Origin of the sequence: Demequina sp. NBRC 110054 (assembly GCF_002090115.1) — a bacterium.
Classification (GTDB): domain Bacteria; phylum Actinomycetota; class Actinomycetes; order Actinomycetales; family Demequinaceae; genus Demequina.
In genome coordinates, this window is the sequence record NZ_BBRK01000005.1 from 346,030 (window position 1) to 458,562 (window position 112,533).

The window sequence follows — 112,533 nt, forward strand, 5'->3', positions numbered from 1 at the left end:
GGTGAGACCTCGCGACGGCGACGTCAACGAGCGCGATGCGCCGCGCCGCCTGCGCGTCCACGACGCCGAGCCCGCAGCGGGTGAGGCCAGGGTCGACGCCGAGGACCCGCATGGGCTACTCGGCCGCTGCCGCCTCGAGCACCTCGTCCGAGGCGTCCATGTTGGCGTAGACGTTCTGGACGTCGTCGCAGTCCTCGAGGGCATCGATGAGGCGCAGCATCTTCTTGGCGCCGTCGACGTCGAGCTCGACCCTCATCGAGGGCGTCCACACGGCCTCGGCCGAGTCGTAGTCGATACCGGCGTCCTGGAGCGCGGTGCGCACGGCGACGACGTCGGTCGCCTCCGACGTGATCTCGAAGACCTCGCCGCCGTCCTCGATCTCCTCGGCGCCCGCCTCGAGCGTCGCCTCCATGAGCGCGTCCTCGGTCGTGCCCTCCATGGGGACGATGACCTGACCCTTGCGGGAGAAGAGGTAGGCGACCGAGCCCGGGTCGGCGAGCGTGCCGTTGTTGCGGGTCAGCGCGGTGCGGACCTCCATCGCGGCGCGGTTGCGGTTGTCGGTGAGGCACTCGATCAGCATCGCGACGCCGTTCGGCCCGTAGCCCTCGTACATGATGGTCTCGTACTGCGCGCCACCGGCCTCGTCGCCGGAGCCGCGCTTCACTGCGCGGTCGATGTTGTCGTTCGGGACCGAGGACTTCTTGGCCTTCTGGATCGCGTCGAACAGCGTCGGGTTGCCGGCCGGGTCACCGCCGCCGGTGCGCGCCGCGACCTCGATGTTCTTGATCAGCTTGGCGAACAGCTTGCCGCGCTTGGCGTCGATGACCGCCTTCTTGTGCTTGGTGGTGGCCCATTTGGAGTGACCGGACACGTGTGCTCCTCGTCGCGCAGGTTCTAGAACTGCCGACCATTCTACGCAGGAGCCAGGCCCCCGAAGGTGCAGGCGCCGCAGGGGGCCGCGGTCAGCGCCCCCGAAGCCCCTCGGCGTAGCGCGTGATCGCGCCCTGATACAGCGGAAGGCTCGGCGCGAGCGCGGTGAGGGCCGTCGAGAGCGCCTCGTGACACCGCCCCGCGTCCTGGAGGGCGAGCGCGAGGAAGGCCTGCGCCGCGGGACGGAGCTCCTCGCGCACCTGCTCCTCCTGAAGCAGCCCGACCGCCTCGGTCGGCAGGCCCACGTTGCGCAGCGAGCTTGCGAGCTGGATCACCGCCTCGTCGCGACGCATTCCGTCGAGACCGGCCTCGAGCGCGCGGCGGTACAGAGGGACGGCACCCTCCTCGTCGCCGACGAAGTCGTGCGCGGAGGCGAGCTCGTACAGCCCCGCGGGTCCGTCCGCCGCGCCGACGCACATCTTCTCAGCGGCCTCGAGGACCACGGCCGGGTCGCTCCGGTCGGCGGCCGCCCAGAACTCGGCGACCCTGCGCTCCCAGGCCAGGTCGGTCATCGTCCCTGCACGATGTCGACCAGCAGCGCGTGCACGCGGTCGTCGGGCGTCGTGCCTGGCGCGACGACTTCGGGGTGGAAGCTCGTCGCGATCGCGTTGCCGTGGCGCACCGCCACGGTGCGGTCGCCATGCGCCTCGTCCACCGCGAGCACCTCGACGTCGTCGGAGAACGACTCGACCCACGGCGCGCGGATGAACGTCGCGTGCATGGTCGAGCCGTCGGGCCGCCACGTGAGCTCGACCTCGGACGAGTCGACCTGACGGCCGAACGCGTTTCGGCGCACGGTCATGGGGATCGCACCGAGCGTCTGCTGGCCCTCGATCCCGCCGATGATGTCGGACGCGAGCATGATCATGCCCGCGCACGTGCCCAGCACCGGTAGTCCGTCGGCGAGACTCGCCTTGAGCGGCTCGTAGAGGTCGAAGATGCGCAGGAGCTTGTCGATCGTCGTCGACTCGCCGCCGGGGATGACGAGCCCGTCGACCGCCTCGAGCTCCGCGAGCCTGCGGACGCCCACGGCCTCCACGCCGACGCGCTCGAGCGCATGCAGGTGCTCACGCACGTCGCCCTGCAGCGCCAGGACCCCGATCGTCGTCACTCGTCCACCTCTCCCAGGTTCACCGTCTCACCGTTCCATGCGAGGAACTCGTCCCATGACTCCCGCAGTCGCACGGGGAACACCTCGATCTCCGCCTCGCGCAGCTCGTGCTCGGCGAGCCACGCGATCTCGTCGATCGTGTCCCTCTCGGCCTCGGTCCAGCGCTGCTCGACGTGCGAGTCGATCGAGTCCACCTCAAGGAGGTAGATCAATTCATGCTGCACGTACGGCCTGCTCATGAAGTCGAAGAACGCGGTGCGCTCCCACACCGGCCCGACGAGCTCATGCTCGCCGCACACGATGCCCGTCTCCTCCGCGAGCTCACGCACCGCGGCGGCGAGCGGGGTCTCCCCCGGCTCGATGCCGCCGCCCGGCGTGAACCACCACGACCGCGATGGCTGATGCGGATCGTGCGCCCGGAGCACGAGCATCCGGCGGTCCCGCGAGACCACCAGCACCCGGGCCCCCTCGCGCGTCACGCGCGCGGCGGGCTCGGGCGCCATGCTCACCAGCCGCGCTCGGCCAGGCGGTGCGGCTCGGGCTCTTCCTCGACGTTGATGCCGACCATGGCCTCGCCGAGTCCGCGCGAGACGTCCGCGATGACCTTGGGGTCGTCGTAGAACGTCGTCGCCTTGACGATCGCCTTGGCGCGCGCCGCGGGGTCGCCGGACTTGAAGATGCCGGAGCCGACGAACACGCCCTCGGCGCCGAGCTGCATCATCATCGCGGCATCCGCCGGGGTGGCGATGCCGCCCGCGGTGAACAGGACCACGGGAAGCTTGCCGGTCTTCGCGATCTCCTGTACGAGCGGCAGCGGGGCCTGGAGCTCCTTCGCCGCGACGTACAGCTCGTCCTCGGGCATCGCCGTGAGGGCCTTGATCTCCGCGCGGATCTTGCGCATGTGCGTGGTGGCGTTCGAGACGTCGCCCGTGCCGGCCTCGCCCTTCGAGCGGATCATCGCCGCGCCCTCGGAGATGCGGCGCAGCGCCTCGCCCAGGTTCGTCGCTCCGCACACGAACGGCACGGTGTAGTTCCACTTGTCGATGTGGTGCGTGTAGTCAGCGGGCGTCAGCACCTCGGACTCGTCGATGTAGTCGACGCCGAGGCTCTCGAGCACCTGCGCCTCGACGAAGTGGCCGATGCGGGCCTTCGCCATGACGGGGATCGAGACCGTGTCGATGATGCCCTGGATCATGTCCGGGTCGCTCATGCGGGACACGCCACCCTGCGCGCGGATGTCGGCGGGGACGCGCTCGAGGGCCATGACCGCCACCGCGCCGGCGTCCTCGGCGATCTTCGCCTGCTCGGGCGTCACGACGTCCATGATGACGCCGCCCTTGAGCATGTCGGCCATGCCGCGCTTGACGAGGTCGGTTCCGACCTGGGGGGCAGTGGTGGCTTCGCTCATGCTCTGTCTTCTTCCTTCGCCGGCTGGGGACTAAGTTCGGCGTCAAGTCTAATGGCGTCGAGGTAGGTCTCCTCGACCCTCGGCACGACCTGGAGCCAGTCGAAGGTGCCAGCGAGCGCCTGGCCCCTGCGCGCGAGCCTCCTGCGGGCGTTGCCGTCGCGGATGAGGGAGACCACCTCTCCCGCGAGGTAGGCCTGATCGCCGACCGGGAACAGCCGCACGGCGAGCTCGCCGTCGCCCGCGGTGCCGACGTCCTGGAACGCGGTCAGGTCGCTCGCGATGACCGCGGCGCCCGCCGCCATGGCCTCCACGAGGACGATGCCGAAGCTCTCTCCCCCGGTGTTCGGCGCGACGTAGACGTCGACCGAGGACATGAAGCGCTCCTTGTCCTTGGCGTCGAGCGGCCCGATCGCGGTCGCGCCCGCACGGCGGATGCGCTCCGCGATGCGCTCCGAGTACCTGCCCGCGACCAGGAACCGGGCTCCCGGCACCTCGCGACGCACATGCGCGATCGAGCCCAGGAACGTGTCGAGGCCCTTGCGCGGCTCGTCCATGCGGCCGAGGATGCCGATGGTCGGCTCGGTCGGCGTGCCCTTCCACTGCTCGCGCGGCACCGCCGAGACGTACGTGCTGGTGTCCACGCCGTTGGGGATGATGTGCGTGGCCTCCACGCCGAGATGCTGCTGCACCGTGCGCGCTGCGGACGGCGATACGGCGATGCGCGCGTCGAGTTCCTGATAGCCCGGCTTGATGAACGGCTTGCCGATCCGCATGAGCGCCGAGTCGTCATTGGACGTGTGGAACGTGGCGACCGTGGGTCCCAGCCGCGCCCACATCGCGATCACGGAGATCGACGGCGCACCGGGCTCGTGCAGGTGGACCACGTCGAACTCGCCCTCGCGCAGCCACTTGCGCACGCGCGACGCGGTGAGCAGCCCGAAGGACAGGCGCGCGGTCGAGCCGTTGTACGGCACGGGGATCGAGCGGCCCGTGCTCGTGACATACCCGGGGACGGGCGTGTTGGGCGCCGAGGGCGCCAGGACCGAGACGAAGTGCCCGCGCGCGAGGAGCGCCTGGGCCAGGTCCATCACATGGAGCTGGACGCCGCCAGGGCGATCGAGCGAGTACGGGCAGACGATGCCGATGCGCATGTCACGACTCCCCCGCCCAGCCGAAGCGCTGCAGCATGTGCCAGTCCTCCGGATGGGCGGCGACCGCCTCGGCGAGCGACGTGGCCCACTCCTGAGTCATGTGCTCCACGCGTCGCTCTCCCTCGAACCGGGCAGGATCGATCACCGGCCCGAACGAGAGCACCGTACCCCAGCGCGACCGCGCTGCCCGGCGGCGCGCGCCGTGAAGCCGCTCGTATCGCACGTGCACGGGGAGGATGGGGCGGCCGGTGGCGGCGGCGAGCGCCGCGGGCCCCGGCGCGACCTTGACGGTCCTCCCCCACATCGACACCTCGATGCCCGAGCCGGACAGGTCGCGATCGGCGACGAGGCACACGAGGGTGGTCTCCGAGCGCGCGATGCGGATGAGCGACCGGAAGGTCGTGCTCCCCTCGTGCCCCAGGATGGTCATGCCGTGCCTCGCGCGCAGCTCGACGAACTCCTCGAAGACCTCGCGCGGCTTGAGAACCTCGGCGACGGCCGTGACGCGCATCAGATTCCGGCACGCGTAGGCGCCCACCAGATCCCAGTTGCCGCAGTGCCCGAGCGCGGCGATCGCGGCGTCCTCGCCGCCGAAGATCGCGAGCACCTCGTCCGACGCCTCGCACCGCACGCGGGCGTCGACCGTGTCGCCGTCGAGGCGGCTCATCTCGAGCACCTCCGCGTAGTAGCGGGCGACAGAGGCCATGCCTCGGCGGGACATGCGCCGAAGCGTCCGTCCGTCCGCCCCTGTCACGCGCGCAAGGTTGTCCTCGAGCCGGCGCGCTGCGTTGGCGTGGGTGGCCCAGCCGACCATGGCGAGGGCCCAGGCGAGGAACCGGACGATGTTCACGGGGAGCCAGCGCGAGGCGCGCCAGGCGAGAAGGAAGGCGTTCATCGAGCGCCGGGGCTGGCGTCGCCTGGCGCCTCGTCCGCCCGCGCGACCTCCGTGTGAGGGCGACCCGGCGCATCGTCCGGGTGGTGCTGGTAGTCGAGGGAGTCGCGGTGGTGGTCATCCGCGTCGTCGAGGTCCTCGCGGTTCGCGAGCACCACGCGCCAGGTGCGCTGCCCCACGGTGATCGCCGCGGCGAGCGCCAGGAGCCAGAGGACGATCGTGAGCACCCACACCGGGGCTCCGAGCCCCACCGCGAGCGTCGCCCCGAGTCCGAGCACCAGCCGGTCCGAGCGTTCGGCGATACCGACGGCCGCCTCGACGTCAAGGCTCTCGGCCTTGGCACGCGCATACGGCACCAACGAACCGATCGCGAGGCACAGCAGGGCGCCGAGCCCGGTCCACGTGTCGTCGCGATAGGTCCACACGAGCGCGCCGAAGATCGCGGCGTCCGCGACGCGGTCCAGGGTCGAGTCCAGGAACGCGCCCAGGCGGGACGTCTTGCCGGACAGCCGCGCCATCGTGCCGTCGAGCATGTCGGTCATCACGAAGATGACGATCACGAGGACGCCCCACGCGAGCGACGTGCCGCCCCGAGGGAAGAAGAAGACCGCCCCGAAGACGACGCCGATGGTTCCGACGATCGTCACCGCGTTGGGATGGATCCCCGCGCGCAGGAGCGCCTTCGCGGGGGCCTGCCAGATCTTGGCCATGAGCGGCCGCAGGCTCGAGAGCATCGGTGCCTTTCAGGTAAGGGTCGGTCGTCGGGTCGGTCAGCGGCGCGCCGCCCAGGCCTCGCTCACGCGCTGCCAGGTGTCATCCAGCAGCTCGGGCACGGCCTTGGTGCGTCCGATGATGGGCAGGAAGTTCGCGTCGCCGGTCCACCGGGGGACGACGTGCTGATGCAGGTGCTCGGAGATGCCGGCGCCGCCGGGGACGCCCTGGTTCATCCCGACGTTGAAGCCCTGGGTGCCGCTGAGCGCCTGGAGCACCTCCATCGCCTCCGCGGTGAGCTCGGCGATCTCCGCGCGCTCCTCCGGGGTCGCCTCGGTGTACCAGCCGATGTGCCGGTACGGGCAGATCATGAGGTGGCCGGGGTTGTACGGAAAGAGGTTGAGGACCACGTAGCACGTCTCGCCGCGGTGCACGACGAGGTGCTCGCGGTCGTCGTCCGAGACCTTCTTGCACAGCGGGCAGTCGTTCTCGCCCTCGATGCGCGCGCGCCCCGAGGAGTGCGTGATGTAGGCCATGCGGTGCGGGGTCCACAGACGGTCGAAGCCGTCCGGCACCCCGCCCATCTTCTCCGAGTCGACCACCTCGGGCACGTCAGACCTGCGCCTTGTCCTTGATCGCCTGGACGATGCGCTCCACGGCCTCGTCCACGGGCACCTGGTTGTCCTGGCTCCCGTCGCGGAAGCGGAACGACACCGCACCGGCCTCGGCGTCCTCGCCGCCCGCGATGAGCACGAACGGCACCTTCTCCTTGGACGCGGTGCGGATCTTCTTGGGGAAGCGCTCGTCGGAGTCGTCGACCTCGACGCGCACGCCCTGGGCGCGCAGCTTGGAGGCGACCTCGTGCAGGTAGTCGTTGAAGGGCTCGGCGACGGGCACGCACCGCACCTGGACGGGCGCGAGCCAGACGGGGAACGCGCCCGCGTAGTGCTCGACGAGCACGCCGAGGAAGCGCTCGATCGAGCCGAACTTCGCGGAGTGGATCATCACCGGCTGCTGGCGTGAGCCGTCGGCGGCGGTGTACTCGAGGCCGAAGCGCTCGGGCTGGTTGAAGTCGTACTGGATGGTCGACATCTGCCACGTGCGACCGATCGCGTCCTTGGCCTGCACGGAGATCTTGGGACCGTAGAAGGCGGCGCCGCCCGGGTCCAGCACGGGCTCGAGCCCGAAGCTCGCCGCGGTCGAGCGGAGCACCTCGGTCGCCGACTCCCACTGCTCGTCCGAGCCGATGAACTTGTCCTTCTTGTCTCCCTCGGTGTCGCGCGTGGAGAGCTCGAAGTAGTAGTCGGTCAGCCCGAAGTCCTCGAGCAGCCCGGTCACGAAGCGCAGCAGGTGCTCGATCTCGGCGCCCGCCTGCTCGGGGGTCACGTACGAGTGCGAGTCATCCTGGGTCATCGCGCGTACGCGGGTGAGCCCGTGCACCACTCCCGACTTCTCGTAGCGGTACACCGAGCCGAACTCGAAGAAGCGCAGCGGCAGCTCGCGGTAGGAGCGGCCCCGCGAGCGGAAGATGAGGTTGTGCATCGGGCAGTTCATGGCCTTGAGGAAGTACTCCTGGCCCTGCTTCGTGACGTTGCCCTGCTCGTCGATCTCCTCATCGACGTGCATCGGCGGGAACATCGTGCCCTTGTAGTACGGCAGGTGACCCGAGGTGTAGAACAGCGCGTCCTTGCTGATGTGGGGGGTCGAGACGTACTCGAAGCCCTCCTCGATGTGGCGCTGGCGGACGTAGTCCTCCATCTCGCGCTTGATGACGCCTCCGCGAGGGTGGAACACCACCATGCCGGAGCCGATCTCCTCGGGGAACGAGTACAGGTCGAGCTCGGCGCCGAGCTTGCGGTGGTCGCGACGCTCGGCCTCGGCCAGGCGGTCCTTGTAGGCGACGAGCTCCTCCTTGGAGGGCCACGCGGTGCCGTAGACGCGCTGGAGCTGAGGGTTCTTCTCCGAGCCCTTCCAGTACGCGGCGGCCGAACGCATGAGCGACCAGCCGTTCGCGAGCACCTTGGTGGACGGCACGTGCGGGCCGCGGCACAGGTCGCCCCAGGCACGCTCACCGTTGCGGCGCACGTTGTCGTAGATCGTGATGTCGCCGTCGCCGATCTCGACCGAGGCGCCCTCGGCGCCCGCGGCCTCCTGATTCAACAGCTCGCACTTGTACGGCTCATGCGCGAGCTCGGCGAGCGCCTCGTCGCGGGTCACCTCGCGCCGCACGAAGGCCTGCCCCTCCTTGACGATGCGCTGCATCGCCTTCTCGAGCTTCTTGAGGTCCTCCGGCGTGAACGGAGTCTCCACGTCGAAGTCGTAGTAGAAGCCGTTCTCGATGGGCGGGCCCACGCCGAGCTTGGCGTCCGGGTTGACCTGCTGGACGGCCTGCGCGAGCACGTGCGCGGTCGAGTGGCGCAGCACCATGAGCCCGTCGGGGTCGGAGGTGGTCACGGACTCGACGGCTACGCCGGAGGGGATCTCGCGCGCGAGGTCCCACAGCGCGCCCTCGACGCGCATGACGACCACGTCCTTGCGGTCGCCGAACAGGTCCGACCCCGTCGTGCCGGCCGCGAGCTCTCGCTCGGTGCCGTCGATGGTCGCGATGAGGCTGGACACGTTCGTGCTCCTTGGAGGGTGGGCGGAGAGTTACCGACACGATGCTACCGACCCCGGACCTCCCGCACGCACCTCACGGCCCCTGGCGTGCCCCTGACGATGTCTCCCAAGCCGCGGGGCCGGCGCTTCGGTACCGTGGAGGGAGGACGCTGAGGGAGCAGCCATGTCGAGGTGGACGAGGTCGCCGCGCACGGTCAGCGCGCGCGCACGCATCGTCGCGTCCATCATGTTCCTCGCGGCCGCCGCCCTGCTCGTCTCCGGTCTCGTGGCCGAGCAGATCCAGGACGCCGAGGTCAAGATCAGGATCGATGAGGACCTCGCCTCGGACGCTCAGGAGTTCATCGACCTCGTCGAGGACGGGGTGGACCCGTCGACGGGCGCGCCGCTCGGCTCGCCCCGAGAGGCGCTCCGGACCGCCCTTGAGCGCGCCATCCCCGAACCGCACGAGGGCATCGTCGGCTTCGTCGACGGCGAGCTGGCGTACGTGGTCGACGACGCTCCCCTGTCTCTCGAGTCCGACGCGGAGCTGATTGCCGCCCTGGCGCCGCTGGCGACGGCCACGCAGCAGTCGATCGTGCGGATCGAGACCGAGGTGACGTCCTATCGCGTCGCGGTGACTCCCGCGACGATCAGCACGGAGGGCGCGCTTGTCGTCGCGGAGGATCCGCGCACGGAGCCGGGAGGCGAGGTGGCGGCGGAAGTGCGCGCGTACGACGAGGCGGCCGAGCTCGCGCGCTTCACGCGCGCATTCTGGATCTACGGATGGGTCGCGCTCGTCTCCTTCATCCTCGTCAGCATCGTCGCGTGGTGGATCGCGGGCCGACTCCTCAGGCCGGTGCGCGTGCTCGCGACCACAGCGCGGGAGATCGGGAGGGACGACCTCGCGGAACGCATCCCCGTCTCGGGCACCGACGACCTCGCGGACATGACCGAGGCCGTCAACGAGATGCTCGAGCGCATCGAGTCGGCGTTCGCGTCACACACCGCGCTGCTCGACGATGTGAGCCACGAGCTGCGCACGCCGATTACGGTCGTGAGGGGTCACCTCGAGCTCATGGATCCCCGCGATGAGGAGGACTCCGCCGCGGCCCGAGAGGTGAGCCTCGAGGAGCTCGACCGCATGAGCCGCCTGGTGGAGGACCTGATGACGCTCGCAAAGTCGGACCGGCCCGACTTCGTGCGGCTTGCACGCGTCGACCTGGCGCAGCTCACCGAGACGGTGCTGGCGAAGAGCCGCGCTCTGGGCGAACGCGCGTGGGTCCTGGACGAGTGCGTGGAGGGAACGCTTCGCGCCGACGAGCAGCGCCTGACGCAAGCGGTGCTTCAGCTGGCATCCAACGCGGTGAGGTTCTCCGGGGAAGGCTCGGAGATCGGGATCGGCAGCGCCATCGTCGACGGCGCGGCCCGCGTGTGGGTGAGGGACACGGGCCGCGGGATCGAGCCCGCGCTGCTCCCTCACCTGTTCGAGCGCTACTCCCAGGGACGACGCAGTGAAGGCCTCGGACTCGGCCTCGCGATCGTGGCGGCGATCGCTCAGGCGCACGGTGGATCTGTCGAGGTGGAGTCGACCGCGGGCGAGGGGTCACGCTTCACACTCGTGCTGCCCATGCCCGCCGACCGCGGGGAGCCGGCGACGTCATGAGCAGGATCGTGATCATCGAGGACGAGGAGCGCATCGCCTCGTTCGTCTCCAAGGGACTCGCCGCCGCCGGTTTCACCACCGCGCACGCGCGCACCGGGGCGGAGGGGTTCGAGCTCGCGATGGCACAGGACTGCGATCTGGTGATCCTCGATCTCGGGCTGCCAGACACGGACGGATACTCGGTACTCGAGCGCCTGCGCGGCTCGGGGAGCCACGTCCCTGTGATCATCCTCACCGCGCGCACCTCGGTCGAGGACACCGTCGCGAGCCTCGAGTCGGGGGCCGACGACTACCTCGGAAAGCCCTTCCGATTCGAGGAGCTGCTGGCACGGGTGAGGCTGCGGCTACGCGGGAAGGTCCACGCGACCGAGGGGTCCTCCCTCGCGCACGAGGGGATCGTCCTCGACCCGCTCACCCGCACCGTCACGGTCGACGCGCGGGAGGTGGAGCTGTCGGCGCGGGAGTTCGCGCTTCTCGCCGAGCTGATCGCGCACCCGGGGCATGTGCTGAGCCGAGAGCAGCTCCTCTCACGCGTCTGGGGCTACGACTTCGACCCCGGCTCGAACGTGGTCGACGTGTACGTCCGCTACCTGAGGAGGAAGCTCGGCCACGACCGGATCCAGACGGTGCGAGGCGCCGGCTACCGCCTGGCCAAGCGTCGGTAGTCCGCGCCTCCGCGCAACCCCCGCGAGGGTGCTGACCCCACGCATGGCTCGAGGTCAATCGTCCGACTCGTCCTCGTGCTCGTCCTCGTGCTCGACCTCGTCCTCGTGCTCGACCTCGACCTCGTCCTCGTACTCGACCTCGTCCTCAGTCCCGTGCTCGGCGGACTCCGACGATGTGGAGTGCTCGACATGGGACGACCCGTGGCTCTCGCTCTCCGCCTCGTGCGTCGCTCCGTCTCCGCTGGTCCCGCTGTGGCTCTCGCGGTACGACGAGCCAGAGCCGTCGTCCGAGGAATCGTCGTCCGCAGCGTCGTCGCCCGAGTCGTCCCCTTCGTCGTCGCCCACGTCATCCTTGACGATCGTGAGACGCTCCTCGGGAGAGGAGTCCTCACCGTCGTGGCTGTCCTCCGCAGTCACCGCCTCCACCTCGTCTTCGGACGACGAGTCGTCCTGCACGTCGGTGACCGAGGTGTCACCCAGATGAATGGCGACGGCTCCCTCAGCCGGATCGGCCTCCTCGTCGACCGTCTGCTCGACGGTGCCTCCCGAGAACAGTGGCAGCGCCCCTGCGCTCGCGAACGCCGCTCCTCCGAGTGCGATCGAGCCCACCGCTCCCGCAATCATCCAGCCCGCCTTGCCCTGCACCTTCATGATCGCCATCTCCTTCGACTGTCGGTCAGATCCGACCATTGACACCTCAACGATGCGGCGGCTCGCTGAGAGGGTCAGGAGGACGTGATGAGAGGGCTCTCATCAAAGGGATAGCGAAGACGCGAAGAAGCGGCGCCGGCTCTGGCCGACGCCGCTTCGGCGAGTCGCGTGACCCAATCACTCCTCGTGGCGGTCCTTCGCCCGCTGCTCCGCCTTCGCCGCCGGAACCGCCGCGCCGTCAGAGCACCTGACCGCCATCCCACAGCCGCTCCGAGGCCCCGGAAACGAGGCCGGCGAGCGACCTCGCCTGCGCGTCCGTGAGCGAGGCGATGTAGTCGATGATCCCGCGGCCCCTCGCGAGGCCACGGATCCGGGCGCGATCGATCTCGCGCTCAACGGCGATCTGCTTGTAGTCGGCCTCGGCGAGGCCCACGAGGTCGAGCAGTCGGCGAGGCGCACGATGCACGTCCCTCGGATCGTCGAGCCACGCCGCGAGGGCGTCGACGAGACGCTCGATCACACTGGCCTGGCCGCGCTGGTAGACGGCGAGGTCGGGGCGGTGGAGCACGAACCGCTCCTGCAGGAACTTGAGCACGGCCACGTCGTGCCACGCGGCGGTGTCGAGGCTCACGTGGCCCGAGCGGATCGGCGGGTCCGCCATCACCACGACCGAGCGCTGGAGGCGCGACACCCACCCGGCCATGAACACGGCGAGGGCGCGGTCGGCGTCGAGCGACCCGTCGAAGGGGACTGCCAGCAGGCCATCGACGACGTCGCTCTGGACGCGCGCGACCGACTCCCCGAACGCATCGTCGTCGGCGATCCAGGCATCCTTGGCAAGCAGCCGCCTGCGCAGGGTCTCGAGCCCCCGGCCGGGGACCCGCGAGGTCGCGGCAAGCGTCTCCGAGGGGAGCTGCGAGAGCGCACCGCGCTCCGCTCTCCACGTGCGGAACTCCGTCGACACCGCGGCGTGTCCGAGCAGCGACGCGCGATAGAAGTCGTCGAGGTCGTGGAGCGAGTAGGCGATGTCGTCGGCGATGTCCATGACCGAGCACTCGAGGGTCTGCTGGCGAGGCGAGATCGCGGGATACGCAGCGCGGGCCTCCTCGAAGTCGTCGAGATCGAGCGTGTACGTCGAGAACTTCGGGGCACCGTCGCCTGGCATCCGGGGCGTCAGGCCTCGTGGCCGGTCGAAACCGCCTGTCCACCGGTCGCCCTCCGCGCGTTCCCACGGGTACTTGAGCACCGCGGCGCGCACCGCGGCAGTGAGGTTGAGCCCCGCTCCGGCGCGGTCGTACTCGTCGAGCCGCGTGAGGATGCGGAACGTCTGCGCGTTCCCCTCGAAGCCCTCCTCGAGGCCGAACCGCTCGCGAGCGAGACGATCGAGCGTCTGCTCGCCAAGATGCCCGAAGGGCGGGTGTCCGAGGTCGTGGGCGCTCGCGGCGGCCTGCACCACCACCGGGTCGCAGCCCCCGAGCCGTGCGACGGTGCGTCCCCGCTCGCCCTTGTCGGCGGCGAGCCCCACCGCGATGGCGCGGGCCACGGCGGTCACCTTGACCGTGTGCGTAAGCCTGTTGTGGACAGCGAGACCTGCACCCGACTGGGAGATGACCTGGGTGACGGCGGACATCCGCGAGAAGTACGGAGAGAACCGGATCCGCTCGAGGTCGACGCGATACTCGGGTCCGCGCTCGAGCGCCTGGGACTCGTCGAGGGGTTCCGCGACCCTTCTCGCAGTCCGGAGGCTTGGGGCGGCTTCGGTGATCGAGCCGCTCACGAGGCGGCCGCCCTTGCGGCCTGGTGCATCCACGCCTCGGCGTGCTCACGGTTCGCGGTTCCCGAGGCGAGCGACACGAGGACCGCGGCGGTCCTGCCGGCGAGCTGGTTGGCGTCCACGTACGGAAGCATGCCCTTGACCAGGATGAAATGCACATCCGGGACGTGGCGGTATCCCTGGGGACTGAAGGTGGGGAGCGTCAGCATGTGGGCAAGCAGGCACGCCACATCGTCGACCAGGTACCCCGGACCGGCGGTGTCGAGGTCGATGAGCGCCGAGGCCGTGAGGCCGTCGGGTCCGGGCGCGAGGAACAGGTTCGCTGCGTGGAGGTCGCCGTGCACGGGGACGACGGGACCGGTCTCGCCTCGCCGCAGCCGGTCAGCGACGAGGCCCTCGATCTCATTCGCCCAAGGAAGACCGCGCTCACGCGCCTGCGCGGCGTACTGCGGGAGCCTGTCGGACCAGGCCGGACGATGCGGAAGGTCGAGCGCGCGCGGGGACAGCGCGGTCAGAGCGTCCATGACAGCTGCCGGCGGGATCACGGGCGGAAGGAGCATGCGCCCCTGAGGGTCGTACAGGTGCTCGGTGAGCGGCCTGCCGCGCGCCGCGTCCAGCAGCACGAGCCCGGCTCCCAGGACCCACGCGCGGGGGGCGTGGGGGCTGAGGCGGTAGCGCTCAGCGACCTCCTGCGCGAGGTCCGGGCCGACGACCTTCACGAAGTGCACGTTCGCGGGTGCGGACGCGGGATCTCCGGCCGCGCACGACTCGATGCGGAGCACCGCCCTGCGCAGTGGCCGGAGCACGAGGACACGCATGCCGCGCACCTCGACCGCCGTGCCGAGCGCGGCCGACATGGCGCGACCGAGGGCCACGGGATCGCAGGCCTCTGCCAGCGCGGGGAGGTGCGGGTCCATCGGGTGCTCCCACACGTGCACCTCGTGACCGCCCGACCCCACCGTCATGACCCCAGGGTGGGAACCACGATCGAGCTCGATGGTCGAGGCCACGAGGTACCGGTGGGCACCGTCCACCATGACGTCGTAGGAGACGGAGGTCTCGGCGCCCGGCCGGTCGTGGACCGCGTCAACGGCCCAGGAATCGAGCGAACGACCGGCGGCGCTCAGCGCCTCGCGCAGCACCGCTCCGGCGCCGTCGCCGGTGAGCTGTGCACGTCGTTCCTCCGTCATGCGCCCACGCTACCGAAGCCACTTCTCAAATCGTCGAACGGGCGCGCCGCGAACGCTCACCCTTGGTCCAGGACTGCCGATGGGGCCGGTGACGACCACCTCTCGGTCGCAAGGCAGCACCTACGGAGGAAAGGGCACACCCCAGTGTTGAACCGTGACTCGGCCGCGAAGGCCGCCGCTCCCTCAGGAGCGAGCGCACGTCCCCAGGACCGTGCGCGACTCTCGGCCGCCGCGACCATCGCGCTGCAGAACCACTACTGCGACGCGTGCCGTTCGGGCGTCCAGTGCGACCTCGCGATGCTCGCTGAGGGTGTGCTGAGCCTGGACGCCGCCGCCTCGGCACACGACGAGGATGCCGCGCTCGCGGCCCAGCTCGACCAGGCGCACCAGGACGGTCGGCTCGAGGCGGTCGCCCAGGCCCTGGCCGTCATCGGCCGCTCGGAAGGCGAGCTGCGCACAGAGGCCGACGGCGACGCTCAGCACCCCGCCTTCCTCATGGCTGAGACGCTGCGCCATCTCGCGCTCACGATCCGCATGGAGATCCGCGACCCCGACTCCCCCACCACGCTCGAGGTCCTGGCGCGAGCCGAAGAGGCCCGCGAGCTCTCCAACTACGTGCGTGAGGTCTCCGATCAGTACCGTGCGGAGCAGAGCGACGTCGCGAAGGTGCTCGACAACGTGGCCGGCGACATCGCCAAGGGCACGGAGGGCGTCAACCGCCTGCTGCAGGCCTCGAACATCGATACCCCGGCGGACGCTCTCCACGAGCTCTCGTTCGATCCCGACGCAGACATCCGCTGGTGGGCCGCTCAGAACCCCAACACCGCCGTCGAGACGCTCATCGAGGTCGTGAAGTCGGAGCGTCACCCCACGGTGCTGTCGGCGGTCCTCATCAACCCCAACCTTCCCGACCGACTCGTCGAGGTGTTCGCCGACTACAGCAACCACGAGGTCGCCGCGGTCGCCCGCCGCAGGCTCGCGCTCGCGTAGCACCTGGTCATCGCGGGATCTCCTTCCGCCTCGCTCACGAAGGCCCTCGGCGTCCGCCCGGGGCCTTCGTGGCGTTCACACGCATTGTCGCGCCGCCGCGCGTCGGCCGTGAGCTCTCCGACTTACCACGACACTGGGGGAGAGACAGCACGAGGGCCTCCGGCTGAAGCCGGAGGCCCTCGTGTTCCGTGGGCGATACTGGGATCGAACCAGTGACCTCTTCCGTGTGAAGGAAGCGCGCTACCCCTGCGCCAATCGCCCGGTGAGCGGATACCACTATAGCGGCTATTTGGACCTCGGAGGTGCAGGGTCCAGATCGACGTCCGCCGCGGAGCTGTAGACGCCGCTCAAGCGCTCGAGCAGACGGCCTTGCGCGAGCTCGACGCCGTCGAGCATCTCGACGTGCTGGAGGCCACGCGTGGAGGAGGTCACCGCGAGGTGGGCCTCGCCGCGGAGCACCTCGTCGAGCGCGCTCATCGTGAGCTCACCCGGAGCGGCGACGCGCACGGGCACTCCCGCACGCGCGCCCCACTCGAGGAGCAGCCCGCGTGTGATGCCTGCGAGGCAGCCCGACGCGAGCGGCGGAGTCACCACCTCGCCGTCCTTCTCGAGGAACACGTTGGTGCCAGTGCCCTCGCACAGGTGGCCCTGCGTGTTCGCCATGATCGTCTCGTCGGCGCCCTTGGATCCCGCGTAGGCGGCCATGACGGCGTTCTCGGCGTACGACGTGGACTTCACGCCGGTGACAGCGGACCGCTCGTTGCGGCACCACGGCGATCGCACAGCGCGGCATCGCGCGGGAGCGGGGCCGCCTGTGACGATCACGACGACGCGCAGCGGCCCCTCGCCTCGTACCGAGCTCATGGGTCCGTGGCCGGAAGTGACGGTGATCCTCACACGCGTGGCATCGTCTCCTGCCTCGGCGAGCGCCTCCTCGACGCCGCGCCGGACAAGGTCCACGTCGAGGCCCTTGAACCCCATCCGCTCGGACGAGTACACGAGCCTGTGCAGGTGCCGCGTGAGCGCGAAGGCCGCACCCTTGCGCACCTCGAGCGTCTCGAAGACGCCGTCGCCGACGGTGAAGCCGTGGTCCACAGGCGCGATCGCGGGTGCGGAAGGGTCCTGAAGCACGCCATCGATCCAGGCAACGGGAATCATTGGGACATTGTGTCGGCAGACGCGAGGCCGATCAAGCGACGCGCCTTGAGCTCGGTCTCCTCCCACTCCCCTGCGGGCTCCGAGCCCCACGTGATGCCCGCCCCCGTCCCGAACCGCAGGGTGCCGCCCTCCGCATCGTCCCACCAGAAGGTCCGGATGCCGACGGCGAGCTCAGCACGCCGCGCGTCGGCGTCGATCCACCCGATCGCGCCGCAGTAGGGACCCCGAGGCGCGGTCTCCTCGCGGGCGATGATCTGCAGGGCGGACGATTTCGGCGCCCCCGAGACGGATCCAGGCGGGAACGTGCCCAACAGCAGATCGGGCCACATGCGATCGGTCCAGTCGTGCGCGTCGTCGAGCCGAGCCTCGACCGTCGACTGCAGATGGACCAGACCCGGATGGGTGTGCTCGCCGAGCAGCTCGGGAACTGCGATCGTGCCGGGCTCGGCCACGTGCGCGAGGTCGTTGCGGACCAGGTCGGTGATCATCACGTTCTCCGAGACGTCCTTGTCGAGCATGCTCTGTCCCGGGGCCGCCGTGCCCTTGATGGGCGACGAGCGGAGCGTGCGGCCGCTGATCGACAGGTAGGACTCGGGCGAGGCCGAGACCACCCAGGCGCCGGGCATCTCGTCCGTGCGCGGGATCACGATCCGCGCGGCGTATCTCGCGGGATTGCCCCGGGCGAGACGCTCGGAGAGGGCGACCGCGTCGGGACCGGGCGCCTCCGCCGCGAGCGGCGCCGAGAGCACCCGGCACAGGTTCACCTGATAGGCGTCGCCCTCCCGGATGTCGCGTCGGATCGCCTCGACGCCGGCCATGTATGCCTCGCGCCCGAGCGAGGTGTGCCAGTGCTCGGGAGCGGGTCCGGTCCAGGCGCGTCGCGGTGCCGCGGGCTCGGGGCCTGCGACCACGTGCTCGGCTCGCGCGAAGCGCCACGCGTCGATGCGGCCCTCGAAGCTCGCGACGACCACCCACAGGCCACCTTCGGAGAGCCGGTGGCCGTCGATGGCGGCGTCGATGTGCTCGACGGGCTCCGAGGCCGTGAGTCCACGGAACTCGGCGCTGCCGAGCCGCCTGACGTCCTCGCTCCACTCCACGGACCTACGCTAGCGGGCGACGGCGCGCACTCCCGAGCAGCCGCGCAGGCCGATGCGCTCTCGCGATTTGGTGTTGCTCGAATGTTTCGGCTAGAGTCTTCTTCCTGTCAGGGCAACAGCCCAGACACGCGGACGTGGCTCAGTTGGTAGAGCATCACCTTGCCAAGGTGAGGGTCGCGGGTTCGAGTCCCGTCGTCCGCTCGGAGTTCTTCAGGCCAACTCGTTGGTCACCACGGTGGGTTGGCCGAGAGGCGAGGCAGCGGCCTGCAAAGCCGTATACACGGGTTCGAATCCCGTACCCACCTCGCACGGGCGATTGGCGCAGCGGTAGCGCGCTTCCCTGACACGGAAGAGGTCACTGGTTCGATCCCAGTATCGCCCACCACACACGCAAGGCCCCTGGCAGACGCCGGGGGCCTTCGTCGTGCCCCGGACGATGCGCCCGCATGCTCTCGTTCGTCGCGCCTACTTCTCCCGCACCCCGGGTCGCACTTCTCCCCTCACCGCGCGCTCGCACACTCGACCCCATCGCCCTCTCCACGGGGAGTCGGACCGAGAGTGCGTCATGCCGATGTCACGACACGCCGTCGCCATCGAGTTGTCACCGAAGGGTCGCGGGATCGGGCATACTATTCCCCGGCCCGAACGACAGTTCGGTCCACGCGGACGTGGCTCAGTTGGTAGAGCATCACCTTGCCAAGGTGAGGGTCGCGGGTTCGAGTCCCGTCGTCCGCTCGCAGGATGCGACCTACGTCGCACGGGCGATTGGCGCAGCGGTAGCGCGCTTCCCTGACACGGAAGAGGTCACTGGTTCGATCCCAGTATCGCCCACCACACAAGCAAGGCCCCTGGCAGTCGCCCGGGGCCTTTGTCATGCCCGGGCTGCGCGCGCCTTCTCCCAGCCGACGGCGATCAGCCAGAACAACAGGTCGACCACAGCGTTGAGGACGCGACCGAGCACGACGACCAGGGTTGCGGTGGCCGCGGGCATCACCACGAGCAGCAGCACGAACTGGGTCGCATCCTTCGTGCCGAGACCGCTGGGGACAAGAGGCGTGAGCATGCCCACGACTCCGCCCAGGCCGATCGCGCCGATGATGTAGAGCATGTCCTCGAGGCCGACCTGCGGCGCGATGGCGAGGATCAGGAAGTAGCTCTGAAGGCCCGACAGCAACGCTCCCCCGCCGTAGAGCGCGATCGAGTCGCGCACCGTGGGCCAGCCGACCTGGACCGGGGTGCCCCGTCGTGCCGCGCGCATCGCGAGGTCGAGCAGGCGGTTGAAGATCGGCGGTGCCATCGCGACGAAGCCCGCGACCGCGCCCACAGCGACGAGCACCCGGACCGTGACCGAGATCTCGCCGATTCGTGGATCGAGGGCGAGCAGCGTGAGCGACACCGCCCCGACCGCGACCACCTGCGATGCCGCCTCGACCAGGGACGAGACCGCGAGCCTGGTCTTGGAGATGCCATGCTCAGCCGCGAGGTAGATCTTCCCAGCGATCCACGGGATCGTGCCGGGGATGTATCGCGCAAGCCATGCCTTCGAGTACACGGACGCGAGCACCCGGAACGGGGGCAGCGCATCGGCGCCGAGTCGGACGAGGACCACTCGCCAGACGAGCACCCCGAGATAGCGGAAGGCGAGACCGGCCAGGGCCGACGCCAGGATCCACCACGGCTCGAAGCTGATGTCGCTGAGCTCGCTCCAGTCGACCGTGGCGACGAACCATCCGAAGGCCACGACGATGGCCAGATAGAAGACGGGCCGCACCAGGCGCTTCCACCCACGCGGCCGGACCGTGCGATCCGGCTGGGCGAGGCCGTCCGAGGCTCCTGCCTCCCGACCCGTGCCGGGCGTGTCTTCCACGCGGCCAGCCTAGACTACGGACCCATGCGGCCCGTGGACTTCTTCATCGTCGGCCAGCCCAAGTCAGGTACGACGGCTCTGGCCTCGTACCTGGAGGCTCATCCCGAGATCTGCTTCTCGCGGCCGAAGGAGCCTCGCTGGATGGCGGACGACCTCACGCGCGAGATCATCGCGCACCACGGCGACGAGGGGCTCGTCCCTGTGCGGACGGCGGACCAGTACGAGTCGTGCTTCGCTCACGATCATGAGGCGCGGCTGCGCGGCGAGGGAAGCACCGCCTATCTGCATTCCACCGAGGCGGCCGGGCGCATCGCCGTGCACAATCCGCGGGCCCGCATCGTCGTCCTGCTGCGCAACCCCGTCGACCTGATTCACGCGCTGCACATGGAGTACGTCAATCTCACGTACGAGGACATCGAGGACTTCTCGGATGCTCTCGACGCGGAGGCAGCGCGGAGCCGAGGTGAGCTCATCCCCTCGCGCGTCCCCTTCCCCTCGGCGCTCCTCTACACGCGCCGTGGCACCGTGATGCCGCAGCTCGAGCGGTACTGGGAAGTGTTCGGCGACGAGGCCGTGGGCGTCTGGACGGCCAAGGACCTGCGGGACGATCCTTCGGGCACCTACCGCGCGATCCTCACCCACGTCGGAGCCCAGGACGTGAGCTTCTCCCCCGACTTCGCCGCAGTCCACGAAGCCAAGCAGCCCAGGTCGGCGTCGCTCAATCGCGCAGTGCGCGCGAACTGGCTCCGCGCCACCGCTCGCCGCGCCCTGCCCCCGCAGGCATTCAAATGGGTTCAGCAGCGAGTCGTCGAGCCGCTCGTCCTCACGAAGGCGCCCCGCGCGCCTCTGTCCCCCGGTCTGCGGGCTCGGCTCGAGGACGTCTTCCGGCCCGACGTCGAGGCGCTCTCCGATCGGCTGGGACGCGATCTCGGGAGCGAGTGGGGCTTCGGCGAGTCAGAGCGCGCGCGACCCTAGACTTGCGGCATGCGGCCCGTCGACTTCTTCCTCGTGGGCCAGCCCAAGTCCGGGACCACGGCGCTGGCCACCTTCCTTGACCAGCACCCGGAGATCTCCATCTCGACACCCAAGGAGCCGGGATGGATGGCCTCGGATCTGCGCGCGGAGAGCGTCGCCGCCCATGGCGACGACCGCAAGCTGTCGGTCGCGTCCGAGACCGGCTACCAGGCGTGCTTCGCGAAGGCCGACACCCACGCACGGCTCGGAGACGCGTCCACCTGGTATCTCTACTCGACAGACGCGGCACTCCGCATCCACGAGCACAACCAGGACGCCCGCATCGTCATGCTGATCCGCGAACCGGTCTCCATGCTCGCATCGCTTCACCAGCAGTACGTCAACGAGTCGATCGAGGACCTCACGGACTTCGCGGCCGCGCTGACGGCCGAGTCCGATCGCGCGGCCGGCCGCCGTGTGCCCACACGCGCGCCCGTGCCCTCGCTGCTGCTGTACCGCGCGAGAGCGCGCTTCCGGGAGCAGATCGAGCGCTATGTGGAGACGTTCGGTCGCGAGGCAGTGCTCGTCGCGCTGACCTCCGACCTCCGCGACGCCCCGGACGAGCTCTACGGCCGCGTGCTCGCCCACCTCGACGTCACCGATGTGGAGTTCCGGCCCGGTTTCCGCGGTGTCCACGAATCGAAGGCGCCGAGATCCACGTTGCTCAACTCAGTCGCCCGCTCGGACGCGGTCAAGCGCCCGGTCCGTGCGCTGCTCGGCAACCGCCGATACACCGCGCTCCAGAAGCGCGTCGTCGAACCCGCGCTCATGAAGGGCGCCTCGCGCACCGAGGTCCCCCAGGATCTGCGAGAGGAGCTCCAGCGCGAGTTCCTCGACGATGTGCGCTACGTCTCCGACCTGATCGACCGCGACCTCGTCACCGAGTGGGGCTACTGAGCGACTCCGCGCGCCGCGCCCGCGCGCTACCGCGCAGGACCGCGCTGCGGGGCGGACGTCGACCGCTGAGAGATCAGCCGAGCGCGTCCGCCAGCGCCGCGAGGTGGCGCGGCATGACCGCCTCCCACGTGAACAACTCCCCCGCGCGTTGACGGGCCGCGGCACCCATGCGCGCACGGAGGGCAGGCTCCACTGCGAGCGACGCCACCGCGCCCGCGATCTGGTCGGGACGGTGCTCGTCCACCAGGATGCCCGTCTCGCCGTCCACGACGACGTCGGGGATGCCGCCGCTGCGGGTCGCGATCGCCGGGATGCCGGAGAGCGCCGCCTCCACCAGCACCAGGCCGAACGCCTCCTGCCATCCCGACGCGGTCGTGGTCGAGGGCGCGACGAGCGCATCGGACTCCGCGTACAGCGCAGGAAGGTCGACCGGATCCACCCAGCCGGCAAAACTGACGCGATCACCCACGCCGAGCCGATCCGCGAGGCCCTCGACCGCGACGCGCTCCGGCCCGGAGCCCGCGATCACCAGCGTCGCGTCGACGCCCTGCTCGACGGCGATGGCGAGCCCAGCCACCGCATCGTCCGCACCCTTGCCCTCAGCAAGCCTGCCGACGAAGAGCAGCCGCAGGGCGCCGTCGTCGCGCGACGATGGCGCGCCGGCGAAGCGGTCGGGCACACCCATCGGGACGATGCGGTAGTCGCGGTCCCGGAGCTCGCGACAGAGGGCATGGGTCGCCGAGCCGTTCACGACGACAGCGCGCGCACGGCCGAGGGTCCAGCGCTTGAGCCTGGTGGCGAACGCTCCTCGAAGCGTGAAGACGTCGCCGCCGTGCACCGTGACGACGAGCGGCCGGCGGACCGCAAGGGTGGCGACCGCGGCCGCGAATCCCTGAGGCACGAGCCAGTGGGCGTTGACGACGTCCGTGCCTCGCGCGAGCCGTGCGGTCGCGGCGATCTGGGCGAGCGTGTAGGTGGCGCCCTTGAGCGCGCCGAGCCGGGCCTTCCCGTACTGCCCGTAGGCGATGTCCTGGCCGCGTGCGGGCCACCAGTACCGGAAGCGTCGGACGCGCACGCCGTCGACGGTCTCGGACCGCGAGGCGCCGCGATGGTGAGGCGCGAGCACCATGACCTCGAGCCCCGCCGCGCGCAGCTGCTGCGCGTACTGGGCCACGAAGGCGGGGACGCTGTCGCCCTCCCAGCGCGGGTAGGTCGAGGCCAGGATCAGGACGGAGCACGGGCCGCGCGCATCACCTTCCGAGTCGTCCACATCGCGACCCTATCGCGGGGCGACCTCCACACCGGCCGTCGCGCGCACGAGCGTCTCGAGGACGGTCCGGCTGTGGTCGAGGAGGCGGTCGCGCGCGTCGATATCCGCCTCGGCGATGATCCGCACGAACTCGCGGAACTCGTCCGTCATGCGGTGGCCGGGCAGATCCAGCGCCAGGGGCGTCGTCCCCTCCCGCGTCGTCAAGGCGACCGGCCCGCATGTGTTGGGCGCGCCCGCCATCTCGATCGTCGCGACGTCGCCCTGCACGGCCGTGTGGGACGACGCGTGGGAGTCCTTCGCGCACACGACGACGGCCTGTGCCTCGGGATAGCCGAGAACGAGCACGCCGGACGTGTCGACCCCGCGCTCGACGGTCGGGTGGTACGACACCGTGTCGGGCGCGCCCAGGAGCCCGACGACAAGGTGGATGCCGTAGATGCCGAGGTCGCGCAGCGCTCCCCCGCCCCTCGCGGGGTCGAAGGCAGGATGGATATCGCCCGCGACGAAGGCGTCGTACCTGGACGAGCGCTGCGAGTAGACGCACTCCACCAGGCGGATGCGTCCTATCTCGGGCAGCCGAGCCTCGATCTCCTTGTAGGCCGTGTGGTGGATCGTCGTGATCGCCTCGGTCAGGATGAGCCCTCGTTCGCGTGCGAGTGACACGAGCTCGTCGAGCTCCGCGACGGTGCGGGTGAAGGGCTTCTCGCACACCACGTGCTTGCCGGCGAGGAGGGCCGCACGTGACACCTCGTGGTGCAGGTCGTTGGGCAGACCCACATAGACCGTGTCGATGCCGGGGTCGGCGAGGCATTCCTCGAGGTCAGTGAACACCTTGGGGATGGAGTGCTCGGCGGCCAAGGCCTTGAGCTTCGCCAGGGACGATGCGCGGCCCTGGATCGCGACGACGTCCAGTCCCGGAACGTCACCGACGGCGTCCAGCAGGTCGCGGACGATCATTCCGGAGCCGAGGAGGGCGAGTCTCATGGGGACATCGTTGCGCGTCAGCCCCGGGCCCCGCACATGAGGCGGGCCCGGGGCCGACGGGAGCGGATCAGGCCTGCAGCGAGCCGCCGTTGGTGCGGATGACCTCGGCGTACCAGTCGAAGGACCTCTTCTTGTAGCGGTCCAGCGTGCCCGAGCCGTCGTCGTTGCGGTCCACGTAGATGAAGCCGTAGCGCTTGGACAGCTGCGCGGTCGAGGCGGAGACCAGGTCGATCGGGCCCCACGTGGTGTAGCCCAGAAGGTTCACGCCGTCCGCGAGCGCCTCGCCCACCTGCACGAGGTGGTCGTTGAGGTACTGGATCCGGTAGTCGTCCTCGACGGTCTTCACGCCGTCCACCTCGACCAGCTGGTCCTTGGCGCCCAGACCGTTCTCGACGATGAACAGCGGCTTCTGCCAGCGGTCCCAGAACTGGTTCAGGACGATCCGCAGACCCTGAGGGTCGATCTGCCATCCCCACTCGGAGGCCTCGAGAGTCGGGTTCGGCACGCCTCCCATGATGTTGCCCGGGCCGTCGGCCTTGACGTTCGGGTCACCGGACTCGCAGATCGACATGTAGTAGGAGAACGAGACGAAGTCGACCGTGTTCTTGAGGTCCTCGGCGTCCTGCTCGGTGATGGTGAGCTCGATCCCGTTCTCACGGAAGAAGCGCTTCGCGTACCCCGGGTAGTAGCCACGCGTGTGCACGTCCGAGAACATCAGGTTGGCGTGATCGGCCTGCATGACCGCGACCGCGTCGTCCGGGTTCGGGGTAAGCGGGTAGATCGGCATCGAGATCACCATGCAGCCGATCTGCATGTCGTGGTTCATCTCGTGGGCGATCTTCGTCACCCGGGCCGACGCGACCAGCTCGTGGTGGATGGCCTGGTAGAGGTCCTTCGTGGAGAGCTGGTCCTTGGGCGTGTTGATGCCGCCCGAGCCGAACGGGATGTGCAGCACCGAGTTGATCTCGTTGAACGTCAGCCAGTACTTCACGCGCGAGCCGTAGCGCTCGAAGCACGCGCGGGCGTAGCGCTCGTAGAAGCCGATCATGTCGCGGTTGACCCAGCCGTCGTACTTCTCCGCGAGGTGCAGCGGCGTCTCGTAGTGCGACAGCGTGATCAGCGGCTCGATGCCATGCTTCTCCAGCTCGTCGAGCACGCGGTCGTAGAACGCGAGTCCCTCCTCATTCGGGGTCTCCTCGTCACCGTTCGGGAAGATGCGCGACCACGCGATCGAGAACCGGAAGACCTTGAAGCCCATCTCGGCGAAGAGGGCGATGTCCTCGGCGTAGCGATGGTAGAAGTCGATCGCCTCGAGCTTGAGGTTGTCCTCCGTCGGACCCTCGATGCGGTCGAACATGATGCCCTTCGGTGTCACGTCCTGGATCGACAGTCCCTTGCCGCCCTCGGCATAGGCGCCCTCGATCTGGTTGGCGGCGGTGGCGCCTCCCCAGAGGAAACCCTCCGGGAAGTGCGTGGCGTTGTCACTCATGGCTGTTCCTTCTGTGTGAGGTGGACGGCACGCGGGGCGCGCCGAGGAAACTCGTGGTGCGCCGTGTCAGGCGCGCGAAACGGCGACGATGTGACTCACCGCCGTGTAGAGGTCGTCGAGATGCGCGGCCGGAGCGATCTGCAGCTGGCCCGTGAGGTGCATGGCGAGCGCGATCCCAGGAAGGGCCCGAATCGCCTCCACGTCGGCAACGTCGGGATCCGCGAGCACCAGACGCAGCCGCACCATGCAACGCTCGACCGCGGCGATGTTGTCGGCCCCGCCTACGAGCGACACGATCGACGACGCGACGAGGGCCACCTCCGCGTGCATCACGACTCCTGAGAGGTGCCGCTGAGGCCGGCCGTGAGCCGCATCACGTGGATGGAGAGGTACAGAACCTCAGCCTCCCCCACGTCCCACCCATAGCGTTCTGCGAGGTACTGGGACATGCGCAGGGCCGTCGCGTGCTCTCGAGGCTGGGTGGCCTTGATGGCAGCCGCGAGCGGCGGCGTCTCGAGGTCGCGCTTGATGCCCGTGCGCCCGCGCACGTAGAGGTACCTGAGATGGGTGACGAAGCGCGCGACCGCGGTCGAGTCCTCGTCGATGTTCGCGCTGTACTCCTCGCGGATGATGTCGAGCAGGTGGGCCAGCTCGGTCGTCATGTTCATCGTCGTGGAGATGTCGCGCGAGCCGAACTGCGCGTTCACGAAGTGCAGCGCGAGCGGCACCGCCTCCACATCCGGAAGCCTGACACCGGAGAATTGTTCGATCATTCCGAGCGCCGTGCGGGCGAAGTCGAGCTCCTCAGGATAGAGGGACTCGACCTCGTACCTCAGCGGGTACTCGATCACGGGCACGTTCTCGCGGGCCCGTCGCAACGCGAAGCTGATGTGGTCGGCGAGGGGTACCAGCACGTGATCAGTGACGTGCTTGCCGAGCGCCTCCCGGCCGGCGACCACGATGCGCTCGGTGAGATCGAGATCGTCTGCGGGAATCTCCTCGACGAGGGCTGCGATCCGCTCCGCGGACGCATTGGCTCCTGGGACGAAGCGTCGCTCCACGATGGACTCGTCGACGGTGTCGCCCCGCTTGGCCTGGAAGCCGACACCGCGCCCGAACAGCACGACCTCGCCGCCCTGCTCGTCGACGCCGAGCACCACCGAGTTGTTGAACACCTTTGCGATTCTCATCGCACACGCTCCCTGCACCTGGGCCACGCTGCCCTTGGCTTCGAACATACCGATCCTCCTGCTGAACTACGGACATGTGTCGGGGTTCGCGCCGGCGGGCGCCGACGCGAACCCCGACGTCAGGTCAGCGAACGACCGTGAGGAGGTAGTCCGCGCCCGCCACCTTGGCGTCCGTGGACATCGTCACGTGGTCGCCTTCCTTGGTGTTGGTCACGATCACCAGGGTCGTCGTGTCGAAGCCCGCTGCCGCGAGGGCCGCGATGTCCGCCTCGGCGAGGACGGCGCCACGCTCGATGACGTCACCCTGCTTGACCTTGGGCGTGAAGTGCTTGCCCTCGAGCTTCACGGTGTCGATGCCGATGTGAACCAGCACCTCCAGGCCACCCGTGGTGCGGATGCCGTAGGCGTGAGGCATCGCAGTGATGACCTCGCCCGCCACAGGAGCGACGACCGTGCCGTTGGCCGGCATGATGCCCGCGCCGTGGCCAAGCGCACCCGAGGCGAACGCGGGGTCCGCGACCTCGGCGAGCGGGATGACGGTTCCCTCGACGGGCGCGCCGACCTCGAGGTCACCGGCGTCAAGCACCGCGTCGCCCACGGCATCCTCGGCCTCGGGAATGTCCTTGAAACCGAGCACCATCGTGAGGGTGAAGGCAATCACCATGGCGAGGCCGGTACCGATGAGCTGCATCGTGAACGAGCCGATGTTGATGGTCGAGGTGAGGGTGATGAGGCCGGGGAGCACGAAGCCCTCCGCGGCGGAGCCACCAGCAGCGGCGATCGCACCACCGACGGCACCACCGATGACACCGTAGATGAACGGCTTCTTCAGGCGCAGGGTCACACCGTAGATCGCAGGCTCGGTGATGCCGGCGAGCAGACCCGAGATCGCGGCCGGACCGGCCACGCCCTTGAGGTCCTTGTTCCGGGTCTTGAAGAAGACCGCGGCGGCGGCTGCACCCTGAGCGAGAACGGCGGCGAACAGGGGGCCGGTGAGCAGCGAGTAGCCCTGGGTCGAGAGGTCCTGAACGATGAACGGCACGAATCCCCAGTGGAGACCGAAGATCACGAAGACCTGCCAGCCGGCGCCCATGAGAGCGCCACCGACGGCCGGGCTGAGGCCCCAGACCCAGTTGACGCCCTCGGAGAGCACGGTACCGAGCCAGTCGGAGACGGGTCCGATGACGAGGAAGGTCGTGGGCACGATCACGGCGATTGTCACCAACGGGCTCACGAAGTTGCGGATCGACGAGTGCAGGACCTTGTCCATGAGCAGTTCGAACTTCGCCTGCGCGTAGACCGCGATGATCACCGGGATGACTGCGGACAGGTAGGACGGCATGATTACCGGGATGCCGATGAAGTCGAGCGCGCCGCCCGCAGCCGCGAAGGCGTTGAGCGTGAGGCTGTTCCCCTCGGCGTCCGCGATGACCGCAATCGTCTCCGAGTAGATCAGCGCGCCGGCGATGGCAATGGACACCCACTGGTTGGCCTTGAACTTCTTCGCTGCGGTGACAGCAAGGAAGACCGGCAAGAACTGGAAGGCCGCGTCACCCGCTGCGTACCAGATGGCGTATGTCGAGGTACCCGAGAAGGTCGGCCAGATCCACACGGCCGTGGCAAGAAGCGCCTTGAGCAGACCGGTTCCGGCGAGCACCCAGAGGAACGGGGTGAAGATCGATGTGACCAGGTCGATCAGTCGAGCCATGATGCCGCCGGACATCGCGGCGCCCTCCGCGGAGACTCCCTCGGTCTCGACCAGGCTCTGGTAGACCTTCGAGACGTCGTTGCCGATGACGATCTGGAACTGCCCGCCGGACTCGACGACGGTGATGACGCCCTTGGTCGACTCGACCGTCGCCTTGTCGGCCTTGTCGCGATCGTTGAGCGTCAGACGAAGACGGGTCGCACAGTGCGTCGCCGACTTGATGTTGTCCTTCCCTCCGATCGCCTCGACGACCGCGTGAGCGATCGTGTCGTACTTGGTCGGAGCTGCCATGATTCCTCCTTGAATCATCGAGCGGAACGTGCCCCCTAGACGAAAAAAGACCCGGACCTCGAGAAGGGACGCTTCGCCGCAGCCGAGGGCTGCACGTCCTTCGAGACCCGGGTCTTGCCTTGAAAAGTCACAATCCCGTGTGTTTCGATCGCGGGCCATTCCGCGATTGGAGCGAATGTAACACCCGTCGAACACCAACGCAACCACGGCACGCCGCCCTTGCGGGGTCCCGCGCGAACCGGTTCGTGTCCGATTGCGAGCGAGAGAGGAGAGTTCAGCCACACCCGGTTGCGCGACATCTGTCCGCGAGGTACCGTCTCTGCCACTGACGGATTGTTACCGGTTCTCACGGGCAAGACCTGGATGTGGCTCACCAGCCGCTCCGGGTCTTTTTTGCTTCCCGGGCAAATCCGCCTCCAGCAACGGAGCTCGAGAAAGGGCACACGACATGCCTCAGCGCACCACCACCGTATTCAACAAGACCGGCCTGCACGCGCGTCCGGCCGCGACGTTCGCCAAGATGGCGGGCGCGTCGGGCCACGCGATCACGATCGCGAAGGAAGGCCAGCATCCGATCGACGCCGCGTCGATCCTGGGGATCATGAGCCTCGGCCTGGCATGCGGGGACACGGTCACTCTCGTGGGCGACGAAGGCTCGGATTCCATCCTGGAAGAGCTCGTGACGATGCTCGAGTCCGACCTGGACTCGGTGCCGGCATGAGCGTCACCACCGAGGCGGAGACCCTCGTCGGGATCGGCGTCGGCCGCTCGTGCGCTGTTGCGCCGATCGCCTTCGTCCACGCTGCGCCGAAGGCGCCCGCGAACGAGCCCGCTCCCGCCGATGTCGAAGCCGCCCTCACGACGGTGCAGGACGCGTTCGACGCGGTGTCCGCGAGCCTCCAGGCGCGCGCCGACGCCGCGTCAGGCGGCCTTGCCGAGGTCCTGCAGGCTACAGCGCTGATGGCCGGCGACGTCTCGCTGCATGGCGACGTCAAGAACCGCGTCACCGCCGGCACTGGTCCCGCGACGGCCGTGACCGAGGCGGTCGCGGGCTTCGCGGCGATGTTCGAGGCCGCCGGCGGCTACCTCGCCGAGCGCGTCACCGACCTCAACTCGGTGCGCGACCGCGTGGTGGCGCGCCTGCTCGGCGCGGAAGAGCCCGGGCTGACGCTCACCGAGCGCTCCGTCGTCGCGGCGGAGGACCTCTCCCCCGCCGACACCGCGACGCTCGACCTTGACCTCGTCGCCGGCATCGTGACCGAGCTCGGCGGCCCCACCGGGCATACCGCCATCATCGCCGGCCAGCTCGGCATTCCCTGCCTCGTGCGAGTCGCCGGGATCCTGGAAGTCGCCGAGGGGACCACGGTCGCCGTCGACGCATCCTCGGGCGAGGTCACCGTCGAGCCCGACGCCGCCCTGCAGGCCACCTACCTCGCACGCGTCGAGGCCGAGGCCGCACTGGCTGCCGACACCGCGCCGGGTGCCACGAGCGATGGCCACGCGATCCAACTGCTCGCCAATATCGGCACCCCCGTCGACGCGGTCCGTGCTGTCGCCGCTCACGCCGAGGGCGTCGGCCTGTTCCGCACCGAGGTGCTGTTCCTGGACGCCACTGACGCACCCACCGCAGAAGACCAGGCGGCGACCTACCGCGAGGCGATCGACGCGCTCGCGGGCCGCAAGCTCGTGGTCCGCACCATCGACGCAGGCGCCGACAAGCCCCTCGCATTCGCGACGCAGCTCGACGAGGAGAACCCCGCGCTCGGTGTGCGCGGCTTCCGTCTGGCCCGCACCCTGCCCGATCTCATCGACACGCAGGTCACCGCACTCGGGACCGTCGCAGACGACACCGTGTGGGCCATGGCCCCCATGATCGCGACCCCCGCCGAGGCCAAGGACTTCGCCTCACGCGCCCGCATCGCCGGCATCGGCAAGGTTGGCGTCATGGTCGAGGTTCCCGCCGCGGCGCTGCGGGCCGAGGCGATCCTCACCGAGGTCGACTTCGTCTCCCTGGGAACGAACGACCTCGCGCAGTACACGATGGCGACCGACCGCCTCCGCGGCGAGCTCGCGGATCTGCTCTCCCCGTGGCAGCCCGCCGTCCTCGAGCTGGTGCGCGCGACCGCGCAGGCAGGCGTGAAGCTCTCCAAGCCCGTCGGCGTGTGCGGCGAGTCCGCCTCGGACCCCCTCATGGCCCTCGTCCTCACGGGACTCGGCATCACCTCGCTGTCGATGTCGCCCGGGGCGCTGCCCGCGGTGCGCTACGCGATCCGCCACCACACGCAGGCCCAGTGCGAGGCGATCGCCGCGGCCGCGCTGTCCCAGGACGAGGCGGCGCCTGCGCGTGACGCCGCCCTCGCCCTGGTCGAGCCGCAGGTGCGCGAGACGCTCGGGCTCTGAGCTCGTGCCCGCGCCGGGTACCTCTCCAACCTCCCGGCGCGGGCACGTCCCTCGCGCGCGTCAGTGCGCTAGCAGCTCGCCGACGCTCACCGGCGCCTCGAGCGTGTTGCCGGGCCCGGGAAGCGGGCACACCCAGTCACTCGAGTAGGCGCACGAGGGCTGGTAAGCGAAGTTGAGGTCGACGACGAGGTCGTGCGGGCCGCCTCCGAGATCCGCGCCCTTCACGGTGTCAAGCACGTAGCGCCCACCGCCGTAGGTCTCCCCTGAGCCGTCGCGCAGCGGGACGAAGATCCCACCGCCGTAGCTGTCCAACCACCACACGTCGAGCGAACCCAGCTCCGGCACGTCGACGCGCCCCGCGCGCACGAACGGCACCACTCCGTCGGAGGCCGTCTGCACCTCCCACCGCTCGGGAGTCGCCGGAATGACCGGCAGGACGAAGCGAAACGCGGGGTCATAGGGCTCGACCCGTGCGCGGAAGCCCGCGCGGTCCGCGCCTGCGACGGGAGACGCGGGGTGCTCGGCGAGCAGCGCGTCCCGTCCTTCGACCCACCTCCGGTGTCCCTCGAGCGGGTCCGCGGCCGCGCGCACCGCGGAGTAGAGAGCGAACGTACGGCGCCGCCAGTCCCTGACATCCCAAGCGTCCATGAGAGAGACAACGGCGCCCCTCGCCGGCGTGTTCCCCACGACGCACGACGGCCGGGCCCCTCTGGGCCCGGCCGTCTTCGCGTGGATGCAGGCTGCTCAGCCGAGCAGCGCGCCGTAGAGCTCGGCGATCTCCTCGACGGAGGCCGCGCGCGGGTTGCCTCCCGCGCACACGTCGGCGAATGCCGCCTCCGCGAGGGGCTGGACGTCCTCGGGTGAGGCGCCCACCGCGGTGATCGTCGTCGGGTTGCCCAGGTCGGTCGTGAGCGTCGCGACCGCGTCCACGGCCGCCTTGCGGGCGTCCTCGAGCGGCATGGTCTGCGCGCCCTCGACGCCGAATGCCTCGGCGATGTCGCGGTACTTCTCTCCCGAAGCCTCGGCGTTGAACGCCATCACCGGGGCGAGCAGGATGCCGTTCGCGACACCGTGCGGCGCCTCGAAGAACGCGCCGAGCGGGTGCGCCATCGCGTGCACGAGGCCCAGGCCGACGTTCGAGTAGCCCATGCCCGCGATGTACTGGGCGAGAGCCATGCGCTCCATGGCCTTCTCGTCGCCGTCGGCCGCGTCCTTGAGGGCGCTCGCGATGACCTGGATGGCCTTGAGGTGGAACAGGTCGGACAGCTCCCACGCTCCCGCGGTGATGTAGCCCTCGATCGCGTGGGTCAGAGCGTCAAGGCCGGTGGCGACCTTGAGGCTGCGCGGCGCGGTCGCCATCATCTCGGAGTCGACGACCGCGAGCACGGGGATGTCGTGAGGGTCGACGCACACGAACTTGCGGCGGTTCTCGACATCGGTGATCACGTAGTTGATCGTCGTCTCCGAGGCAGTGCCGGCGGTCGTAGGCACCGCGATGATCGGCACGGCCGGGTTCTTGGTCGGAGCGACGCCCTCGAGCGAGCGCACGTCGGCGAACTCGGGGTTCGCGACGATGATGCCGATCGCCTTGCAGGTGTCCTGCGGCGAGCCGCCGCCGATGCCGATGAGCACGTCCGCGCCCGAGGCCTTGAACGCCTCGACGCCCGCCTGCACGTTCTCGATCGGGGGGTTCGGGACCACGTTGCTGTAGACCTCGTGGGCGATGCCGGCCTGCTCGAGCAGGTCCGTCACCTTGCCGGTCACGCCGGTATCGATGAGCACCTTGTCCGAGACGACGAACGCCTTGGTGAAGCCGCGTCCCTTGATCTCGCCGGGGATCACAGAGATCGAACCCGCTCCGAAGTAGGCCGTCTGATTCCAGATCATGCGCTGTGCCACGTTGCACCTCCAGTCGTGGGCCGGGTGGCCCGAGGGATGTTGACGGGTCGAGCCCGTTGAGTGAATCGTTTCAAACTCTCCACTCTCCTCGCCGGGACCGAGGTCCCGCGCGGCCCCCTAGGAGAGTCCGAACGCACCTCCGAGCATCGACCCGTGCACAGCGGCGAACCTGGGGCTCAGGTCCCAGGCCCGGGCCCGCGCCCGGGGCCCAGACGCGAGACGCCCCACGCGCGCACCGAGGCCAGAGGTGCGTGGCGCCTCCTCACGGCCGAGAGCGTCGGATCAGATCGATCGACCCACAATGGCCCCGACCGAGCGCTGGAGCGCCGCGGTCACACCCTCGACGTCACCGGTCAGGTAGCCAGCGACCATCGCGCCGTCGCGGAGCATCATGATCTCCGCGGCGCGATCCTCCGCATCGTCGACGCCGAGCGCCTCGAGCCTCGCGGCGATCTCGCCCGTGAGCCACTCGCGGAACCGCGTCACCACCGCGCGCACCGGATGATCGGGGTCGGCATACTCGGCGGCCGCGTTGATGAAGGGGCAGCCGCGGAATCCTGGCGCGCACATCTCATCGCCGACCGCGCGCGCGAGAGCCTCCATGCGTGCGGACTCCGGAAGCAGGGCTGCCGCCTCGACCACGCGCCTCGCGTCGTCCAGCTCCGCCTCGAGGTAGGCGACCACCAGGTCGTCCTTCGTCGGGAAGTGGCGATAGAAGGTGACCTTCGCGCAGCCCGCGTCGGCGAGGATCCGGTCCGCGCTCACGGCACGGATGCCCTGCTCGCGGAACATTCGCGAGGCCGAGGCGAGGATGCGCTGCCGCACCGGGCTCTCCGATGGCGCCGCAGCCTCGGAGCGCGCATGCACCGTCTGACCCATGACTCCTCCTCACCTGCCGACGGGCCGTCTTGCGACCCGGGGAACATTCTGCACCGCGTGGACGTAGACATACTAGTTCGTCTACATTGAACGACGAAAGGCCCGCGGCCCTCGGGACGCATCGTGTCCACCGCGCGCCGACCCGGAAGGAGCACCATGACCGCGAAGCCGAAGGTCTTCTACACCGCCACCGCCAAGGCCACGGGAGACGGCCGCAAGGGGCACGTCGAGTCCCCCGATGGCCTCATCGACCTGGACCTCGTGATCCCCAACCCGATCACCACCCCGAAGAAGGCCAACCCCGAGCTGCTCTTCGCCTCGGGCTACTCCGCGTGCTACAACTCCGCGTTCCAGAGCGCCGCGAAGAGCATGAAGATCAAGCTCGACGCGTCGCACGTCACCGCCAAGGTCGGCATCGGGCCCGTGTCGATGCACGAGTTCGCGCTCGCCGTCACGCTCGAGGTCGAGGCCTTCGGGATCGACCAGGCCACCGCCGAGCTGATCGCCGCCAAGGCGGACACGATGTGCCCCTACTCGAACGCGGTGCGCGGCAACATCGAGGTCGAGGTGCGGGTCACTGCCGTCGAGACCGTCGGCGCGTGAGCCGGGCGGGGCCGCCCGCTCCGCGAGGCGGCCCCGGCACCGATGCGCATGATTTTCGCTTTACCTGGCTTTGCCAGGGAATTAATACTCCCGTGACCGGTGTCTGACATGATTGAACCCGGACACCGACGATGGGAGTCACCTTCATGGCAGACGGACCGCACGAACGTACGAAGCGACTCGGACACCGCGCGGATGCGCCCGTTCCGACGTCCACGTACCGTCTTCAGCTGACGCCGGACTTCACGTTCGCGGACGCAGCGGATCGGCTCGACTACTTCGAGCGGCTGGGCGTGTCCCACCTCTACCTGTCCCCCATCCTGACGGCCGCGCCGGGCTCGACGCACTTCTACGACGTCGTCGACCACTCGCGGATCTCCGACGCCCTGGGAGGCGAGGAGGCGCTGCGCGACCTCGCCTGGCGCGCGGGAGAGCGGGGCATCGGCCTTATCGCAGACCTCGTCCCCAACCACATGGCCGTTCCCACCCCGGCGTACCACAACCGCGCCCTGTGGTCGGTGCTCGCCGAGGGGGCCGACTCGCCCTACGCGCACTGGTTCGACGTCGACTGGTCGAGCGGCGACCCGGTCCTCATGCCGGTGCTCGGGCAGCGCCTCGGGTCCCTGCTCGCGGGCGACGAGCTGCAGCTCGATCGGATGATCGTCCCCGGCTTCGAGGACGCGGGAGAGGTGCCGGTGCTGCGGTACTACGAGCACGTGTTCCCCGTGAAGGAGGGCACCGAGAACCTCCCGATGGCGACGCTCGTCGACGAGCAGAACTACCGCCTCGCGTACTGGCGCGTCGGCAACGAGGAGCTCAACTACCGGCGCTTCTTCGACGTCGGCTCGCTCGTGGCGGTGCGGGTCGAGGACCCCGACGTGTTCGACCAGACCCACCGCGTGATCGTGGACCTGGTGAAGGACGGCACGCTCGAGGGGCTGCGCATCGACCACCCGGACGGCCTCGCGGATCCCGCGGGCTACATCGAGCGGCTCTCGGAGGCGACGGACGGCGCGTGGATCGTCGTCGAGAAGATCCTCGAGGGAGACGAGCAGCTGCCGACCTCGTGGAAGACCGCCGGCACCACCGGCTACGAGGCCGGGTGGCGCGTCGGCGCGCTGCTGCGCGATCCGGCGGGCGCTGCGCCGCTCGCGGGGACGCTCTACAGGCTCACGGGGGACGCGCTCGGTGCGCTCCCGGAGCTGATCCAGGACGCGAAGCGAGAGATCGTCAAGGAGTCGCTGTCGAGCGAGGTGCATCGCCTGGCGAACCTCGCGCACCAGATCTGCGTCGCCGACGTGCGCCTGCGCGACCACACGTGGCGCGCGCTCTACGACTCGATCCGCCGCCTGCTCGTGGCATTCAACCGCTACCGCGCGTACGTCGTGCCGGGAACGCCCCCGAAGCCGATGTCGCTGGAGGCGATCGACGAGGCCGCGCACAAGGCGCGCGAGCTGCTCGATCCCGAGCGCTACGAGACCCTCGATGTAGTCGTCGAGCTCCTCAAGGGCAACGAGGTGGGCTCCGCGGGCCAAACCCAGGGCGCGACGAGGGCCGAGCTCATCACCCGCTTCCAGCAGGCGTGCGGCGCAGTCATGGCGAAGGGCGTCGAGGACACCGCCTACTACCGCTGGACCCACCTGCTCCCGCTGTGCGAGGTCGGCTCACCCGCCGCCCGATTCGCCGTGCCGCCCGCGGGCTTCCACGCGTGGGCAGGCGAGCAGCAGCACACGTTCCCCCACGCCATGACCTCGCTCACCACCCACGACACCAAGCGCTCCGAGGACGTGCGGGCACGACTCGGCGTGCTGAGCGAGGTGCCCGAGGACTGGGACGAGCTCATCAACCGTCTCCACACCCTCACGGCCGAGCAGATCCCGTCCCAGTTGGACGGTCGCATGGAGAACCTGTGGTGGCAGACGCTCGTCGGCACCTCCGACGAGGACGGCATGATGGAGTGGGAGCGGCTCTCGGGCTACCTCACCAAGGCGATGCGCGAGGCGAAGACCTACACCACATGGACGTCGGTCGACGAGGAGTACGAGTTCGCGGTCCAGAGCTTCGCGAGGGCTACCCACGCGGATCCTGACGTGCGTGAGCTCGTGCTCCAGTGGCATCACGACACCGCCGAGGGCGTCCGCGCGGCGATTCTCGGCGGCAAGTTGATCCAGCTGACGATGCCGGGCGTGCCCGACTGCTATCAGGGCAACGAGTGCGTGTCACCCTCGCTCGTCGATCCCGACAACCGCAGGCCGGTCGACTTCGACTCGCGTGACACGTCCCTCCAGCACCTGCTCAAGGGCGGCAAGGCGCGCACCCTGTGGGAGGAGAAGCTCCTCGTCACGATGAGGGCGCTCCACGCGCGCCGCGATCACCGCGAGGCCTTCGTGGGCGACGCCGCCGGCTACCAGGCGCTCGCCTCCTCCTCGGGCCACGCCGTCGTCTTCGCCCGCACGATCGGCGAGCGCGCCGAGATCGTCACCGTGGCGACGCGCGTCGCCCTCGAGCTCGAGAGGCTCGGCGGGTGGGCCGACACGACGGTGCAGCTGCCGGAAGGTCGATGGCGCGATGTGATCGGCAAGGCGGAGTTCGACGGTGGCATGGTGCCGCTCGCGTCGGTCCTGCGTCACCACCCGGTCGCACTGCTGGAGCGTGTCGCATGAGGGCCCGGGTCTGGGCACCGGACGCGGGCGACGTCCTTGTCCACGTGCGTCCCGACTCGACCGATCCGTTCGTCGAGCCGATGGACCGCGCGGAGGACGGCTGGTGGGTGGGCCCCACCCTGACGCCGGGCACGGACTACGCGTTCGAGATCGACGGCAACGGACCCTTCCCTGATCCGCGCAGCGCGTGGCAGCCGCACGGGGTGCACGGCTTCTCGCGGGCATTTGACTCCTCGGCGCACCGGTGGCACGACGCGGCATGGGCCGGCCTGGACGCACGCGGAGCAGTCACGTACGAGCTCCACATCGGCACGTTCACGGAGGGCGGGACGCTCGACGCGATCGACGCGGCCCGGCTCGAGGACCTCGCCTCGCGAGGCGTCCAGATGATCGAGCTGATGCCTGTCGCCGCCTTCCCTGGCGAACGAGGCTGGGGCTATGACGGCGTGTCGCTCTACGCCGTGCATGACGCGTACGGCGGCCCCGAGGCGCTGCAGAGGTTCGTCGACCGCGCGCACGTCGCTGGGCTCGCGGTGTGCCTCGACGTCGTCTACAACCACCTCGGCCCCGACGGCAACTACCTTGCGCAGTTCGGCCCCTACTTCACCGACGCGCATGACACTCCCTGGGGCTGGGCCGTGAACCTCGACCAGCCGCAGTCCCACGGCATGCGCGCGTTCATCCTCGACAACGCCGTGCGCTGGCTGCGCGACTTCCACATCGACTGCCTTCGCCTCGACGCAGTGCATGCGCTCCAGGACGACTCCGAATGCCATCTGCTCGCGGAGATGTCGGACACCGTGGCGGGCCTCGCGGCGAACCTCGGGCGTCCCCTGTCGCTCGTCGCGGAGTCCGACCTCAACCAGCCGTCGATGGTCACCCCGACCGCCGAGGGCGGGCTCGGGATGACGGCCCAATGGGCGGACGATGTGCACCACGCGCTGCACGCCTATCTCACCCAGGAGACGCACGGGTACTACGGGGACTTCGGCTCGATCGAGGCGCTCGACAAGGCGTACCGCGGCGTGTTCGTCCACGACGGCTCGTTCTCGACGTTCCGCGGCAAGGACTGGGGTGCGCCCGTGCCCATCGACATGGACCGCCGCCGCTTCGTCGTCTTCGCGTCCAACCACGACCAGGTCGGCAACAGGGCGCTCGGCGACCGCCCCTCCGCGCGCCTGAGCGAGGGCGCGCAGGCCGCCTCGCTCGCGCTGATCCTCCTCAGCCCCTTCACCCCGATGCTGTTCATGGGCGAGGAGTACGGCGAGACGACGCCCTTCATGTTCTTCACCGACCACGACGAGCCGCTCGGCTCGGCCGTCTCACAGGGCAGGATGAGCGAGTTCGCGGGCCACGGCTGGGAGGACCTCTACGGCGGATCTCCCGATGTCCCGGACCCGCAGAGCAGGGACACGTTCGTCGGCTCCAAGCTCGGCACGGAGCCGCCGGCACCCGAGACCAGGCAGAAGATCGAACGCTGGACCGCGGCGGTCATCGCCGCGCGTGCACGGACCCTCGAGCCCGGCGCCTGGGACGCCTCCCCGGTCTCCGTGACGGAGTCGGCGCCTCGCGTCGTCACCATGACCGGCCCCGTGACGGTCCACGCGAACCTGTCGGGCTCCCCCAGCATCGTCCCGGCCGGCGAGGTGATCGCCGCCTTCGGCGAGGTCGAGACCGGGGACGACGGCATCGTCCTGGGACCCGGCTCCGTGGCGCTCGTCGTCGCCGGACCCTGACCGGCTCCGGCGACAGACACGGCAGAGGTGCGCGGGTTCAGTCGCGCGTGGCCATCGCCGTGAGTCGCGAGACCGCCCGGAAGTACTTCTTGCGATAGCCGCCGCGCAGCATGTCCGCCGGGAAGACCTGATCGAGCGGGGCTCCCGAGGCGACGATCCGCACGTCCCGGTCGTACAGGCGATCGACGAGCGCGACGAGACGGAGTGCCTGCGCCTGGTCGCGCAGCGGCGCGACCTCTCGCAGGCCGAGGACCTCGATGCCCGCGACGTAGGCGCCGTAGCGGCTCGGATGCACGTGCCACAGATCGGCCACGAGCTCCCACCAGTCCTCGATCACGCCCGCCGGCTCTGCCCGCACCTCCTCGACGTCCTCCGCGCGTGCGGGCGCCGGGGAGGCAAGGTCGCCGCGGTGGCGGTAGTCAGGGCCGTCCACGGTCGCGACGGTGAACAGCCGCGCCACGGACTGGATCTCGCGCTTGAAGTCCTCAGCGGCGAAGCGGCCCTCGCCCAGGCTGTCGGGAAGGGTGTTCGAGGTCGCAGCGATCGCCACGCCCGCGTCGGTGAGCTCGCGCATGAGCCTCGCCATGAGGAGCGTGTCGCCGGGGTCGTCGAGCTCGAACTCGTCGATGCAGACGAGCGCGAAGCGGGAGAGCTCGGCGCGTGCGGCCGCGAACCCGAGCGCGCCGACGAGGTGCGTGTACTCGACGAACGTGCCGAAGGCGGCCCTGTCCCCGATCGCGTGCGCGGCAGCCGCGAGCAGATGGGTCTTGCCGACGCCGAATCCGCCGTCGAGGTACAGGCCCGTGCCCCCGCTGCTCGGACGCAGCCCGGGAATCCCGCGACGCACGGATCGGGTCGCGAAATCGCGCATCCGCTCGCGCGCAGCGGCCTGGCTCGGGTAGTCCGGGTCGGGCAGATACGTGTCGAAGGCTGCGTCCGCGAAGTGGGGCGGCGGGACGAGGTCGTCGACGAGGGCCGAGGGCGTGAGCGTCGGGCGCCGTCCGACCAGTTGCGGGGTCATGTCACGCGAGCCTATCCATTTGAGAAGCGCTGGTCAGTGGCCCGACTCGGTGGGTCGCGGGTAGTACTGGAGGTACTTGCGCCAGTAGTTCCACGTGAGCGCCGTGATGACGCCCCAGCGCTTGAGCGAGCGATCCTCCGGGTTGTGCAGCGGGCGCGCGATGCCTCGCTTCGCGACCTGACGGACGCGCTGCCGCAGGGCACGTTCCGGCAGGTAGCGCCGCAGCAGCGACAGGTGGACCACCGAGTACAGCACCGACTCGTCGCCGTGCACCGTCGCGATCGGCGAGCCATCCAGGTCGGCCATGACGTGGTGCGCGGGGTTCACTCCCGACGCGGTCGTGTACCAGTTGTTGCGCCCGATGCGCGGGTTGACCTCGAAGAAGACGTGCCGCCCGGTCCTCGCGTCCCGCTTGTAGTCGGCGTTCGCGAATCCGCGATAGTCCACACGATCCAGATAGCGCGTCATCGCGTCCATCGCGTCCGCGTACGGCTCGGTGAGGATCGCCGCCGGCACGCCGAGAGTCCCTGGGGTGTGCTCCTCGAGCAGCACGCGTCCGGTCACGAGCATCGTCACCCTGCCGCGCGCGTCGCGGTAGGCGGTGAGGGACCGCATCTGGGTCTCATCGCCCGGGATGAACTCCTGAAGCAGGTACGTGCCGGTGAATCCCGCCGCTCGCAGCCGCTCGAGCAGGTCGTCCACGTCCGAGCGGTCCTCGAGATCGTGGATCTTGAGCTTGCCCGGATAGTCGACGTAGTAGAACTCCGCGGACGAGGCGGGCTTGCCGATGACGGGGTACGTCAGCAGCTCCAGGTCCTTGTCGGGGCTCGGGACCCCGTCGGTGAACGACACCTCGATCGTGCGCGGCACCGGGATGCCGAGCGCCTCGCAGTCCGCCTGGAACAGCGCCTTGTCCGACACCCGCGCGAACTGCTCGGCGGTGCACATCGGCATCTCGTAGCGCGGCTCGAGCCGGTCCCGCGCGGCCGCGAGGGTCTCGACGTACCAGTCGGCGTTGGTGAGCAGCACGAGCCGCTCGTCCGGTCGCTCGGCGGCGATCTGCTCGAGCGCCGCGAGCAGCGCCTCCGCGTCGTCCACGTTCGCGATCACCTGATCCGCGAGGCGCGTGTGGGCGAAGGCCCTGGTGCGGACCCGCGACACGATCACGCCCCGCACCCCGTACGCCTCATTGAAGGCGCGCATGAGCGCGTAGGCGCCGATGTCTCCTCCGACGAGGACGGGGGTCGGGGCGCGCACCGCGGGTTAGGCCTCGACCTCGCTGCGGTCACCGGACCACAGCGTGTGGAAGGTGCCCTCGACGTCGACGCGCTTGTAGGTGTGCGCCCCGAAGAAGTCGCGCTGACCCTGGATCAGCGCGGCCGGCAGACGCTCCGCGCGCAGCGCGTCGTAGTACGCGAGCGACGAGGAGAACGCGGGCGTGGGAACGCCGCTGAGCGCGGCCTGCGACACGATGCGGCGCCACGCGCCGACGCCGCCGCACAGGACGTCCGAGAAGTACGGGTCCACGAGCAGCGAGGCGAGATCGCCGTCGCGCTCGTAGGCCTCGGTGATGCGGTTGAGGAACTGCGCGCGGATGATGCAGCCGCCGCGCCAGATGCGGGCCATCGCGCCACGGTCGATGTCCCAGCCGAACTCCTCGGAGGCCGCCTGGATCTGGTCGAAGCCCTGCGCGTACGCGACGACCTTCGACGCGTAGAGCGCGAGCCGCACGTCCTCGATGAAGCCCTCGCGGTTGACGATGTGCCAGTCGCCGGTCGAGGCGGACAACACGTCGCGCGCGGCCTCGCGCTGGGCGATCTGGCTCGAGATCGCACGGGCGAAGGTCGCCTCGGCGATGCCCGTCACGGGAACGCCGAGGTCGAGCGCGCTCTGCACGGTCCAGCGGCCAGTGCCCTTCTGACCGGCCTGGTCCGCGATGACGTCCACAAGCGGCTTGCCCGTCTTCGCGTCGACCTGCTTCAGGACCTCCGCGGTGATCTCGATGAGGAACGACTCGAGGTCGCCGTCGTTCCACTCGGCGAAGATCTCACCGATCTCAGCGGGAGTCAGGTGGAGCGCCTCACGAAGCACCTGGTATGCCTCGCCGATCAGCTGCATGTCGGCGTACTCGATGCCGTTGTGGACCATCTTCACGAAGTGGCCCGCGCCGTCGGGGCCGACGTGGGTGCAGCACGGCACGCCATCGACCTTGGCGGAGATCTTCTCGAGGATCGGGCCGAGCGTCTCGTAGGACGCCGCGGGTCCGCCGGGCATGATCGACGGGCCGAGCAGCGCGCCCTCCTCGCCTCCCGACACGCCGCAGCCGACGAAGTGGAGGCCCTTCTCGCGCAGCGCGGCCTCGCGCCGACGCGTGTCGGGGAAGTGGGCGTTGCCCGCGTCCACGATGACGTCCCCCTCCTCAAGGAGCGGGATCAGCGAGTCGATCACCGCGTCGGTGGCCGCGCCCGCCTGCACCATGATCACGATCTTGCGCGGGCGCTCGAGCGCGGCGACGAAGTCCTCGAGCGACTCGCAGCCGACGAAGTCGCCCTCCTCTCCGTGCTCCTCCAGAAGTGACGTCATCTTCTGCGGCGAACGGTTGTGGACAGCGACGGTGAAGCCGTTGCGCGCGAAGTTGCGGGCCAGGTTGCGACCCATGACCGCGAGCCCGGTCACACCGATCTGAGCGAGGGACATAGCACTTCCTTACGTCGGGGAGAACTCCGCGTACCAGCCTAGAGGGTGCGCGACAGCGTGGCGTACGATGCGGGGAGCACAGGCGGTCCTAGTCTGAAGATCATGGCACCCGACCTCGCCTCGGCACCGCCCGCCTTCCAGGAGGCGCTGCGGTCCATCGCGGACGCGCGGATCAGAGCGGACGTGCGGGTCTCCGAGAGCCCCGCTCCCACGCGGATAGCGCCGTACGCCGCAGCGATCGACGGTGAGGTGCTCGGCGAGGGCGTCGAGGGCACCGGCAGGTTCGTCCTGCTGCACGACCCCGAGGGCCAGGAGACCTGGGACGGGACGCTGCGTGTCGTGGCGCTCGTGAAGGCGCTCGCGGACGCGGAGGTCGGTGCGGACGACATCTGGGCCGATGTCGCGTGGTCGCGTCTCGAGGAGGCGCTCGAGGATGTGCCGCACCGGCACAGAGGAGGAACTGTGACGAAGGTCGTCTCGAGGTCGTACGGGGATCTCGACGAGCGCCCGGACGAGGTCCGGGTGGAGCTGCGCGCGTCGTGGACCCCCGAGGACTCGCGGATCGGCCCGCACGTGCAGGCGTGGACGGAGCTCCTCGCCTCGTGCTCGGGGCTGCCCCCCGTGCCCGAGGGCGTCACCCTTCTTCCTGGTGGTCGCGCATGAGCACCGACGCCCAGGCCGAGGACGCCGCTCAGCGCGCGGCCGAGAACGGCGAGCAGGGACAGGACGTCGAGGCGCCCGCCGCCGTCCCGCTCACCGAGCCTGAGGGCGGCGTCCCGCCGATCATCGACACTCCCGAGGCGCTCGCGGAGGCCGTCGCTGCCTTCGCCGCCGGCACTGGCCCGGTCGCGGCCGACGCCGAGCGCGCGTCAGGCTTCCGCTACGGGCAGGCGACGTATCTGGCGCAGTTCAAGCGGGAGGGCGCGGGCATCGCGCTGATCGACACCGCAGCGCTGCCCGACCTGTCGAGCCTTCAGGAGGCCGTCCGCGACGCCGAGTTCGTCTTCCACGCCGCGAGCCAGGACCTGCCGGGCATGCGCGAGCTGGGCATGGCCCCCGCGGCGGTGTTCGACACCGAGCTCGCCGCGCGCCTGCTCGGGTGGCCCAAGGTCGGCCTCGCGGCCGTCGTCGAGCGCGTGCTCGGCCTCGCCCTCGCCAAGGAGCACTCGGCGCAGGACTGGTCCACGCGTCCGCTCCCCCACGACTGGCTCGTGTACGCCGCGCTCGACGTGGAGGTGCTCGTCGAGGTGCGCGACCACCTGTACGCCCAGCTCGAGGAGGCAGGCAAGCTCGACTGGGCCCTCCAGGAGTTCGAGGCCGTGCGCCTTGCGGGCCCGCCCGAGCCGCGCCCTGAGCCGTGGCGTCGCACCTCCGGCACGCATCAGGTCCGCGACCAGCGCGGCCTTGCGATCGTCCGTGAGCTGTGGCTCAGCCGCGACAGGGAGGCGCAGCGCCGCGACATCTCCCCCGGCCGTGTGCTCAGGGACGCGGCGATCGTCGCTGCCGCCCACGCACGACCCGAGTCCTACGAGGCTCTCATCGAGCTTCCCGAGTGGCGCTCGCGGGGCACCAAGCGCGCCGCGCCGCGATGGTGGCCCGCGATCGAGACCGCGCTCGCGATGCCGACCGACAAGCTTCCGAGCCGGCGTGGCCCCAAGGGCGACGGCCCGCCGCCGCCTCGGGCGTGGAGCGACAAGCGCCCCGAGGCGGCCGCGCGGCTGCAGCTCGTCAAGCCCCGGATCGCGGAGCTGTCCGAGCAGCACGCGATCCCCGCCGAGAACCTGATGCAGCCCGACGCGGTGCGCCGCGCCTGCTGGGAGCATCGTGGGGGCGGAGAGCCCGGGATCCGCGCCCTGCTCGCCTCTCGCGGCGCGCGTCAGTGGCAGATGGACCTCATCGCTCCCGTGCTCGCGGAGGCGTTCGCCGAGGCCGCCGCGCAGCAGGACTCCAACCAGGGCTGACCGGGGCCGGACGGCCTACGACAGCAGCGCGCCGACCTTCTCGGCGATCGCCGACGGGTCGAGCCCGATGCTCTCCACGATCTGCGCCCGGCTCGCGTGGTCCAGGAACTCGCGCGGCACGCCGTGGTGCGTCCAGCGCGCGGTGCGACCCGCGAGGCGCGCGAACTCCGCCCACTCCTGGCCGACACCGGCATCGGTGAGGCCGTCCTCGACCGTGACGACCAGCTCGGCATCGCCGAGCACCTCGAGCAGTCCCTCGGGCACCGGTCGCACCCACGTCGCGGTCGCGGCGACCACCGCACGGCCCTCTGCAGCGAGCTTGCCCGCCACCTCGACCGCAGTGGACGCCATCGCGCCCACTCCGAGCACGACCACCTGCGCGGCCCCCTCGCCGAGCTCGGCGAGGATCTCGACGTCCTCCACGCGGCGCAGGGCCGGGAGGCTGTCCCCCACGGCGCCCTTCGGGTAGCGCACGACGGTCGGCGCATCGTCCACGTCGAGGGCCTCGCGGAACGCGGACCGCAAGGTCGCCTCGTCCCTCGGCGCAGCGAGCCGCAGCCCCGGGACATGCCTCAACAGCGCCATGTCCCACATGCCGTTGTGGCTCGCGCCGTCGTCGCCGGTGATGCCGGCGCGGTCGAGCATGAACGTGACCCCGGCCTTGTGCAGGGCGACGTCCATGAGCACCTGGTCGAACGCGCGGTTCAGGAAGGTTGCGTAGACGGCGACGACGGGATGCATGCCCGCGAAGGCGAGTCCGGCGGCGCTCGTGACCGCGTGCTGCTCCGCGATGCCGACGTCGATGACCCTATCGGGGAACTCGTCCGCGAACGGCTGCAGCCCCACGGGTGCGAGCATCGCGGCGGTGAGCGCCACCACGTCGTCCCGCTCCCTGCCGACCTTCACCATCTCGTCGGCGAACACCTTGGTCCACCCGAAGCGCGACGGGACCACGGGCAGTCCGGTCTCGGGGTGGATCTGCCCGACGGCGTGGAACCGGTCGGCGACGTCCTGCTCGGCGGGCGAGTAGCCACGGCCCTTCTGCGTGAGCACGTGCACGAGCACCGGGGCGCCGTAGTCCCGCGCCTGCCGCAGGGCGAGCTCGACGTGGCGCTGGTCGTGCCCGTCGATGGGTCCGATGTACTTGAGACCGAGGTCCTCGAACATGCCCTGGTCCGTGAGCAGACCCTTGAGCGCCCGCTTGCCGTGCATGACGGTGTGATACGCGAACGTGCGCAGCCGCCCGCGGCCCGCGAACGTGCGCTTGCCCCAGCCCAGGAACTGCTCGTACCGCGGGTCGACGCGGACGCCGTCGAGCTTGCGTGCAAGACCGCCGATCGTGGGCGCGTACGAACGGCCGTTGTCGTTGACCACGATCACGACGCGGTCGTCGCTGTCCGCGAGCGAGTTGAGCGCCTCCCAGGCCATGCCGCCCGTGAGCGCCCCGTCACCGATCACCGCGACCGCGGCCCGGTCGTCGGCACCCTTGAGCGAGTTCGCGCGACCGATCCCCGCGGCCCACGACACCGCGGTCGACGCGTGGGAGTTCTCGACGACGTCGTGCTCGCTCTCGGTCCGCGACGGGTAGCCGGAGAGCCCGCCGCGCTGGCGCAGCCCCGAGAAGTCCCGCCGGCCCGTGACGAGCTTGTGCACGTACGACTGGTGACCCGTGTCGAACACCAGGGAGTCGCGAGGGGACTCGAAGACGCGGTGCAGCGCGAGAGTGAGCTCGACCACGCCGAGGTTGGGGCCCAGATGGCCGCCCGTGCGCGACACCGAGTCGACCAGGGTGTCCCTGATCTCCTCCGCGAGCTCGCCCAGCTCCTCGTACGTGAGTCCCCGCAGATCCTGCGGCGACTCGATGCGCTCCAGCACGCTCACTCCTTACTTCTCGCTTCGGGGTCACACCACCTTACGCGGTCGCGCCCCCACCGCGAACGCCGGATCAGGCGTTCACGAGGGAGCGGAGCACGTACTGCAGGATGCCGCCGTTGCGGAAGTAATCGGCCTCGCCGGGGGTGTCGATGCGCACCACGGCGTCGAACTCGACGACCGAGCCGTCCGCCTTGGTCGCCTTCACGGGAAGCGTCTTCGGGTGCTCGCCGGCGCTGAATGCCGTGACGCCCGAGATGTCGAACGTCTCGGTGCCGTCGAGGCCGATCGAGGCGGCCGACTCCCCCGCGGGGAACTGGAGCGGGAGCACGCCCATGCCGATCAGGTTCGACCGGTGGATGCGCTCGAAGCTCTCGGTGATGACCGCGCGGACGCCCAGCAGGCGCGTGCCCTTGGCCGCCCAGTCGCGCGACGAGCCCGAGCCGTACTCCTTACCCGCGAGCACCACGAGCGGGATGCCGGCCTCGGCGTACGCGACGGAGGCGTCGTAGATCGTCGTCTGCTCGCCCGTGAGGTGGTCCTTGGTGAAGCCGCCCTCGACGACGTTGCCCTCGGCGTCGGCGAGAAGCAGGTTCTTGAGGCGGATGTTCGCGAACGTGCCGCGGATCATCACCTCGTGGTTGCCGCGGCGCGAGCCGTACGAGTTGAAGTCCCGACGCTCGACACCGTGCTCGGCGAGGTACTTCCCTGCCGGGCTGTCCGCCTTGATCGAACCGGCGGGCGAGATGTGGTCGGTCGTGACCGAGTCGCCCAGCAGCGCGAGCACGCGTGCGCCGGCGATGTCCTCGACCGGCTCCGGCGCGATGCCCATGCCCTCGAAGTACGGGGGCTTGCGCACATAGGTGGAGGAGTCCTCCCAGTCGAACGTCTTGCCGTCCGGCGTGGGCAGGCCCTGCCAGCTGGCGTCGCCGGCGAAGACGTCCGCGTAGTCCTTCTCGAACATCTCCTGCGTGATGGACGAGCCGACGATCGACTCGACCTCGGCGGCATCGGGCCAGATGTCCTTGAGGTAGACGTCGGCGCCGTCCGCGTCCTGGCCGAGCGCCTGGGTCTCGAAGTCGAAGTCCATGGTCCCGGCGAGCGCGTACGCGATGACGAGCGGCGGCGACGCGAGGTAGTTCATCTTCACGTCGGGGTTGATGCGGCCCTCGAAGTTGCGGTTTCCGGACAGCACCGAGACGACCGTGAGGTCGTGCTCGTTGACCGCGCCGGACACGGGCTCGGGAAGCGGACCCGAGTTGCCGATGCAGGTGGTGCAGCCGTAGCCCACGAGGTGGAATCCGAGCGCCTCGAGGTCGGGCCACAGCCCGGCCTTCTCGTAGTAGTCGGTGACGACCTGCGAGCCAGGCGCCATCGAGGTCTTGACCCACGGCTTGGACGCGAGGCCCTTCTCGTTGGCGTTGCGCGCGAGCAGCGCCGCGGCGAGCATCACCGACGGGTTCGACGTGTTGGTGCACGAGGTGATCGAGGCGATGACGACGTCGCCATCCTTGAGCGGCACGGTCTCGCCGGCCTCGTTGACGTAGGTCGCGTCCTTCGCGTCACCCGCGCGGACCTGCGAGATCGCCTTCTCGAACTGCGGCTTGGACTCGGACAGCGCCACGCGGTCCTGCGGACGCTTCGGCCCGGCGATCGACGGCACGACGGTCGACAGGTCCAGCTCGAGGTACTCCGAGAAGGTGGGCTCGACGTAGCCGGGCGCGGACGGGTCGTGCCACATCCCCTGCTCCTTGGCATACGCCTCGACGAGCGCGACCTGGTCGGCCGAGCGGCCCGTGAGGCGCAGGTAGTCGATCGTGACGTCGTCGATCGGGAAGATCGCGGCGGTCGAGCCGAACTCGGGGCTCATGTTGCCGATCGTGGCGCGGTTGGCCAGCGGCACCGCGCCGACGCCCTCGCCGTAGAACTCGACGAACTTGCCGACCACGCCGTGCTGGCGCAGCATCTCGGTGATCGTGAGCACGACGTCGGTCGCGGTCGCGCCGGCGGGGATCGCGCCCGAGAGCTTGAAGCCGACGACGCGCGGGATGAGCATCGACACGGGCTGGCCGAGCATCGCGGCCTCGGCCTCGATGCCGCCGACGCCCCAGCCGAGCACGCCCAGGCCGTTGATCATCGTCGTGTGCGAGTCGGTGCCGACGCACGAGTCGGGGTAGGCCTGGGTGACGCCGTCGGCATCCTTGGTCATGACGCCGCGCGCCAGGTACTCGAGGTTGACCTGGTGGACGATTCCGGTGCCCGGGGGCACGACCTTGAAGTTGTCGAACGCGGTCTGGCCCCAGCGCAGGAACTGGTAGCGCTCGCGGTTGCGCTGGTACTCGAGCGCAGTGTTGAGCTCGAGCGCGTCCTTGCGTCCGAAGATGTCGATCACGACCGAGTGGTCGATGACCATCTCGGCGGGCGCGAGCGGGTTGATCACGGTCGGGTCGCCGCCGAGCTCGGCGACGGCCTCGCGCATCGTGGCAAGGTCGACGACGCACGGCACGCCCGTGAAGTCCTGCATCACGACGCGCGCGGGCGTGAACTGGATCTCAGTGTCGGGCTCGGCCGACGGATCCCACTCTGCGAGCGCCTTGACGTGGTCGGCGGTGATGTTCGCGCCGTCCTCGGTGCGCAGCAGCGCCTCGGCGAGCACCTTGAGGGAGTACGGGAGCTTCTCCAGCCCCTGCACGGCGTCCAGCCGGTAGATCTCGTAGTTCCGGTCTCCCACGGCCAGGGTTGCCTTGGCTCCCAGGGTGTTCACGCTCATGCGGCTCCTCCAGTGCTCTCGATCGGATTCATCCTAGCCGCGTGTGACGTGTCATCGCCCTGAGCGCGCGGCCGCGCGTCACGTCACCTCGCTGCGAAGGAGGCGACGGTCTCGATGTGATGCGTCATCGGGAACAGGTCATGCGCCTGCGCCTCGATGAGGTCGTAGCCCGCGTCGCGCAACAGCGCGGTGTCGCGCGCGAGCGCGACGGGATCGCACGCGACGTAGACGATGCGGGGCGCGCCGAGCGCCGCGAGGGCGGCGATGTTGCGCGCCTTCGCGCCGGCGCGGGGCGGATCGAGGACGATGCTGGCCTCAGACCAGTCCCGCGAGGTCGCCTCGCGCATGAGGAACTGGCGGACGTCGGCGCCGACCGCCTCCGCGCCGGGGCGTCCCTTGAGGTTCGCGGCGAGCGCGGGAGGCACCTTGCCATGCTCGGGGGCCTCGACGGCCACGACGGGGCGGCCCGCCACGGCGACGGGCAGCGCGAGCAGCCCGGCGCCCGAGTACAGATCCAGCACGGGACCCTGCGGGAGGAGCCTGGACATCACGGCGTCCACGAGGACCCCGGGGGCCTCGCGGTGCACCTGCCAGAAGTCGGCGGCGCGCACCTTGTAGGCGAGCTCGCCCTCGCCATGGACGACGGCCTCGTTCAGCCACAGTCTCCGGGCCTCGCCTCCCGAGGTGGTCACCACGATCTCGCCCGTCGACGTCGCGGTCACGTCGATGCGGGTGCCCGGCGTGGCGCGTGCCTTGAGGAGCGCCGTCTCCGCCTCGGACACCGCGAGCGGCATCTCGATGAGGGCTCGCCTCTCTCCCGTGGAGGGGACGACCATCGAGGGACGCCCGTCATCGCCTGCCGTCGCGCTCACGCGAGTGCGGTACGCGAGCCCGCCACGCGCGTCGTCCCCGGGGGCGGGGTGCACCTCGCCCTCGAAGGGGACACCGGCGAAGCGCTCGAACGACTCCACGAGCACGGAGTGCTTCCACCGCCGCTGCGCCTCGAGGGACGCATGTCCGAGCTCGGCGCCGCCCACTCCCCCGGCGCCCGCCTCGGGCCAGGGATGCGCGACACGGTCGGGCGATGCCTCGAGCACCTCGACCGTCTCGGCCCTCCAGAAGCGCGCGTCGGGCGCGTCGTCGGCGACCTCCGCGACGACCGTCTCTCCCGGCAGGGCGTCGCGCACGAACACCGCGCGTCCCTCGTGCCGCGCGACGCAGTGGCCGCCGTGCGCGGGTGACCCGACCTCGACCGTGATCCGTGCGGTCATGACGCCCTCTCCCCGTTCGGCCCCTGCGGGCGCGGCTCCTGGTTGCCCGACTCCTGCACGGCCGCGATCTCCGTCGCCCTGGCACGTGCCGACTCGAGCTGCCACGGCACCGCCGACACGACGACGTTGGGCACGTGCAGGAGCTGCTCGCGCAGGCGCTCGGTCGCCTTGTTGTGCAGGAACCGCTCCCACCAGCGTCCCACGACGTACTCGGGCACGTAGACCACGACCACGTCGCGCGGGCTCTCGCGATGCAGATGGCGCACGTGCTTGAGCACCGGCCCTGCCAGATCGCGGTACGGGGAGTCGAGCACGATGAGCGGCATCCCCATGGTGCGGCGTCCCCATTGGCGCTGGAGCTCCTTGGCGGCGTGCTTGTCGGTCGCGACTGCGACCGCCTCGAGCCGCGAGTGGCGCGCGGCCTTGGCGACGGCGAGCGCGCGCATCGCGGGACGGTGCAGCTGGGCGATGAGCACGACGCCATGGGTCGCGCTCGGCAGGGCGTCCGAGCGGTCCTCGGGAGTCAGCTGGACGTCCTCCTTCATGCGGGCGTAATGCACATGGATGGCCCGCATGAGCACCACGAGGAGGACCATCGCGGCGATCGCAACCCAGGCTCCGGCAAGGAAGTTGAAGATGACGACGATGATCCACACCATGAGCGCCACGAGCGCGGCGACCGCGTGGAGCGCCCGCCGCACGTGCTGCTCCCGCCGCCTGCTCGCCGAGCCCTCGCGCTCGAGCACCGCGCTGAAGTGGCGCACCATCGCGACCTGGCTCAGCACGATCGACGCGAAGACGCCGATGACGTACATGTGCACGAGCACCAGCAGGTCCGCATCGGCCGCGATCACGACGAAGGCGGACGCGAAGGCGACAGTGAGGACACCGCCGCGGAACACGAAGCGGTCGTTGGCCATCGACAGCTGGCGAGGAAGGTACGCGTCGCGCGACAGCAGCGAGGCGAGGTTCGAGAACCGTCGGAACACGGCCGACGCGGCGGCGTAGAGGATTCCGGCTGCGGCCAGTCCCACGATCCAGACCGCGGAGGGCTGATCGGTGACGCGGTCGGTCACCTGCAGCAGCACCGGTCCCTGCACCCAGCCGGTCACGCGGAAGCGCCACGCGAGCCAGATCACGGCGAGGAAGGCCGCGCTCGCCGCCACTGCGGCGATCAGCACGGTCCGGCCCGCGCGCAGCCCGCGGGGCGGCGCGTGATACGGCCCCGATGACGCGAGGTGCTCGATTCCCGTGACCATCACCGCGCCGGACGAGATCGCTCCCGCGAAGGCCAGGAAGACGGAGCGCGTGACCTCGGGAGGCTCGGGGGCGGTGATCTCGAGCGCGGGGAACGCGACCCCGACCACGACGAGCACGCCGATGACCACGAGGAACCCGAACCACACGGCGAGCAGCACGCGCGTCCGGTCACGGATGCCTCGCAGGCTGAGAAGAGTCATGATCGCGATGACGCTCACGCCGACCACGCGCTGCCAGCCGTCCGCCTGAGGGACGATGTAGACGACGATGCCCGTGATCGCGGACACCGAGACGGCCACCGTGAACAGGTAGTCCACGAGCAGCGCCGCGCCCGTCACGAGGCCGGGGCCCGATCCGAGCACCTCGCGCACGAGTCCGTAGTCGGCACGCTCGTCGGGTCGGCTGCGCACATTGGAGCCGTACGCGACCGCGAGCAGCAGCAGGATCGCGACCACACCGAGCCCCACGGCCATGGACGCCGTCTGCTGGCCGCCGCTGCGCAGCGAGGAGATGATCGCGTCGGGCGCGTACGCGACCGCCGACAGCAGCCCCGCGCCGAACACCGGAAGCGCCAATCGCGTACGCAGCAGCACCGGCGTCGCGCGGTCGGTAGCCACCGGGCTGCCGAACACGAGGCCCTTCATCTTCCTCAGAAACCCTCGCACGTCGCACCATCCTAGGGCTGGCGGGTATAGCGTGTGGGCTTGTGCATATCGTGATCCTCGGCTGCGGTCGCACCGGCGCGTCGCTGGCGGCGGAGTTCGAGGCGCGCGGACACTCCGTGGCGATCATCGATCAGGCCGCCGACGCGTTCCGTCGCCTCCCCGCCGATTTCCAGGGACAGAAGATCACCGGGATCGGCTTCGACCGCGAGACGCTGTCGTCCGCGGGCGTCGAGGACGCCTACGCCTTCGCCGCCGTCTCGAGCGGCGACAACTCCAACATCCTCGCCGCGCGCGTCGTCCGCGAGACCTACGGCGTCGACAACGTGGTCGCGCGCATCGCAGACCCTGGTCGCGCCGAGGTGTACCGGCGCCTCGGCATCCCGACCGTCGCCCCCGTGCCGTGGACCGCGGCGCAGATGGTCGATCGCATGCTTCCCGGCGGCGTGGACGAGGTGTTCCACGACCCCGCGGTCGGCGTCGCGGTGCGGCGCATCGCCGTCAACGCCGAGTGGATCGGCACGCGCTACGCGGAGATCGAGAAGGCGATGGGCACGCGGCTCGCGTACGTCGTCCGCTTCGGCGAGTGCGTGCTGCCCGAGGACTCGACCCTGATCCAGTCGGGAGATGAGGCCTACTTCGCCGTGCCCGACTCGGTGGCGTCCGCCGCGCAGCGGGTCGCCGCCCGACGCCCGGGAGGCGAACGATGAAGGTGCTGATCTGCGGAGCGGGCTCCGTGGGGCGCTCGATCGCGTCCGACCTGATCGCGCACGGCCACGAGGTCCTGCTCATGGACAACCAGCCCACCGCGATGCGTGTGGCCCAGGTGCCGCAGGCCGAGTGGATGCTCGCCGATGCGTGCGAGCTGGCCGCGCTGCGCGAGGCGGCTGTCGAGGAGATGGACGTCGTCGTGGCCGCGACGGGCGACGACAAGGCCAACCTCGTCGTGTCGTTCCTGGCCAAGACCGAGTTCGCGGTGCCGCGCACGGTCGCGCGCGTGAACAACCCGCGCAACGAGTGGATGTACGACACGCAGTGGGGCGTCGACGTCGCCGTGTCGACGCCGCGCATCATGACGGCCATGGTCGAGGAGGCCGTGTCGGTGGGCGACCTGGTGAAGGTCTTCACCTTCCATCAGTCGGGCGCGTCGATCATCGAGGTGACGCTTCCGAAGACCTCGCCGGTCGTCGGCGCGCTCATGCGGGAGATCCCTTGGCCCGCCGAGACGGTGCTGTCCTGCATCATCCGCGGCGACCGCACGATCGCCCCCACCCCCGAGGACACCCTCGAGGCCGGGGACGAGCTGCTGTTCATCGTGTCGGCGGAAGCGGAGCCTCAGGCTCTTCAGGATGTGCTGGGGTCCGCACCAGGAACCAGATAGCCCACAGCGTCAGCGCGAAGAGCGGCAATCCCATCGCGAGTTTCGCCGTGCCGAGCAGGGCGACCTTGTCCGCGAGGTACAGCGGCACCTGGACGAGGAGCTTGAGCGCGAACATCCCCGCGAGCAGCGCGGTCGCCCACTGGTAGCGGGCGAGCGTCGCGGGCTCCTTCCTCCAGGACGAGCCTCGGCCCTGGAGCAGCGCCATGATCACGCCGACGATGGGCCAGCGGACGAGCATCGACACGAGCACCGCGACCAGGTAGCCGGCGTTGATCCACAGCCCGGGCACGAAGTACTCGCCCGCGTCTCCCGCCCTCCACGCCCAGACCGCGCCGAGCGCGACGCCGACGACGCCGGAGAGCGCCTGGGTGATCGGGGTGCGGCCGATGAGGCGCGCGACCACCATGATCGCGACCGTGGCCACCGACGCGACCACGGGCACCCGGAATCCGCCCCAGATGAGGAACGTGACCACGAAGACCACGCCGGGAAGCGACGACTCGACGAACCCCCGCCACCCGCCGATCGCCTCGTGGAGGGAGAACTCGTCCGAGTCGAGCAGCGACGCCATGCCCTGCTTGCGCTCGTCGTCGGCGGTCATCGGATCTCGTAGCGCGGGTTGTAGATCTTGGGCTCGGCGGCGGTCTCGCACACGCGTCCCTCGAGGTCGAGCTGGCGGCCCGGCTCGATGCCGGGCATCTCGCGGCGGCCCATGAAGACGGCGTGGACGAAGCCAGTGCCGTCGTCGACTCGCACGATCACCTTGGGCGCCGCGTCCGCTGGCTCGACCTGGACGGCGACGATCCTGCCCGAGACGCGGGCGAGGCTCCGCGGCTCGAGATCGCGCGCGGGCGTGACCGTGTCGAGCAGCATCGCGCCGCTCACGCGGAGGCCTGCCCGGTCTCGACGCCGGTGGACCCGAAGCCGCCCTCGCCCCGGTGCGAGCCGGGAAGGTGCTCGACCTCGATGAAGCGGGCCCGCTCGACGCGCTGGATGACCAGCTGCGCGATGCGGTCGCCCACCTCGAAGGTGACAGGCGTGGTCGCGTCGGTGTTGAGGAGCGTCACGGCGACCTCGCCGCGGTAGCCCGCGTCGACGGTGCCGGGCGCGTTCACCACCGTGATGCCCTTCTTGGACGCGAGTCCCGAGCGAGGGTGCACAAGGGCGACATAGCCGTCGGGCAGCGCGATCTTGACCCCGGTCGGCACGGTAGCGCGCTCGCCCGGCCCAAGGGTCAGGGCGATGCGCGTGGTGAGGTCGGCCCCCGCGTCTCCCGGGTGGGAGTACGCGGGGATCGGGACGTCCGGGGAGGTCGTGCTCAGCAGCACGTCGACGTCAGTCATGCGGTCGGTGCTCCCGGGCCGTCAGCCCGCGCACTCCGAGCAGATCGGGTCGTCGCCCTTGAACTCGGCGAGCTGGCTGCGGTGGTGGACGAGGAAGCAGCTCATGCAGGTGAACTCGTCCTGCTGGGCCGGGAGGACTCGAACCGAGAGCTCCTCGCCCGACAGGTCGGCGCCGGGGAGCTCGAAGCCCTCTGCGGCCTCGGTCTCGTCCTCGTCGACGACGCCCGACGACTTGTCGGCACGGCGGGCCTTGAGCTCCTCGATGGAGTCAGCGGAGATCTCGTCGTCGGTCTTGCGAGGTGCGTCGTAATCGGTAGCCATGCTGGCATCGGTCCCTTCGCGGCAGTGTGAGTGCCTCAAGAATGCTCCGCGGTGGAGTTTTGTTCCCGCAGGCGCGTGCATTCTGCACCAAAAGCGGGCACGGCGCCACCTGTGGGCGGCACGGCGTGCCTGGCGCCTCAGCCCACCTCGGCCGCGCCCGCCGCCAGGAGCGCCTGCTGGAGATCGGACCACACGTCGGGATGGGCGGCGATCACGAGCCGCTCATCCGCGGGACCGCCGTCGAGCCCAGCCACCTTCAGCCCCGCCTCGGCCGCGACCAGGCCGCCCGCGGCCATGTCCCATGCGTTGATCCGATGCTCGTAGTAGGCGTCGACGATCCCCGCCGCGGCATGGCACAGGTCGAGCGCCGCCGCGCCCATGCGGCGGATGTCCCGCACCTCGGGCAGCAGCCCCGCGACGACCCGGCCCTGCTGGGCGCGCAGCTCGGGCACGTACTGGAATCCGGTGGCGACGAGCGTGGTCGCGAGCGGCGGTGCGCTGACCCGGCGCAACGGCTCGCCATCGCGCCACGCGCCCTCCCCCTTCGCGGCGGTCCACAGCTCCCCGCTGCCCGTGCTGATCGCCCCCGCGAGCTGCGTCCACTCGTGCGTGCGCGGCGGCCCGGACACCGCGGCGACCGACACGCCGTAGTACGGGATGCCGTACGCATAGTTGACCGTGCCGTCGATCGGGTCGAGCACCCAGGTGATGCCGGAGCGCGAGGCGACGTCGTCGCCCTCCTCGCCGAGGATGCCATCGTCCGGCCTGAGCTCCGCGAGGCGATCCCTGAGGAGGCGCTCGGCGGCGAGATCCATCTCGGTCACGATGTCGGCCGCTGATGACTTGGTCCCCGCGATCCGCGCGCCCTCGCGTCCGCGGACCACGAGATCGCCCGCCTCCTGGGCGAGACGGGCGGCGACTTCCAGGAGGGCGAGGGGCTCGGTCATGCATCCATCCTGCCGCACCGCGTGGCGTGCGCGCGGGTCGCGGCACGCCGTGGCACCCTGAGGGCATGACCGAGCTCCATGTGGTGGGACCGGCCGACGACGCTCAGCACCTCATCCTCGCTGACGACGACGGCCACGAGTTCCGCCTTGCTGTGACAGACGAGCTGCGCCAGGCGGTGCGGCACGCCGCTGCGCGCACCCGCGAGACGGCGCCCAGGACCGAGGCGAGGTCCAGCAGCATGACTCCCCGTGAGATCCAGCAGCGCATCCGCGCAGGGCTCACCGCGGCCGAGCTGGCAGAGCTGTCCGGCGAGCCCGTCGAGGCGCTCGTGAAGTTCGAGGCCCCGGTGATCGCAGAGCGCGGCTACATCGTGGCGCTCGCCCGCGACACCCGCATCGGCACCGACACGGGTGCCCCGATCCTCGGCGACCTCGTGGCGGACCGCCTCGCCCAGCGCGGCGTCGACGCGGACGCGCTCGAGTGGGACGCGTGGCGCGAGATCGACGAGCCATGGAAGGTCTGCGTGGATTTCCACGCCGACGGCAGGTCGGTGCGCGCCCTGTGGACCTTCGACCACCAGGGCCGCTCGCTGTCCGCGCAGGACGACGAGGCACGGTGGCTCACCGAGACCGAGCTGCTCGACGTCCCCATCCCCAAGCGTCACCTGTCCGCCGTGCGCGGTGAGGCCGAGGCCGACGAGGTCATCGCGCATCCCGCGCGTCCGGCCCAGCCCACCGCTCCCGTGCCCGAGGTCGAGGCTCCGAGCGCGACCGAGCTGCTGCTCGAGGACCTCGCCGAGCGCCGAGGCACGCGTGAGGAGCCGGTGCTCGACGACGAGGACGAGGGGTTCGAGGGCTTCGGTCCGGCCGCGAAGGCGCGTCAGGCAGAGACCGGCTTCGGGGCACCCAAGCGCGAGGAGGCCCCGCGGGACACCGTGGAGACGCCGACGACGCGCACCGCTCCCTCGGCGGCGTCACCCCGGACCCCCGCGAACGGCGAGCGCCGCCCGCGCCGTGGCCGCGCCTCGGTGCCCAGCTGGGACGAGATCGTCTTCGGCGCCAAGCACGACTGACGCTCCGCTCGCACTCTCACGACGGCGGCCCCGCGCACCTTCTCGCGGCGGAGCCGAGCGCGGTGCTCAGTCCGGGACGATCGTGAGGAGCGGCACCTGAAGCTCCTCCGGGGTCAGGGACCCATGGACGCCGATCAGCTGCAGCGACTGCGGGCTCTGCGTCCGCGAGTCGACGACCGTGGCCCTGCCCGCCATCGCAACGATCACGTCGCCGAACCTGTCCGACACCGCATCGTCCAGGGGCCCGATGAGCCCGGCGGCGGCGACATCCTCCCGGGTGCCGACCGCCGCGTGCGTGCCGAGCACGTCCTGCCAGCGCGCGACGACGGCGTCCGGGTCAGTGCCCTGGTCGAGGTACAGATGGACGGCGCGCTGCTCCCCCGCGACGAGCGCGATGTCCTGACTGAGCGCGGGCTCGTCGGCGACGTCCCAGCGAGGCGCGCCCGTGACGTCGAGCATGCCGTGGTCAGCGGTGATGACGAGCACCGCGTCCTTGGGGAGCGAGCGAGCGAGCCGCTTGAACTCCGCGTCGGCGTCCTCGAGCGCGGCGACCCATTCGCCTGAGCCCCATCCATGGTGGTGGCCGACCTTGTCGATCTCGCCCCAGTACAGGTACGAGACGCCGGGCCTGCCCGCCACGCCGGCGGCCACGTCCACACGATCGGCGAGTCGCTCCGCGCCGATGAAGCTTCCCCCGCGCAGCGCGGCCTGGGTCAGGCCCGAGCCGGCGAAACGGGCCTGACCGAGCGTCGTGACGGTGAGGCCCTCGCGGGCCGCCTCCTCGAGCAGCGACGGGCGCGGCTGCCACTCCTCGGCGCGGTAGGCGCCCTCCCACGAGACAAGGTTCGCGAGCTGGCCGGTGCGCGGGTTGCGGACGCTGTAGCCGGCCATGCCGGTGCGGCCCGAGGGCTCGCCCGTGCCGAACATCGCGAGCGAGGTCGCCGTCGTCGTCGGGAAGCCTGCGGTGATGCTGCCCGAGACCATCGAGCGCAGGAAGGGGGCGTGGCCTCGGCGCGCATCGAGCTGCTGGTGGCCAAGGCCGTCGACCACCGCGACGATCACGTGCTTCGCACGCGGGATCTCGAGACGCGACCGGTCGGCGTCGGCATTGCGCGACCGGACCGCGTGTCCCGCGCCGACCGCGGCGAGCGCCGCCGGCAGGACGGCGCCGAGCTCGCGGCCGCCGTAGTCCGGCTTGTCGAGACCGACTGCCGCCAGTCTCGCCTCGAAGGTCACGCGTGCTCGCCGAGCCTGCGCTGCAGGGTCGCGGCGAAGTCCTGGAGCGCGCGGACGGCGTCCTCGCCGTCCGCGATGGCGGAGACTCGCACGAGCGTGTCGTCGCCGGTGATGCCGCCCGTGTAGCCGTGGTCGGCCTCGCAGTTCTGGTCCCCGCACGTGGCAGGCTCGAGCTCGATGCGGGTGTGGATGCCGTTACCGACCGCGAGGACGAGCTCGCTGGGCAGGTCGCCCTCCTTGAACCGCTCGGGCTGATGCACCACATGCGTGAGCGCCATCGTCCGCAGGTTGCTCACGAGCGACGTCTCGACAGTCGCCTGCGCCTCGTGGGTCGACTCGCCCGACGGACCGACGCCGTCGTCCATGTGCACGCGCATGAGGCGGCTGTCGGTGAGGACGAGCACGGTCATGTGGCGGCGCACCTCGGCGGTGTCGAACGTCGTCTCCGTCTGCACGAAGTGCGCGTGGACGTTCTCCCCGGCGATGGCCGAGCGGAGCACGGTCGTGGCGAGCGCCGGGTAGTATCCCGCGACGGCGACGGATTCCTCGAGGGTCTGGGGCATGCGCGCTATTGTTCCACTTCTGCGCACGCCATGGCGAACTCCCCAGCGTGGCCTGACACGACGCGACCACGACGCGAGGGACAATGCTCTACGGCCCTCGCCCACTCAGCGAACAGGAGAGAGATGGCTACCGAGGCGGACGCACAGATCGTCGACATCGACGTCAGCGCCGAGATGGAGAGCTCGTTCCTCGAGTACGCCTACTCGGTGATCTACTCGCGCGCCCTGCCCGACGCCCGCGACGGGATGAAGCCCGTGCAGCGCCGCATCGTCTACACGATGGGCGACATGGGGCTGCGGCCCGACCGCGCGCACGTGAAGTCCTCGCGCGTCGTCGGCGAGGTCATGGGCAAGTACCACCCGCATGGCGACAGCGCGATCTACGACGCGCTCGTGCGCATGGCGCAGTCGTTCTCCCTGCGGCTTCCGCTCGTCGACGGCCACGGCAACTTCGGCTCCCTGGACGACGGCCCGGCGGCCTCGCGCTACACCGAGGCCCGCCTCGCGACCGGCGCGATGGCCATGATCGCGGACCTGGGCGAGGACGTCGTCGACTTCGTGCCCAACTACGACAACAAGCTCGAGCAGCCGTCGGTGCTGCCCGCGGCGATCCCGAACCTGCTGGTCAACGGCGCTCAGGGCATCGCGGTCGGCATGGCGACCAACATGGCTCCGCACAACCTGGTCGAGGTCATCTCGGCCGCCCGCCACCTGCTCGCCAACCCCGGGGCGTCGCTCGAGGAGCTCATGCGCTTCGTGCCTGGACCCGACCTGCCCGGCGGCGGCCGCATCGTCGGCCTCGACGGCATCAAGCAGGCCTACGAGACCGGCAAGGGTGCTTTCAAAACGCGCGCGACCACGAAGATCGAGAAGGTCACGGCTCGCCGACAGGGCATCGTCGTGACCGAGCTGCCCTACCAGGTGGGCCCCGAGAAGGTCATCGAGAAGATCAAGGACGGCGTCTCGTCCCGCAAGCTCGAGGGCATCTCCGCGGTCACCGACCTCACCGACCGCCACCACGGCACGCGCCTGGTGATCGAGATCAAGAACGGCTTCAACCCCGACGCGGTGCTCGAGCGGCTGTACAAGGTGACCCCGCTCGAGGAGTCCTTCTCGATCAACAACGTCGCGCTCGTCGAGGGACAGCCCCGGACGCTCGGCCTCAGGGAGCTGCTGCGCGTGTGGGTCGACCACCGCCTCGAGGTCGTGCGCCGCCGCTCCGCGTTCCGCCTCGCAGCCCGCAAGGACCGCCTGCACCTGGTCGACGGCCTGCTCATCGCGATCCTGGACATCGACGACGTCATCCAGATCATCCGCTCCTCGGACGATGCTGCGACGGCCAAGCAGGCGCTCATGACAGCCTTCGACCTGTCGGAGATCCAGTCCGAGTACATCCTCGAGCTGCGTCTGCGACGCCTCACCCGCTTCTCGCGACTCGAGCTCGAGAACGAGAAGGCGCAGCTGCTCGCCGAGATCGCCGAGCTCGAGGAGATCCTCGGCTCCGACAAGGTGCTGCGCTCCGTGGTGGGCCAGGAGATGGACGCCGCCGCTGCGGAGTACGGCACTCCTCGCCGCACGATCCTGCTCGCCGACGCCGGGGCTCCGGCCACGACGGGCGTGGCCGGGGCAGCCGTCCCCTCCGCGAACGGCAAGGCCGCTCCCCTGTCGATGCAGATCGAGGACACCCCGTGCTTCGCGCTGCTGTCCGCGACGGGGCTCGTCGCGCGCACCGCGGACGACTCTCCCGTCGCGCGTGAGGGACGCCGATCCGCGCATGACGTGCTGCGCGCGATCGTCCCGGCCTCGGCGCGCGCGGACGTCGGCGTCGTCACGAGCACGGGTCGCCTGCACCGGCTTTCCCTGTTGGACGTGCCCGCCCTCGCACCGTCCGCGGAGCCGCCGTCGCTCGGCGGCGGGGTGCCGCTCGCGGAGCTGCTGCAGCTCGACAAGGGCGAGGAGGTGGTGACGATCGTGCCGCTCGGTGCCGAGGCGCCGCTGACCCTCGGCACGATGGGCGGCGTGGTGAAGCGCGTCGCCGTCGGCGACGAGCCTTCCAAGGACGTCTGGGAGGTCATCGGCCTCAAGGACGGGGACCGCGTGATCGGCGCCGGCAACGCGGCGGACGACGCCGAGGTCGTCTTCGTCTCGACCACGGCACAGCTGCTCCACTTCCCGGCCTCGGGCATCCGCCCGCAGGGGCGTGCGGGAGGCGGCATCGCGGGCATCAACCTGGGCGACGCGCAGGCGCTGTTCTTCGGCGTCGTCACGCCCGGGGCCGAGGAGCCCGTGGTCGTCACGATCTCGGGACCGTCGACCGCGCTGCCCGGCACCACGCCCGGTTCGGCCAAGGTCACCCCGTTCTCGGAGTACCCCGGCAAGGGCCGCGCCACGGGCGGCGTCCGCGCCCACCGGTTCCTCAAGGGCGAGGATGCGCTGCTCGTCGCCTACGTGGGCGCCTCGCCGGCCCGCGCCACGTCCGGCGCAGGTCAGGCCGTCGAGCTCCCGGAGGAGCACGGACGACGCGACGGCTCGGGCACCGCGCTCGCCGCACCCGTCCTCGGGATCGGCTGACGCCGGACCGCACGCGACGGTGAGGCCCCCGCATCTGCGGGGGCCTCACCTCTGTGGCGCCTGGCGTGGCGGGGTCCTGCGTCACTCCGCGGTGCCACGACGGCGGGCCGCGATGGTCAGCCCCAGGCCCGCGAGGATCGCCGCGAGGGCGGTGCCGCCGATCACCAGCGCGTCGTCGGCGCCCGTGTAGGCGAGCCGATCGGCGGGCTCGTGTGAGGTCGTCGCGGTCCGAGTGGGCGGGGTCGTCGAGCGCTCGGTCCTGTGGTTGGTCGCCACCTCCCTGACGGGTGACCCCGTTGTCGAGGTGGTGCCGGTGCGGGTGGTGGTCGTGGGCGTACGACGGTGCGTGCCCACCGTCGTCACCTCACCGCCGGTAGTCGTCGTCGTGGTCGTTGCCGTGATGGTCGTGCCCGTCGTGGTCGTCCCGGGCTGGGTGGTCTCGACGAGTGACGGCACCTCGCCGCCCGTGGCGACCGGCACACGGACCTGGGCGAGACCGGGCACCGCAAGGCTCGGAAGCGACGGGACGAGGGCAGGCACCTGGTTGCCCGTGGGCGTGGGGTTCTCGCCCGACACGAGCATCGGGGTCAGTTGCGGCGTGGCCTCGGGGGTGAGCTGCTGCTTGGCCGGGGTCAGCGTGGGCACCGGGTACGGGGTGGGCTGCTCCGTGGTGGTGGTCGACTTCTGGGGCACCAGCGTCGGAGTGGCCTGCGGGATCGGGTCCGGGGTGGCGACCGCCTTCTGGGGCGCGAGCTTCGGCACCGGATAGGGCGTGGGCTGTGCGGGCGTCGGCTCGGGAGTCTTGTCCCCCGACGGCGTGGGAGTGGGGTCAGCCGTCGCGGCGGTGTCGACCTGCGCGGGTGTGGCGACCGGCTGGGGCTCGCGGGGCTCGGGCACCGCCATGGTCGGCTCGGTCGGCTGCTCGACGTCCGGGATCACCACGCCCGGCACAGGCCGGGCGATCACGGTTCCTGTCGGCGCGACGCCGCCGGGAGTACGCAGTTCGGCCACAAGTTGTCCGTCGACGAGGAAGTCATACTTCACGCCGTAGAGGTTGTGGCCCCAGTCGTGGGTGAAGTCGGCGAAGCGCACCGTCTGGCCCTGAGTGTGCGCGGCGATCGCGGGAAGCTGCCGCGTGCCCGCGTCGTAGGTCGTGCCGCCGTGTCCGTGTTGGCCCTCAAGGTGGACGACGACCTCGATGACCTTGTCGGTCGGGTTGGTGACCCGCAGCGTCGAGGGCCCTGTCACCGTCATCTGCAGATCGGTCGCAGGCGCGGCCGCCTCGACGCTCGAACCGGCGCTCTCTGCAGCGGCCGCCGGCCCGGCGGCGAGGACTCCGAGTCCGAGCACGAGCCCGACTGCGGCGGCGGTCGCGCCGGCCCTCCGCATCGGGCCCACATCGCGGCGCCACGAGCGCGCGGTGGTGAGGTGGTGGGGGCTGGGGGCGGAACCGCTGTCCTGCATGATCTCTCCTCGAATCGGTGATGATTCAAGGCTCCTCTGAGCAGGCGTGTCGCACATCGTCCCGCAGAAGACACTCGCGGCTGCTACGTCTGGAGTACTCGGCGCGCCTCAGCGCTCGAATGACCACTCCCAGTCGGTCATCAGCTTCGCGATCACGAGCCCCACGAGGATGGCGATCCCGGCCAGCAGCACCTGGAGGATGCCGGAGACTGCTGCGGTGTAGTCGGCCTCGTTGAGCGCCACGATCGCCTCATGCGCCGGGACGCCCGGGATCTGCACGAGGGCCGCTGGGACCTGCAGGGTGATGACGGGCCACCGCCCTCCCGAGGAGAAGATCGCCGCGAGGATGCCGATGAGGATGCATGCGATCGCTGTAGCCATCTGGATCGGTACGTCCAACTCCTGCAGGAGGTGGCGGGCCACGTACGCGACCATCCCGATCCACGCCGCGTTGAGCGCCATGCGCGGCGGCGAGTTGAACATGAAGGCGAAGCCGGCGACCCCCACGAAGGAACCGACGGCCCACACGATGATCTGGACCCAGAGCGCGAGGGTGACCTCGCGCTGCGACGTGTCGAGGCTGCTCATCAGCGACAGCGCCCAGACCGCGACACCCGCGCCCATGACGATCATGAGCCCGAACGCCACTCTCGTGAGCCCCGCGGAGAAATCGAGCTTGGCCATGTCGAGCGTGCCCGTGATGAGTGCGAATCCGGGCAGCAGGAAGAGCACCGAGGAGATGTACCCCGACGCGTGGACCTCGAGGCCGTGGCCGACGAGGCCGATCAGCCCGAGCACCCCGAGGTACAGCCCGGTTGCGAGGAACGCCGCGATCATCGTCGTCCCCAGGGCGTTGAAGCCCTTGTGCGCGAGGTGCCGCCGCACGTATTGTCCAGCGCCTGCCGAGAGGAACACCACGAGGATCTCGATGATGTGGGCCTGGTTCAGGGCGGCGAAGCCTCCGCACGCTGCTCCGGCCGCGGCCGCGTTGAGCAGCGGGCTGTAGCGGGCGGGCTTGCGCTCGATCGCGTCGAGCGCGCGGTGGATGTCACCGGGAGTGGTCTTCTCGGGCAGCTCCCTGCGGAAGCGGTCCAGGGCCGCGATCCTGTCGGCGTTGACACCCGCCCTGCGGATCTCCGCAACCTCGGTGCGGAACCGATGCCCCAGGCGCGAGGTGAGGGTGATCTCCGTGAGGGTCACCTGCTCGTGCACCTGCTCGACGCCGAGCGACTCCCCCACGGCCGACATGGCCTGCTTCACGCGGTAGCTCGCCGTGCCGGCCTCGAGCATCATCAGGCCCGTGCGCATGATGGCGCCAGAGCGACGCCCCAACTCCACCGAGTCGATCTGTACTTCCGGAACGGATGCTTCGGTCACGCTCCCATTCTTGCGTACCTCGGTCCCGGCGCCCGGTGCACCAAGGTCCCAGGTGGGCGGGTCCTCACCAGGGGTACGTCACCCCGCCACGGACCGAGGCTCCCGGGTCAGCGCCCGACGCGCCTGCGCCAGTCGACAACCCTCCGGATGCGCTCGCGCTGGACCGCGTTGCCGATGCGCTCGATGACGAGCGCCGCAAGCGCCCCCGCCACCGCAGCCGCGGCGGGGATCCACGTGAACAGCGCCGCGACCCCCACGACGACCATCGCGATGATCGGCCACAGCAGCCCCCACACCGGCGCATGCGTGCTCTCGATCACCGACAGCTCCGACTGGAAGTCGAGCTCGCGATCCGTGTCGAGCAGCTCGTCCTCAAGCACGAGGCACCGCTTGGGAAGGCCGATGAGCGAGTGGTGCCGGAGCACGTGGCGCGAGCCTTCGGGGTTGACCCGCGGCGACGAGTGGTAGCCGTGGGGGTGCGCCGCGCACAGCGCGGGGTTGGGGCCGGTGGTGGTCATGCGTCGATCCTCGAGTGGTCCAGGTCGGCGGCGCCGGCGACGATGAAGTCGCGGCGCGGGCCGACGTCGTTGCCCATGAGCAGCTCGAACACGCGCTCGGCCGCCTGTGCGTCCGCCGCGGTGATGCGGCGCAAGGTGCGGTGCTCGGGGTCCATGGTGGTCTCCGCGAGCTGATCCGCGTCCATCTCCCCCAGGCCCTTGTAGCGCTGGATGTCCTCCTTGTACTTGCGGCCCGCGCGCTTGAGATCGCGAAGCGTCTCGGTGAGCTCCTTCTCCGAGTACGTGTAGATGTACTCGCGCTCACGACGCGCGGAGCCCATCACCTCGACGCGGTGCAGCGGCGGCACCGCGGCGTAGACGCGGCCAGCGTCCACCATGGGGCGCATGTAGCGGAAGAACAGCGTCAGCAGGAGCGTGCGGATGTGCGCGCCGTCGACGTCCGCGTCGGTCATGAGGATGATCTTGCCGTAGCGCGCCTGCTCCAGGTCGAACGTGCGACCGGATCCCGCGCCGATCACCTGGATGATGCTTGCGCACTCGGCGTTGTGGAGCATGTCGGTGATCGACGCCTTCTGGACGTTGAGGATCTTGCCTCGGATCGGCAGGAGCGCCTGGAAGTCCGAGCGTCGCGCGAGCTTCGCGGTGCCGAGGGCGCTGTCACCCTCGACGATGAAGAGCTCGGACGACTCGACGTCGTTGCTGCGGCAGTCGGCGAGCTTCGCGGGCAGCGACGAGGTCTCGAGCGCATTCTTGCGGCGCGAGATCTCCTTCTGCTTGCGGGCGGCGACGCGCGCGCGCATCTCGGCAATGATCTTCTCCATCACGATGGTGGCCTGAGCCTTGTCATCGCGCTTGGTGGAGCCCATGATCGCGCCGAGCTCGGTCTCGACGACCTTGGAGACGATGCCGCGCACGGGGGTCGTGCCCAGCACCTCCTTGGTCTGTCCCTCGAACTGGGGCTCGGGGATGCGCACCGTGACGACGGCGGTGAGGCCCGCCATGATGTCGTCCTTCTCGATGCGCTCCGCGCCGTCCTTGCCGGTGAGCTTGAGGCGACGCGCGTTGGCCTCGATGACCTTGCGCATCGCCTTGACCAGCCCCTGCTCGAAGCCGGACTGATGGGTGCCGCCCTTGGGGGTCGAGATGATGTTGACGAAGCTGCGGACCTCGGACTCGTAGCCCTTGCCCCACCTCAGCGCGACATCGACGACGCAGTTGCGCTCGACCTCCTCGCTCACGAGGTGACCGTTGGCCTTCAGGACGGGCACCGTCTCCTTGTAGGTGGCTTCGCCTCGGAGCTCCCACGTCGCCGTGACGGCCGCATCGGGCGCCACGTAGTCGACGAAGTCCTTGGCGCCGCCGTCGAACTTGAAGGTCTCCTCGGTCGGCTCGAGCGGGTTGCGCTCGTCGCGCACCACGAGCTGCAGCCCAGGGACGAGGAAGGCGGTCTGGCGGGCGCGCGTCAGCAGGTCCTCATAGGAGAACGACGCCGACTTGTTGAAGATCTGCCGGTCCGCCCAGTAGCGTGTGCGAGTTCCCGTCCGCGCCTTCGCGACCTTGCCGACGACGTTGAGCTCGGAGCCCGTGACGAACGGCGTGAACTCAGCCTGGGGGGTCGGTCCGGACGCGGGGTCGGCGAAGTAGCCGGGCTCGCCGCGCCTGAAGGCCATGTGGTGGGTCTTGCCGCCACGGTCCACCCACACGTCGAGGCGCTCCGAGAGCGCATTGACGACCGACGCGCCGACGCCGTGGAGACCGCCGGAGGCGGCGTACGAGCCGCCGCCGAACTTGCCTCCCGCGTGCAGCTTGGTCATGACGACCTCGACGCCCGTGAGGCCGGTCTTGGGCTCGACGTCCACCGGGATGCCGCGACCGTTGTCACGCACCTCCACGGAGTCGTCGGGGTGCAGGATCACGTCGATGCGGTCGCCGAAGCCTCCGAGCGCCTCGTCGACGGAGTTGTCGATGATCTCCCAGAGACAGTGCATGAGGCCCCGCGAATCGGTCGTGCCGATGTACATGCCGGGGCGCTTGCGCACCGCCTCGAGGCCTTCGAGGACGGAGAGGTGGCGTGCCGAGTAGTCAGAACTCACGGATAGATTCTACGGATCTCGCCGACATCTCCCGCCCGGGCACGCCGCCCACCGGCGCGCTCGGTCCCTCCGACTACTGCGTCGGTCGGCGCCGCACGTGCGTCATGGCGATGTTGTCGCTCTTCACGAAGAAGCCGAGCTCCTCGTAGATCTCGCGCCCCATCGGCGAGGCGTGGAGCTCGACGACCTCGATGCCCCGCGCACTCGTCTCCTCGAGCAGCGCCTTCATCACCGCGTGGGCATACCCCTTGCGCTGGTGCTGCGGCGCGGTCGACACCCATTGGACATAGGCCACCTCGTGCGACGTCGCGCCAGGACGCGGCAGACGCGGTCCGATGTTCACGAGACCGCAGCACGCGAGTCCGCCCTCAGGAGCATCGATGACGATCCCGATGAGGTCCTTGCCGAGGCGCGTGCGCACGGTGCGGGTCGACTCTGCGGCCCACTGCGGCGTCGGCTTCGCGCCCACCGCCTTGTACATGAGCGCGCCGAGATGGACGATCTCCGCCGCGTCGGACGCGACGGCCTGTCTCACGCGCGGCTCAGCGCCACGCGACCGCGACGATGACATTCAGGATCGTGAGCCCTCCGATGGTGGCCCAGACGGGAACCGCGACGGACTCCTTCTTGCGGTTGACGATGACGAGCACCGCGACGGCGAGCGCCACGAGCAGCTTGACGGTGATCTTGCCGTTGTCGACGTGATCGCCGTTGCCGCTGCCGTAGGCCACGCCCACGAGCGCGACGCCGGTGACGAGCATCGTCAACGCGCCGTGGAACATCCCCGACGGAAGAGTCTTGACCTTGTCCTTCATCGTGTAGAGGAAGCCGCCCAGCAGGGAGGCAAGCCCCAGGAAGTGCAGGATGAGCAGCACAATCCTCAGAATCGTCACGGGGGTCGCTCCTTCACTCGGATCGCGGGCGCCGGGGACCCGGTCGCTCCTTCTCGCATCGATGCTAGTGCCAGGAGCGTCGCTCAGCGCGCAGGTGCCGCCGTCATCCCACAGGCTCGGCCGGCGCCCCATAGTCTGGGCCGGTGAACGACTCCGCGGCGATGCGCCGCTCCCCCGCGCTCGGCGCCGCCTTCGTCCTCACGGGGGCGTTCCTGTTCGGCTTCAACGGCTCGATGACCAAGGTCGTCATGCAGGCCGGCATCTCACCCGAGCAGCTGACACTCATGCGCGTGCTCGGCACCGCGCTCATCGCTGGCACGGTGCTGCTGCTCACCGACCGTTCGCAGTTCCGGGTGTCGCGCACGGACCTGGGCAGGTTCGCCGCGCTGGGAATCGGCGGGCTCGCGCTCGTCCAGTGGCTCTACGCGGTCGCGATCAAGCATCTGCCCGTCGGAGTCGCGCTGCTGTTCGAGTACATGGCGGTCATCATCGTGGCCGTCGTCGCGCGGGTGGTGTTCAAGGAGAGCGTGCATCCGCGGCTGTGGTGGGCGATCGGCGCGGTGCTCGTCGGGCTCGCGGTCGTCGCCGAGGTGTGGGACTCCTCGCTGTCGCTGCTCGGCGTCGCCGCCGGTCTCGGAGCGGCATGCGCCTACGCGTTCTACTTCCTTGCGGGCGAACGGTCCGTTGCAGGCAGACCACCGATGGCGGTCGCCTTCTGGGCCTCGACCTTCGCGACGGCCTTCTGGCTCGTGTTCTCTGGCTGGTGGACGATGCCCGGCGGGACCTTCACCGCGGACGTGTCCTTCGGGGGCGCGCTGGACAGCATCGTGACGCCCATGTGGGTACCGCTGGTCGCCATGGTCTCGCTCGGCGCATTCGCGCCGTTCACGCTGATCTTCATGTCGCTGCGCCACATCAGCGCGACGGCCTCGGGGATCCTCGCGTCGTCCGAGGTGCTCTTCGCGTTCACCGTCGCCTGGCTGTGGCTCGGAGAGACGCTCGAGCCGCTCCAGGTCGCAGGCGCCGCGGTCGTGTTCGTCGGTATCGTCGTCGCGCAGACGGCGCGAGAGAGGCCCTCCCAAGCCGATCCGGACGACGCGTTCGCGCTCGCCGTCCCGCCGGAGGCCCCCTAGCCGATCACAGGGGGTTGAGCGCCGCGGCGACGTCGCGCAGGCGCCTTCCGACTCCGATCCTCGCGTGGGTCTCGAGCATCGTGCCAGAACCTGGTGACACACGCGTGCGCGCGCGTCCGGGATGCGAGGACTCGACCGACTCCAGCAGCTCGCGCAGCGATGGCTGTGCACCAAGCGCGTGATACTCGTCGATCAACTGCTCGCGTGAGCTGCCGTCGAGCGCGGTCGCGAGGTCGTTGTTCCGCTCCCCCGCGCGCAGAAGCTTGTCGACCTGCTTGGCGGCCTGCGCGCGATCGCTCATGTCCGCGCTGAACGGAAACATCGTGCTGTGCTGACGGATCGGCAACGGCTGAAGCTCGACTCGAGGCCCCAGGACACGGCGCGCCTGGGCGGACTCGTCTGGAGCCTTGGCGGGGTACACGAGGCGCGCGAAGAGATTGTCGAGGTCGGGGACGCGGATCCTGCCATGCCGCGCCAGGTCCGCGGCGAGATCGGGCTCTGTCTCGGCCCGCCGCATGAGCGCGTGGTATCCAGCGAACGGGACTGACTCGTCGTAGGGCAGCAACGCGGTTCGGGGGCTGAACGCGAGAGCGGTCACGAGGACCTCGGGCGCGCTGCGCGCAACGAGCGACGCCCACAGCAGCGCGCCGGTGCCGCCCTTGCTGCCACCGATGAAGGAGAGCTCGGACACGTTCCGCGCACGGATCCAATGGACGAGCTGGCTCGCGGCCTCGTCAGCCGAACGCATGAAGTAGGTCGTCGGGCCCGGCTCGTAGACGCTGAGGAACGGCGAGTCGAAGGACCGTCGCTGGAAGACGGGGCGCGCGGTCTGCGAGAGCGCCACGACGAGGCGGCTCCGACGCGTTCCCTCGTGGCGATAGACGTAGTCGACGTGCGGGAGGTCGATCATCGGCAGATCCGGCCGTCGTCACGGGACACGGCGAAGACGCTAGTCGACGCTCGCCCGAATGTGAAGCATCTCACACGCCGGAAGGCCGCCCTGAGCGCTCTTCTTCCACACCCGAGCGCGCCGCCCCAGGGTCCCTGGCGCCACCAGGTGCCGCCTCTAGGGTGGGCGATACACCAGGGGCGCGAGGGCAAGGGGGAACACGGCCATGAGTCGCGAGGAACAGCGCGCAGCGAAGCAGCGTGAGAGGGACGCCGCGTAGGAGGAGCGGATGCGCACGCGTGCCGCAGAGCGTGCCGCCCGCCAGGACGCGCGGGGCAGGGGCGTCCCCTACATGGCGGGGCATGCGGTACCCGCCGCGCGAAACCTGAGCCCCGACGCGGCGCTCTTCCGCGCGGGGGCGCACACCATCAAGGTCGAGATCGCGACGGGCGCCCAGGTGCTGTACGTCGGGAAGCGCGGCCTCGAGCTGACTCGCAGGAGCAGCGTCGAGGGCGAGCGGCTCCCCTGGTCGGACATCACCGACCTGGTGGTCGAGGGTCCTGAGAACGTAGAGAGGACTGTCTCCGGCGCACGCGTGCTCGCCCTTGGCATGCTCGCGCTCGCCGCGCCCAAGAACACCTCGTCGAGGCGATCATCGTGAAGCTCGACGGTGGCGTGCGACGGACGCTCACCGCGCGGGGGCTCACCGCCCCACAGGTGCGGGCCACCGTCGCTCTGCATCGTCCGTCCGTGGCCCCGGTCAAGGAGGGCGCCCGCCCCGCGACGGAGCTCAACGAAGCCGAGGACGTTCCGAGGGCGCTCGAGCAGCTCGCGCGGATCCACAGCGACGGGATGCTCTCACTCGAGGAGTTCGCACGGGCGAATGCGCTCGTTCCCGGGCCTCAGGCACCGGCGTAGGCGGCGGATAGGGAGATCTCCCGATGCGCCGGCGCGACCTCAGGGCGCATGCTCGCCTCACGCGGCGCACCACCTGACGCGGCGCGAAAGAGGGGAGCTCATCATGGACCAGCTGGTCAGCATGTCATGGACGCAGGCGCGACCGACGTCGGCCGAGTTGTCAGAAGCCGCATCGGTCGCATTCGAACGCAAGCAACGCTCGGCCGGCTCCGCGCCGACGACCGCACGCCGCGGACGACGCCCTCGCCTGGTCGAGCGGTGGCACGCCTTCACCCACACCGGATTCCACCGGCACGGGACGGCTGGCGTGCACTGACGCCGCACCTCGCCGGACCCGCCACACGCCAGAACCACCACCCAGTCGGCCCCGCCGTCCCGCTCCGGACCTACCTTTCGGCCGAACAGTGTCGCAGGCGACGACAAGGGCGGCCGTTGCTTGCGCGGGCTCGCCGACTACCCACAGCTGACCCGGCTTGGGGATACGTCACCTCTCGCACTGTTCCGCGCCGCATGACCCGTGCGACCATGGAGCGGTGACGCAGGTCGCCCGCGCGACGCAGATGATCGGGCGCGATGAGGAGTTGGGGGTGCTGCTCCACGCGCTCGACGATGGCGCGCGCGGCAAGCCCCGCGCTCTGGTCGTCAAGGGCGAGGCCGGCATCGGGAAGACCCTCCTCGTGCGCGAGTTCATGCGAATCGCGGAGGCCAGGCCCGCTCCCCCTGAGACCGTCGTGACGATGAGCCAGTGCGTCGACCTCGGCACGATCGGCGCACCCTTCGTGCCCATCCGCAGGCTCTTGCACGACCTGCTCGCGAAGGTCGGCCGGCCGGCCTTCGAGGACGCCGCGGGTGGGCAGGCCGTCCTCGCCACCCTTGGCGCGCTCGTGCCCGAGCTGGAGATCGAGGGCCCGCGGGGCGCCTCGCATAGCGGCGACTACGTCGCGGAGGCGATCGAGCGGCTGCTCGAGGGGCTTTCCCAGGACCTTCACCTGGTGATCGTGATCGAGGACATCCACTGGGCGGACGCCGCGACCCTCTCGCTGCTCCGCACCCTGTCCTCGACCTTGAGGGGAGCGCATCTGACGCTCGTCGCGACGTACCGGACCGAGGAGGTGACCAAGGACGCCCCCGCGCGGGCGCTGCTGACCGAGCTCGAGCGAAACCGGGCCGTCGACGTCTTCGCCCTCCCCAGGCTAGGCCGCGAGAGCCTCGAGGCCCTCGCCGCCCAGCTCGTCGGTCGCCCCCTCACCTCCCACGAGATGACAACGCTCGAGGCGCGCAGCGAAGGAGTCCCCTTCTTCGTCGAGGAGCTCCTCGACATCGCGCAGGCGGATCTTCCCGAGACGCTCCGCGACGTCATCCTGGCTCGAGTGGATCGATTGCCGGACGAGGCGCGCAGAGTCGTGCAGGCCTCGTCTGTCTGCGGCGTCGCGGTGAGCCACACCGACCTCGCGGCAATCTGGGACGGCGAAGACGCGGACCTCACCAGTGGCCTGCGCGATGCCCTCGATGGCCACGTGCTCGTCGCCGAGAACGACCGATACCGATTCCGCCACGCGCTGATCCGCGAGGCGATGCTCGACGAGATGCTCCCGCCCGAACGGGCCGAGATGCATCGGCGGATCGCGAAGGTGCTCCAGGCTCGCCTCGACTGGGGGGATCGGTCGAGCGCCTCGGCCGCTGCCGAGCACTGGCTCGCGGCCGGGGACAGGGAGGCGGCGTTCGACGCGACAGTGTCCGCGATGACCTTCGCGCGCGCGACGCTCTCCATCGAGAGCGCGGCCCGTCTCGGAGAGCGTCTCCTGGATCTGTGGCACGAGGTCGCCGAGCCCGAGGTCGCGGCCGGCATCGGCGAGCACGAGCTGTATCTCCAGGTCGCGCGGGACTACGCGAGTGCCCATCAGCTCCGCGACTGCATGCGCGTGGTCGAGCGCGCGATCCCGCGCTTGCCGCCAGAGCGGGTGCACCTGCGGGTCGAGCTCCTCTTCGAGCAGATCCAGGCGAGTCTCGAGACGGAGCAGCGCCAGCACCTCGTGCAGCGGCTCGATGAGGTCGACGCGCTGCTTGAGGGACTGGACGATGCCGAATCGGTACGGCTCCATGCGCTCGCACTCTCCTATCGCGCGGCGCACGTGCGCGAGGGCGACCGCATGGCGATGCTCGACGAGGCGATCGCGCTGGCGGAGTCCGTCGGCTCCCAGGAGACCGTCGCTCACGCGATGCTGTCGCAGGCGCGCCTGCGGTGGGTCGACGGCAGGATCGAGGAAGGCCTCGCGGACCTGCTCCGGCTCGAGCCGCTGCTCGAGGAGGGTTCCGAGCTGTGGTTCATGACGGTCGACAACGCCGTGGTCGCGATGCTGATGCTCGGCCGCTTCGAGGAGTCCGCGACGAAGGGCCTTGCCTGCGCGCAGCGCGCCCGAGAGCTTGGCCGCGAGCGGGCGGGCGCTCATGTGCTCAGCAACACCGCGGAGGCGCTCACGTCCGCGGGCCGGGTCGACGAGGGCCTCGCCGCGGCCCGACGCTCGCGCGCACTCATGGGCAGCGATTCGCTCCAGACGACCTTCAACGCGCTCCAGATCGAGGGGATGGCGCTCGTGTGGGGAGACCGGATCGCGGAATGCGAGACCCTCCTCGGACACTCTCGCGATGCGTGGGACGTCGCGAGTCAGGACCTGCAGTGGGTGGGCGTCGCGAACGAGCTGCTGATCGACCTGGCAATCGCCAAGGCCCACGACGCTCGCGCGGCCGAGCGCGCACGCACGCTCGAGGAGGCGATGCCCCTGCTCGACCCGCTCGCGTGGGAGCACGCCCAGGACTCGCCTGCCGACATCGACGTCCTGCTCGTGTCCGGCGCCGCCCTGCTCGCCGAAGCCCAAGCGCATACGTCGCTCGATCTGTCCGCTCCCATCGAGCGGATCGAGAAGCTGGCGGCTCGGCTCGCAGGCGGATACTGGCGCGAGATCCTCGGCCCGTATGTCAATGCCTCACTCCACGACGCGCACGGCGTCCCGCACGGCGAGGAGGGTTGGCGCGAAGCGGTACGGGTCGGAGAGTCGGGCCGCACACCCCGTCGCCTGAGATATGTCGCTCGCCTCCGCCTCGCCGAGGCGCTGACCTCGCAGGCTGTCAGGCGCGACCGGGAATGGGAAGAGGCGATCGATCTGCTGAGATCCGTCGTCGCCGAAGCGCCCGGCGACGGCTGCGATCTGGTCGCGCGCTGGGCGCGTGAGCTCCTCGCTCGGCTCGGGGCGCGAGGAACGACGGACGCGGCGCCGCTGGGCGAGCTCACCGAGCGAGAGCGCCAGGTGCTCACGCTGGTCGCCGACGGTCTGACGAACGCGGCCATCGCGAAGCGACTGTTCATCTCGCCGAAGACGGTGAGCGTGCACGTGTCGTCGATCCTCGCGAAGACAGGAGCCTCCAACAGGGCGCAGGCCGCGGTGCTGCTGACCGGAGAGTCACCCACCCAGCTGGCAGCACCGCGACCCGAAGTCGCCCCCTAGAGGTCGTCGCCCGGCCGGGAGACGGCTGTCTCGCCGACGCGCGGCTGAGAGATCAAAGTCCCTCGAAGAGGTCCGAGGTGCCGTCCCAGTCGACCTCCTTGGAGGTGAGCCGGTAGGCGCCCTTGCTCCACTCGAACATCATGATGGCACCGCCCTCGGAGGACGGGTAGACCGGCCACGCGACGCCCTTCATCTTCCCGAGGACCCGGCCTCCCGTCTCCATGCACAGCGTGCCGCTGGTGCCGGCGATCTTCCGGACCTGGGCGAGCGTCATCCCCTTCGTGATGCTTCGGTACTCCCGCTTCGTCATGGTGTCCGCCGTCTGCTTCGGCGTGAGCTGCCACAGCGCGATCTTGTCCGTCACGACCCAGTAGCCCGCCTTGCGCTCGAACACAAGCGTCACGAACCCGTCGTCGGACTCGGTGACGTCCCAGGTCCGCATCTGAGCACCGACGCCGCCGTCCACGTACTTGAAGTCCTCGGACCCGCGTGCTCCGAACACCTTCGCCACCTCGGCGAGCGTGTCGCCGATGTGCACCGCGGCGTACTCCCCTCGATCGACCTTGCGCGTGTCATCCGCGCTTGCGGTCGCGGTCCCACCCAGCGCCAACGCCAGTCCGAGCACCGCGGCCGTGATCGCCCTCATCTTCACTTCTGTTCCCCTTGCCTGAACCGCCGCTGGCACCGGCGGCACCAGTCAACGGCGCCCGCTCAGCGACACCGGTCGTCTCGACCCCCCGAGGCGTGCGTGAGGCATACATTAGCGCCCGCGGGTCGTCGTGCTGCACCAGGTGCCTTCAAATCTTGGGTGTGTCGCCGGTCCCGAGCGGCCTCGCGACCGCGGCGTCCTGACCACGCAAAGCCAGACATGACGAAGGGGTCGTCTCGCCGCTGTCGGCGAGACGACCCCTTCGGAGAGAGAGTGCGTCAGTCCAGGTAGTCGCGCAGAACCTGCGAGCGCGACGGGTGACGCAGCTTCGACATGGTCTTCGACTCGATCTGGCGGATTCGCTCGCGGGTCACACCGAACACGCGGCCGATCTCGTCGAGCGTCTTCGGCTGGCCGTCGGTGAGCCCGAAACGCATGCCGACGACGCCGGCCTCGCGCTCCGAGAGCGTGTCCATGACCTTCGAGAGCTCCTCCTGGAGAAGCGTGAAGCCCACCGCGTCCGCGGGGACGACCGCCTCGGAGTCCTCGATGAGGTCTCCGAACTCCGAGTCGCCGTCCTCGCCCAGCGGGGTGTGGAGCGAGATGGGCTCGCGGCCGTACTTCTGGACCTCGACGACCTTCTCGGGCGTCATGTCGAGCTCCTTGGCGAGCTCCTCGGGCGTGGGCTCACGACCCAGGTCCTGAAGCATCTGGCGCTGCACGCGCGCGAGCTTGTTGATGACCTCGACCATGTGCACAGGGATGCGGATGGTGCGGGCCTGGTCCGCCATCGCGCGGGTGATCGCCTGACGGATCCACCACGTCGCGTAGGTCGAGAACTTGTAGCCCTTGGTGTAGTCGAACTTCTCGACGGCGCGGATGAGGCCGAGGTTGCCCTCCTGGATCAGGTCCAGGAACAGCATGCCGCGACCCGTGTAGCGCTTGGCGAGCGAGACCACGAGGCGCAGGTTGGCCTCAAGGAGGTGGTTCTTCGCGTGGCGTCCGTCGTTCGCGATCCACTCGAGCTCGCGACGGAGCTTCGGAGCGATCTTGTCGCCCGAGGCGAGCTTCTCCTCCGCGAACAGGCCCGCCTCGATGCGCTTCGCGAGGTCGACCTCCTGCTCGGCGTTGAGGAGCGCGACCTTTCCGATCTGCTTGAGGTAGTCCTTGACCGGGTCCGCGGTGGCGCCCGCGGTCGTCACCTGCTGCACAGGCGCGTCGTCGTCGGCGCGGTCGAGGACGAAGCCGGACTTCGAGTCCTCTTCCTCCTCCTTGACCTCGTCCGGGCCCTTCTCGTCCGCGAGATCGTTCTGCGGCTCGTCGGAGTCGATGTCCTTGGCCTTGGCGGTGGACTTCGGCGCTGCCTTCTTAGCCGTGGAGGCGGCCTTCGAAGCCGTCTTCCTCGCGGTGGGCTTCTTCGCTGCGGTGGTCGTGGCGTTCTCCTTCGTCGTGTCGCCCGGCATCCTGTCCGGGCTCCAGTCCTGCTGCGTGGCACGGTCACGGCTCGTCGGTCACAGCCACACTCCCAGAGGATCCAGGAACAACCACGACGAGGGCGGCACCGACCGTCTCTCGTGTGACGTGGGAGTGAGCGTTGAGGCCGGTGACCGCCTCGCGCAAATCCATTAAAGTATAACGCGCACCGCAAGCGGAGTGTTCCAGATCCCGCAGGAATTCCTGCGGATCCGTGGCCGCACCTGGCTCAGCGCTCCTCCCTCAGCCAACCAGGCAGGATACCGCGTGCCGCAGTCTCGCCCACGAGCGTCGCGAGGCGCGAACGGCCATCAGCTTCGAGCGCCTGGTCAGCCGCGAGAAGGCATCCTGCCTGGTCTCCCGCCCACCAGTCGAGCAGCGCCGTGACGGCGAGCGCGGCTGAGCGCTCCTCCCCCGCCGTCAGCTCGGAGATGCGCCTCAGCACGGCCCGCGCCTGCTCCAGCTCGTCACCGACAGGCGCAAGGTGCCCATGCATCACCGCATCCAGCCTGCGTTCGGCACGCGCGTCCTGTCGATCCTCGAGCAGCGCCGCCTGCTCCTCTCCGTCGGCACCGAACACTGCGACGATCACCGCGTCCCTGACCGCAGGAACCGCGAGCCCCGCCGCGAGCCGTCCCAGACGCGGCACTGTGGGGACCTCGCCCCGAAGCGCCTGTGTCCACTCGGCAAGGGCGACGCGCCGCCACGAGGACTCTCCTTGGGCACGCCGCGCGACGAACCGCGTGCGCGCGCGGCGGACCCTCCGCCTGTCCGCGCGCCTGACCAGCTCGGCCTCGATCCGCTCGCATCCCAGGGCCACCTCCACATCGGCGAAGGCGCCGGGGAGCACGCGCCCGCCGGGCGGACAGCAGGCCGCATCGGTGCACCCCGGCGACCAGTAGCGATCGCGATGCACGACCCAGGTGTCCCGCACCTCGAGCGCTCCTCGCCAGGCGTGGATCAGTGGCTCCGAGGCCTCGGCACCCCAGTCGACGGGCTCCTCCGCGAACTCGATCACGTGAACGCCGACGGCTCCGGTGCGTCGCGCCTCGCTCACGATCGCGGCGGCCATCGACTCCACGACGTCCTCGAGGAGGCAGTCCTCGCGATCGAGACGAGCGGTCATCGAGACACGCTCGGCGCGGTTCATCCCCAGGACCACGATGGAGTCGCGGGGCCGGAAGCCCAGGAGCCTGGGCACGACGGCGATGAGATCGCCCGGGTCGGAGATTCTGATGATGTCGTCCATGCCCCCAGCAGACCTTCGCCGACAGCGCCCACGGAGGCCGCCGCGAGAAACGGTGGAGGGACACGGGATCGATGAGGCCTGGGGACGCCGCCGCACCCTAGGCTGGTCGGGTGCCAGCCTCGATCGACCTCTCGCCCACCGCCGTCAAGGACCGCGTCGACGCCCGCATCCGCGAGACGCTCGACGCCACCGCCCTCGCGCTCGCGCCCGCGGGCGCGGCAGGTGCGGAGATCATCGATGTGCTCGCCGAGTCGTCCCATGGGGGCAAGCGGCTGCGCGCGCTCCTCACCGTGGCCTCGCACGCGGCTCACGGCGGCGCAGCGGACGCGGCGGCGGTCTCGGTCGCCGCGGCGCTCGAATGGTTCCAGACCGCGGCGCTGATCCACGATGACGTGCTCGACGAATCGGACACTCGGCGCGGCCGACCCGCCGCTCACCGCAGGTTCGAGGAGATGCTCGGCGACGTGGCCGAGGCCGGCACGGCCCCGCAGCTCGGCAGGTCCGCAGGAGTGCTCGCCGGCGACGTCGCCCTCATGACCTCTCACCGCGCCCTTGACGGGGCGCTCGTCGCGCTGGCGGACCCCAGGCCAGTCGCGGAGCTGTTCGCCTCGATGGCGGAGCTCGTCACCGCGGGCCAGTACCTCGACATGCGGCTCGCCGCGACGCCGCTGGCCGACCTGGCCGGCCAGCGGGAGTCGATCATGGCCACGATGCGATGCAAGACCGCCTCCTATTCCGCAGAGGCGCCGCTCGCGCTCGGCGCCGCGGTCGCCGGCGCCGACGCCACCCGGATCGACGCGATGAAGCAGGTGGGCGTCCCCCTGGGGATCGCCTTCCAGCTCCGCGATGACGTCCTGGGTCTGATCGGCGCTCCCGAGGTCACCGGCAAGCCCGCAGGCGACGACGTGCGCGAAGGCAAGCGCACGCTCCTGCTGTGGCACGCGTGGACGTCGGGCAGCGACGCGCAGCGTCGCGCGATCCACGCGGCCCTCGGGCGTAGAGACGCCGATCAGGCAGAGGTGGACGACGCGGTGGCGGCGATCGTCGAGGCCGGCGGCGTCGCCGAGGCCGAGCACGAGATCGAGTCCCTGACGCAACCCGCGCTCACACGGCTCGACTCGCTCGAGCTGGAAGCCGCGGGGGCTGCTGTTCTCCGTGACCTCGCGGAGCGCCTCACGGCGCGCGCTTCGTAGTCGGGCGCCTCAGAGCAGCGTCTGCGCCGCCCGCCGCACCGCCGCGCGCTGACCCTGCCGCAGCGCCTCCATCGGCGTCGAGCCGAGCTCGTCCGCGGGCGTGAACAGCCAGTCCATCGCCTCGTCGTCGGTCAGCCCCATGTCGAGAAGCAGGGTCAGCGTGCCCTTGAGGGTGGCGATGATGTGAGGCGCGTGGTCTCCGGGGACGATGAAGTCCGCGGGCAGGGACAGCGCATTGTTGTCGCCACGACGCACCGCGATGAGGGCCCGGTCGCGAAGCAGGTCGCGGATACGGGAGTCGCGCACCGAGATGCGTGCGGCGAACTCGGGGATGGACAGCCATTCGATGTCGTTGCTCACCCGCTCAGCGTATAGAACGTCTCGCCACCCCTTGCCCGTGGGCCTGACCTGACTTACAGTCACTTGTGTCACATCTGTCACAAATGCCCCACGTGCCACACAGGAGGCCCACGTGAACAGCACCATCTCCCCACGCCTGCACGCCCCCCGCGGCGCTCGCCGAGCGGCCGCCGGCATCGTCGCCGCACTCGCGCTCACGACCGCCGGCACCCTGCCTGCAGCCGCCGACGAAAGACACCGGGTGTCCTCCGGAGAGACCGTGAGCGGCCTCGCGGTCGCCTACGGCACCACGGTCGCGAGGATCGTCTCCGCCAACGGGCTCGACTCACGGGCGACGATCTACGTCGGGCAGACGCTCTCGATCCCCACCTCGGTCGCGGCGACCACGCCCTCGTCCTCGGCGAGCGGCAGCTCCACGTACACCGTCGTCGCCGGCGACACGGTGTGGGACCTGGCGCGCAGCCACGGCACGACCGTGGCGGCGATCATCTCCGCCAACTCGCTGAGCTCCTCGGCGACGATCCGCATCGGACAGACCCTGTCGATCCCGGGCGGCTCGTCGTCGTCAGGGACCACCGCATCGTCCTCGTCGTCGACCACGACGGTCACGCACACGGTCAGGTCGGGCGACACCGTGTGGGACCTCGCACGCAAGCACGGGACCTCAGTGGCGAGGATCGTGTCCGCGAACGGGCTGCCGTCGTCGGCGGTCATCACCGTCGGCCAGCGACTGAGGATTCCCGGCGCCACCTCCGCGGGCACCTCCACCGCGACGGGCTCGACCTCCTCGTCACTCGCCACCGAGGACAACATCGACTCCTTCGGCACGAGCACCGCGTCGCACACGGTGACGAGCGGCGAGACACTGTCCAGCATCGCCGCCAAGCACGGCGTCACGGTGTCGGCGATCGTCTCCGCCAACGGGATCAAGAACCCGTCGCTGATTCGCATCGGGCAGACGCTCACGATCCCGGGGGCTGTTGCGTCGGGCCTGGTAGGCGACACCTTCGCGGGCCGCACCTACGCGCCCGAGGTGGTCGCCTCTGCCAACCAGAACAAGGCCACCCTGCTCGCGATGTCCGTGCCCTCCAAGGAGGAGATCCAGTCCATGGTCGTCGCCACCGCATCGTCCATGGGTGTCGACACCGCGCTCGCGCAGGCGGTGGCGTATCAGGAGTCGGGCTTCAACATGACGGCGGTCTCCCCCGCCAACGCGATCGGCGCGATGCAGGTCATTCCCACCTCGGGAGACTGGGCCTCCGACATGGTCGGCCGCGAGCTCAACCTGCTCGATGCGGACGACAACGTCGTGGCCGGCGTCGCGATCCTGCGCCAGCTGCTCCGCACCAGCAGCTCGCTCGAGACAGCGATCGCCGGGTATTATCAGGGGGCCGCATCCGTGAGGAAGTACGGGATGTTCGCCGATACCGAGAGGTACGTCGCAAGCGTCCTGGCACTCATGGAGCGATTCGACTGACGACCGCCGTTGAGGGGCGGTTCCGGGCCCGATGAAGAAGGCCAGGAGCGGTCCGACGTCCGAGATCGTTGTCACCTCACGCCGCGCGGCGAAGGCCTCCGCGGCCCCCTCATGTCCCCCAACTAGAATGTGCCTGTGTCAGAGACCCTCACCGATCCCCTGCTCGGCCGCCTGATCGACGGCCGCTACGAGGTGCGCTCGCGCGTCGCCGCGGGCGGCATGGCCACGGTCTATGTCGCGTTCGACCGCCGACTCGAGCGCGAGGTCGCCATCAAGGTCATGAGCCCGCACCTCGGCGACCGCGGCGACACGGCGCGCTTCGCCTCGCGATTCCGCGCCGAGGCCCGCGCGGCCGCCCGCCTCACGCACCCCGGCATGGTCCGCGTCTACGACCAGGGACTCGACGGCGACATCGCCTACCTGACCATGGAGTACGTCGAGGGCGAGAACCTCCGTTCCCGCATCGCGCATGAGCGCACCCTCACGCTCGGTGAGTCCCTCGCGATCACCGACCAGGTCCTCGACGCCCTCGCCGCGGCCCACCGCCTCGGCCTTGTCCACCGCGACATCAAGCCGGAGAACGTGCTGCTCGACAGCGAGGGTCGCGCGAAGCTCGCCGACTTCGGACTCTCGCGCGCCATCGAGGACGCGGCCTCGACCACCACGACCAACGGGCTGATCATGGGCACCGTCGCCTACCTCAGCCCTGAGCTCGTGTCCCATGGCACGGCAAGCGCCGCGACCGACCTGTACGCGGTGGGCATCCTGCTGTTCGAGATGATCACCGGGCGGCAGCCGTTCACCGGCGACAACCCGCACGAGGTCGCCTCGATGCACGTGCGCCAGGAGGTGCCCGTCCCTTCCGCGCACGTCCCATGGCTGCCTGCCGAGATCGACGCCTTCGTGCAGCGCCTCACGGCTCGCGACCCCGAGGGCCGCCCGACCGACGCGGCCGTGGCCCTGGCCGAGCTGCAGCGTGTGCGCGCGGTCATGGACGACCCGACCCTCGATCGCCGCGCCGACCCGCCGTCGGGTTCGCTGCCGGTCCGCATGGACCTCGACCCGGACGCCACCACCGTCTTCGACCCCGCCCCTGCGGGTTCGACCGTTGCACTTCCCGTGGGGCTCGCGACCGTCGACAGCGAGGAGCCTCTCGAGGCCGAGGTGCTCTCGGGCCCCCTCGTCGTGCCCCCGACCGAGCGCAAGCGCCCGCGCCCCGCCCTCTGGATCGGAGCGATCACCGTCGCCGTGCTCGTGCTCGGCCTGCTCGGCGGATGGTGGTACGTGGCCATCGGCCCCGGCGCCTACTCCGCCGTGCCGGACGTCACCGGTCTGACCGAGGAGGAGGCCGCATCGACGCTCGAGGAGGCGGGCTTCGTCCTGCTCGACCCGGAGCGCGCCTATGACGACCAGGTGGAGGCGGGCATCGTCCTGTCCACCTCGCCCGAGCCGGACGATCGCGTGCTCAACGGCTCCGAGATCACGCTCACCGTCTCCGACGGACCGCGCATGGCCACCGTCCCCGAGGTGGAGGGACAGTCCAGGGACGATGCGGAGGCCGCAATCTACGACGCGGGCTTCGACGACGACACGGTCACGATCAAGCGCACGTACTCGGACACTGTCTCCAAGGGGACCGTCCTGTCGGTCGACCCCGCCGAGGGCGAGACGCTTCGCCACGACGACGCGCTCACTCTCACCGTCTCGCGCGGACCCGAGCCGATCACGATCCCGAACGTCTTCGGCATGACCGAGGCGGCGGCTCAGGACGCGCTCGACGACTATGCGCTCGAGGTGACCATCGAGTACGGGCGCACCGACGCGGTCGACACCGGGGAGGTGTACGCGCAGACGCCCGGCGCCGGCTCCGAGGGCTTCCGCACCGACAGCATGACGATCACGGTGTCCGAGGGCCTGCCACTGGTCGAGGTGCCGAACTTCGTCGACATGAACGCGGAGGAGGCAGCCGCGGCCGCCGAGGCCGCGAACCTCAACGTCGAGTTCAGCCCGCGGTTCTGGGACTTCATCACGGGCGACCTCGACAAGAAGTCGACCATCGTGGACCAGAACGTCGAGGCCGCGACGTGGGTTGAGCAGGGCACGACGGTCTACCTGGTCTACGACAACTGACGTCCGCCGCATAGAGCCGAAAGAGGCGGGGACCGGCTGATGCCGGGCCCCGCCTCTTTCGTCTGTGCTCGTGCGACGAGCGGTGTGGATCAGGAGCGTGCGCTGAGCAGCTCCGCGACCAGGAACGCCATCTCGAGCGACTGCTGGTGGTTGAGACGCGGGTCGACCTTGGTCTCGTAGCGGAACGCGAGCCCCTCGTCGTCGATCTCCTCGGTGCCGCCGAGGACCTCGGTCACGTCGTCGCCCGTGAGCTCCACGTGGAGACCGCCGGGCACGGTACCGAGCGCACGGTGCACCTCGAAGAAGCCCGTGACCTCGTCGAGGATCGTGTCGAAGCTCCGGGTCTTGAAGCCCGAGGCCGAGGTGAACGTGTTGCCGTGCATCGGGTCCGTGAGCCACGTCACGGGCACGCCCGCGTCGCGCACGCCTTCGACGATGCCCGGAAGCACGTCGCGCACCTTGTCCGCACCCATGCGGGCCACGAAGGTCAGGCGGCCCTCGATGCCGTTCGGGTTGAGCCTCTCGGCGAGCGCGATCGCGTCAGCGGCGCTCGATGTCGGGCCGAGCTTCACGGCGATCGGGTTGTGGATCTTCGACATGAACTCCACATGGGCGCCGTCGAGCTCACGCGTGCGCTCGCCGATCCACAGCAGGTGGCCGGAGCAGTCGTACGGGAGGCCGGAGCGCGAGTCGATGCGCGTGAGCGCACGCTCGTAGTCCAGCAGCAGCGCCTCGTGGCTCGAGAACATCTCGACAGTGCGAAGCGCGTCGAAGTCGCCGCCGGCCGCCTCCATGAAGCGCACCGCCCGGTCGATCTCGCTCGCCATCTGGTCGTAGCGCGCGTACGCGGGGTTCGCGGCGAAGCCCTTGTTCCACTGGTGCACGCGGCGCAGGTCGGCGAAGCCTCCCGTGGTGAAGGCCCGGATGAGGTTCAGCGTCGACGCGGACACGTGGTACGCCTCGAGCAGACGCTCGGGGTCGGGTGTCCTGGCCTCCTCCGTGAACGCGAAAGCATTCACGATGTCGCCCCGGTACGCCGGCAACGTCACGCCGTCGCGCGTCTCCGAGTCGGAGGAGCGCGGCTTCGCGTACTGCCCCGCCATCCGGCCGATCTTCACGACCGGCGTGGAGGCGCCATAGGTGAGGACGACCGCCATCTGGAGGATCGTCTTGATCTTGTTGCGGATGCGATCCGCGGAGGCCTCCGAGAAGATCTCCGCGCAGTCACCGCCCTGAAGGACGAAGGCCTCGCCGCGACCGGCGGCTGCGAGGTGTCCTCGCAGCACATCGGCCTCACCGGCGAAGACCAGCGGGGGGACTTCCCTCAGGCGCGCGGTCGCGCGCTCAAGGGCGTCCTTGTCGGGCCAGACGGGCTGCTGCTTCGCCTCGCACGCGAGGTACGAGTCGACGCCGGCCGCCTGGAGGGCTGCCTCGGTCATGCGCTATCAGGCCTGACCGATCTCCGCGATCATCTCGGTGTACCAGGGAGTGGTCACGTCGAAGGGCTTGTGGCCGGCGATGCGCGGGAACGGGATGGCCTTGAGCCGGTCGCCGTCCTCCTCGTCGTGGCCGATGACGCCGGGCTCGCCGCGCAGGGCGCAGTCGACCGCGTAGTCGGTCATCGACTTGATGAGGCGGAGGTCGGTCGCGTTGGCAGCGGCCGCACGCGAGAAGTAGCCCGACTTCTGGACCATGACCTTCTCGGCGCCGAGCCGCTCCGCGAACTGCTTCGCGAACCACTGGCCGGGGTTGATGGTGTCGAGCTTCACGTGGCCGAACGGGTCGCGCTCGACGGTGCCGCCGGCCTCCTCGATCTCCGCGATGATCTCGGGCACGCCCGCACCCTCGGAGAGGAAGATGTTGACGTTGCCGATCTCGTCCATCACAGCCTTGAGGCGGTCGGCCTCGGCGTCGAGGTCGATCTTCGACTCCGGCACGTACACGGCGTGGATGTCCCAGCGCTCCTTGGTCAGGCCGATGCCCGGAAGGAAGGTGCGCGTCTCGAGGTCCTCGCGGTAGGACTTCGCGGCGGCGGCGGTCAGCCAGCCGCAGGCACGGCCCATGACCTCGTGGATGATCAGCATGCGCGGGCCGGAGCGGTGCTCGCCGATGATGTTGCGGCCGAACTTCGCGGCCTCCTCGGCGGCGGTCCACGCGCCGAGCGACTGACGGATCGGCACCACGTCGTTGTCGATCGTCTTCGGAAGTCCGACCACGGTCAGGCCGTAGTCGTGCTCGGCGAGGTACGCGGCGAGGTCAGCGGCGGTGGTGTTGGTGTCGTCGCCACCGATGGTGTGAAGGACGTCGACACCATCGGCCTTGAGCTGCTCGGCCGCGACCTCGAGGGGGTTCTGGCCCTCCTCGACGAGCCCGCGCTTGACGCAGTCGGCCGCGTTCGTGAGCTTGACGCGCGAGTTGCCGATGGGCGAACCACCGAACTCGTGGAGCAGGCCCGCGTGGGCGCGCACCTCGTCGTCGATCACGGTCTTCTTGCCCTGCAGCAGGCCCCAGTATCCGTGCTCATACGCGATGATCTCGACCTCGGGGGCGAGCTCGGTGTAGCGCTCGATCAGCCCGCCGACGGCGGACGAGAGGCAGGGGGCGAAGCCTCCGGCGGTGAGAAGTGCGACGCGGCGAACCGACATGGCGATTCCTTTCGATTTCGTCTCAAGAATTCCTCGCCCATCATAGGGGTGGGCGCTCCCCCGTGCCGACGGCCCGAGGGCCTAGGAGGCGGCACCATCCCCGGCCCGACCGGACGGGTTCTCGCCGCCCTTGTCGAGCTCACGCTTGAACTGCGCGGCGTCCCGATCCGCGTACTCCTGACCGGAGAGCTCGCCGATGGCGAGGATCACCTTGTCGGTGAGCTCGCGCAGCGCGTCGCGGTCGTCCTGCTGGGCGCTGTACCCCGACGGATCGATCGGCTTCCCGATGCGCACTCCGATGTCGGCGCGCGAGGGCACCTTCTGCCCGATCGGCTGCGCGACGTCCGTGCCGATCATGGCCACGGGGATGATCGGGACCCCTGCCTCGATGGCGAGGCGCGCGACGCCTGTCTTGCCGCGGTAGATGCGGCCGTCGGGGCTGCGGGTGCCCTCGGGGTAGATGCCGAGCAGCTCGCCGCCCTGGACCACCTGAAGACCTGTGCGCAGCGCCGCCTCGGAGGCCCTGCCGCCACCCCGGTGCACGGGGATCGTCCCCACGCCCTCCATGAACGCGCGGGTCGCCCACCCCTTGACGCCCTTGCCCGTGAAGTACTCGGACTTGCCCAGGAAGACGACCTTCCGCTTGAGGACAAGAGGCAGGAAGATCGAGTCCGAGAAGGACAGATGGTTCGACGCGAGGATCGCGCCACCCGTCTCGGGAACGTTCTCCGCCCCCTCGACCCATGGCTGGTAGTAGGCCTTCATCGGCGGACCGATGATGACGTGCTTGAACAGGCCGTAGTACATCGATTCCTCTCCTAGACGCCCACGGCCTCGCGCGCGAGGGCAGCCGCGCCCACGATGCCGGCGTCGTTGCCCATCTCCGCCGCGACGATCGGGGTCACGGGGCGCACCGCCTGCGCGGGCACATGGTCGTTATAGGCGGCCCTGGCGGGCTCGAGCAGCAGATCTCCCGCCGCGATGGCACCGCCGCCGATCACGAAGACCTCGGGGTCGAGGACTGCGGACAGCGACGCGCATCCGATGCCGATCCAGGTGCCGAGGTCGTGAAGCAGCTCGATCGCGAGCTCGTCGCCCTCCATCGCGGCGTCGGTGACGTCCGGCCCCGTGATCTTGGCGGCGTCGCCGCCTGCGCGCTCGAGCAGCGCGGCGGCGCGCACCTCGCGCTCGATGCCGGCGCGGCGAGCTTCCCGGGTCAGCGCCGAGCCGGAGCCGTACTGCTCGAAGCAGCCACGCAGGCCGCATCCACAGGGGTGGCCGTCGGGGACGACTCGCATGTGACCGACCTCGGCGGCGAAGCCGTAGGCGCCGCGCACGAGCTCGCTGTTGACGATGAGCGCGGCGCCGATGCCGGTGCCGATGGTCAGCATCGTCATGTTCCTGGTGTGGTTGCCCGCGCCGTGGACGTACTCGGCCCAGCCGGCAGCGTTGCCGTCGTTCTCCACGACGATCGCCAGGTCGTCGCGGCCGATGAGCTCGCGCACCTTGTCCCCGAGGGCGTACTCGCGCCACGCGATGTTCGGGGCGAAGGTCATGTGGTTGCGGTCCGAGCTGGCGAAGCCGGCTGCCGCGAGTCCCACGGAGTCGAACTCGAAGTCCTTGGCGAGCTCCTTGACCGCGTCGGCGATCGCGAGGTCGATCGAGGCCGGGTCTTGAGGCTTCGTCTCCCTGCGGAGCTTCGTGACGATCGTGCCGTCGGGGGCCACGACCCCCACCGCGATCTTGGTGCCGCCGATGTCGACTCCGATGGCGTGCATGACCCTCGCTCTCCTTTGATCTTCTCCCCGCGCCTCAAGGGTATCGTGTGAAAAACGGCTGTACCGACGAGGGAGCGACGATGCCGACAGACGACCGCGAGTACGCGGCCAACATCCCTGTGATGATCCGCCGGACGTGGGAGGAGCGCGCGGATCGCACCGTGCTCCGCTACACCGACGAGGATGACGTCTGGCACGATCTCAGCGGCGCGGAGGCCCAGGCCCTCGTGAACGCCGTCGCGAAGGGCTTCATCGCTCGGGGCGTCAAGCCCGGGGACGCCGTGTCCATCATGGCCCGTACCCGCTACGAGTGGTCGATCGTCGACCTCGCGCTGTGGTCCGTCGCGGCGCTGCCGGTGCCCATCTACGACACGTCCTCCGCGTCCCAGATCGACTGGATCACCTCGGACGCCGAGGTCTCGACCATCGTCGTCGAGACCGCCCACCACGCGGAGCTCGCCCGCTCCGTGTCCGCCGACTCCGAGAGCCCGCTCACGCATGTGCTCGTCATGGACGAGGGCGCGATCGACGACCTCATCGCCGCGGGTCGCGAGGTACCGGACGCGGAGCTCAACCGCCGTGTGGAGCTCGCCGGGCACGACGACATCGCGACGATCATCTACACGTCCGGCACGACCGGACGTCCGAAGGGCGTGCAGCTCACCCACTTCAACTACGTCCGTCACACCGTCGGGATCCAGCAGGAGCTCGCCCCGGTGCTGCTGAGCGAGGGCGCCTCCACAGTGCTGTTCATGACGCTCGCGCACTCGCTCGCGAGGCTCGTCGAGGTCGTGTTGCTCGCGTCGGGCACGGTGATCGGCTACTGCCCCGATTCCAAGAAGCTCGTGCCGCTGCTCGGCACGTTCAAGCCGACGCTCCTGCTCGCGGTGCCGCGGGTGTTCGAGAAGGTCTACAACTCGGCTGAGCAGAAGGCCGCCGCGGGCGGCAAGGTGAAGATCTTCCGGTGGGCCGCGAAGCAGTCCATCGACTACTCCAAGGCGCTTGGGACCAAGAAGGGTCCGTCGCCGATGCTGCGCGCCCAGCACGCGGTGGCCTACCGACTGGTGCTGTCCAAGATCGTCGACGTGCTCGGCGGCAACGCGCGCTGGGCGATCTCCGGCTCCGCGCCGCTCGGCGACCGCCTGGGGCACTTCTACGGCGGTCTCGGCCTGCACGTGATGGAGGGCTACGGCCTCACCGAGGTCAACGCGGCCTCGCACGTGAACCGACCCGATGTCTCCAAGATCGGCACCGTCGGAAAGGTGCTGCCCGGCATGGAGGCGAAGGTCGCCGACGACGGAGAGATCATGATGCGCGGCGAGATGCTCTTCAAGGGCTACCACCGCAACCCCGAGGCCACGGCCGCCGCGATGGTCGACGGCTGGTTCGCCACGGGCGACATCGGCACGATCGACGACGACGGCTTCCTGACGATCACCGGTCGCAAGAAGGAGATCATCGTCACGGCGGGCGGCAAGAACGTCGCGCCGGCGGTGCTCGAGGACCGGCTCCGCGCCTATCCGCTCGTCGACCAGTGCGTCGTCGTGGGAGACGGCAAGCCGTTCATCGCCGCGCTCGTCACGCTCGATGCCGAGGCTCTCCCCGGATGGCTCAAGGGCAAGGAGCTGCCCGAGATGACGCCCGCCGAGGCCGCGAAGCACCCCGTCGTGCGCGAGCACATGGACAGGGCTGTCGCGCGCGCCAACAAGGCGGTGTCGAGGGCGGAGTCGATCCGCAAGTACGAGATCCTGCTCGACGACTTCACGGTGGACAACGGCTATTTGACGCCGTCGCTCAAGGTGAAGCGGGCACAGGTGCTGAAGGACTTCGCCGGGCAGATCGAGGACCTGTACCTGACGCGCTGACAGCGCGCTGAAGCCATACTCACGGCGCCAGCCTGTTCTCGCCTACAACTGGCCCGCGCCGTCACCCAGCTCGGGTCGTCAGCCTGCTCTGCGCCGTTCCACGAGTCTCAGCGGAGCGATGAGCCCGCCCGCAGCGAGGTTCGCGACCGCCTTCATCTGGTCATGGTCCATCTCGACGGGTTCCTGGGCGCTCGACGTCTCGTCGGCACCGACGGGCGCGGAGGTGGCTCCGGGCCTCACGGGGATGGTCAGGAAGCTGACCACACAGTCGCCGCACGCACGGCCGCGCACCTCGCACGTATCGCAATCGATCAACATGGCTTTCACGCTAGGCAAGGGGTCTGACATCGACTGCCGCGCGGTGTGACGCGGTGGGGTTCCCGCGTAAGCCGGGCGACCGGGAGACGCGCTCCAGCGGCGCCGCGGCGACGCCCCTGGAGAGGCGCGTCACGCCTTGAGAAGCGCGTCGCGTCCTCGGCCCTCGCGTACGTGTCGGACCCGTGACGTACCGTCCTTCCATGACCACGCCCGACCTCTCGCGACTCCTCTCAGGCACGCAGCGCAGCCTCGAGGACATCGGGGAGCCGCTCTCCGCGACCACGTTCGTCGTGGTCGACCTTGAGACGACCGGCGGCTCGCCTGAGACATCGGCGATCACCGAGATCGGTGCGGTCAAGACCCGCGGCGGCGAGGTGCTCGGCGAGTTCCAGACTCTCGTGGACCCGGGCGCACCCATCCCACCGATGATCGTCGCGCTGACGGGGATCACCGACGCGATGGTCTACGCCGCACCCCGGATCGAGCAGGTACTCCCCGCGTTCCTCGAGTTCCTCGGTGACGCGGTCCTCGTCGCGCACAACGCGAGGTTCGACGTGGGCTTCCTCAAGGCCGCGTGCAGGGCGCACGAGTACGCGTGGCCGGGAAACGAGGTCGTGGACACCCTCGTGCTGGCTCGTCGCGCCACCACCAAGGAGGAGGCCCCGAACAAGAAGCTCGGGACCCTGGCGCGCGTGTTCGGCACCCAGGTGACCCCCAACCACCGCGCGCTCGAGGACGCGCGCGCGACCTCCGAGGTGCTGCACGGCATGCTCGAGCGCCTCGCGAGATTCGGGATCACGCACCGGGAGGACCTGGACTCGCTGCGCAACCCCATGCCGGAGAAGCTCCGCAAGAAGGCCGTGCTCGCGGACAAGGTCCCCTCCAAGCCCGGCGTGTACGTGTTCCGGGGGCCGCGAGGCGAGCGGCTCTACGTCGGCACGTCCAAGAACCTGCGCTCGCGAGTGAAGAGCTACTTCACCCGGGGAGAGCAGCGCCGCCAGATCCGCGAGATGCTCGAGCTCGCTGTCGACGTCGACACCCATGTGTGCGCGACCGAGATCGAGGCGAATGTGCGTGAGGTGCGCCTGATCGAGGAGCACCGTCCGCGGTACAACAGGCGCTCGGCGCGACCCGAGCGCACCGTATGGGTCAAGCTCACCTCCGAGCCGTACCCGCGGCTGTCGGTCTCGCGCGCGATCGCCGGAGCCGAGGGAGTGCTGGGGCCCATGCGCGGTGCGGGTGACGCGAGGGCCGCGATCGAGGTGCTCGAGCTCGCGCTGTCGCTGCGCACGTGCACCACGCGCCTCCCGATCGTGCCCCGCAAGCTCGCACGCGCGTGCCTGCTCAAGGACCTGGGACAGTGCTCGGCGCCGTGCCAACGGGGGGCGGACGCGGGTTACGGCGACGCCGTCGAGGCCGCGCGGATGGCGATGAACCACGACCCCTCCACCGTCGTCGCAGCGCTGAGCGCGGAGATCGCGTCGCACGCCGAGCGGCTCGACTACGAGCGCGCCGCCGAGCTCAGGGACGGGGTCAGCGCACTGATCGAGGGCTCGATGAGGGGCCAGCGGCTCGAGGCGCTGCGGCGGGTCAGCCTCGTCGCGGCTCGCGCCGCCGACGATGGCTGGGATCTCGTCTCCGTCAGCAACGGCCTGCTCGCGGGTTCGCGCCACGTCACCGAGAACGTGTGGGAGACCGCGGACCGCCTGCGCGAGGCATGGGCCACGCTCGATGTCGCCGAGCCGCTGATCGAGGAGCAGGAGATGCTCGCCCGTTGGCTCGAGCGCCCGGGAACCCGCCTGCTCTACGTGGACGGCGACTGGGCGCAGCCGCTCGACGGCGCAGGGAGGCACGCCTCATGGGTGCGTGCTCGCAAGGACGATCGCGCGAAGGTGGTCGACAGCCGCAGGTCGTCGGTCACCTACTGAGACGCACCACCCGAGGCGCGGCGGGTCCACGCCTGGGTCGTCGCGAATTCCACACCGCCCCGGCGCATGCCGGCCGCAACGGGGTCGTGCCGCGCGCGTCTATGCCTGGGTGGCCGCGACCCAGCGATCGAGGACGTCGCTCGCGCGCCCCTCGTCGATCGACTTCGCGGCAAGCGCCATGCCCGCCTCGAAACGCTCGACGAGCGAACCGCTCGCCGTGCCGGGCAGCGTCGCATCTGCGACCATGCCCGCGGCCGCATTGAGGATCACGGTGTCACGCACGGGCCCCGTGGCGCCTGAGAGCATCTTCCGCGCGATCGCCGCATTCTCGGCCGGCTCACCGCCGCGCAGGTCCTCGACCGTGATCTGGGGCAGGCCTAGGTCACGCACGGCGTCCAAGCGCAGCTCGGAGACCTCGCCCGCGCGCACCTCCCACACGGTCGCGCCGCCGGTGGCGGCTAGCTCGTCGAGGCCGTCGTCCCCATGGAACACGAGAGCCTCGCGACCCTGTGCGGCGATCACGCCGGCAAGCACAGGCGAGACGCGCATCGACGACGAGCCGATCGCGGTCGCCTCGGGCTGCGCAGGGTTGGTGAGCGGACCGAGGATGTTGAACGTCGTGGGGACGCCGATCTCCTTGCGGATCGGCATCGCGAAACGCATCGAGGGGTGGAACACCTGCGCGAAGCAGAACGTGATGCCCACCTCCGTCGCGAGCTCCTTGACGCGCTCGACCGGCAGGTCGAGGCGCACTCCGAGCTCAGCGAGGACATCGGCGGAACCCGACTTCGACGTCGCGGCGCGGTTGCCGTGCTTGACCACGGTGAGACCCGCGCCGGCGATCACGAGCGACGCCATGGTGGAGATGTTGACGGTATGAGCGCCGTCGCCCCCGGTGCCAACGATGTCGACGGAGCGCACCGGAACCTCGAAGCGCACCGCGTGCTCGAGCATCGCGGCTGCGAGGCCCGCGACCTCCTCGGAGGTCTCACGCTTCACCCGCAGCGCCGCAAGCAGAGCCGCCACTGTCACAGGCGAGGCGGAGTCGGTGAGGATCTGGTCCATCACGCTCGCGGTCTCATCCGCGGTCAGGTCCTGGTGCTCGACCAGCTTGGACAGGAGCTCCTGGAGGGTCGCCATGCGTGCGCCCTACTTGGCGAGGAGCTCGAGGACCGCCTCGCGCACCGCGAAGGGGTCGAGAGGGTGCGACACAGCCGCGTCGGCCTCCGACCAGGTGGCGAGCCACGCGTCTCCCGGGCGCCCCACGAGAAGCAGGATCGGCGGCACGGTGAACATCTCGTGCTTCATCTGCCGCGCGATGCCCATGCCCCCGACCTTGGCGGCCTCGCCGTCAAGGATCACGAGATCGAACGCGTCTCCGTCCAGCGCGGTGACGGTCGCCTCATGCGTCGCGGTCTCGAGCCACTCGAGAGGCCGGGCTCCGGCGGTCGAACCGACGGCGAAACGCACCTTCTCGCGCGCGTTGCGGTCGTCCGAATAGAGCAGGATCCGCGCGGTGGCGGTATCGAGGGCATTCTCGTCCCTGGTCTGCAGGTCGCTCATGACGCCATACTGCCACGCGCACGGAGTGAGAGGAACGCGCCCCTCCGGTTGATGCCATGTCAACCCTCAGTGCGCTTTAATAGGACCTATGTCCCATGCAACGACGGTGCCGTCGCCGATTCACGCGACCCGCCCCAACCAGGTGGCTGTTGGAACCATCGTGTGGCTGAGCTCCGAGCTGATGTTCTTCGCGGGTCTGTTCGCGATGTACTTCACGCTTCGCGCTCAGGTGCCCGATGTGTGGGAGGAGTCGACCCAGCTCCTCAAGATCCCGACCGCCCTGTTCTTCACTGTGGTCCTGGTCCTGAGCTCGTTCACCGCGCAGGCCGGAGTCTTCGCCGCGGAGCGCTATCAGCGACGACGCACCGGCTCGATCTGGCAGGTCAAGGGCTGGGGAATGCACGAGTGGTTCGTGCTGACGTACCTGATGGGCTCGGTGTTCGTCGCCGGCCAGGTCTTCGAGTACGCGACTCTCGTGTCCGAGGGCATCACGATCTCCTCGAGCCCGTACGGATCGGTCTTCTACCTGGCGACCGGCTTCCACGGTCTCCACGTCATCGGTGGCCTCATCGCGATGCTCTTCGTGCTCGCGCGCTCGTTCGCCGCCAAGAAGTTCACCTCTCACGAGGCCACCACCACCATCGTCGTGTCGTACTACTGGCACTTCGTCGACGTGGTGTGGATCGCCCTTTTCGCCGTCGTCTACCTGGTTCAGTAAGGCTTCCCCCGACAATGCACGCACTCGCACGCAAGCGTTATCACAAGGCTGCCCCGCTGATCCTTGTGCTCATGCTCCTCGCCCTCCTCACCGGAGTCGGAGCCGTCATCACCTCCCAGTCGGCCGAGGCCACCACCGCGTCGGCCTCCGACGTGGAAGAGGGCCAGAAGCTGTTCTCCTCGAACTGCGCCACGTGCCACGGCCTCGATGCCGAGGGCCAGGACGGCGTCGCGCCGTCCCTCGTGGGCGTCGGCGCGGCTGCGGTCGACTTCCAGGTCGGCACGGGCCGCATGCCGATGCAGGCCTCCGGTCCGCAGGCTCCCGCGAAGGACGTCGTCTTCTCCGAGGAGGAGATCGCTCAGCTCGCGGCCTACGTCGCCTCGCTCGGCTCTGGCCCGTCGGTTCCGACGGCTGAGCAGGTCGATCCCGAGCTCGGGGACGCGGCCGCCGGTATGGAGCTGTTCCGCACCAACTGCGCCATGTGTCACGGCTCGGTCGGTGGCGGCGGCGCCCTCACGCAGGGCAAGTTCGCGCCGTCGCTCATGGAGACGACGCCGACCCACATCTACGAGGCGATGCTCACCGGCCCGCAGTCCATGCCGGTGTTCAACAACGCCAACATCACCGAGGAAGGCAAGCGCGACATCATCGCGTACCTGGTCGCGCAGCGCGACGGCTCCCCCGGCGGTCTCTCGCTCGGCGCCATCGGCCCCGTGGCCGAGGGCTGGTGGGCCTGGATCGTCGGCATCGGCCTCCTCATCGCAAGCACTGTCTGGATCGGAGCACGCTCCTCATGAGCCTCGAGAACACCACCGAGCCGGGAGCGGAGCAGGAGTTCCAGGACCCAGGCGTTCCCCACCACCGACCACGCAAGGCGGACGTCGACCCGAAGGCCGCGGACAAGGCTGAGCGTCAGACTGCCGCGATCTTCGGCCTGTCGATCGTGGGCACGATCATCGCCCTCGTCGGCTACTTCGGCATGGACATGGGCGACACCGTCGAGTCCATCCGCAACTTCACGGCCGTGCTCGGTCTCGGCATCGCTCTCGCGATGCTCGGCATCGGCATCGGCGCGATCCACTGGGCCAAGACGCTCATGCGCGACCACGAGATGGTCGAGGACCGCCACCCCATGCGCTCCTCCGACGAGGCGCGCGAGGGCGCGATCCAGAACCTCAAGGACGGCGCGGAGGACTCCGGCCTCACCGGCCCCAAGCGCCGCAGCCTCCTCAAGGGCTCGCTCATCACGGCACTGGCGATCGCTCCCCTGTCGCTGCTCGTGCCGCAGATCGGCTCGATGGGCGGCGACTGGAACGTCTCCGCGTTCCGCCACACCATGTGGGCCAAGGGCGTCCGCCTCACGCGCGACCCCGACGGGTCGCCCATCAAGGCCTCCGACGTCACGATCGGCTCCGCCTTCCACGTGATCCCGGACGGACTCGTCGATCTCGAGCACCACAAGATCGAGGAGAAGGCCAAGGCCGTCGTCCTCCTGGTCCGCCTCAACCCCGAGGACCTCAAGATCCAGGAGGGACGCGAGGACTGGTCCTTCGACGGGATCGTCGCGTACTCCAAGATCTGCACCCACGTCGGCTGCCCCGTGGCGCTGTACGAGCAGCAGACGCACCACCTGCTGTGCCCGTGCCACCAGTCGACGTTCGACGTCTCGGACGGCGCGAAGGTCGTCTTCGGCCCCGCGAAGAGGCCGCTTCCGCAGCTGCCGATCGAGGTGGACGACGACGGCTACATCGTGGCCAAGTCCGACTTCCACGAGCCCGTCGGCCCCAGCTTCTGGGACCGCCTCATGGGAGATGACTCGACCGAGGACGAGGAGACGAGCCACTGATGGGCGCCAAGCTCAACGCTGCCGCTTCCGGCACCGCCAACTACGTCGACGAGCGCACCGGCATCGGTGCGCTGGTCAAGTACTTCTCGCGCAAGCTGTTCCCCGACCACTGGTCGTTCATGCTCGGCGAGGTCGCGCTGTACTCGTTCGTCGTCCTGCTCCTCTCGGGCGTCTTCATCACGGCGTACTTCGAGCCGTCGATGACGATCGTCGAGTACGAGGGCCCGCTCGAGACGATGCAGGGCGTCGAGATGTCGAAGGCCTTCGAGTCGACGCTGCACATGTCGTTCGAGGTCCCCGGCGGCCTCCTCATGCGCCAGATCCACCACTGGGCGGCGCTGATGTTCACCGCGGCCATCGTGATCCACATGGCGCGCGTGTTCTTCACCGGCGCATTCCGCAAGCCCCGCGAGCTCAACTGGCTCGTCGGCTTCACGCTGATGATCCTGTCCCTCGCGGCGGGCTTCACCGGCTACTCGCTCCCCGACGACGTGCTCTCCGGCAACGGTCTGCGCATCATCGACGGCGTGATCAAGTCCGTGCCGATCCTCGGCTCGTACATCTCGTTCTGGCTGTTCGGCGGGGAGTTCCCGGGCGAGGTGCTGATCCCGCGCCTGTTCACGGCGCACATCCTGCTGGTGCCTGGCCTCATCCTCGCGCTCGTCGCGGTCCACCTGTTCCTGGTGTTCCTGCACAAGCACACGCAGTACCCGGGTGGCGGACGCACGCACAAGAACGTGGTGGGTCTCCCGCTGTTCCCGGTGTACACCGCGAAGGCGGGTGGCTTCTTCTTCGTCGTGTTCGGCATCATCGCGATCCTCGGCGCACTGTTCACCATCAACCCGGTGTGGAACTACGGCCCGTACGACCCGTCGCCGGTCTCCGCGGGAACGCAGCCCGACTGGTACATCCTGTTCGTCGACGGCGCGCTGCGCCTCATGCCCGGCTGGCTGGGCCCGATCCCGTTCGAATGGGAGATCTGGGGCCTCACCCTTCCGATGAACATCCTCATCCCCGCGGTGATCATCCCGGGGCTGTTCTTCGGCATCCTGGCGCTGTACCCGTGGATCGAGGCCTGGGCGACGGGCGACCGCGGCGAGAAGCACGTGCTCGACCGTCCGCGCAACGCGCCGACTCGCACCGGCATCGGCGTCGCGCTGATCTCGTTCTACATGATCCTCGCGATGGAGGGCTCGAACGACATCATCGCGAACCTGTTCCATCTGTCGCTCAACGACCTCACGTGGACGTTCCGCATCGCGATCTTCGTGGTCCCGCCGACGCTGTTCTGGGTCACCAAGCGCATCGCGATGGGTCTCCAGCGCAAGGACCGGGAGCTCGTGCTCCACGGCCACGAGACGGGCCGCATCGTCCGTCACGAGCACGGCGAGTACATCGAGGTGCACGAGCCGCTCAGCGACGAGGAGCTGTGGCTGCGCGTCAACTACGAGAACATCACACCGTTCGAGGCCCCGTCCGAGTACAACGAGGCCGGAGTGCGCCGCAAGGGCATGCGCTGGCAGCGCTTCAAGGCACGCCTGTCGCGCTTCTACTTCGAGGACCGGGTCGAGCCCGTGACACCCGCGGAGTACGCAGCCGCCCAGCACCACCACGGCGCGCACGACGAGTCCCACGAGGACGAGGCCGCACCGATGGCCGAAGCCACGAAGGACTGACGGTCACGTCTCAATCGACGAGCCCGGAGGAGCGCCGCGAGTGCGGTGCGCCTCCGGGCTCTCGTCATCTCTGACAGTTGTCTCAGAATTCACGGATCGCAGCGCGAACCAGGAACAACTGAGGCCGCTCGTCGGTTGCACAGCAGGAAGGCACGATGCGGACTAGCGTCGGCCTCGCAGGATCACATCGCCCCGCTGACGGGGCCTGAGAAGGAGGAAGAATGGCCGACTACAGCCTGCCGGATCTCACGTACGACTACGGCGCACTGGACCCGCACATCGCTGGTCAGATCATGGAGCTGCACCACAGCAAGCACCACGCCGCCTACGTCGCGGGTGCGAACACCGCCCTCGAGAAGATGGCGGAGGCGCGCGACACCGACAACTTCGGCGCGATCGCGGGTCTCGAGAAGGCGCTGGCCTTCAACCTCGGTGGCCACACGAACCACTCGATCTTCTGGACCAACATGTCCCCCGAGGGCGGCGACAAGCCGGTCGGCGAGCTCGCCGCGGCGATCGACGACAACTTCGGGTCCTTCGACAAGTTCGTCGCGCACTTCACCAACAACGCGATGACCATCATGGGCTCCGGCTGGTCGATCCTCGCGTGGGACACCATCGGCAAGAAGCTCGTCATCGTGCAGCTGTACGACCAGCAGGGCAACGTCCCCGTCGGCCTCATCCCGCTGCTCATGCTCGACATGTGGGAGCACGCCTTCTACCTCCAGTACCGCAACGTCAAGGCGGACTACGTCAAGGCGTGGTGGAACGTCGTGGACTGGGGCAACGTCCAGGCGCGCTTCACCAAGGCCACGTCGACCGAGGGCCTCATCGTCCTCTGACGCGCCGCCTTCACCGGCCTCACGGGCGGGTCTCCCCTTCGGGAGGCCCGCCCTTCGCGCGTCTCAGGCCGTCTCAGCCTCCTGCAGGCATCTCAGGTGTAATCGGGCGCCAGGCGGAGCCTCCAAGGCCCTCACACGCGCTCCTGCGGCCGCTAAGATGAGCAGACGATGCGCGAGCGGCGCCTTCCTTGTTGATCCGGTCCACACGGGGCCGGCACGAACAAGGAGACCCCTATGCCCAGCCCCTTCGCTCCCCTGCTCGAGCCCGAGAGCCTCACCGAGTGGCGCGACACGACCCCGCCCGACATGGACGCCTACGCGCGCACCTATGCGTGGTGCGGCACCCCGCAGACCGTGGACCAGTGGCTCCTGCTCACCTTCGACGAGCCGCTCGTGGCGAGCCTGCATCGCAGCTGCGGGCACGACGACTCGCATGTGCTCGACGGCGTGGATTCCCACGACCTCGTCTCGCGCCTCGACGCGGCGATGGCCGCGCGGCTCGTCGCCCGACCCAAGCCCTCCCGCGAGCGGTTCCCGATTCATCCGCAGTTCGTGCAGCTGCGGATGACCACGGCCGAGTGGCTCGAGATCGAGACCGCGCTCTGCGTCATGGAGGAGCGGCCGGCTCCGTCCGGCTGCCCCAGGTGTGACGCAGCGCAGTAGGGCCGACGGCCCGCCCCTGACCGCACGAAGGCCCCCGGCTCGCAAGCCGGGGGCCTTCGTGATCGCACCGTCGAGGTGCGTGCGACGGGTCAGTGCGCGAAGCGTCCCGTCGAGAACTCCATCACCCAGCCGACGAGGCCGACGGTGCCGACCATCGCCGCGGGAACCATGAGCCACCAGCCCACAGCCATGGCGACGAAGGCGATCGCACCGCCGAGGGCGAGCACCAGCGGCCACCAGCTCCACGGGGCGTAGAGGCCCTGGTCGCCGGACAGCTCGGCGATCTCGCCATCCTCGCGGTCCTCGGCGCGTACGCCGTGGCGCCGCTCGAGCATCTTGAAGTAGACGCCGACCATGAGCGCGAGGCCCGCGGTGAGCAGGATCGCGGGGAAGCCGACCATCTCCTGGAAGTCCGTGAGGAATCCGTAGATGAAGGCGATCAGCAGGAAGAAGAGGCCCGGCAGGAAGAAGACATTCGCTTCGATCTTCATGTCAGCGCTCTCCTACTTCTCGTCTGCGGCGTCGACCGCGGTGGACTTGGTCTCGCCGGAGGCCTCTGACGAGGCACCGACGGTCGCGAAGGCCGCCTCGCCCGCGTGATCGATCGCGGCGACCTCGGGGTGGTGCAGGTCGAACGCGGGGCGCTCCGAGCGGATGCGCGGGATCGACGTGAAGTTGTGCCGCGGGGGCGGGCACGACGTCGCCCACTCGAGCGAGCCGCCGAAGCCCCACGGGTCGTCCACGGTGACCTTGGGCGCCTTCTTGTGTGTGATGTAGATGTTCCAGAAGAACGGCAGCGTCGAGATGGCGGTGAGGAACGCGCCCACGGTCGACAGCTGGTTCATCCAGGTGAAGCCGTCCTCGGGCAGGTAGTCGACGTAGCGTCGTGCCATGCCCTCGGCGCCGAGCCAGTGCTGGACCAGGAACGTCGTGTGGAATCCGAAGAAGAGGATCCAGAAGTGGACCTTGCCCCACGTCTCGTTGAGCATCTTGCCGGTGAACTTGGGCCACCAGAAGTAGAAGCCCGCGAACATCGCGAAGACGACCGTGCCGAACACGACGTAGTGGAAGTGCGCGACCACGAAGTACGAGTCGGAGACCGGGAAGTCGAGCACCGGCGAGGACAGGATGATGCCGGTGAGGCCACCGAAGAGGAAGGTGACCAGGAAGCCGACGGACCACAGCATCGGCGTGGCCATGACGATCTTCCCTCGCCACATCGTGCCGATCCAGTTGTAGAACTTCACACCTGTCGGGACCGCGATCAGCATCGTCATGAACGAGAAGAACGGCAGCAGCACCGCACCCGTGACGTACATGTGGTGCGCCCACACGGACACGGACAGCGCAGCGATCGCGATGGTCGCGTAGACGAGGCCGTGGTAGCCGAACAGCGGCTTGCGGCTGAAGACCGGGAAGATCTCGGAGACGATGCCGAAGAACGGCAGGGCGATGATGTAGACCTCAGGGTGACCGAAGAACCAGAAGAGGTGCTGCCACAGGATCGCTCCCCCGTTGTCGGGGTTGAAGACCTGCGCGCCGAGCACACGGTCCGCGCCGAGCGCGAACAGTGCGGAGGCGAGCGGCGGGAACGCGATGATGACGAGCATCGACGTCACGAGGGTGTTCCACGTGAAGATCGGCATGCGGAACATCGTCATGCCGGGGGCGCGCATCGTCACGATCGTCGTGATGAAGTTGACCGAACCGAGGATCGTGCCGAAGCCACCGAGCGCGAGGCCGAATACCCACAGGTTGCCGCCGACGCCGGGCGAGTAGATCGCGTTGGACAGCGGCGCATACGCGAACCATCCGAACGACGCGGCACCCGCCGGCGTGAAGAAGCCGGCGACGGCGATGAGGCCACCGAAGAGGTACAGCCAGTAGGCGAACATGTTGAGTCGCGGGAAGGCGACGTCGGGTGCGCCGATCTGGAGCGGCATGATCACGTTGGCGAAGCCGGCGAAGAGCGGCGTCGCGAACAGCAGCAGCATGATCGTGCCGTGCATCGTGAACAGCTGGTTGTACTGCTCAGCCGACTGGACGATCTGGATGCCGGGCTCGAACAGCTCCGCGCGGATAAGCAGCGCGAGCAGTCCTCCGATCACGAAGAAGCCGAACGACGTGACCAGGTACATGTAGCCGATGGTCTTGTGGTCGGTGGAGGTGATCCACTTGATGACCTGCGAGCCCGAGCGGCTGGGGGCGGCCGGGATGGACCGCGTGGACTCAAGAGCGCCTGGCTCCTCGAAGGCGACGGTAGCCATCACTCCTCACTCTCCTCGATGCCGATCTGCACGGCCTGGTCGCGCGAGTACTCGAGGCCGATGGTGCCGGTCTGGCCCGCGTCGCGCAGGGACTCGATGTAGGCGTCGTACTCCTCGCGGGAGACGACCTTCACGTTGAACAGCATGGACGCGTGGTACTCGCCGCACAGCTCGGCGCACTTGCCCTGGTAGGTGCCCTCCTCCTGGGGGATCACCTGGAAGACGTTGGTCTTTCCGGGGATCGTGTCCTCCTTGTAGAGGAACGCCGGGATCCAGAACGAGTGGATGACGTCGCGCGAGTTGAGCGTGAACTCGACCGTCTCGCCGACCGGCAGGTACAGGGTGGGCAGCGTCTCCTCGACGCCCTCCTCACCGGTGAGCTGCGCCTGGACGCCGATCGAGTGCACGTCGTCGGTCAGGTAGTTGAAATCCCACGACCACTGCTTGCCGATGACCTGGATCTCGACGTCGGGCTCTGCCGAGACGTCCTTGATCTCCCACACGCCGCGCACGGTCCAGGTGAACAGCACGCCGACCATGATGATCGGGACGATGGTGTACATCAGCTCGAGCGGAACGTTCGCCCTGGTCTGCTTGGGCAGCTGGTCGTCGTCCTTGCGCTTGCGGTAGACGGCGACGGCCCACAGGATCAGGCCCCAGGTGATCACGCCGACCACCAGCCCTGCGATCCACGAGCCGTTCCACAGCTCGATGATCGTGCCGGTGTGATTGGTGATCTCCGGGGTGGAGGGAAGCGCGCCGTTCTCAATTCCGGTCGAGCATCCGGCGAGCAACGCTGCCACGCCTGCGAGCCCGGTCACGGTCAGGGTGCGCCTGAGCATACGGGTACGAGTATTTGGGGACACGTCCACAGCATAGCGCGCGGTACTTTGGTCCTATGGCGCAGACTCGCACATTTCTCGACGCGAGCGGCAGCGCTCCGATGACTTCGCGCGCCCTTGAGGCCGTTCGCGCCGGTTTTGCGGACGGATGGGCGGATCCCCGGCGGCTCCACGCCGAGTCACGGCGAGCCCAGGGGCTCGTCGAGGGCTCGCGGGAGGCGATCGCCGACGTCCTGGGCTGCCCCTCGCATGAGGTGGCCTTCTCCCCCAGCCCCGTGATCGCGCTCGAGCGCGTGGTGGGCGCGGTCCACACCGCCCGCCGCGGCCGCGAGCGGATCGTCGCATCCGCGGTCGAGCGCGACGCGACCCTCCACGCGGCCTACTACTACTCGAGCGGTCACGTGGAGACCGTGCAGGTCGACGAGCACGGTCATCTTGATCTCGAGGCATTCGCCGCCGCACTGGACTATCCGGACGTGACGCTCGCAGCAGTCGAGCACGTCAACCACGAGCTCGGCACGTCCCAGCGGCTCGATGCCGTGCACGAGGTGACCGCCGCGCACGAGGTTCCGCTCGTCGTGGACGCGACCGCCTCGATCGGGCACATGGAGACGCCCGCCGCGTGGGACGCGATCGTGGCCAACCCCGCCGACTGGGGCGGCCCCCAGGGCGTCGGCGTGCTCGCGGTTCGCTCGCGCACCCGTTGGCTGCCCGCATGGCCCGAGCGCTCGGGGTGGGAGGCAGGGGGCGTCTCCGTGCCGCTCATCCTCGCCTCCGCGGTCGCGCTCCAGGAGCGGATGGAGAATCTCGCCTCGGTGGAGCAGCGACTCTCCGCACTCGTCGAGCGCATCCGTTCCGAGGCCGCGCGGATGGACGGCGTGCGCGTGGTGGGCGACCCGATCGAGCGCGCGCCCCACCTCGTGACCCTGGTGTGCGACGGCGTCGACGGCGAGGCCGTCCTCGGTCGGCTCGACAAGGAGGGCATCGCGATCGGCTCGGGATCGGCATGCGAGCACGACGGCTTCGAGCCCTCGCGCGTGCTCTCCGCGATCGGATCGCCGTCGACGGGCAACATCCGCATCGGGCTCCACCCAGGCGTGGACGATGCGGCGGTCGACCGCTTCCTCGCGCTGCTCCCCCGCGTCATCGCGGATGCCAGGTCCGATGCGGGGCTCGCCGGCCGCGGCGAGGTCGCCGAGGAGCAGCCCGCCTGGGGACGGGTGAACGACTAGGGCGGACCGCTCCCCCGGGCCACCGCATCGTCCTGGCGCCGAGCCTCCCGGGAACGACGAAGGACGGCGGGGCCTGCTGGCCCTCACCGTCCTTCGTGGAATCCGTGTGATCCGAGGATCAGGCGAACGAGTCTCCGCACGCGCACGAGCTCGACGCGTTGGGGTTGTCGATCGTGAAGCCCTGCTTCTCGATGGTGTCCGAGAAGTCGATGGTCGCACCGTCGAGGTACGGCACCGACATCTTGTCGACGACGACGCCGACCCCGTCGAAGTCGCGGATCGCGTCGCCGTCGAGCGTGCGCTCGTCGAAGTACAGCTGGTAGATCAGGCCCGAGCAGCCGCCCGGCTGCACGGCGAGGCGCAGGCGGAGGTCGTCGCGACCCTCCTGCTCGAGAAGGCTCTTGACCTTCGCGGCGGCGGTGTCGGTGATGACGACGCCGTGCGTCTTCTCCTCGGTGGCGGTGTCGGCCATGGCCACTTCCTTTCGTTGTTCCGTCTACAACAATACGACGCTGCGCAAGCCCTGGCGACGACCGCGCGCGTGTAGGCGGGAGAACGGACCCGACGGCCGCTGAGGGATGACCGCCGGGTCCTGCACATAGGAACGCCTGACGTGTCCCGGTTGTGCCCGATTTCGCACGCAGATTTCCTGCGTCTTTCCCAGCGTTGAGTGCGATGCCCTGCCTCAGCGCGCGGGAGTCCAGGTACGGGCGGCCCTGGACACGGCGTCGGCGAGGCCCTCGGGCCCGGAGTCGCCCTGATGCGTGCCGTGAATCCCTGCCGCCATGAGGTCGCGCTTGCCGACGTGCGAGTCGCCCGTCACGACGACCGCAGGGACCCCCCTCGCGGCCGCCAGCCCGCCCACAGGGGCTGCGGCGCCGTGATCGAGGGCCGCATGCGACAGGGTGTCGACGACGGCGATGACCACGTCGGCATGCTGGACAGCCTCGGGCAGGCCCGCCCACCGCGCGAGCGAGTGCGAACCGGCCTCGAGGCGGGCGCCGAGCGCGGCGAGGCAGTACGCGAGGCCGCCCGCGGCACCGGTGCGCGGCTGGTCCGAGAGCCTGCGGGGGCTCGCGAGCAGCTCGCGCGCGGCCACGATTTCGTCGGCCTCGGCGGCCCTCAGGCGCCACCGCTCCTCTTGGGCCTGCGCGGCGATCGCAAGCGCGCGATCACCCTCGCGTCCCTCCCGGACGGCCGCGCTCATGCCGTGGAAGCCCAGCAAGGGTCGGTCGGCGGACACGAGCGCGGTGATGTCGAGGCCGCGCGCGGCGGCTCGCATCTCCTCGAGCGACGTGCCCCAGAGGTCGATCGCGTCGCCGGCCGGCGGCTCATCCCCCAGGGGGACGATCACCCGCTTCGGCTCCGCGTCGTCCACGGCGATCGCGCGCAAAGCTGAGCCCAGGGAGGTCGGATCCCATCGCAGGGCGCCGCCGGCGGGCGCGAGCATGAGGCCCTCGTAGGTGTCAGCGACGGTGACGCGCTCAAGTGTGCGGAGGGGCCCGGCGACGCTGTCGGCGCTGCGCGGCCCACCGTCGCCCAGCAGCACGGTGACCACGTCGATGCCGGGGGCCGCCTCGCGCCACGCCCTCTCGACGATGCGGCGGGCCTCGTGCGCCGGGACACCCGACCAGCCCTCGATTGCTGCAGCGACTCGCATGGGATCAAGTGTGCCTGCAGATCGGTGCCCCGATCACCGCGTCGGGACCCGCAACGCGCCCGCCGTGGGCTCCGCGACCATGTGCCGGCGACGTGGAGCGGCTCTGTTCACGCGGTGCCGCTAGGCACGACCGTGATTCAACACGAGGTACGACTCTCCCTGGTAAGCCGGGGCGACCACCGCGACCGTGGCGGCCGCGAGCCGCTCGAATGCGTCGCGGTCCAGCGCCGCTCCGCTCACGAGGCCCAGCTCGGCCGCAGCGCCCGTGCACACGAGTCCGGCGCGGAGCGAGGAGGTGCCGCTCGAGTGCGACAGAATCTCGGCGCCCACGCCGCTGACGTGGAGACTGCCCCACGTCAGCGCGCGGTCTCCGACCAAGGCGGCACCCGTGCCACGAGGCCTCTCAACAACAGACACCCCGTGGTCCGCGATCACGGTCAACGGCCCCGATGCGAGGCCGCGAAGCGCCTCGGTGAGCGCCACGTCGGTGGCGGAGGCCGCCAGCTCCTCGCGCTCGTCCAGTGCGTCGAGACCACCGGACTCGGGATCCTTGATCAGCAAGGCGGAATCCGGGGAGTCCAGGGCGATGAACGCGGGCCCCAGGGCCGAGTCACGACGCAAAGCATCGCGCACGCGCACCCAGGCCTCGGGCGCGCTCACCGCCTCTCCTGCAACAGCGAGGTTGCCTCTGAGGTGATCGAGGTATGCCTCGATATGCTCGCGGCGCACGTCGTCCAGCGGGTCGGAGCCGTCGTCATCCCAGTTGACCACCTGCATGAGGGAGAGACCCTCGATGATCTCGTCCGAGCGCCCGGCCTCATGCCCGATCACGAAGGAGCCGTCGTCGAACGAGGTCTCCTCGAGCGGACGCGGGACCGCCCCCAGGCTGATGAACCGCGCCCATCCCCCAGCCTCAAGAAGTGCGATCGTGCCATCGAGCACCGATTCGAGCACGTACTTCACGCCGGCGACGCGCACGGCTATCGGCGTCAACCTTGAATCCCCCACTCGCACGATGTCGGCGTCGTCGAAGGCAGCAAGCGTGGGCAGTGCCGAGACCTCACCTGCGACGACTCGGTCGATCAGCGCGGCGATCTCCGCGTCGTCCGGCCCTGGCGCGCTCGAGTCGTGAACGCTCTCGGCCCCCATTGCCGCCTCGTCGCCTGCGAGCACCGCGTTCACCCGAGCCACGTCCGCACGAATCGCGCGTACGTCGCGATGCGTGATGACCCCCGAACCAACCTGTACGCGAAACAGCATTCCACCGACGTCCATGGTCCACGTGCCAGCACCTGAGCGTGGCGCCACCACCATGCTCGTGGCCACGGACCCATCGCGCGGGAATCGACGCAGGCGCAAGGGAAACCACAGCGACGATGCTGTGTACACATAGGGGACGAAGGGAACTTTGCCCGACTTGGCGGCTACCGCTCGGGCAGCGACGAGAACCATCAGCAGCAGGGCGAGCGCAAGGATCAGTGAGACTGCGCTGACCGCTGTGAGGAAGAATGCCTCACCCTGGTTACTGTCAGAGTCGTCGGCGAGGAGGAACGACAAGACGGGCAGCAAGAGAAGCAGGGCGACACCGACTCCGCCGAGCGCGGCAGTCCTCGCGTCGCGGATGTCCTCGATGTGATGGCGGCGCCTGTCGATTCCGTCGATATGCAAGATGCGCCCTCCCAAGGTCCTTCGTCGACGCTGGAGGACACTACCGTGCTAGCCGAGTGCGGCAGCCTCGGGCAGACCGAGGGCGCTTCGCCACGTGAGACAATGACGCGTATGAGCGCGACCTTCACGGAACCTGCCGAGTCGCCCGCCCTCCTCCTTCTGGGTCAGCGTCGTGACCTCATGTCGGAGCGAGGCGTCGACTGCCCCGGAGCCCTGCCCTCGCCGTCCGATCCCGACCTGGTCGAGCGCGCCCTCAAGGCGAAGGAGGCGCTGGGCGACCGCGTCTTCATCCTGGGCCACCACTACCAGCGCGACGAGGTCATCCAGTTCGCGGACGTCACGGGCGACTCGTTCAAGCTCGCGCGGGACGCGGCGAACCGCCCCGAGGCGGAGTTCATCGTCTTCTGCGGCGTGCACTTCATGGCGGAGTCGGCCGACATCCTCACCACGGACGAGCAGCAGGTCGTGCTGCCCGACATGGCCGCGGGCTGCTCGATGGCCGACATGGCGGACATCAACCAGGTCGAGGACGCGTGGGCGCAGCTAGCCGAGGCCGGCATCACCGACCGCACCATCCCGATCACCTACATGAACTCGACCGCCGCGCTCAAGGCGTTCTGCGGTCGCAACCGCGGCGCGGTGTGCACGTCATCCAACTCGGAGACCGCCCTGCGCTGGGCGTTCGACCAGATCGGCGGCGTCGAGGGCGACGGCAAGGTCTTCTTCTTCCCGGACCAGCACCTGGGCCGCAACACCGCGGTGCTCAAGCTCGCGATGAGCCTCGACGACTGCGTCGTCTGGGATCCGCGCAAGCCGCTGGGCGGCAACACCGTCGAGGAGCTCCAGGCCGCGCGGATGATCCTGTGGAAGGGCCACTGCTCGGTGCACGCCCGGTTCCGCAAGGAGAACATCGACGCGCTGCGCGAGCAGGTCCCCGGGATCAACGTGATCGTGCACCCCGAGTGCGCGCACGACGTGGTGGCGGCAGCCGACATGGTCGGCTCCACCGAGTACATCATCAAGGCCATCGAGGCCGCCGAGCCCGGCACCGCCTGGGCGATCGGCACGGAGCTCAACCTGGTGCGTCGCCTCGCGAACGCTCACCCGGACAAGGAGATCCACTTCCTCGAGGACACCGTCTGCTTCTGCTCGACGATGAACCGCATCGACGTCCCGCACCTCGTGTGGGCGCTCGAGTCGCTCGTCGCGGGCGAGGTGCCCAACCGCATCGAGGTGGACCCGCAGACGCAGGCTGAGGCCAAGGTGGCGCTGGACCGGATGCTCGCGCTTCCGGCCCCGGCGCCCGCGAACGACTGATAGCGCCGCACCGACGCGGCACACGAACCGGAGAATGATGAGCAAGAACGACAGCACCGTCGACGTCCCCGACGAGGGCAGCACCGTCCCCGTCGGCAAGGGCCGCCCCACCCCCAAGCGCAAGGCGCAGGAGGCCGCGAACCACCGTCCCCTCGTGGGCGGTCAGGCGACCAAGGAGGACAAGCAGGCCCGCAAGGAGGCCATGCGAGCGCAGCGCGCCAAGGAGAACGAGGCGCTCATGTCGGGCGACGAGCGCAACATGCCCGCCGAGCACCGCGGCCCCGAGCGCCGCTGGATCCGCGACTTCATCGACGCGCGCTCGTCCGCCGCCGAGTGGGCCATGCCCGTGATGCTCGCCTTCGTGGTGCTCACGCTCTTCGTCGGCAGCAGCGTCGTCGGCACCTTCATGATCATGGCCTTCTACCTGGTCCTCATCGGCATGGGCATCGAGGTGTGGCTCATCACCCGCTCGGCCAAGAAGCACTTCGAGGAGCGCTTCGGCATCGGCCGCCTCCCCCGCGGATGGCGCCTCTACGCGATCACGCGCGCGATGAACCTGCGCCGCATGCGCGTGCCCAAGCCCCAGGTCAAGCGCGGCGAGTACCCCAGCTGACACGAGCATCGTCCGTGGGCCCCGAGGAGAGATCCTCGGGGCCTTCGTCGTCCCACCCGTCCCCCGCGCATCCCCGGACGGTCCTAGGGTGGAACGCATGATCAACTACCGCTACCTGGGCAACTCCGGCCTCAAGATCACCGAGCTCGTCTACGGCAACTGGCTCACCCACGCCTCTCAGGTCGAGAACGACCAGGCGCGCGCGTGCGTCAACGCGGCGCTCGACGTCGGCATCACGACCTTCGACACCGCAGACGCCTACGCCAACACCGCCGCAGAGAAGGTCCTCGGCGAGGCGCTCAAGGGCGAGCGCCGCGAAGGCCTCGAGATCTTCACCAAGGTCTACTTCCCCACGGGCGCCAAGGGCGCGAACGACGTCGGCCTGTCCCGCAAGCACATCCTCGAGTCCATCAACGGCTCGCTCACGCGCCTCGGCACCGACTACGTGGATCTCTACCAGGCGCACCGCTTCGACTACGAGACCCCGCTCGAGGAGACGATGCTCGCGTTCGCGGACATCGTCCGTCAGGGCAAGGCGCTCTACATCGGAGTGAGCGAGTGGAACGCGGGGCAGATCCGCGCGGGTGCGGCGCTCGCGAAGGAGTTGCACGTCCCGCTGATCTCCAACCAGCCCCAGTACTCGATGCTGTGGCGCGTGATCGAGGACCAGGTGGTCCCCGCGTCCGAGGAGTCGGGCCTGTCGCAGATCGTGTGGTCCCCGGTCGCGCAGGGCGTGCTCACCGGCAAGTACCTGCCCGGGAAGGCGGCTCCCGAGGGCTCGCGCGGCACGGACGAGAAGGGCGGCAAGGGCATGATCTCGCGCTTCCTCGACGACCAGGAGCTGCTCGAGCGCGTCCAGGGTCTGAAGCCGATCGCCGACGAGCTCGATCTCACGATGGCGCAGCTCGCGATCGCGTGGGTCCTGCAGAACTCGAACGTGGCCGCGGCGATCATCGGCGCTTCCCGCCCGCAGCAGGTCGTGGACAACGCCAAGGCGTCCGGCGTGGAGATCCCGGCGGAGCTCATGGCACGCATCGACGAGGTGCTCGGCGACAAGGTCGTGAGCGACCCCTCGCGCACGGTGAGCCCGGCGACGCGACCGGTCTGATCCACCCAGGCACAAGAAGCGGTCCGGACATGCGAAAGCCCCCGGTTTATGTCCCAGAACCGGGGGCCCGCGCACGTTCAAAGGAGAAAACAATGCACTGCGTACGCCTGGCAGGTGCGTACACAGTCTCCAACGCCCGACACGGCGAGGACGTTCCCAGACTTGCGCAGAATTTCCGGAGAGTCTCGTGACGCTGACATGGACCGAGACACGCACCCGGATCCGCGCGCTCGGACTGGGCCTGGACGACGTGGTCGTCATGGGCTCGGGCCCGATGCTCGCCCACGGCCTCGTGCCCGAGATCGGCGACATCGACCTGGTCGCCCGAGGCGAGGCCTGGGCGCTCGCGGCACGCCTCGGCGCCCCAGTCCCGGGCGAGCACGGAGACAAGGTGGTGCGGCTGCCTGGCTCGGTCGAGGTGTTCTCGGGCTGGTTCGGCCGCCCCGCCGCCGAGGTCTTCGCCACCGCGACGCGCGTCGACAGCATCCTCGTCGGCTCGCTCGAGGAGGTGCTCGCCTTCAAGCTCGTGCTCGGCCGACCGAAGGACCTCGCCCATATCGCGCTGCTGCGCGACGCGCTCCGCCAGCCCAAGGACGATGCCGACACACGTTCGTGAGCCGGCCACACGGACGATGCGTCCGGCGCCCACGAGGGATGGTCCCGTAGACATGTGGCGGCCGGCTAGGGACGGGCTGAGGCGATCTCCAGGATCCTCGACGCCCCGGGCGCGAGCCGCCGGCGCGGATCCCACACCGCCGCGAAGGGTCGCACCGCCGCGGGACCGTCCACGGTCACGCGGCGCAGGCGCCCGGCCGCGATGTCGTCGCGCACCGCGAGGCCGCTGAGCGCCCCGACTCCCCCGCCCGCGATGATCGTCGCGCGGACGGCCGCCGTCGTCGACAGTTCGGCCGCCGGGGCGACGACCCTGCCGGCTCCCACGACCGCCTCGAGCGACCTCTCCATGGTGAGCCGCGTGCCCGAGCCGGCCTCGCGGCTCACGAGCGGCGTGCGCGCGACCTCGGCCGGGGATACCGAGGTGCGGCGGGCCCACGGGTGGCCGGGGGCCACGACGAGCACCACCTCGTCCTGCGCGAAGACGAAGCTGGCGAGCCCCTCGGGCGGATCGGGCGTCTCGACGAATCCCAGATCGTCCTGCCCGCTGCGCACGCGCTGGGCCACGGTCACGGAGTTGACGGCTGTGAGCTCGACGTGCGCCGCCGAGGGGTCGGACGCGTAGGTCACGAGCCATCCGGGCACGAGGTGCTCCGCGATCGTGAGGCTCGCGGCCACGCGCACGCGCGCCGCCCTGTCGCTGCGCAGCGCCGCGACCGCCGAGTCGAAGCCCTCCGCCTGACCCACGAGGGTCGCGGCCCACTCGGCGACCAGCTTGCCGTGGTCCGTGAGCGCCGTGCCGCGCGCGGTGCGGTCGAACAGCGACAGCCCCCAGCGGCGCTCGAGCGCGCGCATCTTCTGCGACACCGCCTGCTGACTGACGTCGAGCGCGTGCGCGGCCGCGGTGAGGCTGCCGTGCTGCTCGACGGCGACGATCATCCGCAGCTCGTCCAGCGTCGTCCCCGGCATCCCACCTCCCACAATCTGTTCTTGTGGATACCCACGGATCCCACCCTACCGACCACCGCACCCCCTTGGGACCGTAGAACCATGACCACCCGCGCCGCGATTCCCGCCATCACCCCCAACTGGTTCGCCGCCGTCATGGGCACGTCGATCCTGGGCACCGCGGCGGCGACCCTCCCCGTGTCGAGCCCGCTGCTCGACGTCCTCGCGTGGGCGGCCTGGGGGCTCGCGACCGTGCTCCTCGTCGTCGCGACGACCGTGACGATCGCGCACTACGTCGACGACAGGCACGCCGTCCGGCGCTACCTCGACGACCCTGGCATGGCCTACTTCTTCGGCGCCCAGGCAATGGGGCTGCTCGCGTACGGCGCCGCGACGCTCGTCGTAGCCCAGCCGCTGCTCGGGCAGAGCCTCGCGGTGGGCATCGACGCAGTGCTGTGGATCCTCGGCACCGCACTGGGCCTCGCGACCGCCGTCGGCGTGCCCGTGCTCGCCTTCACCCGTCATTCGGTCTCCCCCGATGCCGCCTCGGGCGCGTGGCTCATGCCCGTCGTCCCTCCTATGGTCTCGGCGGCGACCGGCGCGATGCTGCTGCCGTACGTCGATGGGGAGCTGGCGAAGACGCTCGCGCTCGCCTGCTACGCGATGTTCGGGCTCAGCGGCCTCGCGGCGATCATGGTGATCGCCTCGATCTGGAACCGCCTGTCGCACCACCAGGTCGGCGCATCCGCCGCAGTCCCGACGCTGTGGATCGTCCTCGGACCGCTCGGTCAGTCGATCACCGCGGTCGGCATCCTCGCGGACAACGCGGCCGGGCCGCTCGGGATCGACTCCCACACGCTCCTGATGTTCTCGGTGCTCTACGGAGTGCCGGTCATGGGCTTCGCGCTCCTGTGGCTCGCGATCGCGCTCACGATCACGGTGCGCACGACGCGGTCGGGCCTCCCCTTCACGCTCGCGTGGTGGGCCTTCACCTTCCCCGTCGGCACGTGCGTCACGGGCGCGAGCCAGCTCGCGAGGCACACGGATTCCGTCGCCCTCACGGGCCTCGCGGTGCTGCTCTACGCGCTGCTCGTCGCGGGCTGGGTGACCGCCGCTACGGGGACGATGCGCCACCTCCTGCCGCGCCGCGTGCCCCAGGAACCGGTCACCGTCGCGGCGTAGGTCTCCGCGGGGTAGGCCAACGCCGAGCGCTCAGCGCCTCGGCGTCACTCCCGCATTGATCCGCGCGGGCCACGCCGGACCCTCGTACACGAAGG

General features: G+C 69.7%; 104 protein-coding genes and 6 tRNA genes (2 of these 110 cut by a window edge). 43 read left to right on the forward strand and 67 right to left on the reverse strand.

Translation table 11 applies throughout. The features are described from left to right. The 11 genes from ruvC to thrS form a co-directional block, all read right to left on the reverse strand. Nucleotides 1-112 carry the start of a crossover junction endodeoxyribonuclease RuvC gene (ruvC, locus tag B7K23_RS10870; protein ID WP_084126601.1) on the reverse strand. 443 nt of this gene lie to the left of the window's left edge, so the window shows 112 of its 555 coding nt (coding positions 1-112); the start codon lies at nt 110-112; its stop codon lies off the left edge, out of view. Nucleotides 113-115: 3 nt separating this feature from the next. Next, nucleotides 116-871: a YebC/PmpR family DNA-binding transcriptional regulator gene (locus tag B7K23_RS10875; protein WP_084126602.1), complete on the reverse strand. Its 756-nt coding sequence runs from the start codon at nt 869-871 to the stop codon at nt 116-118. 91 nt (nt 872-962) lie between these two features. After that, entirely contained in the window at nt 963-1,442 is a 480-nt protein-coding gene (locus B7K23_RS10880; RefSeq protein ID WP_084126603.1) for a tetratricopeptide repeat protein, read from the reverse strand. After that, entirely contained in the window at nt 1,439-2,041 is a 603-nt protein-coding gene (gene pdxT, locus B7K23_RS10885) for a pyridoxal 5'-phosphate synthase glutaminase subunit PdxT (protein WP_084126604.1), read from the reverse strand. Before pdxT ends, B7K23_RS10880 begins: the two co-directional genes overlap by 4 nt. Further along, entirely contained in the window at nt 2,038-2,544 is a 507-nt protein-coding gene (locus tag B7K23_RS10890; RefSeq protein ID WP_084126605.1) for an NUDIX hydrolase, read from the reverse strand. The genes pdxT and B7K23_RS10890 overlap by 4 nt, the downstream gene beginning before the upstream one ends. 2 nt (nt 2,545-2,546) lie before the next feature. Further along, on the reverse strand, nt 2,547-3,449 hold the full coding sequence (pdxS, locus tag B7K23_RS10895) for a pyridoxal 5'-phosphate synthase lyase subunit PdxS (protein ID WP_084126606.1): 903 nt from the start codon (nt 3,447-3,449) through the stop codon (nt 2,547-2,549). Beyond that, nucleotides 3,446-4,600, reverse strand: a complete 1,155-nt coding sequence (locus B7K23_RS10900) for a glycosyltransferase family 4 protein (protein WP_084126607.1) — start codon at nt 4,598-4,600, stop codon at nt 3,446-3,448. The genes pdxS and B7K23_RS10900 overlap by 4 nt, the downstream gene beginning before the upstream one ends. Before the next feature lies 1 nt (nt 4,601). Further along, nucleotides 4,602-5,495, reverse strand: a complete 894-nt coding sequence (locus B7K23_RS10905; RefSeq protein ID WP_084126608.1) for a phosphatidylinositol mannoside acyltransferase — start codon at nt 5,493-5,495, stop codon at nt 4,602-4,604. Continuing rightward, nucleotides 5,492-6,226, reverse strand: a complete 735-nt coding sequence (gene pgsA, locus B7K23_RS10910; RefSeq protein WP_084126609.1) for a phosphatidylinositol phosphate synthase — start codon at nt 6,224-6,226, stop codon at nt 5,492-5,494. Before pgsA ends, B7K23_RS10905 begins: the two co-directional genes overlap by 4 nt. 36 nt (nt 6,227-6,262) lie before the next feature. Next, complete coding sequence (locus tag B7K23_RS10915; RefSeq protein WP_084126958.1) at nt 6,263-6,787, reverse strand: HIT domain-containing protein; 525 nt, start codon at nt 6,785-6,787, stop codon at nt 6,263-6,265. Nucleotides 6,788-6,815: 28 nt separating this feature from the next. Further along, nucleotides 6,816-8,822 carry a threonine--tRNA ligase gene (gene thrS / locus B7K23_RS10920; protein ID WP_084126610.1) on the reverse strand — a complete coding sequence of 669 codons (2,007 nt, stop codon included), beginning with the start codon at nt 8,820-8,822 and terminating at the stop codon, nt 6,816-6,818. Nucleotides 8,823-8,985: 163 nt separating this feature from the next. On the opposite strand from thrS, the gene B7K23_RS10925 reads away from it, so the two are divergent. Then, nucleotides 8,986-10,464 (forward strand): ATP-binding protein, encoded by a 1,479-nt coding sequence (locus B7K23_RS10925; RefSeq protein ID WP_084126611.1) that lies wholly within the window; start codon nt 8,986-8,988, stop codon nt 10,462-10,464. Further along, nucleotides 10,461-11,129: a response regulator transcription factor gene (locus tag B7K23_RS10930; protein WP_084126612.1), complete on the forward strand. Its 669-nt coding sequence runs from the start codon at nt 10,461-10,463 to the stop codon at nt 11,127-11,129. Before B7K23_RS10925 ends, B7K23_RS10930 begins: the two co-directional genes overlap by 4 nt. Before the next feature lie 54 nt (nt 11,130-11,183). On the opposite strand, the gene B7K23_RS10935 is transcribed toward B7K23_RS10930, so the two are convergent. The 3 genes from B7K23_RS10935 to B7K23_RS10945 form a co-directional block, all read right to left on the reverse strand. Beyond that, nucleotides 11,184-11,789, reverse strand: coding sequence for a hypothetical protein (locus tag B7K23_RS10935; protein WP_234996504.1), 606 nt, complete (start codon nt 11,787-11,789; stop codon nt 11,184-11,186). 229 nt (nt 11,790-12,018) lie between these two features. Then, entirely contained in the window at nt 12,019-13,590 is a 1,572-nt protein-coding gene (locus B7K23_RS10940; protein ID WP_234996505.1) for a deoxyguanosinetriphosphate triphosphohydrolase family protein, read from the reverse strand. Next, on the reverse strand, nt 13,554-14,744 hold the full coding sequence (locus B7K23_RS10945) for a phosphotransferase (protein WP_084126614.1): 1,191 nt from the start codon (nt 14,742-14,744) through the stop codon (nt 13,554-13,556). Before B7K23_RS10945 ends, B7K23_RS10940 begins: the two co-directional genes overlap by 37 nt. A gap of 144 nt (nt 14,745-14,888) precedes the next feature. On the opposite strand from B7K23_RS10945, the gene B7K23_RS10950 reads away from it, so the two are divergent. Continuing rightward, nucleotides 14,889-15,734, forward strand: a complete 846-nt coding sequence (locus B7K23_RS10950) for a hypothetical protein (protein ID WP_143338244.1) — start codon at nt 14,889-14,891, stop codon at nt 15,732-15,734. Nucleotides 15,735-15,923: 189 nt separating this feature from the next. Here B7K23_RS10950 and B7K23_RS10955 read toward each other — a convergent pair. The 3 genes from B7K23_RS10955 to B7K23_RS10965 all read right to left on the reverse strand — a co-directional run bounded on the left by B7K23_RS10955 (nt 15,924) and on the right by B7K23_RS10965 (nt 17,989). Then, nucleotides 15,924-15,995 (reverse strand) — tRNA-Val (locus B7K23_RS10955). Between the two features lie 24 nt (nt 15,996-16,019). Beyond that, on the reverse strand, nt 16,020-16,892 hold the full coding sequence (locus B7K23_RS10960; RefSeq protein WP_084126616.1) for an aminotransferase class IV: 873 nt from the start codon (nt 16,890-16,892) through the stop codon (nt 16,020-16,022). After that, nucleotides 16,889-17,989 (reverse strand): chorismate-binding protein, encoded by a 1,101-nt coding sequence (locus tag B7K23_RS10965; protein WP_084126617.1) that lies wholly within the window; start codon nt 17,987-17,989, stop codon nt 16,889-16,891. The genes B7K23_RS10960 and B7K23_RS10965 overlap by 4 nt, the downstream gene beginning before the upstream one ends. A 128-nt stretch (nt 17,990-18,117) precedes the next feature. On the opposite strand from B7K23_RS10965, the gene B7K23_RS10970 reads away from it, so the two are divergent. The 5 genes from B7K23_RS10970 (at nt 18,118) to B7K23_RS10990 (ending at nt 18,823) form a co-directional block, all read left to right on the forward strand. After that, nucleotides 18,118-18,190 (forward strand) — tRNA-Gly (locus B7K23_RS10970). Between the two features lie 33 nt (nt 18,191-18,223). After that, nucleotides 18,224-18,294: transfer RNA gene (locus tag B7K23_RS10975), tRNA-Cys, on the forward strand. A gap of 5 nt (nt 18,295-18,299) precedes the next feature. Beyond that, nucleotides 18,300-18,374: transfer RNA gene (locus B7K23_RS10980), tRNA-Val, on the forward strand. A gap of 277 nt (nt 18,375-18,651) precedes the next feature. After that, nucleotides 18,652-18,724, forward strand: a tRNA-Gly gene (locus B7K23_RS10985). 24 nt (nt 18,725-18,748) lie between these two features. Then, a tRNA-Val gene (locus B7K23_RS10990) sits at nt 18,749-18,823 on the forward strand. Between the two features lie 37 nt (nt 18,824-18,860). Here B7K23_RS10990 and B7K23_RS10995 read toward each other — a convergent pair. Then, nucleotides 18,861-19,856, reverse strand: a complete 996-nt coding sequence (locus B7K23_RS10995) for a lysylphosphatidylglycerol synthase domain-containing protein (RefSeq protein ID WP_084126618.1) — start codon at nt 19,854-19,856, stop codon at nt 18,861-18,863. Between the two features lie 24 nt (nt 19,857-19,880). Between B7K23_RS10995 and B7K23_RS11000 the strand changes: the two genes are divergently transcribed. Further along, the gene (locus B7K23_RS11000) at nt 19,881-20,831 is read left to right on the forward strand and encodes a sulfotransferase (RefSeq protein WP_084126619.1); all 951 of its coding nucleotides are present in this window, start codon (nt 19,881-19,883) and stop codon (nt 20,829-20,831) included. A gap of 9 nt (nt 20,832-20,840) precedes the next feature. Next, entirely contained in the window at nt 20,841-21,767 is a 927-nt protein-coding gene (locus tag B7K23_RS11005; protein WP_084126620.1) for a sulfotransferase, read from the forward strand. Nucleotides 21,768-21,840: 73 nt separating this feature from the next. Here the strand turns inward: B7K23_RS11005 and B7K23_RS11010 are convergent, their stop codons facing one another. From B7K23_RS11010 to B7K23_RS11035, 6 genes are all read right to left on the reverse strand, one after another. Then, a complete protein-coding gene (locus B7K23_RS11010) occupies nt 21,841-23,037 on the reverse strand; it encodes a glycosyltransferase (RefSeq protein ID WP_084126621.1) in 1,197 nt (398 codons plus the stop codon). Between the two features lie 9 nt (nt 23,038-23,046). Beyond that, nucleotides 23,047-24,021, reverse strand: a complete 975-nt coding sequence (locus B7K23_RS11015) for a Gfo/Idh/MocA family protein (RefSeq protein ID WP_084126622.1) — start codon at nt 24,019-24,021, stop codon at nt 23,047-23,049. Between the two features lie 67 nt (nt 24,022-24,088). Then, a complete protein-coding gene (locus B7K23_RS11020; protein WP_084126623.1) occupies nt 24,089-25,510 on the reverse strand; it encodes a glycoside hydrolase family 1 protein in 1,422 nt (473 codons plus the stop codon). Nucleotides 25,511-25,576: 66 nt separating this feature from the next. Further along, a complete protein-coding gene (locus tag B7K23_RS11025) occupies nt 25,577-25,840 on the reverse strand; it encodes a PTS transporter subunit EIIB (RefSeq protein ID WP_084126624.1) in 264 nt (87 codons plus the stop codon). After that, on the reverse strand, nt 25,840-26,700 hold the full coding sequence (locus tag B7K23_RS11030) for a PRD domain-containing protein (RefSeq protein WP_159451391.1): 861 nt from the start codon (nt 26,698-26,700) through the stop codon (nt 25,840-25,842). Before B7K23_RS11030 ends, B7K23_RS11025 begins: the two co-directional genes overlap by 1 nt. Nucleotides 26,701-26,824: 124 nt before the next feature. Beyond that, on the reverse strand, nt 26,825-28,699 hold the full coding sequence (locus tag B7K23_RS11035) for a beta-glucoside-specific PTS transporter subunit IIABC (RefSeq protein ID WP_084126626.1): 1,875 nt from the start codon (nt 28,697-28,699) through the stop codon (nt 26,825-26,827). A gap of 448 nt (nt 28,700-29,147) precedes the next feature. Here B7K23_RS11035 and B7K23_RS11040 point away from each other — a divergent pair, with 448 nt between their 5' ends. Together B7K23_RS11040 and B7K23_RS11045 are read left to right on the forward strand one after the other, a co-directional pair. Further along, nucleotides 29,148-29,420, forward strand: coding sequence for an HPr family phosphocarrier protein (locus tag B7K23_RS11040; protein ID WP_084126627.1), 273 nt, complete (start codon nt 29,148-29,150; stop codon nt 29,418-29,420). Further along, entirely contained in the window at nt 29,417-31,099 is a 1,683-nt protein-coding gene (locus B7K23_RS11045; RefSeq protein ID WP_084126628.1) for a phosphoenolpyruvate--protein phosphotransferase, read from the forward strand. Before B7K23_RS11040 ends, B7K23_RS11045 begins: the two co-directional genes overlap by 4 nt. A gap of 60 nt (nt 31,100-31,159) precedes the next feature. On the opposite strand, the gene B7K23_RS11050 is transcribed toward B7K23_RS11045, so the two are convergent. The 3 genes from B7K23_RS11050 to B7K23_RS11060 form a co-directional block, all read right to left on the reverse strand. Then, nucleotides 31,160-31,747, reverse strand: a complete 588-nt coding sequence (locus B7K23_RS11050) for a DUF1684 domain-containing protein (protein ID WP_084126629.1) — start codon at nt 31,745-31,747, stop codon at nt 31,160-31,162. 96 nt (nt 31,748-31,843) lie between these two features. Further along, entirely contained in the window at nt 31,844-32,998 is a 1,155-nt protein-coding gene (fucO, locus tag B7K23_RS11055; RefSeq protein WP_143338245.1) for a lactaldehyde reductase, read from the reverse strand. Between the two features lie 282 nt (nt 32,999-33,280). Next, on the reverse strand, nt 33,281-33,877 hold the full coding sequence (locus B7K23_RS11060; RefSeq protein WP_084126631.1) for a TetR/AcrR family transcriptional regulator: 597 nt from the start codon (nt 33,875-33,877) through the stop codon (nt 33,281-33,283). 156 nt (nt 33,878-34,033) lie between these two features. On the opposite strand from B7K23_RS11060, the gene B7K23_RS11065 reads away from it, so the two are divergent. From B7K23_RS11065 to treZ, 3 genes are all read left to right on the forward strand, one after another. Next, nucleotides 34,034-34,480 (forward strand): Ohr family peroxiredoxin, encoded by a 447-nt coding sequence (locus B7K23_RS11065; RefSeq protein WP_084126632.1) that lies wholly within the window; start codon nt 34,034-34,036, stop codon nt 34,478-34,480. A 146-nt stretch (nt 34,481-34,626) separates the two neighbouring features. Further along, a complete protein-coding gene (treY, locus tag B7K23_RS11070; RefSeq protein WP_084126960.1) occupies nt 34,627-37,143 on the forward strand; it encodes a malto-oligosyltrehalose synthase in 2,517 nt (838 codons plus the stop codon). After that, the gene (gene treZ, locus B7K23_RS11075; protein WP_084126633.1) at nt 37,140-38,879 is read left to right on the forward strand and encodes a malto-oligosyltrehalose trehalohydrolase; all 1,740 of its coding nucleotides are present in this window, start codon (nt 37,140-37,142) and stop codon (nt 38,877-38,879) included. The genes treY and treZ overlap by 4 nt, the downstream gene beginning before the upstream one ends. Nucleotides 38,880-38,916: 37 nt before the next feature. Here treZ and zapE read toward each other — a convergent pair whose 3' ends face one another. The 3 genes from zapE to gndA are packed head-to-tail and all read right to left on the reverse strand — an operon-like array spanning nt 38,917 to nt 42,597. Further along, a complete protein-coding gene (gene zapE / locus B7K23_RS11080) occupies nt 38,917-39,900 on the reverse strand; it encodes a cell division protein ZapE (RefSeq protein ID WP_084126634.1) in 984 nt (327 codons plus the stop codon). A 33-nt stretch (nt 39,901-39,933) separates the two neighbouring features. Next, nucleotides 39,934-41,157 carry a carboxylate--amine ligase gene (locus tag B7K23_RS11085; protein ID WP_234996506.1) on the reverse strand — a complete coding sequence of 408 codons (1,224 nt, stop codon included), beginning with the start codon at nt 41,155-41,157 and terminating at the stop codon, nt 39,934-39,936. 6 nt (nt 41,158-41,163) lie between these two features. Next, a complete protein-coding gene (gndA, locus tag B7K23_RS11090) occupies nt 41,164-42,597 on the reverse strand; it encodes an NADP-dependent phosphogluconate dehydrogenase (RefSeq protein WP_084126635.1) in 1,434 nt (477 codons plus the stop codon). Nucleotides 42,598-42,699: 102 nt separating this feature from the next. Here gndA and B7K23_RS11095 point away from each other — a divergent pair, with 102 nt between their 5' ends. Beyond that, nucleotides 42,700-43,260, forward strand: a complete 561-nt coding sequence (locus tag B7K23_RS11095; RefSeq protein WP_084126636.1) for a DUF3000 domain-containing protein — start codon at nt 42,700-42,702, stop codon at nt 43,258-43,260. Next, nucleotides 43,257-44,558, forward strand: a complete 1,302-nt coding sequence (locus B7K23_RS11100) for an HRDC domain-containing protein (protein WP_084126637.1) — start codon at nt 43,257-43,259, stop codon at nt 44,556-44,558. Before B7K23_RS11095 ends, B7K23_RS11100 begins: the two co-directional genes overlap by 4 nt. A 15-nt stretch (nt 44,559-44,573) precedes the next feature. On the opposite strand, the gene dxs is transcribed toward B7K23_RS11100, so the two are convergent. The 4 genes from dxs to B7K23_RS11120 form a co-directional block, all read right to left on the reverse strand. Continuing rightward, nucleotides 44,574-46,439, reverse strand: coding sequence for a 1-deoxy-D-xylulose-5-phosphate synthase (gene dxs, locus B7K23_RS11105; protein ID WP_084126638.1), 1,866 nt, complete (start codon nt 46,437-46,439; stop codon nt 44,574-44,576). 64 nt (nt 46,440-46,503) lie between these two features. Beyond that, nucleotides 46,504-49,200, reverse strand: a complete 2,697-nt coding sequence (gene acnA, locus B7K23_RS11110; RefSeq protein WP_084126639.1) for an aconitate hydratase AcnA — start codon at nt 49,198-49,200, stop codon at nt 46,504-46,506. Nucleotides 49,201-49,283: 83 nt separating this feature from the next. Continuing rightward, complete coding sequence (locus B7K23_RS11115) at nt 49,284-50,471, reverse strand: class I SAM-dependent RNA methyltransferase (protein ID WP_084126640.1); 1,188 nt, start codon at nt 50,469-50,471, stop codon at nt 49,284-49,286. Then, on the reverse strand, nt 50,468-52,396 hold the full coding sequence (locus B7K23_RS11120; protein ID WP_234996507.1) for an APC family permease: 1,929 nt from the start codon (nt 52,394-52,396) through the stop codon (nt 50,468-50,470). The genes B7K23_RS11115 and B7K23_RS11120 overlap by 4 nt, the downstream gene beginning before the upstream one ends. A gap of 41 nt (nt 52,397-52,437) precedes the next feature. Here B7K23_RS11120 and B7K23_RS11125 point away from each other — a divergent pair, with 41 nt between their 5' ends. Together B7K23_RS11125 and B7K23_RS11130 are read left to right on the forward strand one after the other, a co-directional pair. Continuing rightward, on the forward strand, nt 52,438-53,103 hold the full coding sequence (locus B7K23_RS11125) for a TrkA family potassium uptake protein (protein WP_084126642.1): 666 nt from the start codon (nt 52,438-52,440) through the stop codon (nt 53,101-53,103). Further along, the gene (locus tag B7K23_RS11130) at nt 53,100-53,774 is read left to right on the forward strand and encodes a TrkA family potassium uptake protein (RefSeq protein WP_084126643.1); all 675 of its coding nucleotides are present in this window, start codon (nt 53,100-53,102) and stop codon (nt 53,772-53,774) included. The genes B7K23_RS11125 and B7K23_RS11130 overlap by 4 nt, the downstream gene beginning before the upstream one ends. Here B7K23_RS11130 and B7K23_RS11135 read toward each other — a convergent pair. From B7K23_RS11135 to B7K23_RS11155, 5 genes are all read right to left on the reverse strand, one after another. Further along, entirely contained in the window at nt 53,704-54,375 is a 672-nt protein-coding gene (locus B7K23_RS11135; protein WP_084126644.1) for a DUF3159 domain-containing protein, read from the reverse strand. The genes B7K23_RS11130 and B7K23_RS11135 overlap by 71 nt on opposite strands. After that, nucleotides 54,372-54,659, reverse strand: a complete 288-nt coding sequence (locus B7K23_RS11140) for an OB-fold nucleic acid binding domain-containing protein (RefSeq protein WP_143338246.1) — start codon at nt 54,657-54,659, stop codon at nt 54,372-54,374. The genes B7K23_RS11135 and B7K23_RS11140 overlap by 4 nt, the downstream gene beginning before the upstream one ends. Beyond that, entirely contained in the window at nt 54,656-55,117 is a 462-nt protein-coding gene (gene dut / locus B7K23_RS11145; protein ID WP_084126646.1) for a dUTP diphosphatase, read from the reverse strand. Before dut ends, B7K23_RS11140 begins: the two co-directional genes overlap by 4 nt. Nucleotides 55,118-55,138: 21 nt before the next feature. Continuing rightward, complete coding sequence (locus tag B7K23_RS11150) at nt 55,139-55,438, reverse strand: DUF4193 domain-containing protein (RefSeq protein ID WP_084126647.1); 300 nt, start codon at nt 55,436-55,438, stop codon at nt 55,139-55,141. A 137-nt stretch (nt 55,439-55,575) separates the two neighbouring features. Next, nucleotides 55,576-56,385: an inositol monophosphatase family protein gene (locus B7K23_RS11155; RefSeq protein WP_084126648.1), complete on the reverse strand. Its 810-nt coding sequence runs from the start codon at nt 56,383-56,385 to the stop codon at nt 55,576-55,578. Between the two features lie 65 nt (nt 56,386-56,450). On the opposite strand from B7K23_RS11155, the gene sepH reads away from it, so the two are divergent. Further along, nucleotides 56,451-57,458, forward strand: coding sequence for a septation protein SepH (gene sepH, locus B7K23_RS11160; RefSeq protein WP_084126649.1), 1,008 nt, complete (start codon nt 56,451-56,453; stop codon nt 57,456-57,458). Between the two features lie 66 nt (nt 57,459-57,524). On the opposite strand, the gene B7K23_RS11165 is transcribed toward sepH, so the two are convergent. Together B7K23_RS11165 and B7K23_RS11170 are read right to left on the reverse strand one after the other, a co-directional pair. After that, the gene (locus B7K23_RS11165) at nt 57,525-58,694 is read right to left on the reverse strand and encodes an alkaline phosphatase family protein (RefSeq protein WP_084126650.1); all 1,170 of its coding nucleotides are present in this window, start codon (nt 58,692-58,694) and stop codon (nt 57,525-57,527) included. Then, nucleotides 58,691-59,257, reverse strand: coding sequence for a DUF5998 family protein (locus B7K23_RS11170; protein ID WP_084126651.1), 567 nt, complete (start codon nt 59,255-59,257; stop codon nt 58,691-58,693). Before B7K23_RS11170 ends, B7K23_RS11165 begins: the two co-directional genes overlap by 4 nt. A gap of 123 nt (nt 59,258-59,380) precedes the next feature. Between B7K23_RS11170 and B7K23_RS11175 the strand changes: the two genes are divergently transcribed. Next, complete coding sequence (locus B7K23_RS11175) at nt 59,381-61,828, forward strand: DNA topoisomerase (ATP-hydrolyzing) subunit A (RefSeq protein ID WP_084126652.1); 2,448 nt, start codon at nt 59,381-59,383, stop codon at nt 61,826-61,828. An 81-nt stretch (nt 61,829-61,909) separates the two neighbouring features. On the opposite strand, the gene B7K23_RS11180 is transcribed toward B7K23_RS11175, so the two are convergent. The 6 genes from B7K23_RS11180 to B7K23_RS11205 all read right to left on the reverse strand — a co-directional run bounded on the left by B7K23_RS11180 (nt 61,910) and on the right by B7K23_RS11205 (nt 68,173). Next, entirely contained in the window at nt 61,910-63,292 is a 1,383-nt protein-coding gene (locus B7K23_RS11180) for a hypothetical protein (protein WP_084126653.1), read from the reverse strand. Nucleotides 63,293-63,400: 108 nt separating this feature from the next. Then, nucleotides 63,401-64,669, reverse strand: coding sequence for a threonine/serine exporter ThrE family protein (locus tag B7K23_RS11185; protein ID WP_143338247.1), 1,269 nt, complete (start codon nt 64,667-64,669; stop codon nt 63,401-63,403). A gap of 107 nt (nt 64,670-64,776) precedes the next feature. Continuing rightward, nucleotides 64,777-65,187, reverse strand: a complete 411-nt coding sequence (locus B7K23_RS11190; protein WP_084126655.1) for a hypothetical protein — start codon at nt 65,185-65,187, stop codon at nt 64,777-64,779. Continuing rightward, the gene (locus B7K23_RS11195) at nt 65,184-67,280 is read right to left on the reverse strand and encodes a type IIA DNA topoisomerase subunit B (protein WP_084126656.1); all 2,097 of its coding nucleotides are present in this window, start codon (nt 67,278-67,280) and stop codon (nt 65,184-65,186) included. The genes B7K23_RS11190 and B7K23_RS11195 overlap by 4 nt, the downstream gene beginning before the upstream one ends. Before the next feature lie 73 nt (nt 67,281-67,353). Continuing rightward, nucleotides 67,354-67,815 (reverse strand): GNAT family N-acetyltransferase, encoded by a 462-nt coding sequence (locus B7K23_RS11200; RefSeq protein ID WP_159451392.1) that lies wholly within the window; start codon nt 67,813-67,815, stop codon nt 67,354-67,356. Nucleotides 67,816-67,822: 7 nt separating this feature from the next. Beyond that, nucleotides 67,823-68,173, reverse strand: coding sequence for a hypothetical protein (locus B7K23_RS11205; protein WP_084126658.1), 351 nt, complete (start codon nt 68,171-68,173; stop codon nt 67,823-67,825). Nucleotides 68,174-68,316: 143 nt separating this feature from the next. Between B7K23_RS11205 and B7K23_RS11210 the strand changes: the two genes are divergently transcribed. Further along, nucleotides 68,317-69,306: a DMT family transporter gene (locus B7K23_RS11210; protein ID WP_143338248.1), complete on the forward strand. Its 990-nt coding sequence runs from the start codon at nt 68,317-68,319 to the stop codon at nt 69,304-69,306. Between the two features lie 4 nt (nt 69,307-69,310). Here B7K23_RS11210 and B7K23_RS11215 read toward each other — a convergent pair whose 3' ends face one another. Then, on the reverse strand, nt 69,311-70,216 hold the full coding sequence (locus B7K23_RS11215; RefSeq protein ID WP_084126660.1) for a hypothetical protein: 906 nt from the start codon (nt 70,214-70,216) through the stop codon (nt 69,311-69,313). 268 nt (nt 70,217-70,484) lie between these two features. Here B7K23_RS11215 and B7K23_RS11220 point away from each other — a divergent pair, with 268 nt between their 5' ends. From B7K23_RS11220 to B7K23_RS16085, 4 genes are all read left to right on the forward strand, one after another. Beyond that, a complete protein-coding gene (locus B7K23_RS11220; RefSeq protein ID WP_084126661.1) occupies nt 70,485-70,856 on the forward strand; it encodes a hypothetical protein in 372 nt (123 codons plus the stop codon). Continuing rightward, entirely contained in the window at nt 70,853-71,113 is a 261-nt protein-coding gene (locus B7K23_RS11225) for a hypothetical protein (protein ID WP_084126662.1), read from the forward strand. Before B7K23_RS11220 ends, B7K23_RS11225 begins: the two co-directional genes overlap by 4 nt. 103 nt (nt 71,114-71,216) lie before the next feature. Further along, on the forward strand, nt 71,217-71,429 hold the full coding sequence (locus tag B7K23_RS15755; RefSeq protein WP_159451393.1) for a hypothetical protein: 213 nt from the start codon (nt 71,217-71,219) through the stop codon (nt 71,427-71,429). A gap of 217 nt (nt 71,430-71,646) precedes the next feature. Further along, a complete protein-coding gene (locus B7K23_RS16085; RefSeq protein WP_084126663.1) occupies nt 71,647-74,616 on the forward strand; it encodes an AAA family ATPase in 2,970 nt (989 codons plus the stop codon). Nucleotides 74,617-74,668: 52 nt separating this feature from the next. Here B7K23_RS16085 and B7K23_RS11235 read toward each other — a convergent pair whose 3' ends face one another. The 3 genes from B7K23_RS11235 to B7K23_RS11245 all read right to left on the reverse strand — a co-directional run bounded on the left by B7K23_RS11235 (nt 74,669) and on the right by B7K23_RS11245 (nt 77,987). Continuing rightward, nucleotides 74,669-75,262 carry a hypothetical protein gene (locus B7K23_RS11235; RefSeq protein WP_143338249.1) on the reverse strand — a complete coding sequence of 198 codons (594 nt, stop codon included), beginning with the start codon at nt 75,260-75,262 and terminating at the stop codon, nt 74,669-74,671. Between the two features lie 281 nt (nt 75,263-75,543). Continuing rightward, entirely contained in the window at nt 75,544-76,728 is a 1,185-nt protein-coding gene (locus tag B7K23_RS11240; protein WP_084126665.1) for an RNA polymerase sigma factor, read from the reverse strand. A gap of 239 nt (nt 76,729-76,967) precedes the next feature. Beyond that, nucleotides 76,968-77,987 (reverse strand): DUF4192 family protein, encoded by a 1,020-nt coding sequence (locus B7K23_RS11245; protein ID WP_084126666.1) that lies wholly within the window; start codon nt 77,985-77,987, stop codon nt 76,968-76,970. Between the two features lie 110 nt (nt 77,988-78,097). Here B7K23_RS11245 and B7K23_RS11250 point away from each other — a divergent pair, with 110 nt between their 5' ends. Continuing rightward, nucleotides 78,098-79,180 (forward strand): polyprenyl synthetase family protein, encoded by a 1,083-nt coding sequence (locus B7K23_RS11250; protein WP_084126667.1) that lies wholly within the window; start codon nt 78,098-78,100, stop codon nt 79,178-79,180. A gap of 9 nt (nt 79,181-79,189) precedes the next feature. Here B7K23_RS11250 and B7K23_RS11255 read toward each other — a convergent pair whose 3' ends face one another. Beyond that, the gene (locus B7K23_RS11255; protein WP_084126668.1) at nt 79,190-79,540 is read right to left on the reverse strand and encodes an Rv2175c family DNA-binding protein; all 351 of its coding nucleotides are present in this window, start codon (nt 79,538-79,540) and stop codon (nt 79,190-79,192) included. A 112-nt stretch (nt 79,541-79,652) separates the two neighbouring features. Here B7K23_RS11255 and B7K23_RS11260 point away from each other — a divergent pair, with 112 nt between their 5' ends. Continuing rightward, the gene (locus tag B7K23_RS11260) at nt 79,653-81,017 is read left to right on the forward strand and encodes a LysM peptidoglycan-binding domain-containing protein (protein WP_084126669.1); all 1,365 of its coding nucleotides are present in this window, start codon (nt 79,653-79,655) and stop codon (nt 81,015-81,017) included. A 135-nt stretch (nt 81,018-81,152) separates the two neighbouring features. Continuing rightward, nucleotides 81,153-83,147: a Stk1 family PASTA domain-containing Ser/Thr kinase gene (gene pknB, locus B7K23_RS11265; protein ID WP_084126670.1), complete on the forward strand. Its 1,995-nt coding sequence runs from the start codon at nt 81,153-81,155 to the stop codon at nt 83,145-83,147. 89 nt (nt 83,148-83,236) lie between these two features. On the opposite strand, the gene B7K23_RS11270 is transcribed toward pknB, so the two are convergent. The 4 genes from B7K23_RS11270 to B7K23_RS11285 form a co-directional block, all read right to left on the reverse strand. Beyond that, complete coding sequence (locus B7K23_RS11270; protein WP_084126671.1) at nt 83,237-84,586, reverse strand: class II 3-deoxy-7-phosphoheptulonate synthase; 1,350 nt, start codon at nt 84,584-84,586, stop codon at nt 83,237-83,239. Nucleotides 84,587-84,592: 6 nt separating this feature from the next. Then, nucleotides 84,593-85,792 (reverse strand): pyrophosphate--fructose-6-phosphate 1-phosphotransferase, encoded by a 1,200-nt coding sequence (locus tag B7K23_RS11275; RefSeq protein WP_084126672.1) that lies wholly within the window; start codon nt 85,790-85,792, stop codon nt 84,593-84,595. A gap of 81 nt (nt 85,793-85,873) precedes the next feature. Next, the gene (locus tag B7K23_RS11280; protein ID WP_084126673.1) at nt 85,874-86,599 is read right to left on the reverse strand and encodes a 1-acyl-sn-glycerol-3-phosphate acyltransferase; all 726 of its coding nucleotides are present in this window, start codon (nt 86,597-86,599) and stop codon (nt 85,874-85,876) included. An 11-nt stretch (nt 86,600-86,610) separates the two neighbouring features. After that, entirely contained in the window at nt 86,611-87,570 is a 960-nt protein-coding gene (locus B7K23_RS11285) for an ROK family protein (RefSeq protein ID WP_084126674.1), read from the reverse strand. Between the two features lie 80 nt (nt 87,571-87,650). On the opposite strand from B7K23_RS11285, the gene B7K23_RS11290 reads away from it, so the two are divergent. Then, nucleotides 87,651-89,435, forward strand: a complete 1,785-nt coding sequence (locus B7K23_RS11290) for a long-chain fatty acid--CoA ligase (protein ID WP_084126675.1) — start codon at nt 87,651-87,653, stop codon at nt 89,433-89,435. 78 nt (nt 89,436-89,513) lie between these two features. On the opposite strand, the gene B7K23_RS11295 is transcribed toward B7K23_RS11290, so the two are convergent. Continuing rightward, nucleotides 89,514-89,753 carry a hypothetical protein gene (locus tag B7K23_RS11295; protein WP_084126676.1) on the reverse strand — a complete coding sequence of 80 codons (240 nt, stop codon included), beginning with the start codon at nt 89,751-89,753 and terminating at the stop codon, nt 89,514-89,516. A gap of 200 nt (nt 89,754-89,953) precedes the next feature. On the opposite strand from B7K23_RS11295, the gene B7K23_RS11300 reads away from it, so the two are divergent. Further along, nucleotides 89,954-91,681 carry a DEDD exonuclease domain-containing protein gene (locus tag B7K23_RS11300; protein ID WP_084126677.1) on the forward strand — a complete coding sequence of 576 codons (1,728 nt, stop codon included), beginning with the start codon at nt 89,954-89,956 and terminating at the stop codon, nt 91,679-91,681. A 99-nt stretch (nt 91,682-91,780) separates the two neighbouring features. On the opposite strand, the gene trpD is transcribed toward B7K23_RS11300, so the two are convergent. Beyond that, a complete protein-coding gene (trpD, locus tag B7K23_RS11305; RefSeq protein ID WP_143338251.1) occupies nt 91,781-92,821 on the reverse strand; it encodes an anthranilate phosphoribosyltransferase in 1,041 nt (346 codons plus the stop codon). Nucleotides 92,822-92,830: 9 nt separating this feature from the next. Continuing rightward, a complete protein-coding gene (locus B7K23_RS15520; protein WP_143338252.1) occupies nt 92,831-93,244 on the reverse strand; it encodes a response regulator transcription factor in 414 nt (137 codons plus the stop codon). Nucleotides 93,245-93,332: 88 nt separating this feature from the next. On the opposite strand from B7K23_RS15520, the gene B7K23_RS11310 reads away from it, so the two are divergent. The 6 genes from B7K23_RS11310 to B7K23_RS11335 all read left to right on the forward strand — a co-directional run bounded on the left by B7K23_RS11310 (nt 93,333) and on the right by B7K23_RS11335 (nt 98,989). Next, nucleotides 93,333-93,962 carry a heme-copper oxidase subunit III gene (locus B7K23_RS11310; protein WP_084126678.1) on the forward strand — a complete coding sequence of 210 codons (630 nt, stop codon included), beginning with the start codon at nt 93,333-93,335 and terminating at the stop codon, nt 93,960-93,962. Nucleotides 93,963-93,976: 14 nt separating this feature from the next. Next, nucleotides 93,977-94,759, forward strand: coding sequence for a cytochrome c (locus B7K23_RS11315; RefSeq protein WP_084126679.1), 783 nt, complete (start codon nt 93,977-93,979; stop codon nt 94,757-94,759). Next, on the forward strand, nt 94,756-95,808 hold the full coding sequence (locus tag B7K23_RS11320; RefSeq protein ID WP_084126680.1) for a ubiquinol-cytochrome c reductase iron-sulfur subunit: 1,053 nt from the start codon (nt 94,756-94,758) through the stop codon (nt 95,806-95,808). The genes B7K23_RS11315 and B7K23_RS11320 overlap by 4 nt, the downstream gene beginning before the upstream one ends. Beyond that, complete coding sequence (locus B7K23_RS11325) at nt 95,808-97,484, forward strand: cytochrome bc complex cytochrome b subunit (protein WP_084126681.1); 1,677 nt, start codon at nt 95,808-95,810, stop codon at nt 97,482-97,484. The genes B7K23_RS11320 and B7K23_RS11325 overlap by 1 nt, the downstream gene beginning before the upstream one ends. Nucleotides 97,485-97,705: 221 nt before the next feature. Next, the gene (locus tag B7K23_RS11330) at nt 97,706-98,326 is read left to right on the forward strand and encodes a superoxide dismutase (protein WP_084126682.1); all 621 of its coding nucleotides are present in this window, start codon (nt 97,706-97,708) and stop codon (nt 98,324-98,326) included. A 234-nt stretch (nt 98,327-98,560) separates the two neighbouring features. Beyond that, nucleotides 98,561-98,989 carry a hypothetical protein gene (locus B7K23_RS11335; RefSeq protein WP_084126683.1) on the forward strand — a complete coding sequence of 143 codons (429 nt, stop codon included), beginning with the start codon at nt 98,561-98,563 and terminating at the stop codon, nt 98,987-98,989. Nucleotides 98,990-99,078: 89 nt separating this feature from the next. On the opposite strand, the gene B7K23_RS11340 is transcribed toward B7K23_RS11335, so the two are convergent. From B7K23_RS11340 to coxB, 3 genes are read right to left on the reverse strand one after another with little or no spacing between them, the layout of a single operon-like run. Beyond that, on the reverse strand, nt 99,079-99,480 hold the full coding sequence (locus B7K23_RS11340; protein ID WP_084126684.1) for a cytochrome c oxidase subunit 4: 402 nt from the start codon (nt 99,478-99,480) through the stop codon (nt 99,079-99,081). 12 nt (nt 99,481-99,492) lie between these two features. Then, nucleotides 99,493-101,256 carry a cytochrome c oxidase subunit I gene (gene ctaD / locus B7K23_RS11345; protein ID WP_084126685.1) on the reverse strand — a complete coding sequence of 588 codons (1,764 nt, stop codon included), beginning with the start codon at nt 101,254-101,256 and terminating at the stop codon, nt 99,493-99,495. Beyond that, entirely contained in the window at nt 101,256-102,098 is an 843-nt protein-coding gene (coxB, locus tag B7K23_RS11350) for a cytochrome c oxidase subunit II (RefSeq protein ID WP_084126686.1), read from the reverse strand. Before coxB ends, ctaD begins: the two co-directional genes overlap by 1 nt. Nucleotides 102,099-102,154: 56 nt before the next feature. Here coxB and B7K23_RS11355 point away from each other — a divergent pair, with 56 nt between their 5' ends. Next, nucleotides 102,155-103,330 carry a cysteine desulfurase family protein gene (locus B7K23_RS11355; RefSeq protein WP_084126687.1) on the forward strand — a complete coding sequence of 392 codons (1,176 nt, stop codon included), beginning with the start codon at nt 102,155-102,157 and terminating at the stop codon, nt 103,328-103,330. A gap of 118 nt (nt 103,331-103,448) precedes the next feature. Here B7K23_RS11355 and erpA read toward each other — a convergent pair whose 3' ends face one another. The 3 genes from erpA to B7K23_RS11370 form a co-directional block, all read right to left on the reverse strand. Then, on the reverse strand, nt 103,449-103,802 hold the full coding sequence (gene erpA, locus B7K23_RS11360) for an iron-sulfur cluster insertion protein ErpA (RefSeq protein ID WP_084126688.1): 354 nt from the start codon (nt 103,800-103,802) through the stop codon (nt 103,449-103,451). Nucleotides 103,803-104,015: 213 nt separating this feature from the next. Beyond that, complete coding sequence (locus B7K23_RS11365) at nt 104,016-104,990, reverse strand: glycerate kinase (RefSeq protein ID WP_084126689.1); 975 nt, start codon at nt 104,988-104,990, stop codon at nt 104,016-104,018. A 120-nt stretch (nt 104,991-105,110) separates the two neighbouring features. Continuing rightward, nucleotides 105,111-106,658 (reverse strand): hypothetical protein, encoded by a 1,548-nt coding sequence (locus B7K23_RS11370; RefSeq protein ID WP_143338253.1) that lies wholly within the window; start codon nt 106,656-106,658, stop codon nt 105,111-105,113. A 111-nt stretch (nt 106,659-106,769) separates the two neighbouring features. Here B7K23_RS11370 and nadA point away from each other — a divergent pair, with 111 nt between their 5' ends. The 4 genes from nadA (at nt 106,770) to B7K23_RS11390 (ending at nt 110,312) form a co-directional block, all read left to right on the forward strand. Beyond that, nucleotides 106,770-107,975 (forward strand): quinolinate synthase NadA, encoded by a 1,206-nt coding sequence (nadA, locus tag B7K23_RS11375; RefSeq protein WP_234996508.1) that lies wholly within the window; start codon nt 106,770-106,772, stop codon nt 107,973-107,975. A 37-nt stretch (nt 107,976-108,012) separates the two neighbouring features. Next, the gene (locus tag B7K23_RS11380; protein WP_159451395.1) at nt 108,013-108,588 is read left to right on the forward strand and encodes a DUF3043 domain-containing protein; all 576 of its coding nucleotides are present in this window, start codon (nt 108,013-108,015) and stop codon (nt 108,586-108,588) included. Nucleotides 108,589-108,685: 97 nt separating this feature from the next. After that, nucleotides 108,686-109,696, forward strand: coding sequence for an aldo/keto reductase family protein (locus tag B7K23_RS11385; RefSeq protein WP_200809825.1), 1,011 nt, complete (start codon nt 108,686-108,688; stop codon nt 109,694-109,696). Between the two features lie 187 nt (nt 109,697-109,883). After that, entirely contained in the window at nt 109,884-110,312 is a 429-nt protein-coding gene (locus B7K23_RS11390) for a hypothetical protein (RefSeq protein WP_084126693.1), read from the forward strand. A 65-nt stretch (nt 110,313-110,377) separates the two neighbouring features. Here the strand turns inward: B7K23_RS11390 and B7K23_RS11395 are convergent, their stop codons facing one another. Next, a complete protein-coding gene (locus B7K23_RS11395; RefSeq protein WP_084126694.1) occupies nt 110,378-111,277 on the reverse strand; it encodes a LysR family transcriptional regulator in 900 nt (299 codons plus the stop codon). Nucleotides 111,278-111,358: 81 nt separating this feature from the next. Here B7K23_RS11395 and B7K23_RS11400 point away from each other — a divergent pair, with 81 nt between their 5' ends. Next, the gene (locus B7K23_RS11400) at nt 111,359-112,438 is read left to right on the forward strand and encodes a TDT family transporter (RefSeq protein ID WP_084126695.1); all 1,080 of its coding nucleotides are present in this window, start codon (nt 111,359-111,361) and stop codon (nt 112,436-112,438) included. 30 nt (nt 112,439-112,468) lie between these two features. Here B7K23_RS11400 and B7K23_RS11405 read toward each other — a convergent pair whose 3' ends face one another. Further along, nucleotides 112,469-112,533: the 3' portion of a quinone-dependent dihydroorotate dehydrogenase gene (locus B7K23_RS11405; RefSeq protein ID WP_084126696.1), read on the reverse strand. The gene runs 955 nt beyond the window's last position; only the last 65 of its 1,020 coding nucleotides appear in the window; its start codon lies off the right edge, out of view; the stop codon is at nt 112,469-112,471.

What these genes read in the sequence shown, in the direction of transcription:
- B7K23_RS11285 (WP_084126674.1), bottom strand. Translation starts at nt 87,570, where the DNA reads ATGCACGCCATCGGAGTCGACATCGGCGGCACCAAGATCGCGGTGGGG.
- B7K23_RS10880 (WP_084126603.1), bottom strand. Translation starts at nt 1,442, where the DNA reads ATGACCGACCTGGCCTGGGAGCGCAGGGTCGCCGAGTTCTGGGCGGCC.
- pgsA (WP_084126609.1), bottom strand. Translation starts at nt 6,226, where the DNA reads ATGCTCTCGAGCCTGCGGCCGCTCATGGCCAAGATCTGGCAGGCCCCC.
- B7K23_RS11300 (WP_084126677.1), top strand. Translation starts at nt 89,954, where the DNA reads ATGACCACGCCCGACCTCTCGCGACTCCTCTCAGGCACGCAGCGCAGC.
- B7K23_RS11045 (WP_084126628.1), top strand. Translation starts at nt 29,417, where the DNA reads ATGAGCGTCACCACCGAGGCGGAGACCCTCGTCGGGATCGGCGTCGGC.
- B7K23_RS10945 (WP_084126614.1), bottom strand. Translation starts at nt 14,744, where the DNA reads ATGACGGAGGAACGACGTGCACAGCTCACCGGCGACGGCGCCGGAGCG.
- acnA (WP_084126639.1), bottom strand. Translation starts at nt 49,200, where the DNA reads ATGAGCGTGAACACCCTGGGAGCCAAGGCAACCCTGGCCGTGGGAGAC.
- B7K23_RS11005 (WP_084126620.1), top strand. Translation starts at nt 20,841, where the DNA reads ATGCGGCCCGTCGACTTCTTCCTCGTGGGCCAGCCCAAGTCCGGGACC.
- B7K23_RS11295 (WP_084126676.1), bottom strand. Translation starts at nt 89,753, where the DNA reads ATGTTGATCGATTGCGATACGTGCGAGGTGCGCGGCCGTGCGTGCGGC.
- B7K23_RS11290 (WP_084126675.1), top strand. Translation starts at nt 87,651, where the DNA reads ATGCCGACAGACGACCGCGAGTACGCGGCCAACATCCCTGTGATGATC.
- gndA (WP_084126635.1), bottom strand. Translation starts at nt 42,597, where the DNA reads ATGTCCCTCGCTCAGATCGGTGTGACCGGGCTCGCGGTCATGGGTCGC.
- B7K23_RS11340 (WP_084126684.1), bottom strand. Translation starts at nt 99,480, where the DNA reads ATGAAGATCGAAGCGAATGTCTTCTTCCTGCCGGGCCTCTTCTTCCTG.
- B7K23_RS11015 (WP_084126622.1), bottom strand. Translation starts at nt 24,021, where the DNA reads ATGAGACTCGCCCTCCTCGGCTCCGGAATGATCGTCCGCGACCTGCTG.
- B7K23_RS11275 (WP_084126672.1), bottom strand. Translation starts at nt 85,792, where the DNA reads ATGTCGGTTCGCCGCGTCGCACTTCTCACCGCCGGAGGCTTCGCCCCC.
- treZ (WP_084126633.1), top strand. Translation starts at nt 37,140, where the DNA reads ATGAGGGCCCGGGTCTGGGCACCGGACGCGGGCGACGTCCTTGTCCAC.
- B7K23_RS11100 (WP_084126637.1), top strand. Translation starts at nt 43,257, where the DNA reads ATGAGCACCGACGCCCAGGCCGAGGACGCCGCTCAGCGCGCGGCCGAG.
- B7K23_RS11000 (WP_084126619.1), top strand. Translation starts at nt 19,881, where the DNA reads ATGCGGCCCGTGGACTTCTTCATCGTCGGCCAGCCCAAGTCAGGTACG.
- B7K23_RS10905 (WP_084126608.1), bottom strand. Translation starts at nt 5,495, where the DNA reads ATGAACGCCTTCCTTCTCGCCTGGCGCGCCTCGCGCTGGCTCCCCGTG.
- pdxS (WP_084126606.1), bottom strand. Translation starts at nt 3,449, where the DNA reads ATGAGCGAAGCCACCACTGCCCCCCAGGTCGGAACCGACCTCGTCAAG.
- B7K23_RS11155 (WP_084126648.1), bottom strand. Translation starts at nt 56,385, where the DNA reads ATGACCGAGCCCCTCGCCCTCCTGGAAGTCGCCGCCCGTCTCGCCCAG.
- B7K23_RS10925 (WP_084126611.1), top strand. Translation starts at nt 8,986, where the DNA reads ATGTCGAGGTGGACGAGGTCGCCGCGCACGGTCAGCGCGCGCGCACGC.
- B7K23_RS11135 (WP_084126644.1), bottom strand. Translation starts at nt 54,375, where the DNA reads ATGACCGCCGACGACGAGCGCAAGCAGGGCATGGCGTCGCTGCTCGAC.
- B7K23_RS10890 (WP_084126605.1), bottom strand. Translation starts at nt 2,544, where the DNA reads ATGGCGCCCGAGCCCGCCGCGCGCGTGACGCGCGAGGGGGCCCGGGTG.
- B7K23_RS11380 (WP_159451395.1), top strand. Translation starts at nt 108,013, where the DNA reads ATGAGCAAGAACGACAGCACCGTCGACGTCCCCGACGAGGGCAGCACC.
- B7K23_RS11400 (WP_084126695.1), top strand. Translation starts at nt 111,359, where the DNA reads ATGACCACCCGCGCCGCGATTCCCGCCATCACCCCCAACTGGTTCGCC.
- trpD (WP_143338251.1), bottom strand. Translation starts at nt 92,821, where the DNA reads ATGGCGACCCTCCAGGAGCTCCTGTCCAAGCTGGTCGAGCACCAGGAC.
- B7K23_RS11365 (WP_084126689.1), bottom strand. Translation starts at nt 104,990, where the DNA reads ATGCGAGTCGCTGCAGCAATCGAGGGCTGGTCGGGTGTCCCGGCGCAC.
- B7K23_RS11235 (WP_143338249.1), bottom strand. Translation starts at nt 75,262, where the DNA reads ATGAGGGCGATCACGGCCGCGGTGCTCGGACTGGCGTTGGCGCTGGGT.
- B7K23_RS11175 (WP_084126652.1), top strand. Translation starts at nt 59,381, where the DNA reads ATGGCTACCGAGGCGGACGCACAGATCGTCGACATCGACGTCAGCGCC.
- B7K23_RS10900 (WP_084126607.1), bottom strand. Translation starts at nt 4,600, where the DNA reads ATGCGCATCGGCATCGTCTGCCCGTACTCGCTCGATCGCCCTGGCGGC.
- B7K23_RS10915 (WP_084126958.1), bottom strand. Translation starts at nt 6,787, where the DNA reads ATGGGCGGGGTGCCGGACGGCTTCGACCGTCTGTGGACCCCGCACCGC.
- B7K23_RS11130 (WP_084126643.1), top strand. Translation starts at nt 53,100, where the DNA reads ATGAAGGTGCTGATCTGCGGAGCGGGCTCCGTGGGGCGCTCGATCGCG.
- B7K23_RS11020 (WP_084126623.1), bottom strand. Translation starts at nt 25,510, where the DNA reads ATGAGTGACAACGCCACGCACTTCCCGGAGGGTTTCCTCTGGGGAGGC.
- B7K23_RS11035 (WP_084126626.1), bottom strand. Translation starts at nt 28,699, where the DNA reads ATGGCAGCTCCGACCAAGTACGACACGATCGCTCACGCGGTCGTCGAG.
- B7K23_RS11215 (WP_084126660.1), bottom strand. Translation starts at nt 70,216, where the DNA reads ATGATCGACCTCCCGCACGTCGACTACGTCTATCGCCACGAGGGAACG.
- zapE (WP_084126634.1), bottom strand. Translation starts at nt 39,900, where the DNA reads ATGACCCCGCAACTGGTCGGACGGCGCCCGACGCTCACGCCCTCGGCC.
- B7K23_RS11170 (WP_084126651.1), bottom strand. Translation starts at nt 59,257, where the DNA reads ATGCCCCAGACCCTCGAGGAATCCGTCGCCGTCGCGGGATACTACCCG.
- B7K23_RS11065 (WP_084126632.1), top strand. Translation starts at nt 34,034, where the DNA reads ATGACCGCGAAGCCGAAGGTCTTCTACACCGCCACCGCCAAGGCCACG.
- sepH (WP_084126649.1), top strand. Translation starts at nt 56,451, where the DNA reads ATGACCGAGCTCCATGTGGTGGGACCGGCCGACGACGCTCAGCACCTC.
- treY (WP_084126960.1), top strand. Translation starts at nt 34,627, where the DNA reads ATGGCAGACGGACCGCACGAACGTACGAAGCGACTCGGACACCGCGCG.
- B7K23_RS11095 (WP_084126636.1), top strand. Translation starts at nt 42,700, where the DNA reads ATGGCACCCGACCTCGCCTCGGCACCGCCCGCCTTCCAGGAGGCGCTG.
- nadA (WP_234996508.1), top strand. Translation starts at nt 106,770, where the DNA reads ATGAGCGCGACCTTCACGGAACCTGCCGAGTCGCCCGCCCTCCTCCTT.
- B7K23_RS11180 (WP_084126653.1), bottom strand. Translation starts at nt 63,292, where the DNA reads ATGCAGGACAGCGGTTCCGCCCCCAGCCCCCACCACCTCACCACCGCG.
- B7K23_RS11245 (WP_084126666.1), bottom strand. Translation starts at nt 77,987, where the DNA reads ATGGACGACATCATCAGAATCTCCGACCCGGGCGATCTCATCGCCGTC.
- B7K23_RS11280 (WP_084126673.1), bottom strand. Translation starts at nt 86,599, where the DNA reads ATGTACTACGGCCTGTTCAAGCACGTCATCATCGGTCCGCCGATGAAG.
- B7K23_RS11240 (WP_084126665.1), bottom strand. Translation starts at nt 76,728, where the DNA reads ATGCCGGGCGACACGACGAAGGAGAACGCCACGACCACCGCAGCGAAG.
- B7K23_RS11220 (WP_084126661.1), top strand. Translation starts at nt 70,485, where the DNA reads ATGCGCACGCGTGCCGCAGAGCGTGCCGCCCGCCAGGACGCGCGGGGC.
- B7K23_RS10960 (WP_084126616.1), bottom strand. Translation starts at nt 16,892, where the DNA reads ATGATTCCCGTTGCCTGGATCGATGGCGTGCTTCAGGACCCTTCCGCA.
- B7K23_RS11115 (WP_084126640.1), bottom strand. Translation starts at nt 50,471, where the DNA reads ATGACCGCACGGATCACGGTCGAGGTCGGGTCACCCGCGCACGGCGGC.
- B7K23_RS10935 (WP_234996504.1), bottom strand. Translation starts at nt 11,789, where the DNA reads ATGGCGATCATGAAGGTGCAGGGCAAGGCGGGCTGGATGATTGCGGGA.
- erpA (WP_084126688.1), bottom strand. Translation starts at nt 103,802, where the DNA reads ATGGCCGACACCGCCACCGAGGAGAAGACGCACGGCGTCGTCATCACC.
- B7K23_RS10930 (WP_084126612.1), top strand. Translation starts at nt 10,461, where the DNA reads ATGAGCAGGATCGTGATCATCGAGGACGAGGAGCGCATCGCCTCGTTC.
- B7K23_RS11355 (WP_084126687.1), top strand. Translation starts at nt 102,155, where the DNA reads ATGGCGCAGACTCGCACATTTCTCGACGCGAGCGGCAGCGCTCCGATG.
- B7K23_RS15520 (WP_143338252.1), bottom strand. Translation starts at nt 93,244, where the DNA reads ATGAGCGACCTGCAGACCAGGGACGAGAATGCCCTCGATACCGCCACC.
- dut (WP_084126646.1), bottom strand. Translation starts at nt 55,117, where the DNA reads ATGACTGACGTCGACGTGCTGCTGAGCACGACCTCCCCGGACGTCCCG.
- B7K23_RS11330 (WP_084126682.1), top strand. Translation starts at nt 97,706, where the DNA reads ATGGCCGACTACAGCCTGCCGGATCTCACGTACGACTACGGCGCACTG.
- B7K23_RS11315 (WP_084126679.1), top strand. Translation starts at nt 93,977, where the DNA reads ATGCACGCACTCGCACGCAAGCGTTATCACAAGGCTGCCCCGCTGATC.
- B7K23_RS11190 (WP_084126655.1), bottom strand. Translation starts at nt 65,187, where the DNA reads ATGACCACCACCGGCCCCAACCCCGCGCTGTGCGCGGCGCACCCCCAC.
- B7K23_RS11320 (WP_084126680.1), top strand. Translation starts at nt 94,756, where the DNA reads ATGAGCCTCGAGAACACCACCGAGCCGGGAGCGGAGCAGGAGTTCCAG.
- B7K23_RS11270 (WP_084126671.1), bottom strand. Translation starts at nt 84,586, where the DNA reads ATGACCGAGGCAGCCCTCCAGGCGGCCGGCGTCGACTCGTACCTCGCG.
- B7K23_RS11060 (WP_084126631.1), bottom strand. Translation starts at nt 33,877, where the DNA reads ATGGGTCAGACGGTGCATGCGCGCTCCGAGGCTGCGGCGCCATCGGAG.
- B7K23_RS11025 (WP_084126624.1), bottom strand. Translation starts at nt 25,840, where the DNA reads ATGCACGCGGAGGTGGCCCTCGTCGCGTCGTCGATCGTGTCGCTCGTA.
- ctaD (WP_084126685.1), bottom strand. Translation starts at nt 101,256, where the DNA reads ATGGCTACCGTCGCCTTCGAGGAGCCAGGCGCTCTTGAGTCCACGCGG.
- B7K23_RS11040 (WP_084126627.1), top strand. Translation starts at nt 29,148, where the DNA reads ATGCCTCAGCGCACCACCACCGTATTCAACAAGACCGGCCTGCACGCG.
- B7K23_RS11325 (WP_084126681.1), top strand. Translation starts at nt 95,808, where the DNA reads ATGGGCGCCAAGCTCAACGCTGCCGCTTCCGGCACCGCCAACTACGTC.
- B7K23_RS11335 (WP_084126683.1), top strand. Translation starts at nt 98,561, where the DNA reads ATGCCCAGCCCCTTCGCTCCCCTGCTCGAGCCCGAGAGCCTCACCGAG.
- B7K23_RS11395 (WP_084126694.1), bottom strand. Translation starts at nt 111,277, where the DNA reads ATGCCGGGGACGACGCTGGACGAGCTGCGGATGATCGTCGCCGTCGAG.
- B7K23_RS11030 (WP_159451391.1), bottom strand. Translation starts at nt 26,700, where the DNA reads ATGAGAATCGCAAAGGTGTTCAACAACTCGGTGGTGCTCGGCGTCGAC.
- B7K23_RS11310 (WP_084126678.1), top strand. Translation starts at nt 93,333, where the DNA reads ATGTCCCATGCAACGACGGTGCCGTCGCCGATTCACGCGACCCGCCCC.
- B7K23_RS11050 (WP_084126629.1), bottom strand. Translation starts at nt 31,747, where the DNA reads ATGGACGCTTGGGATGTCAGGGACTGGCGGCGCCGTACGTTCGCTCTC.
- B7K23_RS15755 (WP_159451393.1), top strand. Translation starts at nt 71,217, where the DNA reads ATGGACCAGCTGGTCAGCATGTCATGGACGCAGGCGCGACCGACGTCG.
- B7K23_RS11150 (WP_084126647.1), bottom strand. Translation starts at nt 55,438, where the DNA reads ATGGCTACCGATTACGACGCACCTCGCAAGACCGACGACGAGATCTCC.
- B7K23_RS11385 (WP_200809825.1), top strand. Translation starts at nt 108,686, where the DNA reads ATGATCAACTACCGCTACCTGGGCAACTCCGGCCTCAAGATCACCGAG.
- coxB (WP_084126686.1), bottom strand. Translation starts at nt 102,098, where the DNA reads ATGCTCAGGCGCACCCTGACCGTGACCGGGCTCGCAGGCGTGGCAGCG.